This window comes from Escherichia sp. E2562, from assembly GCF_005781075.1.
GTDB lineage: Bacteria > Pseudomonadota > Gammaproteobacteria > Enterobacterales > Enterobacteriaceae > Escherichia.
Genome location: NZ_VATM01000008.1, coordinates 94,109 through 209,451, shown reverse-complemented (window position 1 = coordinate 209,451; position 115,343 = coordinate 94,109). Strand labels below are relative to the sequence as shown.

Below are 115,343 nucleotides of genomic sequence, written 5' to 3'. Positions count from 1 at the left end.
AGGCCAATCGCCCCGCCGGTAACGGCTGAAAGCACCAGAATCATCAACCACTGACCGACGATTAACTTACGCAGTTGCGCTCGCCCTGCCCCCAGCGTTTTGAGGATCGCCACCAGATCGTAGCGACTGCGACAGTAATGATTCATCGCCACCGCCACCGCAGCCACTGCCAGCAGCAAGGTCAGAAGCGCCGAAAGCAGCAGGAACTGTTGCGAGCGTTCCATCGAGCGCCCCAGCGCGCCTTCGTCCTGTTCCAGACCGTACCAGCGTTGTTCGGGTTTAAGCTGGGGTAACAGCCATTTCTCATAGCCGTCGAGCTGATTCTCGCTGCCACCAAATTTATAGCGCCAGGTGACCCGACTCCCCGGCTGCACGGCTCCGGTTTTATCGACATCCGCCAGATTCATCATCAGGCGTGGGGCTATCTGGAAGGGGTTAAAACCGGAATCCGGTTCCTGAATCACTTCTCCGGCGATCCGCAGCGTGGCATCGCCCACGTCGATGGTATCGCCGATTTTCAGGTTAAGCAGTGCCATCAGGCGTGGGGCCAGCAACACGCTGCCCGCCTGCGGTTTCAGGCCAGGGGGATTAGTTTGCAGATCGCCATACATCGGGTAGATATCATCCACCGCTTTGACGTTCGCCAGCTGCGGTGTGTCGCCTGCAAATGTCATCGTGGCGAAAGTCAGCTGCTTGCCGACTTTCAGGCCGCGCTTTTGCGCTTCCTCCAGCCACGCTTGCGGCGCTTCGCGCGAACTGCGCAACGCCCGATCGCCCGCCATAAACTCCCGGCTTTGCTGGCTTAAACCTTTCTCCATGCGATCGCTGATATTGCCCAGCGCCAGCACGCAGGCCACCGCCAGGCTTAGCGCCAGCCAGACAATTAATAGCGACGGCGAGCGCCATTCGCGCCAGAACCAACGTGCAATCATGCTTCCTCCTGCAACTGCCCGTTCACCAGCCGTAAGCAGCGGTCGCAGCGTGCCGCCAGTTGCAGGTCGTGGGTCACCATAATCAACGTGGTGCCATGCTCACGGTTAAGGGAAAACAGCAGGTCGGCAATTTTATCGCCCGTCTGGCGGTCAAGGTTGCCGGTAGGTTCATCAGCAAATAGCACATCTGGCCGACCGTTAAAGGCACGCGCCAGCGCCACACGTTGCTGTTCGCCGCCGGAAAGCTGTGCCGGAAGATGATCAAGACGTTTGCCCAGCCCTAACTGTTCGAGCAATGCTTTCGCCCCGTTACGACTTTCCGCGCTACTCTCACCGCGCAGCAGCGCCGGAAGCTCGACGTTTTCCAGCGCGTTAAGGGTCGGAATTAACATAAATGACTGAAAAACAAAGCCTACATGCTTCGCGCGCAACTTTGCCCGCGCTTCTTCGTCCATATTATGTAGCGGTTGTCCTACCAGATTCACTTCGCCACTGCTGCCGTCATCCAGCCCGGCGAGGATCGCCAGCAAGGTTGACTTACCCGATCCCGACTCGCCCACCAGCGCGATGGTTTCGCCACGTTTGACAACCAGCTCAACTCCGGTGAGGATGGAGAGTTCATGCTCCCCCTGACCGACGGACTTCTTAAGATGATGAACTTCAACAATGTTTTCCGCTGGCATTTGCCCTTCCTGTTCCTGGTCCTGTTAACTTTCCGTGCCGCCGCAGCGGACACGTTATTAATTCTGGGTGATAGCCTGAGCGCCGGGTATCGAATGTCTGCCAGCGCGGCCTGGCCTGCCTTGTTGAATGATAAGTGGCAGAGCAAAACGTCGGTAGTCAATGCCAGCATCAGCGGCGACACCTCGCAACAAGGGCTGGCGCGCCTTCCGGCTCTGCTGAAACAGCATCAGCCGCGCTGGGTGCTGGTTGAACTGGGCGGCAATGACGGTTTGCGTGGTTTTCAGCCACAACAAACCGAGCAAACGCTGCGCCAGATTTTGCAGGATGTCAAAGCCGCCAACGCTGAACCATTGTTAATGCAAATACGTCTGCCTGCAAACTATGGTCGCCGTTATAATGAAGCCTTTAGCGCCATTTACCCCAAACTCGCCAAAGAGTTTGATGTTCCGCTGCTGCCCTTTTTTATGGAAGAGGTCTACCTCAAGCCACAATGGATGCAGGATGACGGTATTCATCCCAACCGCGACGCCCAGCCGTTTATTGCCGACTGGATGGCGAAGCAGTTGCAGCCTTTAGTAAATCATGACTCATAAAGCAACGGAGATCCTGACAGGTAAAGTTATGCAAAAATCGGTCTTAATTACCGGATGTTCCAGTGGAATTGGCCTGGAAAGCGCGCTCGAATTAAAACGCCAGGGTTTTCATGTGCTGGCAGGTTGCCGGAAACCGGATGATGTTGAGCGCATGAACAATATGGGATTCACCGGCGTGTTGATCGATCTGGATTCGCCAGAAAGTGTTGATCGCGCAGCCGACGAAGTGATCGCCCTGACCGATAATTGTCTGTATGGGATCTTTAACAATGCCGGATTCGGCATGTATGGCCCCCTTTCCACCATCAGCCGTGCGCAGATGGAACAGCAGTTTTCCGCCAACTTTTTCGGCGCACACCAGCTCACCATGCGCCTGTTACCGGCTATGTTGCCGCACGGTGAAGGGCGTATTGTGATGACCTCATCGGTGATGGGATTAATCTCCACGCCGGGCCGCGGCGCTTACGCGGCCAGTAAATATGCGCTGGAGGCGTGGTCAGACGCACTGCGCATGGAACTGCGCCACAGCGGAATCAAGGTCAGCCTGGTTGAGCCAGGTCCCATTCGTACTCGTTTCACCGACAACGTCAACCAGACGCAAAGCGATAAACCGGTCGAAAACCCCGGCATCGCCGCCCGCTTTACGTTGGGGCCGGAAGCGGTGGTTGCCAAAGTGCGCCATGCTTTTATCAGCGAGAAGCCGAAGATGCGCTATCCGGTGACGCTGGTGACCTGGGCAGTCATGGTGCTTAAGCGCCTGCTGCCGGGGTGCGCGATGGACAAAATATTGCAGGGGTGAGTTGAAGCGCGCGCTTAAGCCCCCATGTCAAAGAAAATATCGACAACAGAGAGCGACTCCATGTCCGTAGAAAATATTGTCAACATTAACGAATCTAACCTGCAACAGGTTCTTGAACAGTCAATGACCACACCTGTGCTGTTCTATTTTTGGTCTGAACGTAGCCAGCACTGTTTGCAGTTAACCCCAATTCTGGAAAGCCTCGCGGCGCAGTACAACGGGCAATTTATTCTGGCGAAGCTGGACTGCGACGCTGAGCAGATGATTGCCTCCCAGTTTGGTCTGCGCGCGATTCCGACCGTGTATCTGTTCCAGAACGGGCAACCGGTAGACGGCTTCCAGGGGCCGCAACCGGAAGAGGCGATCCGCGCCCTGCTGGATAAAGTGCTGCCGCGTGAAGAAGAGCTGAAAGCGCAGCAGGCGATGCAACTGATGCAAGAAGGCAATTACACCGACGCCCTGCCATTGCTGAAAGACGCCTGGCAGTTGTCGAACCAGAACGGGGAGATCGGCCTGCTGCTGGCAGAAACGCTGATTGCGCTGAACCGTTCTGAAGATGCAGAAGCCGTGCTGAAAACCATTCCGTTGCAGGATCAGGACACCCGCTACCAGGGGCTGGTGGCGCAAATCGAACTGCTGAAGCAGGCGGCAGATACGCCGGAAATTCAACAGCTGCAACAGCAGGTGGCGGAGAACCCAGAAGATGCCGCACTGGCGACGCAACTGGCACTGCAACTGCATCAGGTTGGGCGCAATGAAGAGGCGCTGGAGTTACTGTTTGGGCATCTGCGTAAAGATCTCACCGCCGCAGACGGTCAGACGCGTAAAACGTTCCAGGAGATCCTCGCTGCGCTGGGTACGGGGGATGCACTGGCGTCGAAGTATCGCCGCCAGCTGTATGCGTTGTTGTATTGATTTTCCGTTGATCGGCGCATGAACCACAACGCCGGATGCGATGCTGCGCATCCGGCATCACATTATTTCTTCTTCAATTGCGTCACCACCAACTGGTGGCGCGAATTGTAAAATTTACGATAGGTTAAATAACAGGCAATAATGGTCGACAGGCTGGCGGTTGAGAGCAACATAAAGGTCACCATAATCTGATATTTAATCGCCTTCACCGGATCAATCCCGGCAAATATCAGCCCGGACATCATTCCCGGTAAACTCACTAAGCCAACCGTTTTTGCTGAATCGACCGTCGGAATTAAAGCCGCGCGAATACTGTCGCGAATCAATATCGCTGAAGCCTGTTTCGGCGTCGCGCCAAGACTCAGTTTCTCCTGAATCTGTTGCTGTTCGCTAATGACCCGTTGCCCTAAATTGTTGTAACACAGCCCAACCGCCACCATCGCGTTACCGGCTATCATCCCGGCGATAGGGATCACCTGCATCGGGATAAACTCAATCGATCCCGATAAAATCAGCACCGCCAGGGTAATTCCCGCCCCGACCGTAATGGCAATAAACGATGAGATAAAAGCTTTAGCAATATATTTACTGCGTTTTTGCGCATTCCACGCCGCATTAAAGCAGATAAATAACACCATCAATAATGTCAGGCTGGCATCATCAACGCTGAAAATATATTTCAATACATAGCCGACAATAATCAGCTGAATTATCGCGCGCCCCACACTCCAGAGAATATCTTTCTCCAGCGCCAGTTTTTCTTTATGGCTAATTAAGATTGCGACAACCACCAGCATTAATGCCAGTGCCAGTGACTCGTTGGTAATATTATGCGTGTTCATAGCGTGCTTCCTGCATTTCTCCGGCATGCGGTTGCAGTGTAATCACTTTATCCGCATGATTAATTTCGTCTTTATCGTGCGTCACCCACAACACAGCAATATTTTGCTCACGTACATAGCGGTGGATCATCTCATTGACGTTGCGTTTGTTGCTTTCATCCAGCGCACTGGTGATTTCGTCGAGCAATAAAACCTTCGGCATAAATTGTAGGTTACGAATCAATGAGATGCGTTGTTTTTCACCACCAGATAGCTCGGCGATATTTTTCGTCAAAATGGTGTCCGGCAAGGAAAAACGTTCGAGAAAATCGAGAAAAATGGCCGGATCAGGCTGCTGGTTACGGATCTGCCAGGGAAAGATCAGGTTATCGTAGACCGTGTCGCCAAACAGAGCCGGCGTTTGGGCGCAGTAAGAAACTTGTTGGCGATAGGTTTCTGGCTTTAGTGTGCTGACATCCTCACCTTCAAACAGTAACGTTCCGCAGGTCGGGCTGATTAATGAAGCAACTATTTTTAGTAGCGTACTTTTACCGCAGCCAGAAGGGCCGGTAATTAACTTAAATTCGCCAGCACGCAGCGAAAAATTGATGTTATTGAGAATGTTCGTATCGCCCGCCCGATATCCAACATTTTGCAGTTGGAGCAAAAGACTATTTTCCTGCATTGCCCATCCCTTTTTCTGATTTTTACTAAAAACAGTTTATCCTCCGCAAGAATAAGGGGGAACTCTCTTTCAGTAATCAGGTATAATTTGTTTAATCAAGCAGCAACTTTGCTCTTTATGGACGGTACAACAGGAGGTTTTTCCGATGCTTATTTTTATCCCGATTCTCATTTTTGTCGCGCTGGTGATTGTTGGCGCGGGCGTCAAAATCGTGCCGCAGGGCTATCAGTGGACGGTAGAACGATTTGGTCGTTATACCAAAACGTTACAGCCGGGGCTAAGTCTGGTGGTGCCGTTTATGGACCGCATTGGTCGTAAGATCAATATGATGGAGCAAGTGCTCGACATCCCATCCCAGGAAGTTATCTCGAAAGATAACGCCAACGTCACTATCGACGCCGTTTGCTTTATTCAGGTGATTGATGCCCCGCGCGCGGCTTATGAGGTCAGCAATCTGGAACTGGCAATCATCAACCTGACCATGACCAACATCCGTACCGTTCTGGGTTCGATGGAACTCGATGAAATGCTCTCTCAGCGCGACAGCATTAACTCGCGTCTGCTGCATATTGTCGATGAAGCCACTAATCCGTGGGGGATAAAAGTCACCCGTATTGAAATTCGCGATGTGCGCCCACCGGCTGAACTTATCTCTTCAATGAACGCGCAGATGAAAGCGGAACGTACCAAACGCGCTTACATCCTTGAAGCAGAAGGGATTCGTCAGGCGGAAATTCTCAAAGCCGAAGGTGAAAAACAGTCACAAATCCTGAAAGCGGAAGGTGAACGTCAGTCGGCATTCTTACAGGCCGAAGCGCGTGAACGTTCTGCCGAAGCGGAAGCCCGCGCAACCCAAATGGTGTCTGAAGCCATTGCTTCTGGTGACATTCAGGCGGTGAATTACTTCGTGGCGCAGAAATACACCGAAGCGTTACAGCAGATTGGTTCCTCCAGTAACAGCAAAGTGGTGATGATGCCATTAGACGCCAGCAGCCTGATGGGATCGATTGCCGGGATTGCTGAACTGGTGAAAGACAGCGCGAACGAGCGAAATAAATCATGATCGAGATGATAGCTATCCATCCGCATATTTTTTGGCTGAGTCTCGGCGGTCTGCTGCTGGCAGCCGAGATGTTGGGCGGCAATGGTTATCTGTTGTGGAGCGGTGTCGCGGCGGTGATTACTGGCCTGGTGGTCTGGTTGCTGCCGCTGGGTTGGGAGTGGCAAGGGGTGATGTTTGCCGTCCTGACGCTACTTGCCGCCTGGCTGTGGTGGAAATGGCTGGCACGAGGCGTGCGCGAACAAAAGCACAGTGACAGTCATTTAAACCAGCGCGGACAGCAATTGATCGGCAGACGATTTGTGCTGGAATCACCGTTAGTCAACGGGCGCGGTCATATGCGCGTCGGCGACAGTTCATGGCCCGTCAGCGCCAGCGAGGATCTCGGTGCAGGTACGCATGTTGAGGTGATTGCGATTGAAGGGATAACGCTGATTATCCGTGCGGTCATCGCCTGATGCGACGCTGACGCGTCTTATCATGCCTACAAATCTGTGCCTGAACGTAGGCCGGATAAGGCGTTTACGCCGCATCCGGCAGTCGTGCACCGACGCCTGATGCAACGCGGGCGCGTCGGCCGCCTCCGCCATATTAACTGGCATTGGCAAATTACTCGTCACTACCTTTATTCATGTTTTTTTGGTCTTCATCCGGATAGTGTTTTTTTAGATATTCCAGGACGTTTTTATTGACCTTGTGTTGGGTATACACCCACCCTTTCCAGTAATCAGGCTGGTCCAGGTAAACTTCTGGCGGAATGGTGAAATCAGAAAGCGTTAACCATTCGGCTAACAGATCGGGGTTTCTCTTCTGGATCAACTGCAACAGCATGATCAGCGACATGGCAGAGGCAGGAGCCGTACTATCGCCGCTTAAATACTTCCACACCGTAGAGCGATTCGAACGAAAAAGGATGGGGAGCAGCGCCCTGTCCAGATTCATTTCATTAAAAATCTTCTCAAATTCATTCATTTAATTTTCCTGCCTGGCGTAAACCTCTTAAAAATTGAGATTTATCAAAGAAACGCATTCTAGCACACATCAGGAACAGCTTCACGTTTAGCCAAGAAACAACATTTATTTCGCTTATCAAAACAAGTCTTTACTCTTTTTTACATTGAAAGAGCACAAAATGATTTTCTATTTTATTTATATAAGAAACATTTTTTGTTTCTTATTGGTGGTGTTTACGCTTACACCAACCAAAAATGCGCTTTACATCACACAAATGGCGGCGTAGATTTCGATTAAATTGCAACGTAGTTTATTTCTTAAAATAATATTATTTGTTTCTTATAGAAACACTAATGCGACTTATTTTGCACGAGAGAAAATGAATGAAAACTGTAAACGTAGCTTTACTGGCACTCATAATTTCAGCAACATCCAGCCCTGTTGTTTTAGCTGGTGATACCATTGAAGCGGCGGCAACAGAGCTTTCAGCCATTAACTCTGGCATGTCGCAATCGGAGATTGAGCAGAAGATTACCCGCTTTTTAGAACGCACAGACAACAGCCCCGCTGCGTATACCTATTTGACTGAACATCACTACATCCCTTCTGAAACATCTGATACCACTCAGACTCCCCCTGTCCAGACAGATCCTGACGTAGGACAAAAAACCGTTGCCGCTACAGGTGATGTACAGACAACTGCCCGTTATCAGAGCATGATCAACGCCCGACAGTCTGCGGTAACTGATGCCCAGCAAACGCAAATTACAGAGCAACAGGCGCAGATCGTCGCCACACAAAAAACGCTCGCCGCGACTGGAGATACGCAAAATACCGCGCATTATCAGGAGATGATTAATGCCAGACTGGCGGCTCAAAATGAGGCTAATCAGCGCACTACCACTGAACAAGGGCAGAAAATGAATGCGCTGACAACCGATGTGGCAGCACAACAGCAAAATGAAAGGACTCAATACGATAAACAAATGCAAAGTCTGGCGCAGAAGTCTGCCCAGGCACATGAGCAAATTGAAAGTCTGAGACAAGATTCCGCACAAACGCAGCAACAGTTAACCAACACCCAAAACCGGGTCGCTGATAACAGCCAGCAGATTACAACGCTCAATAACAATTTCAGTTCGCTGAAAAACGAAGTTGAAGATAACCGTAAAGATGCTAATGCGGGGATCGCGTCAGCCATTGCCATTGCCTCACAGCCGCAGGTGAAAACCGGTGATTTAATGATGGTGTCAGCGGGAGCAGGAACGTTCAACGGTGAATCTGCGGTGTCTGTCGGAACATCTTTTAATGCCGGAATTCATACGGTAATTAAAGCGGGAGTCTCAGCGGATACACAATCTGATTTTGGCGCAGGTGTCGGCGTGGGATATTCGTTCTAATTTTAATAGCAATTTCTTATTCGCAATTATCCGCACATTATTTAAGGTTAACAATGATGAATAGCACCATTAAATCGTTTTCCCTGCTGGCGGTTATATTACTGGCTGGCTGTAGCTCCCCCACTTCCCGCATCGCAGATTGCCAGGCGCAGGGCGTCAGTCATGACACCTGTTATCTCGCAGAACAACAGCGTCAGGCGGCTATTTTAAATGCATCCGAGGCGCAGGCATTTAAAAATGCAGAAGCCGCACAACATGCCCAGGCCGCTAAAAAACCCATTTATAAAGGATTTGGCCTTACCTTCAGAATGAGCAGTAAGAACTTCGCTTATCTCAATGATTCATTATGTGCCATAGATGAAGATAATAAAGATGCCACCGTATATCAGTCGGGTCTGTATAACGTCATTGTTTATCATCACACAGGAAAAGTCGCCTTAATGAAAGAAGGCCAGTTTGTGGGCTATTTAAAATGAAGGAGCAAAAGAAAATAGCCATGACGCATATTATGATTATCGGTGCGTTTATTTTTGCCTTCCTGCAAGTGGTGTTATTAGCCTCCCTGGTTCACGCTGTGAATGTTAACAACGAAATCCAGGAAGGCTTATTTCAGTCGGGGCGCATTATGGTAGAAAGTTTGCAGCATATTCTTTCAGTGCAAACGGGGATTAACTGATTTTCACCCCGCCCGATGATGACAGCAGCCGGAGAGATTTTCGATAATCGGGCAGTCGGCGCTGTCATCGCCGGGGCAGGCATTCGCCAATGCCAGTAGCTGGTCGCGCATGGCTTGCAGCTCTTCAATATGTCGCTCGATCTCCGCCACCTTCTCCAGCGTGCGCCGTTTTACGTCGGCACTGTGCCGCTGCGGGTCGTTAAACAGATTCACCAGTTCGCCGCTCTCTTCCAGGTTAAAGCCCACCTGGCGTGCCTGGCGCAGTAAGGTCAGTTCGTTGAGATGCTGCTGCGTGTAGGTGCGATAACCGTTTTCGCTGCGCATCGGCGGTGTCACCAGTCCCTTCTCTTCATAGAAGCGAATGGCTTTGCTGGTCAGGCCGGTAATTTTTGCCACATCGCTAATGTTCATCGTTCGCGCAACGCCTCCTGTGCTTTGTTAAAGGGTTTCAACAGATAATCCAGCACGCTTTTTTTACCCGTGCGGATATCGACCGTCGCCACCATACCGGGGAATATCGGAAACTGCTGTTTATGTTTATTTTCCAGATGGTTGCTGAAGGTGCGAATGTACACTCGATAGTAATAAACATCGCGCCGTACTTCATCCTGAATGGTGTCCGGTGAAATCACCGCAACTTCTCCTGGTAAGCCGCCATAGATGGAGTAATCGTAAGCGGTTATTTTCACCAGTGATTTTTGCCCCGGATGGATAAACGCCACATCGCGCGGGGAGATTTTCGCCTCAATCAGCAGTTGCTCATCCAGCGGCACGATGGTCATGAGTTTACCACCGGGGGCGATGACGCCGCCAACCGTAGTGACGTCAATGTCTTTGACAATGCCACGCACCGGCGCGGTAAAGTCCAGCCTGGTGAGAGAGTCTTCCCGCCCGCGGATCACCGAACGCTGGGTTTCGACCTCTTCGTTGGCTTTTGCTAACTCTTCCCGTGCCTGAACGTAATATTGCGTGCGCACGTCGCTGAGTTTGTTTTCCAGTTCATTGGCCTGGCGTTGCAAACGCAGCACTTCGACGCTGCTCGCCGCCCCCTGTTTCACCAGCGGCTGGGTCATCGCCAGTTCGCGATTGACCAGGCTAATTCCTTGTGTCAGCCCGGTGGTTGCTTTGTTCAGCCCGTCGCGGCGAGTGTTGTACAACGCCGTTTCCGACTCGATAAGTTCGGGGAATTTATTCAGTTCGTCGGGGAACACCAGCGCTTTATTGCTCACTTCTGCCCGCAGCCGCGCCGAGGTCGCCAGTGCCGCGTACAGCCGCGACATTGCTTCCTGCACGTCGGATTCGGTTTTGGTGCGGTTAAGCTGCGCCAGCGGCTGGCCTTGCTCAACAATATCGCCCACCTTCACGTCGAGATGATACAAAATCCCGCCTTCCAGCGACTGCACCACCTGTTCACGCCCGGAAGGTTCTACGGTGCCGCTACCGGTAGTGACTTCATCAAGCTGGAAATACCACGCCCAGCCGAGAAAACAGAGCAGCATGACGACGGTCACACGTACCGCCAGCGCCGAACGCGGCAGACGGGGTTCAGTCAGGCCACGGTTATATTGCAGTTGTCCGTTCATGCGGCAGACCCCTTATTCTTCTCCTGCAACACCACCCGTCGCGCCGTGGGTTCGCCCTGTTCACGCAAAATGGCCTCTTTCGCGCCATCCATCACAATCCGCCCCTGATCCATCACGATTATCCTGTCCACCAGTTGCAGCATCGCCGTGCGGTGAGTGGCGATGACCAGCGTGCGATGACCAATCCACTGTTTCAGTTGTTCGATTAAATGCGCTTCCGCCATTTCATCCAGCGAGGCGCTGGGTTCGTCGAGCAGGACGATATTCGGTTGAGAGATAAGGAGCCGCGCCAGCAGCAGCGTTTGCCGCTGACCGCCAGAGAGGCCAAATCCCCCTTCCTGAATCATGTAGTTGAGGCCGTTTTTCTGCTTCTGCACAAAGGGCAGCGCCCCGCTGAGGGTTAACGCGCGTTCGATATCTTCATCGCTGGCCTCTGGCATCCCCATGGTGAGGTTTTCCCGCAGCGAGCCGAAGAACAGTCGCCCGGTCTGGCTGAGCAGCCCCATGTCGCGGCGCAGATCCGCCGGATCAAGCTGCCCGATGCTGATGTTATCCAGCAGCACCTGCCCCTGCTGGGCGATACGCATTCCGGCGAGCATTTGCAGTAGCGTCGATTTACCCGCGCCGTTGCGGCCAAGAATGGCGATTTTCTCACCAGCCTGAATGTTGAGTTTGCCAATCGCCACATCGGCAATCTTCTCTTCTTCGTCGTAATAAAATACCGCGTTGCTGAACTGATAATTGCCGTGCAGCACCGCTTTATGCACCAGTTTGCCGTGTTCCGGCTGATCCACCGGGCGCTTCATCAGTTCATCAAGGCCATTACGCGCTACTTTCGCCTGCTGCCAGCGCGAGAGCACGCCGGATATCTGCGACAGCGGCGCGATGGTGCGCGAAGCCAGGATCGTCGTCCCGACCAGTGCGCCAGTGGTCATGTCGCCGTTCATCACCATAAAGCAGCCCACCAACAGCACCACCACGTAGACGATGGATTGCACTTCCTGCGTCCAGGTGAGCAGCAGCCCGGTGAGAAAGCGTTGCTTCATGCTGATGGACGAGGCTACGTCGTTGGTGTGATTCCACTGATTCTGAAAACGCTGCTCGGCGCGCAGCAGTTTAATGTCTTCAATCGACTGCACCGCTTCCACCAGCGTAGCGTTGCGTACCGCTGACTCGCGCATTCCTTCGTTCGCCAGCCGCGCCAGCGGGCGTTGAATCAGCAGACCGGGGATCACCAATAACGGTAGAGCCAGCAGAACCACCAACACCAGCCAGCCGCCGATCATCCACAGAATAAAGACAAACAGCAGGAAGAACGGCAGATCCGCCACCGCGCCAATGGTGGTGGAAGTAATAAGCTCCCGTACCGATTCCAGTTCGCGGATTTGTGAGATAAACGATCCGGTGGATTTCGATCGCACGTTGTTTTTCAGCCGTAATGCGTGACCAAAAACGCGATCCGAAATGCGCAGATCCGCCCGCTTGCCAATCATATCCGAGAGGTGCGTGCGCACCATGCGCATACAGAACTCAAACAGAATCGCCATCATCACCCCGGCGAACAGCACCCACAGCGTCGGGTAGGATTGCGCCGGAACGACGCGGTCGTAAACCTGCATCGAGAAAATCATCGCTGCCAGCGCCAGCACGTTTGCCACCAGCGAGGCCAGCATAATGTCACCGTAGCGCCGCCAGTCTTTCAGCGACAGACTCCAGAACCAGTTCGCCTGATACGGGCGAATGTAGTCATCCACCCGCGCATCAGGGATGGCGCTGAGCGGGCGCAGCAGTGCCAGTTCGACGATTTTATCTTCAATATCCGCGACGTTCAGCGTGGTTTCCAGCCCTTCGTCACCGCTGAACTGAATGCTGATATTGTCGTGGTTGTCGCGGCGGGTGATTACGCCAATCTGCTGATTATCAAAAACCGCAATCAGCGGCAGCCGCCACGGGTTAAGCGAATCGGCAGAAAACTCCACCAATCGCAGCCCCATTCCCAGTTGCCGCGCCATGTCGGTAAGTAACTCTTCCCGCTTGCTGTCGCGCTCCCAGTTGACGGTCGCGCGCACGTTCTCCTGTGAAAAATCAAGGCGATAATAGCGCGCCACGGCGATCATCGCCTCCAGCCAGGCTTCCACGGACTGGGCATTTTTTTTCATTATCTACACCACCATCAACTGATGATTCGCCAGCAAAGTGGCGAGGTCGGTATGCACGCCCGTCAGCGTGACCACGTTAGTTGCCGCAAAAGTGCCGCCCGTGCCGTCGCGGTCGATCTGCACGATGGTGTCGCTGCCGCTCTGGGTGACTTTGACAAAATCACCGATGTTTCCGGCCTGCGCATCCAGCGTCGCCACGCCGTTGACGTAGCTGGCTTTGCCATTACCGGTATAGCCGCTGCCCTGTAACAGCTCGCGGATATCAATGCGATCGGTGTCGGCGGTGCCTTCCCATGTCCCTACCGTAAAGCCATTCACCACGTCCGAGCCATTGCCGCCAGTGGCATCGCTGGCGTTGAGCAGTTTATAGAGCAAGGTGTCATGGCCCCCGTTGCCGATGTTGATGGTGTCGTTACCGCCGCGCCCTTCCAGTTGGTTATCGCCGCTGCTGCCCGTCAGGGTGTCGTTAAAGTTGGAGCCGGAAATGCCTTCGATATTGGTAAATGTCGAGGTGTTAAAGCCGGTCGCCTGGGCAGTGGTGGTGCTTAAGTTGGCGGTGATCCCCACTGTGGAGAGGCGGAAATCGACCACGTCCATTCCGCCGTTCGCCAGCCAGGTCCCGGTGCCGGAGCTGTACACCCAGCCGCCGGAACCGTCGTAGGTGTCGGTGCCAGCAGTAGCGAAGAAGGTGTCGTTATAGCCCGTGCCGACGAACTTGCCGTTGTTGCTCGCCGTGCCTGCTTCGGCGCTGAGATCGTAAGCGTGGGTAGCATCTGTGGCATGTAAACCGCCCCAACTGGTATTCACCGTCTGGTCAATATTGCTGGCAGTGGTGCCGGTGGATTTGATCAGCACCGCGTTGTAGGTTTCTCCGGCATTCAGCCCGTAGAAATTGACCAGCGCCGAGGTGTCGTTGACGCCCATCCCCGACTGCGGGTTGATGATTTGCGTAGCGACCAGCACTCCCGCCGAGTTGTAGAGTTTTACGGTATTACCGTAATAGACGTTAATGCCGTTGGGATCGGTGATGCGCAGGTGCAGCGAGGTGCCGTAGCTCACCGTGTTGGTGTTACGGATGAGGAACACGCTGCCCGACTGTTTGGTCACCAGCACATCCACCGCGCCGTCCCAGTCGTAATCCATTGCCGCCACGCCGCTGGTGATGCCGCTCTGGCTGCCGCCGAGGGTAGATTGTGTCCAGTTACTGGCATTACTGACGTTAGTATAGAGGTACGACTGCCCGGTCTGAGCAATACGCGCGATATCCATTAACCCGTCATGATCCCAGTCCACTGCCACGCTGAACTGGCTGGCATAGGTTGTACCCGTTGCCCCCACCGCCACCGGATTCCCCAACACGCCGTTGGTATTGAATAACAGCGAGCCGTAGTTAGCTCTTCCCTGGCTGGCGGGCAGGTAGAGGTCCATATCGCCGTCACCATCGAAATCTGCCCAGGTCATGGAGACAGACGTCGAGTTACCACCGCTGCCTGCAACGCTGAGGAAGGTGTTGATGGTGTTCTGCCCCCAGACAAACGTGCCGTTGCCCTGGCTGATGAGCGATGAAAGGGTGTAGTAGTTATTCAGGTTGAAGGTGTGCTGAACCAGGTCTACCCTGCCGTCATTGTTGAGATCGACGCCGGAACCTTCGTTAAGGGAAAGATAGCCGTTCACCACCCCACCGACCGTGGCGCTCCCTCCGTTGTTGGCGGTGGTGGAGTTGCCTACCAGGGTGCCTGCGTTATTCCACAGGAAGGTGTTGGAGTCCGGCCCGCCTGCGTCGCCAATCCAGAAATCGAGATAGCCGTCGCCCTCTTTATCAAACGCCACAATCGAGCCATACCACGTCAGCGTGCCGACGTTCACCTGAATCGCGCTGGAAAAGGTGCCGTCGCCGTTATTGGTAAAGCCGTTGATATAGCCCGTACCGTAGTCATCACGGGTGATAAACAGATCGCCCGTGCCGTTACGGTCATAATCGGCAATTGAACTGGTGGCGTAGTTGTTGCCGCTTTGCACCAGCGTCAGTGCGGTCTTCGACCAGGTGAGCGGATCGGTTGATTGCATAATTTGCTGGTTAGCCAGCACCGTCCACATCCCGTGGTTGTCGAGGCCGTAGGTCAGCCCCCAAGCGGTCGTTTTATTGGCAGTTGTCCAGGCGGGCGTGTAATCAATCGCCGCGTTGACCGTCACCGTGCCGTTGCTGACGTTGGCGGTGTTGCCGTTGCCCGCCGAGCTTTTTACCTGCGCGGTGACGTTATAGGCGGTCGCGGACGCCGCCAGCACATCGGTATCCGGTAACTGCACATACCAGGTGTTATGCGCCGGATCGACTACCACCGCACCGCCCGGCTGCGAGGTGTAGGTTTTGCCATTGATGACCACTTCGACATACTGCCCGCTGGCGAGCGCGGCAGTGATCACCCCGCTGATAATCGGCGTGGTATCGCGCGTGGTCTGGCTGGTGATTTGCGCCAGCGTGGTCGGAATAGAAGTATCGACCGTCAGGATAAAATCACTGGAGGAGGTGATATTCCCTGCCAGATCCACTACCCGCGCGCTGTAGGTGTACGCGCCGCTGACCAGCCCGCTGTCGCTGTAGGTCCAGTTCAGCGCACCTACCATCGTCACCGCGCCTAACAGCAGACCGTTACGGTAGAGGTAAACCACTTCACCGCTGGCCAGCGGACCGGAGAGCACGCCGTTCAGCAGTGGCGTGGTATCGTCAGTGGCCTGCGAACTGCTTAACGTCCCCTGCCGCTGCCCGACATCATCGGTATACGACACAATAGTTGGCGTGGCGGTGGGGTTAATCGTATCGACCACCACCGTTTTCGACACCACCGGGCCGGTATTTCCCGCCAGATCCAGCACCCGCACCTGATAAACATAGCTGCCATCGGTCAGCGTGCGGCTGTCGGTGTAAGTCCACTGCGTGCCGTTGGTAGTGAGCGTGGTCCAGGTCGCACCGCCATCAAGGCTAATCTGCGCCACTTCGCCGCTGGCAAGCCCCGCCCCCAGCGAACCGGTCAGCGTGAGCGAGGTATCACTGGTGATAAAGTCGGTGGCCGAACTCCCCGTGTCGGTGCTGATGCTGGCTATAGTGAGCACCTGCGCCGGGTTAACGGTGTCAATCTGCGCCGACTGGCTGCCGGTTGCGCCAACGTTGCCCGCCAGATCGACCACTCGTACCTGCCAGGTCGTCGTGCCATTCGTTAGCGTGCGTCCGTCAACGTAACTCCAGTTCAAGCCGTCTGCCGCCAGCGTTACGTTCACCCAGGTTGCACCGTTGTCGGTACTGATTTGCGCGAACTCATTAGCCCCTAGCGCCGCGCCCAGTACGCCGCGCACGGTAAGCGAGGTATCGCTGGTAATAAAATCGCTGCTGCTGGCTCCGGTGTCATCGCTGATGCCGGTAATGGTGATGCTTTTCGCCGCTTCCGGGCTGGTGGTGTCGACCACCACGTTTTGCGTTGCGGTCTGCCCAACATTCCCCGCCAGATCCACCACCCGCACCGTGTAGTTCCAGGTGCCGTCGGTCAGTGTGCGACCATCGGCATAGCTCCAGCTGGTGCCGATAACGGTTAACGTGGTCCAGGTAATCCCGCCGTCGAGGCTGATTTGCGCTCGTTCATCAGCGGCCAGCGCCGCACCGAGCGTACCGCGCACGGTCAGCGTGGTATCGCGGGTAACAAAATCGCTGCTGCTTAACCCGGTGTCATCGCTGATGCCCGCAATGGCGATGGTTTTGCTCGCCAGCGGCGCGGTGGTGTCAACGGTGACAATCTGGCTGGCGGTCGCACCGATATTTCCGGCGGTGTCGATCACCCGCACCTGATAGTTGTAGTTACCGTCAGCCAGCGTGCGTCCATCAAGGTACGTCCAGGTCAAGCCGCTTACGGAAAGATTCTGCCAGGTTGTACCGCCGTCGATGCTGATTTGCGCGAACTCACCGGCAGCCAGCGTCGCCCCCAGCGTGCCGCTTACCGCAAGCGTCGTGTCGCTGGTGATAAAATCGTTAGTGATCAATCCGGTATCGGTGGTGATCGCGCTGATGGCGATGGTTTTTACTGCTGGATCTGGCGCGATGGTGTCGATCACCACGTTCTGGCTGTCGGTCGCGCCGACGTTGCCCGCCGCGTCAATCACCCGCACCTGATAGAGATAATTGCCATCAGTGAGCGTGCGGCTGTCGTTATAGCGCCAGGTCGTGCCAGTGACGGTGAGTGTGCTCCAGGTTGCGCCGCCGTCGATACTGATTTGCGCCGTCTCGTTACTGGCAAGCGCGGCGGTGAGCGAGCCGTTGACCGCCACCGGGCTGACGCTGGTGATAAAGTCGCTGGCACTAAGGCCAGTGTCGGCTTGCAGGGAATCGATATTAATCCCCATCGCCGGGGCGCTGAGATCGACGGTAATAGTGTGATTACTGTTACCGGTGTTGCCAATGGCGTTGCTTACCGAGGCGTTAATCACATAGGCATTGCCGTCCGCCAGCGCGGTGACATCGGCGCTGCCGAGCGTGTAGCTCCAGCTACCGCCCGTCTGCACGGTGGTGGTGTAGGTTTTGCCGTTTAAGGTCAGGGTCAGCGTCTGCCCAACTGGGGCGGTGGTGGTGCCGCTGATCACCAGCGACGAGCCATGTTCCGCCGCGTTCACTACATCGTCGCCCGCAAAAGTGTTGATGGTGACGGTAGGCACATCGCCGTTCAACGTCACGCCACGGCTGGCGCTACCGGGGTTTCCCGCCTGATCGCTGACCGTCGCGCTAATGGTGTAGCTGCCGTCGCTTAATCCGGTAAACTGCTGCGCCGGAATAAAGACCGACCAGCTTCCGCCGCTGCCGACCGTGGCGGTCCAGCTCTGACCGTTAAAGTTGACGGTCACCGTCTGACCCACTTCGGCGGTGGTGGTGCCGCTGATGGTCTGCCCGGCAAGCTGCTCGGCGTTGTTGATAATATCGTCACCCGCCACGGTGGCGATGGTCACCGTTGGCGCAACGGTGTCAACGGTCAGAGCGTGCGTGGCCTGTCCAGGATTGCCCGCGCGATCGTTCACGCTAGCGGTGATAGTCTGCGCGCCCTGCCCGAGCGCGGCCAGATCCGCCGCAGGCACGTTCAGCGCCCAGGTGCCATTGGCGGCAACCGTGGCGGTATAGGTTTTGCCGCCAAACGTCACGGTGACCGTCTGCCCCACTTCCGCGCTGGTCGAGCCGTTAAGGGTTAACGGCTGCTGCTGTTCGGCGGCGTTGAGTCGATCGTCCGTCGAAACGGTGTTAATGCTGATAATCGGTGCGGTGAGATCCACCGCTACGCTGCGCGAGGCCGTGGCGCTGTTTCCGGCGCTGTCCTGAGCGGAGGCGCTAACCGTGTAGCTGGTGCCATCGGCAAGAGCCGCAACGTCTGCCGCAGGCACATTCACGCTCCAGCTCCCGTTGCTCTGAATGGTAGCGCTGTAGCCTTTGCCGTTAAGCAACACGGTCACCACCGTGCCTGTCGCAAAATTAGTGCCAGTGCCGCTAAGGGTCAGCGCATTGCCTGCTTCGGCGGCGTTAATAAGGTTATCGCCGCTGATGGTGCTGACCGAGAGCGACACCACCGCCGTGTTCACCTGCACGTTGTGCGTCTGCGTGCTGCTGTTGCCTGCGCTATCGGTGATGGTGGCGCTGATGGTCACCGTGCCGTCCGCAAGGCCAGAAATCACGCTGGCAGGCACGCCGATGCTCCAGTTGCCGCTGGCATCGGTGCTGGTAACGTACTGCTGCCCGGCGATGGTCACCACCAGGCGGTCGCCCGCTACCGCGCCCGTGGCGGTGCCGCTGATAATCTGCGCCTGAGTATGTTCGACGTTGTTAATCACATCATCGCCCGCCACGGTGTTAAAGCTGATGACGGGCGCGGTGGTATCGACGGTCACGCCTTTGCTGGCGCTGCCGGGGTTACCCGCCAGATCGCTGACCGTGGCGGTCAGGGTGTAGCCGTTATTAGCAAGCGTGGTTAAGGCGCTGGCAGGCAGCGTTAAACTCCAGCTGCCGTCTGCCTGCACCGTGGTCTGGTAGTTAGTGCCGTTAAGCGTGACGGTGAGCGTCTGCCCGGTTTCCGCCGTGCTGGTGCCGGACACCGTTACGCCCGCCGCCGCTTCGCTGGCGTTGATGATGTTATCGCTGGCAATGGTGTTGATGGTGACCGTTGGCGCGGCGCTATCGACGCTGTATTCGTGCGTTGCTGTGGCGCTGTTGCCGTTGACGTTAGTCACCCGCACCTGGGCGCTGGCATCGCCGTCACGCAGCGCCGCCAAATCCGCAGCCGGAACGGTGGTGCTCCAGCTACCGTTTGCCGCCACCGTGGTGGTGTAGGTTTTGCCACCAAAGGTAATGGAAACGGTTTGCCCCGCTTCGACGCCGGACGTGCTGCCGGAGAGCGTTAGCGCCGCGCCTTTTTCGGCAGCGTTAATCACATCATCGCTGGTGATGCTGTTCATGCTGATGGCGACGGCGGTGAGATCAACGGTCAGCGGATGGGTAATGCTGGTTTGCGTTCCGGCACTGTTCGCCCCGCTAACGGTAATATTCAGCGTTCCCGCAGGCCAGTTACTGACATCCGCCGCCGGAACGCCGACGCTCCAGCTGCCGTTTGCCAGCACCGTGGCGGCGTAAGTTTGGTTATTAATCACCACCGTCAACGCCGTACCTGTGGCAAAGCCGGAGCTGCTGCCGGTAATCACCTGCGCCTGAGCGTGTTCGATGATATTGACCACATCATCGCCTGCGACGGTATCCACCCGCAGGCCGGGCAGACTGGCATCGATGGTGATATCGCGCGTGCCGCTGCCGGTGTTGCCAACGGCATTGGTTACCGAGGCGTTAACCGTTAACTCACCGTTACCCAGCGCCTGCCAGTCGGCGGCTGGTACGCTCACACTCCAGCTTAAATCTGGCTGCACGGTGGCGGTGTAAGTTTTACCGCCCAGTTCAACGGTGACGGTGCTGCCCGCCGCCGCGCCGGTTACCTGGCCGCTGATGGTTTGCGCACTGCCTGCTTCAGCGGCGTTGATAATATCGTCCGTCGCCACCGGATTAATGGTGACGCCCGGCAGCGCGGTATTGACCTGCACGTTATGGCTGGCGGTGCTGCTGTTGCCCTGAGCATTGGTGACGCTCGCCGTGACGCTGTAGGTCGCTTCGCCCAGCGCACTGACCGCCGAGGCGGGCACGGTGACGCTCCAGTTGCCGGAGGCGTCGGTAGTGGCGCTGTAGTTTTGTCCGTTCAGCGTGACGGTGACCGCCGTACCCACAGGTTGATCGCTGGTGCCAGTCAGTTGTAGGTTCGATCCTTTTTCCGTCGCGTTGATCACATCATCGCCCGCGATGGTGTTGATGCTAATCACTGGCGCGCTGAGGCTGACGGTAACGGTGCGGCTGGCGTCGTCGCTGTTGCCTGCCCGATCGCTGACGCTGGCGGTGATGGTCTGTGCGCCGCTACCCAGTGCCGTAACATCCGCCGCCGGTACGCCGACGCTCCAGTTACCGGAGGCATCCAGGGTGGTGGTGTAGGTTTTGCCGTTGAGCACAACGCTCACCACATCGCCCGCTTCCCCGCCCGTGCTGCTGCCGGAAATCACCAGCGCCTGCCCGTGTTCGGCGTCGTTGATGATGTCATCGCCCGCCACGGTGTTAATGGTGAGAACTGGCGCGGTGGTGTCTACCGCCAGATTATGGCTGGTGCTGCCGGGGTTGCCCGCTTTGTCGTTGACCGTGGCGCTGACGGTGTAATTGCTTGCGGTCAGCGCGCCTAAGGCTGAAGTGGGAACACTGACGCTCCAGCTACCGTCCGCCTGCACATTGCCGCTGTAAGTTGCGCCATTAAGGGTGACGGTGACCGTCTGCCCGGTTTCGGCGGTGCTGGTGCCGCTGATGGTGAGCGGGCTTCCGGCCTCCGTGGCGTTAAGAATATCGTCGCTGGCGATGGTATTAATGGTGAGCGTCGGCGCACTGGCGTCAACGCTATACGCATGGGTCGCCGAGGCACTGTTGCCGCTCGCGCTGCTGACGCTGGCCTGCACGTTCGCCGCGCCGTCTGGCAGGGTTGCCAGATCTGCCGCCGGAACGTTCACGTTCCAGCTCCCGTTAGCGGCGACGCTTGCGGTGTAGGTTTTGCCGCCAAAGGTGACGGTAACGGTTTGCCCGCTTTCAATCCCGCTGGTGCTACCAGAAAGGGTCAGATTGGTGCCTTTTTCGGCGGCGTTAATCACGTCGTCGCTGGCGACCGTATTGATGCTGATTGCCACCGCCGTTAAATCGACGGTGAACGGATGGCTGTCGCTGACCGGGTTTCCGGCGCTGCTCTGTCCTGCCACGTCAACGGTTAACGGCCCCGCAGGCCAGGCGCTGACGTTTGCCGCCGGAATGCCGACACTCCAGTTCCCATCCGCCTGTACCGTGGCGGCATAGGCCACACCGTTGATGGTGACCGTCAGCGCTGCGCCTGCATTCAGGCCGCTACTGCCGCCAGTGATTATCAGCGCCTGCCCGTGTTCGATACTGTTGACGATATCATCGCCCGCCACCGTATCCACACGCAGCCCTGGCAGGTTGGCGTCAATGGTGATATCTCGCGTGCCGCTACCCGTATTGCCATTCGCGTTGGTCACCGAGGCGTTAATGGTCAAATCGCCATTGCCCAGCGCCTGAAGATCGGCTGCCGGAACGGTGACGCTCCAGCTTAAGTTGCCCTGTACCGTGGTGGTGTAAGTGTTGCCGCCCAGCGTCACGGTGACCGTATCGCCAGCTGCGGCACGAGTGACCACCCCGCTGATGGTTTGATCGGCCCCTGCTTCGGCGGCGTTGATAATATCGTCACCCGCCACAGTATTGATGGTGACGCCCGGTAGGCCGCTGTCGACCAGCAAGTTCGCCTGGCTGCTGGCGGTGTTACCCGCAGCACTGGTGGCGCTGGCGCTGACGGTATAGTTGGCCTGACCTAAGGCCGCCAGATCGCTGACCGGAACGGTTAAGGTCCAGTTGCCCGCCGCGTCGGTGGTGGCGCTGTAGTTATGACCGTTGAGCGTGACGGTAACCTGTGCGCCTGTCGCCAGCCCCGTACTGCTACCGCTGATGGTCAACGGCTGGCCTTTTTCATCGGCGTTCAGGACGTTATCGCCGCTGATGGCGTTAAAGGTAATTGACGGCAGGCCAGTATTGACCGTCACCTGATGCGTGGCGCTGCCGCTGTTTCCGGCGGCATCGGTGACGCTGGCGTTAATGGTCACCGTGCCGTTCGCCAGCGCCGAGACGACGCTTGCCGGAACGCCGACGCTCCAGTTACCGCTGGCATCCAGCACGGTGGTAAAGGTGTTTGTGCCGATAGTCACCGTCACGGTGCTACCGGTTGCCGCGCCAGTAGCGGAGCCGCTGATAATCTGCGCCTGGGCGTGTTCCGTCGCGTTGATCACGTCATCGCCCGCCACCGTGTTGATGGTGACGACCGGAACGGAAGTATTCACCGTCAGGTTGTGATTAACCGAGGCCGGGTTTCCGGCTTTGTCGCTCACCGCCGCGCTAACGGTGTAGTTGCTGGCGGTCAGCGCGCTTAAGTCGGCTGGCGGCACGCTGACGCTCCAGCTGCCGTCCGTCTGTACAGTGCCGGTATAGTTTGCGCCATTGAGCGTGACGGTCACCGTCTGCCCCGCTTCCGCCGAGCTGCTGCCGTTGATGGTCAGCGCCGTACCCGCTTCCGCGGCATTAAGAATATCGTCGCCCGCGATGGTGTTGATGGTCACCGTTGGCGCGCTGGCATCGACGCTGTAAGCGTGGGTTGTGGTGGCGCTGTTGCCATTAACATTGCTGACGCTGGCCTGTGCGCTGGCATCGCCATCACGCAGGGCTGCCATATCCGCCGCCGGAACCGTGGTACTCCAGGAACCATTCGCCGCGACGCTTGCCGTGTAGGTTTTGCCGCCAAAGGTGACGATGACCGCTTGTCCGGCTTCGACACCAGAAGTGCTGCCGGAGAGCGTTAACACCGCGCCTTTTTCAGCGGCGTTAATCACATCATCGGCGGTAATGGCGTTGATGCTGACGGCAATCGCCGAGAGATCGACAGTCACCGGATGCGTAACGCTGACCGGGTTTCCGGCGGTGGTGTTGCCACTTGCCGCAATCGTGACCGTCCCCGCAGGCCAGGCGCTGACATCCACCGCCGGAACGCCGACGCTCCAGGTGCCATCCGCCAGTACCGCCGCAACATAGGTTTGCCCGCTAATGGTCAGCGTGACGTTGCTGCCCGCCGCCAGACCGGAACTGCTGCCGGTAATCACCAGCGCCTGCCCGTGCTCGATAATGTTGACCACATCATCGCCAGCGACAGTATCGACCCGCAGACCGGGAAGATTCGCGTCGATGGTGATTTCACGCGTGCCATTTCCGGTATTGCCTACGCTGTTCGTCACCGAAGCCGAAATGGTCAGTTCGCCGTTGCCCAATGCCTGTAAAGCGGCTGCCGGAACATTAATACTCCAGCTTAAATTCGCCTGCACCGTGGCGGTGTAAGTCGCCCCGCCGAGCGTGACGGTTACCGTGTCGCCCGCCGCCGCGCCTGTGACCTGACCGCTGATGGTCTGGCCCGCGCCCGCTTCGGCAGCGTTAATAATATCGTCGCTCGCCACAACGTTAATGGTGACGCCCGGCAGCGCAGTATTGACCTGCACGTTATGGCTGGCGGAACCGCTGTTGCCATCAACGTCAGTAGCGGAGGCGGTTACCGTGTAAGTAGCTTCACCGAGCGCGCTCACGGCGGATGCCGGAACGGTCACGCTCCAGTTACCTGAGGCATCGGCAGTAGTGGTGTAATTTTGCCCGTTGAGCGTAACGGTTACCTGCGTACCCGCAGGCTGGTTGCTGGTGCCGGAAATCGCCAGATCCGCACCTTTCTCCGTGGCGTTGATAATGTCATCGACGGCAATGGTGTTGATGCCGAGCACGGGTGCGCCGAGCGCCACGCTGACAGTGTGCGAGGCTGTGCCGCTGTTGCCTGCGGAGTCGGTGACCGTGGCGGTAATGGTTACATCACCCTGCGCCAGCGCGGAAATCACGCTGGCAGGCACGCCGACGCTCCAGTTGCCGTTGGCGTCCAGCACGGTGGTGTAGGTGGTCGTGCCAATCGTCACGGAAACCGTGTTACCCGTCGTCGCGCCCGTTGCCGAGCCGCTGATAATCTGCGCCTGAGCATGTTCCGTGGCGTTGATGATGTCATCGCCCGCCACCGTGTTAATGGTGACGACTGGGGCAACGAGATCTACCGTCAGATTATGCGTTGCCGAGGCCGGATTTCCGGCTTTGTCGCTGACCGCCGCGCTCACCGTATAGGGACTTGCGGTGAGGTTGGCTAAATCGCCAGTTGGTACGCTGACGCTCCAGCTACCGTCAGCCTGTACGTTCCCGCTGTAACTGACGCCGTTTAGCGTCACGGTCACCGTCTGCCCGGCTTCTGCCGTACTGGTGCCGCTGATGGTCAGCGCCGATCCCGCTTCAGCGGCATTAAGAATATCGTCTGCGGCGATGGTGTTGATAGTAACGGATGGCGCGGTGGCATCAACGCTGTAAGCATGTGTTGCCTGGGCGATGTTGCCAGCTACGTTGCTGACGCTGGCTTGTACGTTTGCTGCGCCGTCCGGCAAGGTTGCGAGATCGGCTGCTGGGATCGTCAGCCCCCAGGTATTATCCGCGGCAACCGTGGTGGTGTAGCTTTTGCCGCCGAAAATAACGGTGATGGTTTGCCCCGCTTCCACATCGGAGGTGGTGCCGGAGAGCTGCAAATCGCTGCCTTTTTCGGCGGCGTTAATGACATCGTCAGTGGAGAGTGTATTGATGGTAATCGCCACGGCAGCGAGATCGACCGTGACCGGATGAGTAATGCTGGTTGTGGTTCCGGCGGTATTAGTGCCAGAGACGGCAATATTGACCGTCCCCGCAGGCCAGTTACCCACGTCCGCCGCCGAAACGCCGACGCTCCAGCTGCCATCGGCGAGTACCGTTGCGCCGTAGGTGACGTTGTTGATTTCCACTGTCAGTGGCGTTCCCACCGCCAGTCCGGTACTGCTGCCGGTTACCACCAGCGCCTGACCGTGCTCGATAATATTGACCACATCATCGCCTGCTACGGTATCGACGCGCAGACCTGGCAGGTTGGCGTCTATCACGATGTCGTGTGTGGCGGTGCCGGTATTGCCTGTGGTGTTGGTGACCGAGGCGGTGATGGTCAGCTCACCGTTACCTAACGCCTGCAAATCAGCCGTCGGTACGCTGACGCTCCAGCTTAAATCTGGCTGCACGGTGGCTGTGTATTGATTACCACCGAGCGTGATAGTGACCGTGTCCCCTGCTGCTGCCGTCCCCGTAACCTGACCGCTGATGGTCTGGTTAACGGCAATTTCAGCGGCGTTGATAATGTCATCACCAGCTACGGTGTTAATGATTACCCCAGGCAGGAGTGATTCGACATTCACCGTATGGGTGGTACTGCCGCTGTTGCCTGCGCTGTCGGTGGCGCTGGCGCTAATTTGATACACTGCCTCGCCCAAGGCACCGACTGCCGAAGCTGGCACGGTAACGCCCCAGTTGCCGGAACCGTCGGTGGTGGCGCTGTAAGCCAGGCCGTTCAACATCACGGTGACCGTGGAGCCCGTCGCCAGGCCGCTGGAGCCGCCGCTGATGATTAGATCCTGGGTTTTCTCTGCATTATTAATAATGTCATCACCGGAGACAGTGTTGATGGTCAGCGTCGGGCCGCTGAGATCAACGGTCACATCGTGAGTCGTGCTGTCGCTGTTGCCCGCGCGATCGCTCAGGCTGGCGGTAATGGTCTGGCTACCGGTCGCCAGCGCCGTGACATCCGCCGCCGGAATACCGACGCTCCAGTTACCGGAAGCGTCCAGCGTGGTGGTGTAGTTTTTGCCGTTGAGCGTGACGGTGACCACATCGCCGGGTTCCGCGCCCGTGCTAGTGCCGCTCACCAGCAGCGCCTGCCCGTGTTCGATAGCGTTGATAATGTCATCGCCCGAAACGGTGTTAATGGTGAGATCCGGCGCGGTAACGTCCACCGCCAGCGCATGATCGGCGCTTGCCGGGTTACCCGCTTTATCGCTCACCGTCGCAGTCACGGTATAGCTGCTGGCGGTTAATCCGCTTAAATCCGTTGCCGGAACATTCACGCTCCAGGTGCCATCGGCCTGGACGGTGGTCTGGTACGTGTTGTTATTGAGCGTGACGGTCAGCGTCTGCCCGGCCTGCGCCGTGGTGGTGCCGCTGATGGTGATCCCCGCGCCCGCTTCGCTCACATTAAGAATATCGTCGCTGGCGATGGTGTTGATGGTAATGATCGGCGCGGTGCCATCGACGCTGAAAGCATGAGTCGCCTGGGCGCTGTTGCCGTTAATATTGCTGACGTTCGCCTGCACGTTGCCCGCGCCGTCTGGCAACGCAGCGAGATCGGCAGGCGGTACATTCACCGTCCAGCTACCGTTGGCTTCCACGGTGGTGGTGTAATTTTTACCGCCAAAGGTGACGGTCACCGTCTGTCCGGCTTCCACGCCGCTGGTGCTGCCGCTTACGACCAGCGTTTCGCCTTTCTCCACGGCGTTGATCACATCATCGCCGGAGAGAGTGTTAATGGTTATGGCGACTGCCGCCAGATCGACGGTAAGCGGATGGGTAATGGTGGAGGTTGTTCCGGCGCTGTTAGTGCCGCTTACCGTAATATCCACCGTACCCGCAGGCCAGTTGCTGACGTCGGCCGCCGGAACGCCGAGATTCCATGTGCCATCGGCTAAAACCGTGGCAGCGTAAGTGACGTTGTTGATCACAACCGTTAACGCCGTTCCTGCCGTCAGTCCAGTGCTGCTCCCGGTAATCACCAGCGCCTGACTGTGCTCAATGCTGTTAATAACATCATCACCCGCTACGGTATCGACACGCAGGCCAGGCAGATTGGCGTCGATAGTGATGTCTCGCGAGCCGCTGCCCGTGTTACCAACGCCATTGGTGACCGAGGCGTTAACCGTCAGAGAACCGTTACCCAGCGCCTGAATATCCGCCGCCGGAACGCTGACACTCCAGCTTAAATTAGCCTGCACCGTGGCGGTGTAGGTGTTGCCGCCCAGTTCAACGGTGACGGTGCTGCCCGCCGCCGCGCCCGTGACCTGACCACTGATGGTTTGCGCATTGCCCGCTTCGGCAGCGTTGATAATGTCATCGGTCGCCACCGCGTTAATGGTGACGGCAGGCAAGGCGCTGTTGACCAGCACGTTATGGCTGGCGGAATTGCTGTTGCCTGCCGTGTCAGTGACGTTTGCTGTTACCGTGTAGTTGGCCTCACCCAGCGCGCTAACCGCTGAGGCTGGCACCGTGGCGCTCCAGTTACCGGAAGCATCTGTAGTGGCGGTGTAATTTTGCCCGTTCAGCGTCACCGTAATGGTGGTGCCTGCGGGCTGATTACTGGTGCCGGTGATTTGCAGATCCGCGCCTTTTTCCGTGGCGTTAATGACGTCATCGCTGGCGATAGTGTTGATGCCAATGGTTGGCGAGGTGAGATTCACAGTGATCGTGCGGCTGGCATCATCGCTATTACCTGCTACATCGGTAATAGTGGCAGTGATGGTTTGCGGGCCGCTGCCCAGCGCAGTGACATCTGCCAGCGGAGCGCCGACGCTCCAGTTGCCGGAAGCGTCCAGCGTGGTGGTGTAGGTTTTACTGTTTAACGTGACGGTGATGACATCGCCCGCTTCGCCGCCAGTGCTGGAACCGGAGATCACCAGCGCCTGCCCGTGTTCGGCGGCGTTAATAATGTCATCGCCGGAGACGGTGTTGATAGTCAGCACCGGAACGATGAGATCCACCGCCAGACCGTGGGTGGCGGTCGCCGGGTTACCCGCCTTGTCGTCTACCGAGGCGCTGACCGTGTACTGGCTGGCGGTCAGATTGCTGAGATCCGCCGTCGGTACGCTGACGCTCCAGCTGCCGTCCGCCTGGACGGTGCCGCTGTAAGTCACGCCATTAAGCGTGACGGTTACCGTCTGCCCCGCTTCGGCGCTACTGCTGCCGCTGATGGTTAACGGATTGCCCGCCTCGGCGGCGTTAAGAATATCGTCGGTGGCGATGGTGTTAATGGCAAGCGTCGGGGCTGTGGCATCGACGCTGTAAGCGTGGGTTGCCGAAGCCGTGTTGCCGTTAATAGTGCTGACGCTGGCCTGCACGGTGGCGTCACCGTCGCGTAATGCGCTGAGATCGGCGGCAGGCACGGTGGTTGTCCAGCTGCCATCGCCCGCTACGGTGGCGGTGTAGGTTTTGCCGCCAAAGGTGACGGTGACGGTTTGCCCCGCTTCCACGCCGGAAGTGCTGCCGGAAAGGGTTAAATCGGCCCCTTTTTCAGCAGCGTTAATCACATCGTCGCCGGAAACGGTGTGAATGGAAATCGCCACCGCTGCCAGATCGACGGTGACTGGATGGGTGATGGTGACCGGGTTTCCTGCGCTAGTAGCACCTGAAACCGTGATATTCACCGTCCCCGCAGGCCAGTTGCCCACATCTGCCGCCGGAACACCAACGCTCCACGTGCCATCGGCTAATACCGTCGCAGCGTAAGTGACCGTGTTAATCACCACCGTCAGTGCCGCGCCCGCCGCCAGCCCGCTGCTGCTACCAGTAATCACCAGCGCCTGACCATGCTCGATGCTATTGACCACATCATCGCCCGCCACGGTATCAACGCGCAGACCTGGCAGGTTGGCATCGATAGTTATATCGCGCGAACCGCTGCCGGTATTGCCAACGCCGTTGGTCACCGAGGCGTTAACCGTGAGGTCGCCATTACCGATGGCCTGAATATCCGCTGCCGGAACGTCCACGCTCCAGCTTAAATTGCCCTGCACGGTAGCGGTGTAGGTTTTCCCGCCTAGCGTCACGGTAACCGTATCGCCCGCCGCCGCGCCCGTCACCTGACCGCTGATGGTCTGCGCCACGCCCGATTCGGCGGCGTTAATAATATCGTCAGTCGCTACCGGATTAATGGTGACACCCGGCAACGCGGTATTGACCTGCACGTTATGGCTGGCGGAATTGCTGTTGCCTGCGCTGTCGGTGACGTTCGCCGTCACCGTGTAACTGGCTTCGCCCAGCGCACCGACGGCGGAGGCTGGCACCGTGGCGCTCCAGTTGCCTGCGGCGTCCGTCGTGGCGAAGTAATTTTGCCCGTTAAGCGTCAGCGTAATTGTGGTGCCTGCGGGCTGATTGCTGGTGCCGGAAATTTGCAGATCCGCGCCTTTTTCGGTGGCGTTAATCACGTCATCGGTGGCGATGGTGTTGATGTCAATGGTCGGCGCGGTAAGGTTAACGGTAACCGTGTGCGTCTCGCTGTCACTGTTGCCTGCCGCATCGGTAACGGTCGCCGTCACGGTTTGCGGGCCGCTGCCCAGCGCCGTGACGTCCGCTGCCGGAACGCCGACGCTCCAGTTGCCGGAGGCATCCAGGGTAGTGGTGTAGGTTTTATTGTTTAACGTGACGCTGACGACATCTCCCGCTTCCCCGCCTGTGCTGGAACCGGAAATCACCAGCGCCTGCCCGTGCTCGGTGGCGTTAATAATATCGTCGCCCGCAATGGTGTTGATGGTGAGTACCGGAACAGTGAGATCCACCGCCAGATTATGCGTGGTGCTCGCCGGGTTGCCCGCTTTGTCATTGACCGTCGCCGTCAGGGTGTGGCTGCCATCCGTCAATGCCTCAAGATCTGCCGCCGGAATATTAATACTCCAGCTGCCGTCGGCCTGTACCGTTGCCTGATACGTCTGCACGGTCGGGCTATTGAGCGTTATCGTAACGATCTGCCCTGCCTCGGCAGTGGTGGTGCCGCTCACCGTCACGCCCGCGTCAGCTTCGCTGGCGTTAACGATATTGTCGCTGGCAACGGTATTGATAATGATGGTCGGCGCGCTGCTGTCGACGCTGTAGTTATGCACCGCCGAGGCGCTATTGCCATTGATATTGCTGACGCTGGCCTGCGCGGAGGCGCTGCCATCGGTTAATGACGCCAGATCGGCGGCGGGAACGGTGGCGGTCCAGCTACCATCGCTCGCCACGGTAGCGGTGTAGTTTTTACCGCCAAAGGTCACGGTGACCGTTTGCCCGGCTTCTACATTCGTGGTGGTGCCGGAAAGCGTTAAATCAGCGCCTTTTTCTGCGGCGTTAATCACATCGTCCGTGGCGATAGTGTTGATGGTGATCGCCGCCGGAGTGAGATCCACCGTTACCGGATGCGTAATGCTTATCGGATTTCCGGCGCTACTTTCCCCGGAAACGGCAATATTAACCGTCCCCGCAGGCCAGGCGCTAACCTGCGCCGCCGTGACGCCCACGCTCCAGCTACCATCGGCCTGCACCGCAGTGGTGTAGTCCACATTATTAATCGTAACGGTAAGCGGCGTGCCTTCTGCCAGCCCCGAGCTGCTGCCACTAACTACCAGCGCCTGCCCATGTTCGATGATATTGACCACATCATCGCCCGCCACCGTATCGACCCGCAGGCCGGGCAGATTAGCGTCGATGGTGATATCCCGCGTGCCGCTGCCGGTGTTGCCGTTTTGATTGGTGACCGAGGCGCTCACCGTTAAATCGCCATTACCCAGCGCCTGAATATCTGCCGCCGGAACGCTCACGCTCCAGCTTAAATTGGCCTGCACGGTGGTGGTGTAAGTATTACCGCCCAACGTAATCGTTACTGTGTCGCCAACGGCGGCTCCAGTAACCTGCCCGCTGATGGTTTGCGCAACGCCCGCTTCGGCGGCGTTAATAATATCGTCGGTTGCCACCGGGTTAATGGTCACACCGGGCAGCGCGCTGTCGACCAGCACGTTATGGCTGGCGGTGGCGCTGTTGCCGATACCGCTGGTCACCGCCGCCGTTACCGTGTAGTTGGCCTGGCCCAGTGCGGTTACCGCCGATGCCGGAACGGTGACGCTCCAGTTGCCGGAGGCGTCGGTCGTGGTGGTGTAATTTTGCCCGTTCAGCGTCACGGTTATGGCGGTATTGGCTGGCTGATCGCTGGTACCGGTAATCTGGACATCGGCCCCTTTTTCGCTGGCGTTAATCACATCATCGCCAGCAATGGTGTTAATACCAATTACTGGCGCGGCGGTATCGACCGTGACGGTCAGTGACTGGCTACCCGTGTTTCCGGCACGGTCAGTCACTGAAACGTTGACAGGATAACTGCCGTCCACCAGCCCACTGACCACCGAGGCCGGAACGCCCAGACTCCAGTTGCCGGAAGCATCCACCACCGTGGTGTAATTCACATTATTCAGCGTCACAGTGACGATATCGCCCGCCTGTGCGCCAGTGACCGTGCCGCTGATAATTTGCGCCTGAGTGTGTTCCGGCGTGTTGATGACGTTATCGGTCGCCACCGGATTAATGGTCACCACGGGCGGCGTGGCATCGACCAGCGCTACGCGTGAAACGCTGGTCGGATTACCCGCGACATCGTTCACGCTGGCGGTGACCGTGGCGTTGCCGTCAGCCAGTGCGCCAACGTTGGCGGCAGGTACGGTCACACTCCAGGTGCCGTCTGCCTGCACGACGCCCTGATACGTCTGCCCATTCAGCGTGACGGTCACCGTCTGCCCCGGCTGGGCGTCAGTGGTGCCAGTGATTTGCAGATCCTGACCACTTTCGGCGGCGTTGATGACGTTATCGGCGGTCAGCGAATCGATACTTAAGGCTGGCGCCTGACTGTCGACGGTAATGGTGCGGGAGGTGTCGCCAGTGTTACCGCTGATATTAGTGACGGTCGCGGTGATTTCTGCTGCGCCATCGGGCAGGCTGCTTACCGCACTGGCGGGAACGGTCAGGCTCCAGGAACCGTCATTCTGAACCGTGGTCGTCAGGGTTTGCCCGGCAAATTTCACGACTACCGTTTGCCCGGCCTCTACTCCTTGAGTGGTGCCGGTCAGCGTCAGCGGCGCACCTTTTTCTGCGGCATTGATAATGTCATCGCCGGAGACGGTATTGATAACAATCGCCACGCTACCCGCATCAACCAGCACATTATGGTTGATAGAAACCGGGTTACCTGCCGGATCTTCCGCACTGGCGGTAACAATAACCGTGCCCGCAGTGAGCGTCTGCAAGTCCGCAGCTGGAACACCCACCTGCCAGTTGCCGTTGCTGTCGGTCACGCCCTGATAGCTTTCGTTGCCGAGTGTTACCGTCACGGTAGTGCCCGCAGGTAAATGGCTACTGCTGCCAGAAATGACCAAATCCTGCTGCTGTTCGAGAGCGTTAATAACGTCATCACCGGAAACAGTATTGATACGCAGTCCCGGCAGCGTGGCGCTGATGGTGATATCACGCTCACCATTACCAGTGTTGCCATGCCCGTTCGTCACAGAGGCATTTATCGTTAACGCCCCATCGCCCAGCGCCTGTAAATCCGCCGTCGGTACGTTCACGCTCCAGGTAAGGTTGCTGCCCACCGTCGCCGTGTAGGTATGACCGCCCAATTCAATAGTGACGGTATCACCCTGCACCGCACCCACGACGCGCCCACTGAGGGTTTGATCTGCCGCTGCTTCGGCGTTGTTAACAATGTTGTCGCCCGCAAAGGTGTTGATGATCACCTGCGGCAGCACCGTATCGACCAGCAAATTGCTCTGCGCGGTGCCGGTGTTGCCGGTCACATCGGTGGCGCTGGCGGTAACGGTGTAATTGGTGTTTGCCAGATTCAGGACATCGCTCACCGGAACATTCAGCGACCAGACGCCGCCGCTGACCTGAGCGCTATACGTGACATTATTCAGCGTCACGTTAACCGTGCCGCCGTCAGGTAAATTGCTGGTGCCACTTAACGTGAGCGGCTGCTGAGATTCCAGCGCATTCAGTACGTTATCACCGCTGATGGTATCTATTGCCACCTGCGGCGCGACGCCTGCCAGCGTGATGTTATGGGTCGCTGTACCGGTATTTCCAGCGGCATCAGTAACTGTGACGATGATGTCGTTAGGGCCACGCGCCAGAGTACGGGTTACCGCCGGATCAAGCGCTACGTTCCAGCTGCCGTCTGCCTGTACCACGCCTGTCAGAACTGTGGCACCTAACTTCACGGTGACGATATCCCCCGGAGAAGCCCCACTGACCTGACCGGAAATAATCTGCGCCACAATCTGTTCAGCGGTGTTAAGAATATCGTCGCCAGCGATGGTGTTAACGCTGACCACTGGCGCAGTGGTGTCTACCGTGAAATTCGCATTGTTACTGGTGGTATTTCCTGCCCGGTCGCTGACGCTGGCATTTACGGCGTAGTTGCCATCGGCCAGCGCCTGCACTTCTGCGGCAGGCAGCGTCACTTGCCAGGTTCCGTCGCTACCGACGGTTGCTGTGTGGGTGACGCCGTTCAGGTTCAGGGTTACGATTTGCCCCGCTTCCGCATTCGATGTACCGCTTAACACCAGCGCGGCGTTATGTTCCGCGGCACTGACAATGTTGTCCTGGGCGATGGTGTTGATAGCAAGTGTCGGCGGTTGGGTATCGACCGTTAACAGTTGCGCGCCAGTGACCGTATTACCCGTGGCATCTTTCCCACTGACCAGCACCGCCTGATTCCCTTCGCCTAACGCCTGTGCATCGGCGGTCGGTACTTGTACGCTCCAGACACCGTTAGCCCCAACGGTGGTGGTGTAGGTTTTGCCGTTTAGCGTAACGGTGAGTTCTGTTCCCTGTGCCAGATGGCTACTGGTGCCAGAAAGCGTAAATCCAGCGGCCTGTTCGCTGGCGTTAATAATGTTATCGCCTGCGGTGGTGGCGAGCTGTATGGCGGCCTGACCATTGTCGATGGTTAACGTTATCGACCCGGCGTTGGTAATGGTGCTACCGACGATCTGCACCACTGACCAGGTATGTTCGCCCGCGCTTTGCGTGGGCAAATCGACGCTCCAGCGTCCATCGCTACCGACCTGAGTACTGGCGATGGTGTCACCATTGCTGTCTTTAATCTGGATGGTCGCCCCCGCCTGCCCGCTGCCGCTAAAGGTTGGCGTAGTGTCATCGGTGGTATCGTTGGCGGAAAGAATACCGCGTTGATCGCCCTGATTATCGGTTACCAAAAACGATGGCGTGGCGTTGCCGGGTTCGGCTGGCGGTGGGTTGTTAACCACTTCAGTTTTTGAGCCATCATCGCCACCGCTTGCCAGTAAAGCGCCAAGCGCGCCGCCACCTACCGCCGCCCCCGCCAGCCATCCCCACGGGAAAGCCGTCGTCTGACCGACAATATCAAGGTACGGCGCAATGCTTTCAATTGCGGTGGTCTGAGCGGTCAGCTCCACAGGCGCTAATCCACCTGCCGCGGTATCGGCAAAGGTGACATGAGTCAGCTGTTGACCATCGGCAAACACCAGTTCGGATTGTTCGCTGGTATTTGCCGCTTGCAGGAAATAACCGTTGCAGCGGATCACCGTGCCGTCCTGCATATAGATCAACAAGTCATTTCCGTCACGAACATAACGCGCAACGGCAGATGCCTGAGCATGAACCTGCACCACAGAGGGCTCATAAATGACAACCGTAACGTCGCCAGGATTGATCAGCGTTTGTTTGACGGATGTTTTTCGCGAAATAACATCAATAATCAGGCTCATAATGGCATTCCTGATAAATGGCGCACATCCTTAGCGAGTCCATTTATCTAAATAAGACAAAGGTAATCACTCAACAACGATGCATACCTGATATTAATAATGGCAGGATTATTTCAAGTCGGGTAAGTCGTTGTATAAGCCCTGTTTAATTCCCGCTAATGGAATAAGGTTATTAACCGCAGCGGCATAATTCACTGCGGCGACCCAGCCATCATAATTGGCATTTATTTCAGCCGATTGCGCCTGAAAGACATCTTGCTCGACGGTTAATAGATCATTCAGGCTGCGTTTACCCAATTTATATTCATTTTGGTACACATCTCTCGTTTTGTGCGCACTTTCAGATTGCGCTAACCCAGCCTCTTCACGACCCCGTGCGCCAGTCCAGTTGGCATACGCCACCGACGCTCGTTGAAGCACGTCCAGTTTTGCCTGCTCAACCTGCGAAGCAGAGATTTTTTGTTGCCCTTCGGCCTGTTGCACCTGGGCTGAAACCGCGCCGCCCTGATACAGCGGCGCGTTGACGTTCAGTTGTAACTGATCATCCCAATACGAGCGGTCGCTGGTCTGGTAGCGCGTTTTGCCGCCCTGAATACTGAGCGTAGGCCAGTATTGCGATTTGGTTTTCTCCACGCCGTACTGGGCAGACTGGCGTAAGTTTTCTGCCGCCAGTACCAGCGGGATGGACTGATAGTCGATATTTTTTAGCGACACTGGCTGTTCGGCTAATGCGGCTGGCGGCGACGCTATCGCCTCCGGCTGTACGCCTGTGAGCACCGCCAGCTGTGCTTTGGCGCTTGTCATCTGTGCCTGATATTGTTCCAGCGTCGAGCGCATTCCCGCTATACGCGTTTGCGCCTGTAACTCATCGGATGATGAATTAAGCCCGGCGTTGGCGCGTAGTGCGGCCATGTTGTAGACGTTTTCCAGAGAGTGAATGTTACGTTGCGCTGCGTCGCACAAAGCCTGATAACGACTGACTTCCATATAGGTCGTCGCCGTCTTTTCGGCTACGTCGGTTAAGGTTGCCATCAATTTAAAGCGGTAGCTGTCACGAGCGGCAGTTTGCAGTTTGATATCGTTACTGGTTTTACCAAAGTCATACACCAGCTGCGTCAGGGTTATGCCATAAGAAACGTTGTTATCCAGCCTGCCGCTGGAGTCCGTTTGCCGGGAAGGCCCCGCATTACCCGTTAAACCGATGTGCGGATACCAGGCGCTTTTGGCTTCATCGATTTGCGCTTCACCAATACCTATCTGCGCCGCCTGTTGGGTGACGTCGGGGTTTCGCGCAAAGGCACGCAATATGCTTTCCTGTAACGATAAACTGGCAACCGGCGTAACCGCAGGAGCATTGGCCCATTGCGGTAATGGCGCAGCAAGCGCGTCTCCACCCATCACAATAAAACTGATTAAAAATATCAGACCTTTATTTTTACGGTTTTTTAATTGTAATCGCGCCATAGATAAGTCACTTCCTTCCAGGTCATTATTTTAACTGATCTTTATAACCAGCATCATTTTATTTAAGAAGGGTAATAACTTGTGCATCTCTTTTGTTTTTACTTCCCCCATTAAAAGAAATGCAGTGAAAAAGCTTATACGTTATTTATTAAGAATACACTACGACTTTTAGTTTACCATCATCCTCGTTAAGAATAATCCACGATAAGAAGTGATAGAAATCACAGTTTTATCGTCTATATATCTTTTTGGTGTGAATTATTTATTAAAAGCATAAGCAAGGGATTAAATTAAGGATAAAAAATAAAAGCGCAGTGCAGAAAGCACTGCGCACAAGAAGGTTTATACCGTTTTATTCCGTTTCATTACCATTGCCACAATAAGGCTTAGTAATAGTGCGCCTATAATCCACATCAGCGCACTGCTGCCCTGGGACCACAAGCTGTAAATAAAACCGATGATCACCAACAACATAACCAGCGTGCCAACGATGAGGATTGGCAACGAGGCGTGGATATCATGACGCAGGCGGATAGCGACCATAAACACCGCCAGGTAACAGACCAAAAAAGTGGCACTGGCGACGCTGGCGAGCGAGCCTAAATTCAACGCCGCCGTCATCAGCATGATCAACACCACCACGATGATGTTGCCCCATGTGCTCTGCCGCCACAGGGATTTATTCATTAGCTTCGGCAGTTCATGCTCGCTGCCCATGTTGTCCATGATATTAAATACCGCGAACAGGTTAGCGTTAATGGCTGAAGCCGTCGCCAGTAAAGCGCCGATCACCACAATCACATACCCCACATGCCCGAGCAGCGGAGAAGCGGCCTGCGCTACTGCGGTATCGGCATATTTTTCTAACTCTAATGCCGAAACATCGCTAAGCAGTACCAGCGCTAGTGCGATGTAAAGCAGCGTAGTAACGCCAATCGCCACCAGAAACGCCCGTGGCATAATGACCGCCGGATCTTTCACTTTATCCGCTGCGTTCGCCATCATGCCAAAGCCCGCGTAGGCCAGGAAGGTAATCCCGATACAAGAGAAGAACGCGCCGGAAGTGGGGGGCGCGGAGACAGAAATGTGCGCAGGTTGTAGCGACCAGACACCCGCAATGATCAACAACAACAGGATCATCATTTTGATGCCAACGAGGATAACTTCCAGTCGACCTACCGCGTGGTTGCTTAAAGAGTTGAAGAGAGTCATCAGCGCAATGATAGCCAGCGCGTACAGCAAAATAAGATGCTCATCCTGGCTGCCTTCATGCAGAAACTGCACGGCATAAGCACCAAATGCGCGGGCAACCATAGCAATACTCACCGCCAGCGTCATCAGGTAAAGCAAGGATAATGCCAGTGAAAAGACGCCGTTCCCTAATCCCCGGCGAAAGAAGTCAATAATCCCGCCATTACTGGGATAACTCGCCCCAAGTCGCGCATAGGCATAACCGGAAAACATCGCCACTATGCCGCCAAAGGCAAAGGCGACCCAGGTTGAGGCTTCCATTAACAACGCCGCCTGCCCCAGCAGGGCAAAGATCCCTGCCCCCACCATTGCCCCGATGCCAATGGAAACGACGTTCCATAGCCCGAGGGGTTTGTTACCGTTATCACCTTCCGCGTTCATCATGATCAGCCCTTAAACACGTTATAGCCGAGTTGGTTAGCAACAGATGCCACCATTTTCTGACCCCGAACACTATTACCGTCTTCATCCAGCGGCGGGGAGAACGCGGCAATCCCCATCACGCCAGGTACTACCGCCAGAATGCCGCCGCCAACGCCGCTTTTTCCTGGCAAACCAACGCGATACGCCCAGTCACCGGAGCGACCATACAGCCCTTCCATCATCATTTCGGCCAGAATGTATGGCACGTTGTCGGCCTGCAGAATACGTTTTTGACTTAGCGGATTAACCCCGCCCGCCGCCAGCGTCGCGCCAAGCGTCGCCAGTTCCACGGTATTGATGAGCGTGGAACATTGGCGAGTGTAGACATCACAGGCTTCCATCGCATCGCAATAGAGATATCCGGCGGAGTACAGCAGCCAGGCAATAGCGCGGTTATGGAAGTTGGTTGTTTGTTCCGACTGGTTGACTTCGTCAGAGAGCGCGACTTGTTCTCCTGCAAGCTGTTGTTGAATATGTAAAATTCGCTGCCAGCGTTGTTCTGCATTCTCGGCTTTAATCAGACTGACGGCGGCGATAGCCCCCGCATTAACCAGCGGTGATAACGGTTTGCCACCATGAAGCTCTAAGGCAATGACCGAGTTAAAGGGAAGTCCGGTGGGATCTGCGCCAATTTTATCCTGTACAGCCTGCGGGCCGACATCTTCTAACGCGAGGGCTAGCGTACAGACTTTGGAGATGGATTCCAGCGCAAAGCGGTAATCACTGTCACCGGCACTATAGATATTGCCATCGCAGGTTACGATAGCGACGCTCGCCAGTTGACTGGGTACATTCGCCAGAAAGGGGATGTAGTCGGCGTTTTGTCCGCCGCTAAGTGAGTGAAATTGGGTGTACGCCTGATCCACTGCTTGTTGTAGTTTGTTTGCATCTAACATCTTTTGTTAACTCCTTTTTATAGATGCGGGAGGTATTTCCTCACCCCGATGCCAGTTTTCAGGCATCCTGATTTAACTTAGCACCCGTACTTTAGATAAAGGAAAACAAAGAGATAAATGTCTAATTCTGATGCTAATTGCGCCAATTGTTTAATCTCTGCCGACTTTTCATTTCGCTGATAAATAATTTCTTGACCTTCCCCTTGCTGGAAGGTTTACCCTTTATCACAGTCAGTCAACACTGTCTTAAAGGAGTACGTTATGTCACAAACTATCGACCTGATCCTGGACGGCCTGTCCTGCGGTCACTGCGTTAAACGCGTGAAAGAAAGTCTCGAACAGCGCCCGGACGTTGAGCAGGCGGATGTGTCTGTCACTGAAGCACACGTTACCGGCACTGCCAGTGCAGAACAGCTGATCGAAACCATCAAACAAGCGGGTTATGACGCATCTGTAAGCCACCCAAAGGCTAAACCGCTGGCGGAGTCATCAATCCCGTCGGAAGCACTGACAGCGGTTTCTGATGAGCTTCCGGCAGCGACCGCCGATGACGATGACAGCCAGCAGTTGCTGCTGAGCGGCATGAGCTGCGCCAGCTGTGTCACCCGCGTACAAAATGCGCTGCAAAGCGTACCGGGCGTCACCCAGGCACGGGTAAACCTGGCGGAGCGTACTGCGCTGGTGATGGGCAGTGCCTCCCCACAAGATTTAGTCCAGGCGGTGGAGAAAGCAGGTTACGGCGCAGAGGCAATTGAAGATGACGCTAAACGTCGTGAGCGCCAGCAAGAAACCGCCATCGCTACAATGAAGCGCTTCCGCTGGCAGGCGATTGTCGCCCTGGCGGTGGGTATCCCGGTGATGGTCTGGGGGATGATCGGCGATAACATGATGGTTACTGCCGACAACCGCAGCCTGTGGCTGGTTATCGGCCTGATAACCCTGGCGGTGATGGTTTTCGCGGGCGGACATTTTTACCGCAGCGCATGGAAAAGCCTGCGCAACGGTGCGGCGACGATGGATACGCTGGTGGCGCTGGGTACGGGCGTGGCGTGGCTCTATTCGATGAGCGTCAACCTGTGGCCGCAGTGGTTCCCGATGGAAGCACGACATCTTTATTACGAAGCCAGCGCGATGATTATCGGTCTGATCAATCTCGGTCATATGCTGGAAGCGCGCGCACGTCAGCGTTCTTCAAAGGCGCTGGAGAAGTTACTCGATTTAACGCCGCCAACGGCGCGCCTGGTTACTGACGAAGGTGAAAAAAGCGTGCCGCTGGCGGAAGTTCAGCCAGGCATGCTACTGCGCCTGACGACGGGCGACCGCGTGCCGGTAGATGGTGAAATTACCCAGGGCGAAGCGTGGCTGGATGAAGCGATGCTGACGGGCGAACCTATCCCGCAGCAAAAGGGCGAAGGCGATAGCGTCCATGCCGGGACAGTGGTTCAGGACGGTAGCGTGCTGTTTCGCGCCAGTGCGGTTGGCAGCCATACCACGCTGTCACGGATTATTCGTATGGTGCGCCAGGCCCAGAGCAGCAAGCCAGAAATCGGCCAGCTGGCGGATAAAATCTCTGCCGTATTTGTGCCTGTAGTGGTGGTTATTGCGCTGATCAGTGCGGCAATCTGGTATTTCTTTGGTCCGGCACCGCAGATTGTCTATACCCTGGTGATTGCCACCACGGTGCTGATTATCGCCTGTCCGTGTGCGCTGGGGCTGGCGACGCCGATGTCGATTATTTCCGGCGTCGGGCGGGCGGCTGAGTTTGGTGTGCTGGTGCGGGACGCCGACGCACTGCAACGGGCCAGTATGCTTGATACCGTCGTGTTCGATAAAACCGGGACGCTGACCGAAGGGAAGCCGCAGGTTGTCGCAGTAAACACATTTGCTGATGTTGATGAAGCGCAGGCATTGCGTCTGGCGGCGGCGCTGGAGCAAGGTTCCAGCCATCCGCTGGCACGAGCGATCCTCGATAAAGCAGGCGATATGCAGCTACCGCAGGTCAACGGTTTCCGCACATTGCGCGGGCTGGGCGTGAGCGGTGAAGCAGAAGGTCATGCGTTATTGCTGGGTAATCAGGCGTTGCTAAATGACCAGCAAGTCGATACTAAAGCGATTGAAGCAGATATTTCAGCTCAGGCATCGCAAGGCGCAACGCCTGTGCTGCTGGCGGTTGACGGGAAAGCGGTGGCCTTACTGGCAGTACGCGATCCGTTGCGTAATGATAGCGTGGCGGCGCTGCAACGTCTGCATAAAGCGGGATATCGTCTGGTGATGTTGACCGGGGATAACCCAACCACCGCCAAAGCAATCGCCAAAGAAGCTGGAATTGATGAAGTGATTGCCGGGGTGCTGCCGGACGGTAAAGCCGAAGCGATCAAACGTCTGCAAAGTGAAGGACGTCAGGTGGCAATGGTGGGCGACGGCATTAACGACGCGCCAGCGCTGGCCCAGGCGGATGTCGGTATTGCGATGGGGGGCGGCAGTGATGTTGCCATTGAAACCGCGGCGATTACCCTGATGCGCCATAGCCTGATGGGTGTTGCGGATGCGCTCGCGATTTCCCGCGCAACGCTGCGCAACATGAAGCAGAACCTGCTCGGCGCGTTTATCTACAACAGTATCGGTATTCCGGTCGCCGCCGGTATTTTGTGGCCGTTCACTGGAACGTTGCTTAACCCGGTAGTTGCCGGAGCGGCAATGGCGCTCTCGTCGATTACCGTAGTGAGTAACGCCAACCGGTTGCTGCGGTTTAAACCGAAGGAATGATTGGTATTTACTTAATGCGTTTGTGAGATCCAGTTCTTGTTGCGCTCCTTTTATGAGTAATGCCATATAAAGTGACTGGCGCAGGGAGCGCGCAGGGGGCGGCCAATCGCCGCCGCCCCCTGCACCCCCGGGCTCTGGCGAACAAAATCGCCGCTGCGCGGTACCCTCAGCTTATCCCTTGCGGCTACCGGGTCGGGCGCGAGGTAACATCCCTGTAAAACGCGCCCTCAGCCCACATCCATGTGGGCTGCCCCGGCCTTCAGGGAACGCCTCGGCGATTTTGACGCCACCAACACCCGTGCAGTCTTTCGTTTCAAAGCAAAAACAATTTTTCGATCATATTTAAGCTACCACTGAACAAGCCTCATAACTCTATTTGCGCCATCCCTCCCCGCGCGCTAGCATGATATTTCACAAAGGGAGGTCGTATGGATCTGTTGTACCGGGTAAAAACGCTTTGGGCCGCGCTGCGCGGTAATCATTACACCTGGCCTGCCATCGATATAACCCTCCCCGGCAATCGCCATTTTCATCTGATTGGCAGTATTCATATGGGGAGTCACGATATGGCTCCCCTGCCCACCCGTTTGCTCAAAAAGCTCAAAAACGCCGATGCGCTGATCGTCGAGGCGGATGTTTCCACCAGCGATACGCCTTTTGCCAATTTGCCAGCCTGCGAGGCGCTGGAAGAGCGCATTAGCGAAGAACAATTGCAAAATCTGCAGCACATTAGCCAGGAGATGGGCATTTCTCCCTCACTCTTTTCTACCCAACCGTTGTGGCAAATCGCGATGGTTCTTCAGGCGACACAGGCGCAAAAACTGGGGCTGCGGGCAGAATATGGTATCGATTACCAGCTATTGCAGGTGGCGAAGCAACAACATAAACCCGTGATTGAACTGGAAGGGGCAGAAAACCAGATTGCCATGTTGCTCCAGCTTCCCGACAAAGGACAGGCGCTGCTGGACGATACGCTGACCCACTGGCATACCAACGCACGGTTGCTGCAACAAATGATGAGCTGGTGGCTGAATGCACCGCCACAAAATAATGAAATAACGCTGCCCAATACGTTCAGTCAGTCGCTGTATGATGTCCTGATGCACCAGAGAAATCTCGCCTGGCGGGATAAACTGCATGCCATGCCGCCAGGGCGCTATGTGGTCGCGGTCGGTGCTTTACATCTGTATGGAGAAGGAAATTTGCCGCAAATGTTGCGCTAAAAAAATGGCCAATATCGCTATTGGCCCGTCAAAGAGGAATTTCATATTTTTATTATTATGCCGTCGCTTTAAACGACGGTGTAAGTCGATTGTCGCTCAATCTCACCATCCTGCCAATACTCTTAGGCAAGATGGCACTTTTTTTTGGACCACCATCAGGCGTATGCTTGCTTCGTTTTTTTGTTTAAGGCAGGAAAATTACGATGACACCGGCAGTTAAATTACTCGAAAAAAACAAAATTTCTTTTCAGGTTCATACCTACGAACACGATCCGGCAGAAACCAATTTTGGCGATGAAGTCGTCAAAAAATTAGGTTTGAATCCGGATCAGGTCTACAAAACGCTGCTGGTCGCAGTGAATGGCGATATGAAACACCTTGCCGTGGCCGTCACGCCAGTCGCAGGTCAATTAGATCTCAAAAAAGTAGCAAAGGCGCTGGGTGCCAAGAAAGTAGAGATGGCCGATCCGATGGTCGCGCAGCGTTCAACGGGATATCTGGTTGGGGGAATTAGCCCATTAGGGCAGAAAAAACGTCTGCCGACGATTATCGACGCCCCCGCACAAGAATTTGCCACTATTTATGTTTCCGGCGGTAAACGCGGGCTGGATATCGAACTGGCGGCAGGCGACCTGGCGAAGATCCTCGATGCTAAATTTGCTGATATCGCCCGTCGCGATTAAGCATTGTGCCGGATGTGAGCATCCGGCACTTTCAGATTACTGCCAGCTCACCTCACCTTTCGGTTCATAGACACTCACATCCAGCGGCGAGTTTTTCTGGATATACGCTTTCAGCACTTCGGCATCAATAAAGCCGGTATTCACATAGCCCGGTTTGTTATCAAGGTGCGGGTAACCATCACCGCCAGTAGCATTAAAGTTTAATGTTGCCATGCGGTAGGTTTTTGCCGGATCGACCGGTTCGCCTTTGATTTTCAGGTCGTTGAGTTTGCCGTCTTTCGCCACAAAGCTGACGTTGGCAAATTGCGGGTAGGCACCGGAATCCGGCTTCATCTGCGCGACGGCAGTCAGATAATCAATCGCCTCTTTACCGGTCATGTCGGCATACACCACCACATTGCCGAACGGCTGCACTTTCAGCACGTTTTTATAGCTGATATTGCCTGCCTCGATAGAATCACGAATCCCGCCTCCGCTCATCACCGCAAAGTCAGCACCAGTACGATCCATTTGGGCTGCCAGAATCAACCGCCCCATATTGGTCTGTACAAAACGCACTTTGTCACGATCGCCTTCCAGACGACCGTTGGTTTCGCCTATTTTCACTTCCAGCTGCGCTTTGCCTTTGTTCTGGAACGGCGATAACAGTGAGATCATTTGCTGATTCTCGGCGATTTCCGGAGTGTACAGCACACGCTCGCTTTTCCCGTCTTCCCAGGTGACTTTTTTCTTCAGGTTCACCGGAATCAGCTGGTAGTTGACCATTTTCATTTCGCCGTTGCGAAACTCAAAGTCGGCCCGACCAACGTACTTGCCCCACTCATGTGCTTGTACAATCCAGATGCCGTTTTGTTGATCCGGTTTGCATGGCGTACCAGGAACGTAATCTACCTGCTTTTTATTTTCCGCAGCCATACAGACTGGATCTTGCGAATGTCCGCCGACAATCATCGCCAGCGATCCGGCCGGCAAACTGCGCGCCATCTCTACATCACCCGGCGCGTTAGAACCGTGCTCACCGTTGTCGTAATGCCCCATATGGGTCGCCGCGATAATAATGTCCGGCTTTTCTGTCTGTTGCAGCTCCTGGATCACCAGTTTGGCTTCGTCGGCAGGTTTACGGAATTCAATGTCGGTGAAGTTTTCTGGGTTACCTAACTTCGCTGTTTCATCAGTTGTTAAACCGATAACGGCGATTTTCAGATCCTGGCGCTTAAACAGCGCCCATGGTTTAAACAGGCGCTCGCCGGTACTTTTTTGATAGATATTGGCAGAGAGCAACGGGAACTTTGCCCACTTTTCCTGCTGGCGTAATACGGTGAGCGGGTTATCAAATTCATGATTGCCAATCGCCATTGCATCATAGCCCACCAGATTCATGCCGCGAAAATCTGGCTCTGCGTCCTGTAAGTCAGACTCCGGCACACCGGTATTAATGTCGCCACCAGAAAGTAGCAGCACGCTCCCGCCTTCAGCGGCGACCTCTTTACGAATACCGTCCACCAGCGTTTTTTGTGCCGCCAGACCGTATTCGCCATATTCATTGCGCCAGAAATGACCGTGATGGTCGTTGGTATGCAGAACCGTAATTTTATAGGTTTTATCCTGCTCATAGGCCAACGCAGTTTCACTCGCCAGTGACAATGTGGTTAACAGTGCTAATGCCACACCCCGCTGCAATAATTTCATACTTCTCTCCCTGACCAGATAATAACGTGTTGAAAATTAGTATGACGCGACATCATAGACAAGTCTGCGTTCGGTTACGATAAATCTACATCCAGATTGGAAATTCTGTTTTCCACATTGAGACTTCCTTCAATCAGCGCATACAGGTATGTTAGTCGGGTAATAATCACAAATAAGATCATTCTTTACATCGCAACCCTAAAAAAGTGACTTTCCTATGGCAATGAGTGAACAAACCCAGCCTGTGGCGGGCGCGGCTGCATCGACCACTAAGGCTCGCACATCGTTTGGCATTTTAGGCGCTATCAGCCTTTCGCATCTGCTGAACGACATGATCCAATCGCTGATTCTGGCGATTTATCCGCTATTACAGTCAGAGTTTTCCCTGACATTTATGCAGATTGGGCTGATAACCCTCACCTTCCAGCTCGCCTCTTCGCTGCTGCAACCAGTGGTCGGTTACTGGACAGATAAATACCCAATGCCGTGGTCGTTGCCAATTGGCATGTGCTTTACCTTAAGCGGCCTGGTGCTGCTGGCGCTGGCGGGCAGTTTTGGCTCGGTGTTGCTGGCGGCGGCGCTGGTCGGTACCGGTTCGTCGGTCTTTCATCCGGAATCTTCCCGCGTGGCACGTATGGCGTCTGGCGGACGTCATGGTCTGGCGCAATCCATCTTCCAGGTCGGCGGTAACTTTGGCAGTTCGTTGGGACCTTTGCTGGCGGCGGTGCTCATCGCCCCCTATGGCAAAGGCAACGTTGCATGGTTTGTACTGGCGGCACTGCTGGCAATCGTGGTGTTGGCGCAAATCAGCCGCTGGTACTCTGCGCAGCACCGAATGAGTAAAGGCAAGCCGAAAGCGCCAATAATCAATCCGCTGCCACGAAATAAGGTCGTGCTGGCTGTTTGCGTACTGTTAGTGCTGATTTTCTCGAAATATTTCTATATGGCGAGCATCAGCAGCTATTACACCTTTTATCTGATGGAAAAATTCGGATTATCCATCCAGAATGCCCAACTTCATCTGTTTGCCTTCCTGTTTGCCGTTGCGGCGGGGACGGTGATTGGCGGGCCTGTTGGCGATAAGATTGGTCGAAAATATGTAATTTGGGGCTCTATCCTCGGCGTTGCGCCTTTTACGCTTATTTTACCGTACGCAAGCCTGCACTGGACGGGGGTTTTGACGGTGATTATTGGATTTATCCTCGCCTCTGCGTTTTCTGCCATTCTGGTTTATGCGCAAGAGCTGTTGCCGGGGCGTATCGGCATGGTTTCCGGGCTCTTTTTCGGTTTTGCTTTTGGCATGGGTGGCCTTGGAGCCGCAGTTCTGGGGCTTATCGCCGACCATACCAGTATCGAGTTAGTTTATAAAATCTGTGCTTTCCTGCCGCTTCTTGGCATGTTGACCATATTCTTACCTGATAATCGGCATAAATCCTGAATTCCCGGCAGCCAAAGGTAAACTTTGGCTGCTTCATTTTGCAGTAACCATAAGCCTTTCCTCTTCATACACCTCATCACTTTTCCGATCCGTGCCTTTTTTGCGGCTAATTCCATTTTTCTGCAAAATTCAATAATTATTCATAAACATAATCTATGAAATTGTCATAAACTATTACCTGTAATTTTGGTTTTCCCGGCCAAAATATGGACAACCACCACCAGGAAAAGGAGACGGAATGCATCACGCCACCCCGCTTATCACCACAATTGTTGGCGGCCTTGTGCTTGCCTTTATCCTCGGCATGCTGGCCAATAAACTGCGTATTTCTCCTCTGGTGGGATATCTGTTAGCGGGTGTGCTGGCAGGCCCCTTTACCCCAGGTTTTGTTGCCGATACAAAACTTGCGCCTGAACTGGCGGAACTGGGCGTTATTTTGCTGATGTTCGGCGTCGGTTTGCATTTTTCGCTCAAGGATTTGATGGCGGTAAAGTCCATCGCCATTCCCGGCGCGGTCGCCCAGATAGCCGTGGCGACACTGCTGGGTATGGCTCTTTCTGCCGTGATCGGCTGGTCGTTAATGACCGGCATCGTGTTCGGTTTGTGTCTTTCCACCGCCAGTACCGTGGTGCTGCTGCGCGCACTTGAAGAACGGCAGTTGATAGACAGCCAGCGAGGGCAAATCGCCATTGGCTGGCTGATTGTGGAAGACCTGGTGATGGTCCTGACGCTGGTGTTGCTGCCAGCGGTAGCCGGAATGCTGGAACAGGGCGATGTGGGCTTTGCGACGCTGGCGCTGGATATGAGTATCACCATCGGCAAAGTCGTCGCGTTTATTGCCATTATGATGTTGGTAGGTCGCCGTCTGGTGCCGTGGATTATGGCACGTAGCGCGGCAACGGGTTCGCGTGAGCTGTTTACCCTGTCGGTGCTGGCGCTGGCGTTAGGGATTGCTTTTGGCGCGGTGGAGCTGTTTGACGTCTCCTTTGCACTCGGCGCGTTCTTTGCCGGGATGGTGCTGAATGAGTCCGAACTTAGCCACCGTGCCGCCCACGATACACTGCCATTACGTGATGCGTTTGCTGTGTTGTTCTTCGTCTCTGTCGGGATGTTGTTTGATCCGTTAATCCTGATTCAGCAGCCGTTGGCGGTGCTGGCTACGCTGGCGATTATTCTGTTTGGTAAATCGGTTGCGGCGCTTTTCCTCGTCCGGTTGTTTGGTCACTCCCAGCGTACGGCGTTGACCATCGCCGCCAGCCTGGCGCAAATTGGTGAGTTCGCCTTTATTCTGGCGGGTCTGGGGATGGCGCTGAATCTGCTGCCGCAGGCGGGGCAAAACCTGGTGCTGGCGGGGGCGATTTTGTCGATTATGCTCAACCCGGTGCTGTTCGCGCTGCTGGAGAAATACCTGGCGAAAACCGAAACGCTGGAAGAGCAGACGCTGGAGGAAGCTATCGAAGAAGAGAAGCAGATTCCGGTTGATATCTGCAACCATGCGCTGCTGGTAGGTTATGGTCGTGTGGGCAGCCTGCTGGGGGAGAAATTGCTCGCATCTGATATTCCTTTAGTGGTGATTGAGACGTCACGTACTCGCGTCGACGAACTGCGTGAGCGCGGAGTCCGGGCGGTATTAGGCAACGCGGCTAACGAAGAGATCATGCAACTGGCGCATCTGGAATGCGCAAAATGGCTGATCCTGACGATTCCCAACGGTTACGAAGCCGGCGAGATTGTGGCGTCTGCTCGCGCGAAAAACCCGGATATTGAGATTATCGCCCGCGCCCATTATGACGACGAGGTGGCATATATCACCGAACGTGGCGCAAATCAGGTGGTGATGGGCGAGCGTGAAATTGCCCGCACCATGCTGGAACTGCTGGAAACGCCACCGGCAGATGAAGTGGTGACGGGGTAAACGGTAGTTGCCGGATAATAGGCGCGGATATGTAGGCCTGATAAGACGCGGCCAGCGTCGCATCAGGCATCGAGCGCAAAATGCCAGATGCGGCGTGAACGCCTTATCTGGCCTACGAACCGACGATAACTTAACGATCCCAGTAAGATTCTTCCAGGCTGTCTTCACGCTCCGGCAGCCCGCGCGTTAAGCGTGGAGAATGCTGGTTAAGCACCTGATAGCTCACACGGTTGGCGTATTTACACACCTGCGCTAATGACGAATACGTCAGCCAGGTGAATTTATGTTTGCTGGAATTTGGTACGTTGCTACGGTGATAACTGTTAGCGGTAATGTCATGCAACAGCGCCGCCAGCGCCCCATCTCCGGCACCGTTGGTGTTCATGATTTTTTCTGGTCCGCCCATATACGGCGCAATGTGCGAATAGACGCGCAGCGGATTCTGGCAATCCTTGTGGCGCATAGCGCGGCTAAACTCATACTGGTTAAATTCCGCGATAGCGCCCGGCAGCAGCGGATGCTGGGTTTTGCGTTTCGCTTCGTCTTCAGTAAAGCCCGCCATATACAAACCGATTGGCCCGGCGGTACACAGCACCAGATCCACCCAGTCCAGCGCCTTGTCAGACGCCAGCAGCGGATCGCTCTCTCCGGTCAACGCTTCGGCTTCTTCTTCGTTCATCGCAAGGATGGAAACGTGTTCTTTGAGGAATTGCTGCCACCACTGCGGATTCTCGGCGATGACAAATTTAGTCCCCAGCGTCAGCACCACCGGCACGTTATATTTCTTCGCGTACTCAATGGCTTTCATGGTCGCTTCCGGCATCGGTTCGCCCGGCTTGCAGCGCACCAGATATGAGGTGAGTACCAGCGCCGACGCTCCGGCAATCACATCTTCCGGAATGCTTTCTGCCCGTAGCTGGTTCATGTGGCCGGGGCTAATGGCAAAAGTGCGTTCGCCAGACTCGCCAATCAGCGTAAAGCAGCGTCCAATCGGGCCGTCTACGCCTTGCAGATAGTTAAGATCGGTACGGCTGGAGGTATTACACAAATAACGATAGGCGTAGCTGCCAATTTCAATATTGCTGCACATCACGCCCAGTAGTACCGAGCGGTCATCCGCCAGTACCGAGTAGTTATGCATGGTATTACCAATAGTGCCCCCCGCAAACTGATGGGTAATCAGATTTTTCTCTTTAAGTTCCTGATAGAGTGCTTCGGCAACATCATCTTCAATCACCAGTGAATGCCCGGCGCTTAATCCATAACGCTCAATAAATTCATCATCCACTTTTGCTTCAATATCTACCAACGTCTGGTCGATACCCACCACCCAGGCAGCGCTGGTTTCGTTTTCTGGCTGGATTTGCTGCAACAGCGGATCGCGTGCGTTTACAGGGAAGTAATGTTTGGATTTACGTTTACCGGGAAATTTCATGGTTGTTTTTACGGGTGGTTAACTGAGCGGCGAATGTTAACACAATCTCACGGGAACGCGCGAGATGCAGCCAGTTTCAATATCAGCAGACGAGATCGCATTATCATGGCAGAGCTTCCTTACAATGGCGTAATTTGAAAGGAGTTTTTCTATGAAGATGGAAAACAAATTACCCGCACTGGAACTGATTTCTGCCGAAATGAGGGCCGTTGTTAATACGCTTCAGCCTGATTTACCGCCCTGGCCCGCAGAAGGAACACTTGCCGAGCAGCGTCAGCATTACTCGCTCGAGCGGCGATTCTGGAATGCGGGCGCTCCAGAAATGGAAACCAGGGATTACGCAGTTCCGACAAAATATGGACAAGTGGAGGCCCGTTTATTTTGTCCAAATTCAGATAGCCCAGCGACGCTATTTTATCTTCACGGCGGTGGTTTTATTCTCGGCAATCTCGATACTCACGATCGCATCATGCGCCTGCTGGCAATCTACACTCAGTGTACGGTGATTGGCATTGATTACACCCTTTCGCCAGAAGCGCGTTTTCCGCAGGCGATAGAGGAAATCGTGGCCGCCTGTTGTCACTTCCACCAGCAGGCGGGCGATTATCAAATTAATATGTCACATATTGGCTTTGCCGGTGATTCCGCTGGCGCAATGCTGGCGCTCGCCAGCGCCTTGTGGCTGCGGGATAAACAGATCGATTGCGGTAAGGTTGTGGGCGTTTTGCTGTGGTATGGACTTTATGGGTTACGGGATTCCGTGACTCGTCGCCTGCTGGGCGGTACCTGGGATGGCTTAACGCAACAGGATTTACAGATGTATGAAGAGGCATATTTAGGCAGCGAAGCGGATCGCGAGTCGCCGTATTACTGCCTGTTTAATAATGATCTCACTCGAAATGTGCCGCCCTGTTATATCGCCGGAGCGGAGTTCGATCCGCTGCTGGATGACAGTCGCCTGCTTTACCAGACGTTAGCGGCACACCAGCAACCTTGTGAGTTCAAACTCTACTCCGGTACGCTGCACGCCTTTTTGCATTATTCACGGATGATGAAAACCGCCGACGATGCTCTACGCGACGGTGCTCGATTCTTTAGCGATAGGCTGCAACAAGATTAGCCATCATTTCGATATGTTCCGGTGTAGCATTAAGCGCCGGAATATATTCGTATTTTTTCCCGCCAGCGCCGAGGAAGACTTCACGGTTTTGCTCGGCAATCTCTTCCAGCGTCTCCAGACAATCCGCAGCAAAGCCCGGACACACCACCTGAATATGACCGACACCTTTTTCTCCGAGCATTTTCAGCGTTTCGTCGGTATAAGGCATCAGCCAGGGTTCCCGACCAAAGCGCGACTGAAAGGTCATCATCACTTTTTCCGGTGCCATCCCCAGTGCGGAAGCCAGTTCGCGAGTCGTTGTGCGGCAACGCTGCGGGTAATCATCACCTTCATCCGCGTAACGCTGAGGAATGCCATGATAAGAGAGCAGCAGCAGCTCCGGCTCGCCATGTTTTTCGAAAGAGGCCCGCACGCTGTTCGCCAGCGCATTAATGTAATCGTGGTTATCGGCGTAATCACGAATAAACGAAATCCCCGGAATGCTACGCTTGCGCGCGAGAATGCGTGCAAGTTCATCCCACACAGCGCCAACCGTAGAGCAGGAGTATTGCGGATAGAGCGGCAGCACCACAATATGATCAACATGTTCTGCCAGTAGTTCATCGACGGCACTTTCCAGTGATGGCGAGCCGTAGCTCATGCCCAGCGCCACTGGCGTTTCCGGTAAACGTTGTGCCAGCGCCTGCTGTTGCTGGCGGCTGTAAACCATCAGTGGCGAGCCGTCTTCCATCCAGACCGAGGCGTACAGCTTCGCCACGCGCGGTGAGCGCAGCGGCAAAATCACACCACGCAGCAACGGCCACCACAACAGCCGTGAGGTATCAACCACGCGTCTATCGCTTAAAAATTGTTTCAGATAGCGTTTTACCGCTTCAGGAGTGGGGGCATCGGGCGTCCCCAGGTTTGCCAGCAGGATACCGGTTTTAGTCTGACGCATTACCGCCTCTTATCGATTCAACTTGTTGATAATTGTAGCGGAAAAGTGAGGAAGAAGAACTAATTGCTGTGAGAGGCCTGGCCTGAGGAGGATACGCAGACCTGCCCGAGAGCAGATCTGCTGCGGCTTGATTAGCCGAGGATTTTTTCCAGAGCCGCGCGAACTTCAGCAACCGGTTTGGTGCCGTCAACTTTCGCGTATTTGGTGTTACCCGCTTCTGCTTCTTTGGAGTAGTAGCCAATCAGCGGTGCAGTCATCTGATGGTATTCAACCAGACGTTTACGTACGGTTTCTTCCTGATCGTCTTTACGAGTAGTCAGCTCTTCACCGGTCACGTCGTCTTTGCCTTCTACTTTCGGCGGATTGAATTTAACGTGATATACACGACCAGACGGCGCGTGAACGCGGCGGCCCACGATACGATCAACGATCAGTTCGTCCGGCACGTCGAATTCCAGAACGTAATCAACATTGATGCCCGCTTCTTTCATCGCGTCTGCCTGCGGAATGGTACGCGGGAAGCCGTCCAACAGGAAACCATTACGGCAATCTTCCTGAGCAATGCGCTCTTTAACCAGCGCGATCACCAGTTCATCGGTGACCAGTTTGCCAGCGTCCATAATGTCTTTAGCTTGTTTACCCAGCTCGGAGCCAGATTTGACTGCGGCACGCAGCATATCGCCAGTGGAGATTTGCGGAATACCATATTTCTCCATGATGAACTGAGCCTGAGTCCCTTTCCCCGCGCCCGGAGCGCCAAGCAGAATGATACGCATTGCGAAAATCCCCTTAAATTGTGTCGAATTTTTTGAAAAAGCGATAAACGATACCACCAACAGGCGATTGCCTCAAGAAAGGCGCCCGGGGCTGAAACGGTTAATGGTGAGATAATTTGCGGAAAGTGCAGAGGATGAAAAGAAAAATGCCGGATGACACGAAGGTCATCCGGCACCACATTCAGCTGTATGCCGGATAAAATTCATCCGGCATTACATCAGGAAACCAGTAGCTGGTTCATACGACGAATAAACAGGTTCGGATCTTCCAGCGTACCGCGTTCTGCCAGCAGCGCCTGATCCAGCAGCAGTTCTACCCACTCGCTGAACTTGGCTTCATCTTCAGTATCTGCAGCACGTTTCACCAGTACGTGATCCGGATTCAGTTCGAAGATGTATTTCACTTCTGGCACTTTCTGGCCCGCTGCGGCGAACAGTTTAGCCATCTGGGTGCTCATTTCGTCCGCGTCGGTAGAAACAATCGCTGGCGTATCGGTCAGACGGTGAGTCAGACGGACATCTTTCACGCGTTCGCCAAGCAGTGCTTTCACACGGTCGATGAACGGAGTCAGTGCTTTTTCCGCTTCTTTCGCACTTTCATCGACTTCATCAGCCAGTTTTTCCAGCGATTCATCAACTTTAGACACCGACTGGAACGGTTTACCGTCGAACTCAGTCAGATAGTTCATCATCCACTCATCGATGCGGTCGGAAAGCAGCAGAACTTCGATGCCTTTCTTACGCAGCAGTTCCAGGTGCGGGCTGCTCTTCGCTGCCGCATAGCTGTCTGCGGTGATGTAGTAGATTTTCTCCTGCCCTTCTTTCATGCGGGAAACGTAGTCTTCCAGAGACACGGTCTGCGCAGAAGAATCGGTATGGGTAGACGCAAAACGCAGCAGTTTGGCGATCGCTTCCTGGTTAGCGAAATCTTCCGCCGGACCTTCTTTCAGTACCAGGCCAAACTGTTGCCAGAAGGTCTGGTATTTTTCCGCGTCGTCTTTCGCCAGTTTTTCCAGCATTTGCAGCACACGCTTGGTCAGCGCATTGCGCAGATTGCGGGTTACGGTGCTGTCCTGGAGGATTTCACGGGAAACGTTCAGCGGCAGATCGCTGGAGTCAATCAGACCACGCACGAAGCGCAGATAGTTCGGCATGAACTGTTCTGCGTCGTCCATGATGAACACACGCTGGACGTACAGTTTCAGACCGTGTTTATGATCGCGGTTCCACATATCCCACGGTGCCTGAGACGGAATGTACAGCAGGCTGGTGTACTCCTGCTTACCTTCAACGCGGTTGTGGCTCCAGGTCAGCGGATCGTTAAAGTCGTGGGCGATGTGTTTGTAGAACTCTTTGTACTCTTCATCGGTGATTTCCGACTTGTTACGGGTCCACAGCGCCTGCGCTTTGTTGATTTTCTCCCAGGAGATAACGGTTTCGCCGTCTTTCTCTTCGCGTTTTTCGATCTCTACCGGCAGCGCGATATGGTCGGAGTATTTGCTGATGATGGAACGCACGCGCCAGTCATCGAGGAACTCGTCTTCGCCTTCACGCAGATGCAGGGTGATTTCAGTACCACGATCTTCTTTGGTGATGTCGGCAACGGTGTATTCACCTTCACCAGCCGATTCCCAGAACACGCCGTTTTCTGGTTTTTCGCCCGCCGCACGAGTACGCACGGTCACTTTATCGGCCACGATAAACGCAGAGTAGAAACCAACACCGAACTGACCGATCAGCTGGCTGTCTTTTGCCTGGTCAGAGCCCAGGGATTCGAGGAATGATTTGGTGCCGGATTTAGCGATAGTCCCCAGATGGTCAATCACTTCGTCGCGGGTCATCCCCACGCCGTTATCGGAGATGGTCAGCGTGCGCTTGTCTTTATCGAAAGAAACACGAACGCGCAGTTCGCCGTCACCTTCGTACAGATCCGGGTTAGAGAGCGCGCGGAAACGCAGCTTGTCCGCCGCATCGGAGGCGTTAGAGATAAGCTCACGCAGGAAGATTTCTTTATTGGAATACAGAGAATGGATCATCAGGTGCAGAAGCTGTTTCACTTCTGACTGAAAACCACGAGTTTCTTGTCCTTTCATGTAGGTCTACCTCAATAATGCCATTTTAAGGTTATAAACAGGATGAGGGGTAAATGGGGACAAGGAAGGATAATTTCAAGCGAGAGCAGGTGATCCTGCTCTCGTTTGCTTAAAAACGAATCTTATGACGCCCGGCAAGGGAGTGTGACAGCGTGGTGCCATCGACCATTTCCAGCTCGCCGCCAACCGGTACGCCATGAGCGATTCGGCTGGCTTCCACGTCATATTGCGCGCAAAGCTCGGCAATGTAGTTAGCGGTGGCTTCACCTTCGACCGTCGGGTTGGTGGCGAGGATCACTTCGGTGATTTTTTCTGCCGCCAGACGCTGTTCCAGGCGATCAAGTCCGATATCATCCGGGCCAATACCGTCCAGCGGTGACAGATGCCCCATCAACACAAAATAACGACCGGAAAACTGCCCCGTCTGCTCAATGGCGTAGATGTCCGCCGGACTCTCCACCACGCAGATTTGACCGTTTTCCTGACGACGCGGATTTGAACAGATGTTACAGACTTCCTGTTCAGTGAAGGTCCGACAATCGGCGCAGTGGCCGATTTCCGACATCGCCCGGGTGAGCGCCTGCGCCAGACGCATCCCGCCGCTACGATCGCGCTGAAGCAGCGTGAACGCCATACGCTGCGCCGACTTCGGGCCAACGCCCGGCAGACAGCGCAGTGCTTCCATAAGCTGTGTTAACAGCGGGCTGGTTTGCATCAGAACGGCATCTTAAAGCCTGGCGGCAGCTGCATTCCGGAGGAAACAGAGGCCATTTTTTCTTTCTGGGTTTCTTCGATGCGACGCGCTGCGTCGTTGAATGCCGCAGCGACCAAATCTTCCAGCATCTCTTTGTCGTCTTCCAGCAGGCTCGGGTCGATCTCTACGCGACGGCAGTTGTGAGCGCCATTGATGGTCACTTTCACCAGACCTGCGCCGGATTCGCCAGTCACTTCTAGCTTCGCGATTTCTTCCTGCATCTGCTGCATTTTTTCTTGCATCTGCTGGGCTTGCTTCATCAGGTTGCCCAGACCGCCTTTACCAAACATAGGTTTCTCTCTCAATCACGTTAAGGATGACGATCGTAAGCAGTGCTTACGATCAAATGGGGCGGATACTTTCTTCATCCAGCTCTGCATCAAAGAATCGACGCAGGGTCTGAATATTATTATCCGCAATAATGGACTCGCGCGCCTGCGCAAGTTTTTCTTCGTATATCGCCTGACGCCACTCCAGCGGCGTACGCACCGCGGGATTATCATCTTCAACGATAGTCAGTTCAACCGTTGAACCTTTTAACGTGCTCAACGCTTCAGCCAGTTTTTGCTGTGCGCCGCGGTTATTCAAATGCCGCTGAGAGGAGCGCAAATGCAGGCATACAGCGTTGTCGCTCTCCTCTTTCCAGGCATTTAACGCCACCTGCTCGACCAGTTTGGGTAGCGATAGTTGGCTCACCTGTGCCGCCCACGGGTCGCGCTCAATGGCTTCTGCCGCCAGCTTCGCCGCCAGTTCCGGCGTTTTTTCATGTTCCAGCGCTTTTTTTAGCGCCTTCGGCGTGGCGACCACTTCTTTTTGCTGCATCACTGGGGTGGTCGCCTTCCAGCGATACGCTTCTTTTTTGGCTGGCGCTTTTTCCAGCGCCGATGGCACCGGACGCGACTGAACGCGATCGGTGACCGAAGCCAGTCTTTCCAGCGCAGCGTTATTCACCGGCCGCGCGCGGGTAGCGGCTGCCGGTTCACTCTTTTTTGCTTTGGTTGCTCCCTGAGCGCGCTGCAGTTGCTGACGCGCCGCCAGCACCTGGCTGGTGGTTTCTGAGAGCGGTACAGTCGGTGCCTGCTGCGGCGCTGGTTGCGGTTGCGGCGGCACCTGGGTTGGCGTCATTACTGCCGTTGGCGCGACGGGCGCAAAGGACTGGCGTGGCACTTCTGGCTCAGGCAGCGGCATACGCGGATGGAACGCCAGCGCGCGCAGCAGTGTCATCTCAACGCCCATGCGGCGATCCGGCGCATACGGTAATTCTTTGCGACCAATCAACAGCGTCTGATAGTAAAGCTGAATATCCGTCGGCGGTATGGTGCGCGCAAGTTCACGCATCCGCAACTCGATGGCGGCCATGTCGTTGCCAAGTGCTGCAGGCGAAAGTTGTACCATCGCAATGCGGTGCAACAGGCCGAGCATTTCCACCAACAACGCTTCCCACTCGATACCACGGGCAGCGGCTTCATTAATCAGCGCCATTACGCGCTCGCCGTTGGCCTCGACCATCGCTTCAACCAGCGACAGCGCCTGATCGTCGTCAAGCGTACCCAGCATCGCGCTTACTGACTGGGTCGAAACCTGGCCGTCGCCGCTGGCAATCGCCTGGTCGGTCAGACTTAAGGCATCTCGCAAACTGCCTTCGGCGGCGCGCGCCAGCAGTTGCAGTGCGCGTGGCTCGTGAGCGATATGTTCTTCGTTGAGGATGTGCTCAAGCTGGTGGCGAATTTGCTCGACATCCAGCGCCTTAAGATGGAATTGCAGACAGCGTGACAAAATCGTCACTGGCAATTTCTGCGGATCGGTCGTCGCCAGCAGAAACTTGACGTGCTCTGGCGGCTCTTCAAGGGTTTTTAACAGTGCGTTAAAGCTGTGACGCGACAGCATATGCACTTCGTCGATCAGATAGACTTTAAAACGACCACGCGCCGGAGCGTACTGAACGTTATCCAGCAGGTCGCGGGTATCTTCAACTTTAGTGCGCGAGGCGGCGTCGATTTCAATCAAATCGACAAAGCGCCCCTGCTCGATTTCACGGCAGTTATCGCATACGCCGCACGGCGTCGCGGTAATGCCGGTTTCGCAGTTTAGCCCCTTCGCCAGCAGTCGGGCGATAGAGGTTTTTCCGACGCCACGGGTGCCGGAAAAAAGATAAGCATGATGAATACGCCCTAACGACAAGCCGTTCGCCAGTGCGGTCAGCACATGTTCCTGGCCGACGACGTCAGCAAAGGTTTGTGGGCGCCATTTTCGGGCTAAGACCTGATAACTCATTGGCAGGCTCTGAAACGCTGGAAGGTGGATTCACGAAGGGGTAATGCTAACACAGCCCCGTCAGAACGGCGAGGCTGAATGTACAACTTGTGCTGCCCATGACGTGGGCTGGCGAAAATTAATGGCCCGGGAACGGGACAAGGCTATAACAGGTAATGCCCTGCTTTTCGAGGCGCTGTTCGCCGCCAAGATCGAACAGATTAATGATGAACGCAGCGTCAGTAACTTCACCACCTAAACGGCGGATCAGTTTAACCGTCGCTTCAATGGTGCCGCCTGTTGCCAGCAAATCATCAACCACCAGCACTTTGTCGCCAGGTTTAATGGCATCAACGTGGATTTCCAGCTTATCGGTGCCGTATTCCAGTTCATAAGATTCGTTGATAGTTTCGCGCGGCAGTTTGCCTGGTTTACGTACCGGCACAAAACCAACGCCCAGACCCAATGCTACCGGAGCGCCGAACAAGAAGCCACGAGCTTCAGTGCCGACAACTTTGGTAATGCCCGCATTTTTGTAACGCTCAACCAGTAAATCGATGCTGAGAGCGTAAGCTTTCGGGTCTTCCAGTAAGCTGGTGACATCACGGAAAAGAATGCCGGGTTTCGGGTAGTCCTGAATGCTTTTGATGCTATTTTTGAGATACTCAAGCTGCTGTGCAGTCGCGGTCATAAGTGTATGCCTGCTTGTTACGGTGGTACTCACGGCGCGTTTTAAACGAGTCAAAAGTAACAGTTGTTTAACCTTTGACCGCCTGCGCCTGTGCTCGAAAACGCCAGAATGTACTGGCTGTGGGCGATAATTGCAACAGCGATTGTTGTGCTTTGCCGTTTTTATTGCTTTTCATCAATCACCGGGATTCGCCACATAAAAATCAGCAAACAGCCGAGGATCACCAATAACAGAATCCGCACCCACGTCATATGGACGAACCAAAGTGAAATAGCAAAAGTCAGTAAAATAATGCATATCGCCCGAGGCTTTGCGCCGCGTGGCATTGCATGATATTTCTGCCAGAAGCGTAAATAGCTGCCAAACCATGAGCGGTACAGCAACCAGGCGTGGAAGCGCGGCGATGAACGGGCAAAGCACCAGGCGGCCAGTAGGATAAATGGCGTCGTCGGCAATACCGGTAATACCACGCCCAGCGTACCCAACACTACCGCCAGCCAGCCAATGATGATTAAAATGATTCGTTGCATATTATGTGTAGTCAGCATACAGAGTGGCTACTTTAGCATAACAATTATCATTTTCATTGAGGTCTTATCGTGAAAACTGCCCTGCTGCTGGAAAAACTGGAAGGTCAGCTCGCCACGCTGCGCCAGCGTTGTGCCCCGGTGGCGCAGTTCGCCACGTTAAGCGCCCGTTTCGACAGGCACCTTTTTCAGACCCGTGCGACAACGTTACAGGCGTACCTGGAAGAAGCGGGAGATAATTTGTCAGCGCTTCGCCATGCGGTTGAGCAACAGCAACTGCCGCAAGTCGCCTGGCTGGCAGAACATCTGGCGGCACAACTGGAAGCCATCGCGCGTGAAGCCGCAGCCTGGTCGCTACGCGAGTGGGATAGCGCACCACCAAAAATTGCCCGCTGGCAGCGTAAACGTATTCAGCATCAGGAGTTTGAACGACGGCTACGTGAAATGGTTGCCGAACGTAAAGCCCGTCTGGTGCGGGCGACCGATCTCGTGGAACAGCAAACGCTACATCGTGAAGTGGAAGCCTATGAAGCGCGCCTGGCGCGTTGCCGTCATGCGTTGGAAAAAATCGAAAACAGGTTAGCGCGTTTAACCCGCTAACAATGGAGAAAGTATGTCACTGGAAAATGCCCCTGACGATGTCAAACTGGCCGTCGATTTAATTGTGCTACTGGAAGAAAATCAAATCCCTGCCAGCACCGTGCTGCGCGCGCTGGATATTGTAAAGCGTGATTATGAAAAGAAATTAACGCGGGATGATGAGGCGAAAAGTGATAAATAAAAGGGGCCGCTAAATGTCCCCTAAGATTGCGGTCAAACGCAAAACTGCCTGATGCGCTACGCTTATCAGGCCTACACCGCTCCTGCAATATATTGAATTTTCGCGGTTTCGTAGGCCGGATAAGGCGGTCACGCCGCATCCGGCATGAACAACGCGCACTTTGTCAGCAATCTCGGGGGCAACTAAATGCCGCCCCTTTCGTTATTATCCTACCGCAGGCGTCGGATCGTCACCTTTGTAGTCACGTTTCACTTCCGTCACTTCATCGCCCTTCTCGTTATGCAAATGCACTTCAAGCTGGTTAAAGGCAATGTTGATGTCGTTTTCACGGCATAACTGATCGATAGTACGGTTCAGTTCATCGACGGTGCGGCTACGGTCGCGCAGTTCACGAACATACAAGCGCAGTTCGTGATCCAGCGTGCTGGCGCCAAATGCAGTAAAGAAGACTTCTGGCATTGGCTCGTGCATCACCCTTGGATGCTCTGTCGCTGCCTGAAGCAGGACTCTGCGGACTTTTTCCAGATCGGAGCCATAGGCCACGCCCAGACGGATCACCAGACGCGTGGTGGTATCAGTCAACGACCAGTTAATCAGACGCTCGGTAACAAACGCTTTGTTCGGGATGATCACTTCTTTGCGATCGAAATCGGTAATCGTTGTCGCACGAATACGGATCTTACTGACCGTCCCAGAGTAGGTACCAATGGTTACCGTATCGCCAATGCGCACCGGACGTTCGAACAGGATGATCAAGCCGGAGACGAAGTTACCGAAGATCTCCTGTAAGCCAAAACCAAGACCTACGGATAATGCTGCTGCCAGCCACTGGAGTTTATCCCACGAGACGCCCAGCGATCCGAACACCGTCATCGCACCAACGGCAATGATGATGTAGTTAAGGATAGTGGTGATGGCATACGATGCTCCCTGGCGCATGTTCAGGCGCGACAGCACCAGCACTTCCAGCAAACCAGGCAGGTTGCGAATCAACGCCCAGGCCACCATTGAGACGATAATCGCAAACAACAGACTGCCCATGGTGACGTTTTTCACCACCGCAGCGCCAGCTTCAGTGCCGTTGTAATGCCAGAGCGTGATGCTGTCGAGATAGCTGAACACGGTGATCAAATCGGACCAAATTGCCCAGAACATGACACCGAACAGCGCAAACATCAGCAACATGGTAATACGCAGCGTCTGCTGGTTAACCTGCTCCAGCGCGATGGTGGGTTCTTCCGGCGGTTCAGCACCTTCTGCGCCCTCTTTCACCAGATTCTGCCGACGCGCCAGCGCACGACGCCAGGCGATACGTCGCGCCGCTACGCTTAATCCGCGCAACACCGTCTGGTAGAGCAGGTTCCAGATGATCACCAGATAAACGGTTTCAATCCAACGCCCGGAGAGGCGCAGCGTGGTGTAGAAGTAACCTGTAGCGGTCAGCACCATCAGCGCAATCGGGATAATCGACAGCACGGTAATGGTGACCAGTCGCATGGTGTGCGACTCTTTATCACGCCAGCTTTCGCGGCACATCGGCCACACCAGGAAGGCAATCAGCAGCAGGTTGAAGAAAATCATCGCCTGCCCCAGCACATCATCCATCAGATGCAGCGGGGAGAGTTCTGCCACCACAGACCAGAAATGGATCGGCAGCAACGCGAGGCTGATGCGGACAATTTGCCGACGCCAGTGGCTGGTCTGCTGTTCCGGCATACCAAAGTGACGCACGGCAACACCGTTTTTCTCCAGCACTTTCCAGCACAGGCCAAACACCAGCCAGAAAATCGCCAGTTTTTTGCTGAACGACCACAATAATTCACTGATGTTGAGTTGCATCGTCAGTAGAATCAGACCGACAGCGAGAATAATCAGGCACACCGGCAGTGCGCGGATCAGATCAATAAGAATCGCTTTTGGCGTATTGAGCTGGCTATCGTTACGCAGGGAACCTACCGCCGAAGCCAGTTTTTGTTGATATGCTTTCAGCCAGCCTAAACGCCAGTGAATCAGCCCGGCAATCAACAGCAGCGGCAAACCGGCAAGGAAAGCGATAAATACGGCGGGCCAGGCTTTTTCCCAGTTCACCGTAATTTTCATCGATTTAAACTCATCTTTCAGGGTTTGCGGGAACGCTTTGATCCAGTCCCAGTCCATCGGACGGTTACTGTTCACCCAAAAAATTTGCTGAGTCAGGATGGATTTCAGGTTTTTCGATACGCTCATTAACTGCTGCTGGTTGATTTGCAGGTTAATGGCCATCATCAGCTGGTTACCCAACTGTTTGTTAAGCTGATCCAACAGTTCGCGACGCATATCAACCACTTGCAATAACGCATCGTGAACTTCGCTGTTGACTTCGTTGGCGTGACCTTCTTCCAGCTTGCTGACGAACGCATCGCTCTGGAACAGCGCGTCACGTTGCTGGTTGACTTCAAACTGTTCGAGACGCAAGTCCGCGATGCGGTTGGTCATATTTTCCAGTTCATCCGCCGAGGGCAGCGTTTGTTGTTGCTGATAAAGAATGCGTGAAAGCAGCAGACTGCCCTTCAGGACAGAAATCTGCTCTTTGATGTTACGTTCCGATTGCAGCGCCCGCTCCAGCCAGTTTTTGACTTTGATGTTTTGCTGCATCAGGACATTACCGTTTTCGGTAGCGGTAATCAGACGCTGGCTTAATTGCTGGTTTATTTCCAGCTCCTGCTTCACCAGCGGATTAGCCTGAATACGCGCAGCTTCATCCGGGGTAACGGCTTCCTGCGCCGTTTTTTCGGTTAATGTCAGGCGCTTGCTGTTCACCGCCTCCTGCAACAGTTGTAGCTGATGTTCAAGTCGCGTACTGTTCGCCGTCACGTAATCACGCTGCTTTTGCAGGGTGTCCTGTAAGACAGTGTTCCCTTCCAGGCTTTTACGCTGTTGGTCAATCTCGGCATTCAGCAAAGCCTGCTGTGCCTGCATTAACACTTTCTGGCTGGGACGTAAGGCGGCTTCGCCGACCTCGGTTCCATCCAGGCGGCTGCGAATTTGTTGCAATTGCTGCGAGGCGGTATACATCGCATTTTGCACGCGTTCAGGCTGCGTCTGTAACGAAACTAACTGGCTGTTATAAGAAGCCAGATCATTTTGTGCATTCTGCAAATCGTCCAGCGCCTGGGAGACACGTAACTCCAACTGGCGCAACGATAGCGTACTCAGAATTTTGCGGGTTTCTTCGTCGTTATCCACATCGTTGAGCGCAGTTAACGCTGCGGTCGCTTGACGCATTTTCTCTGGCGCTTCGGCAACTTTTTGCCGTAATTGCACCGTTTCGTCTTTTATGCGATCGATTTTCTCGAGGGTGGCTAACGTGTCAGTAATATCTTGCTGCACCAGCTTGTCCTGGGCAGAAAGATCTTTTTGTTTATTCAGTGAGTCAAGTTGTGCCTGCAGGTCTGCTTTCGTCGGTAGATCACCATTCGATGACGCCCGCGCAAACGCCGTGTTCTGGCATAACAAGACAAGAACAAAAGCAATAAATGCTGAAAAAACAAAATGCCGTGATCGTTTGTAATACTGGAACATAGTCATGATGAATGAAGGTTTCTGAACCTGAAGAACGACCTGAACGAGTCGGGTGGCTAGAATATCACGGTGTAGAGAGCCAGAATAGCAACAGCGAAAATGTCCAGGATAAATCCTGGAGTCTGATTCAGGATTTTTCGTTGGCGGCGGGAGTACGAAGAGTCGGGCAAAGAAGATACATTTCCAACAAGATGGCTACGTAATCGCGGGCTTCTTTTTTGAGATCAAAAGATTGCGGTGCAAACAGCCAGTTTTCCATCAGGCCGGAAATATAACCGCGCATAATTATCGCCGCACGGCGCGTCATTAAATTGGTTGGTAATAATTTTTTTTCAATACAATGTCTTAACGTTTGCTCTATACGTTCATAACTTTCCAGACAGAGATTTCGTTGTGCCTGTTGGACAACCGCCATTTCTCCGACAAACTCGCATTTGTGGAAAATAATCTCCATCAATAATCGACGCCGTTCTTCCGTCACCGTCGATTCAAGCACATGAATTAGTATTTCTCTTAAAACTGAGAGTGGATCGTCAGGGAATTTTGCCTGATACTCAAGCTCTAGTTCACCAATATTGGACTCTGACAGCTCCCAGATCTCACTGAACAAATCCGACTTGTCTTTAAAATGCCAGTAGATTGCACCGCGCGTAACGCCTGCCGCTTTTGCAATCTCTCCCAGTGAGGTGGATGATACCCCCTGCTGTGAGAAAAGACGTAGCGCCACATCGAGGATGTGTTGACGCGTTTCTTGCGCTTCTTGTTTGGTTTTTCGTGCCATATGTTAGTGAATTTACAGGCGTTAGATTTACATACATTTATGAATGTATGTACCATAGCACGACGATAATATAAACGCAGCAATGGGTTTATCGACTTTTGACCATTGACCAATTTGAAATCGGACACTCGAGGTTTACATATGAACAAAAACAGAGGGTTTACGCCTCTGGCGATCGTTCTGATGCTCTCAGGCAGCTTAGCGCTTACAGGATGTGACGACAAACAGGCCCAACAAGGTGGCCAGCAGATGCCCGCCGTTGGGGTAGTAACAGTCAAAACTGAACCTCTGCAGATCACAACCGAGCTTCCGGGCCGCACCAGTGCTTTCCGGATCGCAGAAGTTCGTCCTCAAGTTAGCGGGATTATCCTGAAGCGTAATTTCAAAGAGGGTAGCGACATCGAAGCAGGTGTCTCTCTTTATCAGATTGATCCTGCTACCTACCAGGCGGCGTACGACAGTGCAAAAGGCGATCTGGCGAAAGCGCAGGCGGCAGCCAATATCGCGCAACTGACTGTTAATCGTTACCAGAAACTGCTGGGTACTCAGTACATCAGTAAGCAAGAGTACGATCAGGCTCTGGCTGATGCGCAACAGGCAAATGCGGCTGTCACTGCGGCAAAAGCGGCTGTTGAAACCGCGCGGATCAATCTGGCTTACACCAAAGTCACCTCTCCGATTACTGGCCGTATTGGTAAATCAAACGTGACGGAAGGTGCCCTGGTGCAAAACGGTCAGGCGACTGCGCTGGCAACCGTGCAGCAACTTGATCCTATCTATGTGGATGTTACCCAGTCCAGCAACGACTTCCTGCGTCTGAAACAGGAACTGGCAAACGGTACGCTGAAGCAAGAGAACGGCAAGGCCAAAGTCTCGCTGATCACCAGCGACGGCATTAAGTTCCCGCAGGACGGTACGCTGGAGTTCTCTGACGTGACTGTCGATCAGACCACTGGGTCTATCACTTTACGCGCTATCTTCCCGAACCCGGATCACACTCTGCTGCCGGGTATGTTCGTGCGCGCTCGTCTGGAAGAAGGGCTTAATCCTAACGCCATTTTAGTTCCGCAACAGGGTGTAACTCGTACACCACGCGGTGAGGCTACCGTTCTGGTGGTTGGCGCGGATGACAAAGTGGAAACCCGCCCAATCGTCGCAAGCCAGGCTATTGGCGATAAGTGGCTGGTGACAGAAGGTCTGAAAGCAGGCGACCGCGTAGTAATAAGTGGGCTGCAGAAAGTGCGTCCTGGTGTCCAGGTAAAAGCACAAGAAGTTACCGCTGATAATAACCAGCAAGCCGCAAGCGGTGCTCAGCCTGAACAGTCCAAGTCTTAACTTAAACAGGAGCCGTTAAGACATGCCTAATTTCTTTATCGATCGCCCGATTTTTGCGTGGGTGATCGCCATCATTATCATGTTGGCAGGGGGGCTGGCGATCCTCAAACTGCCGGTGGCGCAATATCCTACGATTGCACCACCGGCGGTCACGATCTCCGCTTCCTACCCCGGCGCTGATGCGAAAACAGTGCAGGACACGGTGACACAGGTTATCGAACAGAATATGAACGGTATCGATAACCTGATGTATATGTCCTCTAACAGTGACTCCACGGGTACTGTGCAGATCACCCTGACCTTTGAGTCTGGTACTGATGCGGATATCGCGCAGGTTCAGGTGCAGAACAAACTGCAACTGGCGATGCCGTTGCTGCCGCAAGAAGTACAGCAGCAAGGGGTGAGCGTTGAGAAATCTTCCAGCAGCTTCCTGATGGTTGTCGGTGTTATCAACACTGACGGCACCATGACGCAGGAAGATATCTCCGACTACGTAGCGGCAAATATGAAAGATGCCATTAGCCGTACGTCGGGCGTTGGTGACGTTCAGCTGTTCGGTTCACAGTACGCGATGCGTATCTGGATGAACCCGAATGAGTTGAACAAATACCAGCTAACGCCGGTTGATGTCATTACCGCTATCAAAGCACAGAACGCCCAGGTCGCAGCCGGTCAGCTCGGCGGTACACCGCCGGTGAAAGGCCAGCAGCTTAACGCCTCTATTATTGCTCAGACGCGTCTGACCTCTACTGAAGAGTTCGGCAAAATTCTGCTGAAAGTGAATCAGGATGGTTCCCGCGTGCTGCTACGTGATGTGGCGAAGATTGAGCTGGGTGGTGAGAACTACGACATCATCGCGGAATTTAACGGACAACCGGCTTCTGGTCTGGGTATCAAGCTGGCAACCGGTGCGAACGCGCTGGAAACTGCTGCGGCAATCCGAGCTGAACTGGCGAAGATGGAGCCATTCTTCCCGTCAGGTCTGAAAATCGTTTATCCGTACGACACGACGCCGTTCGTGAAAATCTCTATTCACGAAGTGGTTAAAACCCTGGTCGAAGCGATCATCCTCGTGTTCCTGGTTATGTATCTGTTCCTGCAGAACTTCCGCGCGACGTTGATTCCGACCATTGCCGTACCGGTGGTATTGCTGGGGACCTTTGCTGTCCTTGCCGCCTTTGGCTTCTCGATAAACACGCTAACGATGTTCGGGATGGTGCTCGCCATCGGCCTGTTGGTGGATGACGCCATCGTCGTGGTAGAAAACGTTGAGCGTGTGATGGCGGAAGAAGGTCTGCCGCCGAAAGAAGCCACACGTAAGTCGATGGGGCAGATTCAGGGCGCACTGGTGGGTATCGCGATGGTGCTGTCGGCGGTATTTATCCCGATGGCCTTCTTCGGCGGCTCTACTGGTGCAATCTATCGTCAGTTCTCCATTACCATTGTTTCGGCAATGGCACTGTCAGTGCTGGTGGCGTTGATCCTGACTCCGGCACTTTGTGCCACTATGCTGAAACCTATCGCTAAAGGCGATCACGGCGAAGGCAAAAAAGGCTTCTTCGGCTGGTTTAACCGCATGTTCGAGAAGAGCACGCACCACTACACCGACAGCGTAGGCGGTATTCTGCGCAGCACGGGGCGTTATCTGGTGCTGTATCTGATCATTGTGGTCGGCATGGCTTATCTGTTTGTACGTCTGCCAAGTTCCTTCTTGCCAGATGAAGACCAGGGTGTATTTATGACCATGGTCCAACTGCCAGCGGGTGCGACGCAGGAACGTACGCAGAAAGTGCTCAATGAGGTGACGGATTACTATCTGACCAAAGAGAAGAACAACGTTGAGTCGGTATTCGCCGTTAACGGCTTCGGCTTTGCGGGACGTGGTCAGAACACCGGTATTGCGTTCGTTTCGTTGAAGGACTGGGCTGACCGTCCGGGTGATGAAAACAAAGTTGAAGCGATTACCACGCGTGCAACGCGCGCTTTCTCGCAGATTAAAGATGCGATGGTCTTCGCCTTTAACCTGCCTGCGATTGTGGAACTGGGTACGGCAACGGGCTTCGACTTTGAGCTGATTGACCAGGCGGGCCTCGGTCACGAAAAACTGACTCAAGCGCGTAACCAGCTGCTGGGCGAAGCGGCGAAACATCCTGATCTGTTGACCAGCGTGCGTCCAAACGGTCTGGAAGATACTCCGCAGTTCAAGATTGATATCGACCAGGAGAAAGCTCAGGCACTGGGTGTTTCTATTAACGATATTAACACTACCCTGGGCGCTGCATGGGGCGGCAGCTACGTGAACGACTTTATCGACCGCGGTCGTGTGAAAAAAGTTTACGTCATGTCAGAAGCAAAATACCGCATGCTGCCGGAAGATATCGGTAACTGGTATGTGCGTGCTGCTGATGGCCAGATGGTGCCGTTCTCGGCATTCTCCTCTTCGCGTTGGGAGTACGGTTCGCCGCGTCTGGAACGTTACAACGGCCTGCCATCCATGGAGATCTTAGGCCAGGCGGCACCAGGTAAGAGTACCGGTGAAGCAATGGCGCTGATGGAACAACTGGCGAGCAAACTGCCTACCGGTGTTGGCTACGACTGGACGGGGATGTCCTATCAGGAACGTCTCTCCGGCAACCAGGCGCCGTCGCTGTATGCGATTTCGTTGATTGTCGTGTTCCTGTGTCTGGCGGCATTGTACGAGAGCTGGTCGATTCCGTTCTCCGTTATGCTGGTCGTGCCGCTGGGGGTTATCGGTGCGTTGCTGGCAGCCACCTTCCGCGGCCTGACCAACGACGTCTACTTCCAGGTGGGCCTGCTCACAACCATTGGGTTGTCGGCGAAGAACGCGATACTTATCGTCGAATTCGCCAAAGACTTGATGGATAAAGAAGGTAAAGGTCTGATTGAAGCAACTCTGGATGCGGTGCGGATGCGTTTACGCCCAATCCTGATGACTTCACTGGCATTTATCCTCGGTGTTATGCCGCTGGTTATCAGCACCGGTGCTGGTTCCGGCGCGCAGAACGCAGTAGGTACTGGTGTAATGGGCGGGATGGTGACCGCAACTGTACTGGCTATCTTCTTCGTTCCGGTGTTCTTCGTGGTGGTTCGCCGCCGCTTTAGCCGCAAAAATGAAGATATCGAACATAACCATACAGTCGATCATCATTGATTAATGTCGTAATCACTAAGGCCGCGCAAGCGGCCTTTTTTATACGCGTAATCTTAATGTTGAAATGTTTATAGTTAATGATTTCAAACGTAAGTTAGTTTTAACGCCGCATAAAATTCATAAAAAATACTTATTGTTAGTTAATTTATATTAAGTCGTACCGATGGATTTAATAACCCCCAGGCATCTAGAGGCTATTCTTAATTATTTGCGGCAATTCTTTATTTGTTCATGTCAATTACATCATAATCAGAGTAATCCTGGGTATTAGTGTGACAAATCGTCAGACCATTTTATCACTCTCAAACATCCTGATTACATTATGTTATGAATAGCATCAGACAAAGTGCTTTAGCCATTACGTCGTCAGCGCTGGAATGAGGAAGAGAGTCTTTTCCCTTCCCTCCTCCTAATTGTAATTTTTCGTAATAATACGATGAAAACCGCCAAAGAGTAGCTTATAGTTAATCTAACAAGTGAGAGGGCAGGCCAGGTCTGTAAGTTTTCCATCCCAAAAGGTGTCCGTTAGTTCAACCGCTAAGAAGGGGGACGCGTTATGGATGAATACTCACCAAAAAGACATGATGTCGCGCAGCTTAAATTTCTCTGCGAAACCTTGTATCATGACTGTCTTGCAAACCTTGAAGAAAGTAACCATGGTTGGGTTAACGACCCTACCTCGGCCATCAATCTGCAGCTTAATGAACTCATTGAACATATAGCAACCTTCGCACTTAATTACAAAATTAAGTATAATGAAGACAATAAGCTCATTGAGCAGATAGATGAATATCTGGACGACACCTTTATGTTGTTCAGTAGTTATGGTATTAATATGCAGGATCTCCAGAAATGGCGGAAGTCAGGTAACCGACTGTTCCGTTGTTTTGTGAATGCCACTAAAGAGAATCCTGCGAGTTTATCTTGTTAGAATTATTACAACCATGGGTAGAAGTATGTCCGATAAACCTTTAACGAAAACCGATTATTTGATGCGTCTGCGTCGTTGCCAGACAATTGACACGCTAGAGCGTGTTATCGAGAAAAATAAATACGAATTATCAGATAATGAACTGGCGGTATTTTACTCAGCCGCAGATCACCGCCTCGCAGAATTGACCATGAATAAACTGTACGACAAGATCCCCTCCTCTGTATGGAAATTTATTCGGTAATTAAATAGCAGACATTCGAAAATGTAACCGACTGTTTATTAACATTATTATATTATTCGCAATGAAAGCATACTGCATGTGACCTTCATCACATTCGGAAAACGGGAACGTTCTCTTAACTGACTATTCGCATTACCGTGTTGCCGCATTTTCAGCAACGGGAGGTCAGTAATGAGCACAGAAAAAGAAAAAATGATTGCTGGTGAGTTGTATCGCTCGGCAGATGAGGAGTTATCTCGCGATCGCCTGCGCGCTCGTCAGCTTATTCACCAATACAATCACTCCGCACCGGAAGAACAAACATTACGCCAGAAAATTCTCACCGATTTATTCGGTCAGGTAGCAGATGCTTATATTGAACCCTCTTTTCGCTGCGACTATGGCTATAACATTTTTTTGGGCAAAGGATTTTACGCCAACTTCGATTGCGTGATGCTCGATGTCTGCCCAATTCGTATCGGTGATAATTGCATGTTGGCACCAGGTGTTCACATTTATACCGCTACGCACCCTGTCGACCCAGTAGCCCGTAATAGTGGCGCTGAACTGGGGAAACCTGTGACTATCGGTAATAACGTCTGGATTGGCGGACGTGCTGTCATCAACCCTGGTGTAACCATTGGCGATAACGTCGTGGTGGCCTCTGGCGCCGTCGTCACAAAAGATGTTCCGGCTAACGTTGTCGTGGGCGGTAACCCGGCCACTGTCATTAAAAAACTGTAACCATGGTTGCAACTGTTATGCAAAATTGTGGTTAATCTGTTACTTTCATCATATGATTCCCACGTTAAAATAGGGTGTTCCCTGAAAAGTTGCAGATACCACAAAGGCAAAAGATGACTGAAATACAACGCCTGCTGACCGAAACAATTGATGCACTAAATGCACACGAAAAACGCGATAATAAACCTCGCTTTAGTATCAGTTTTATCCGTAAACATCCGGGGCTGTTTATCGGTATGTATGTCGCTTTTTTTGCCACTCTGGCGGTGATGTTACAGTCTGAAACGCTGGTTGGTTCAGTCTGGCTCCTGGTGGTATTGTTCATCCTGCTTAACGGTTTCTTCTTTTTTGACGTTTATCCGCGTTACCATTACGAAGATATCGACGTTCTTGATTTCCGGGTTTGCTACAACGGCGAATGGTACAATACACGCTTTGTTCCAACTGCATTGGTCGACGCTATTCTGAACTCGCCGCGTGTCGCGAACATCCACAAAGAACAGTTGCAGAAAATGATCGCTCGTAAAGGTGAGTTGTCCTTTTACGATATTTTCACTCTCGCCCGCACCGAAGCGACACCATAAGTTGTATCGCTCTCACCAGGCGTAAACATCCGCGCCTGGTGAATTGACAACAATCGTTGCCACAACTCATTTAACGAAACTCCCCCGCATCACTTATCTTTTGCATGCCCTTATTCGCTATCGGATATACTTTCCCTACACTGCGTAAATAAGGACATGCTGGTGAGAACACGACATCTGGTCAGCCTAATTTCAGGAGTACTGATCCTTTCCGTACTTCTACCAGTGGGCTTAAGCATCTGGCTGGCTCATCAACAGGTAGAAACGTCATTTGTTGAGGAGCTACATACTTACTCATCCCGCGTCGCTATTCGCGCCAACAAAGTGGCGTCGCAAGGGAAAGATGCCCTACAAAAACTGGAAAAATGGCAAGGCGCAGCCTGTAGCAAGGCTCATCTAATGGAAATGCGCCGGGTATCTTATAGTTATCGTTATATTCAGGAAGTGGTCTATGTCGATAACAACGTGCCTCAGTGCTCTTCTCTGGAACATGAAAGTCCGCCAGATACCTTCCCCGAGCCAGGTAAAATATCGAACGATGGTTATCGGGTATGGTTAACCTCGCACAACGATTTAGGTATTACCCGCTACATGGTTGCAATGGGAACTGCACATTACATAGTGATGATTGACCCCGCCTCATTTATAGATGTGATTCCTTATAGCTCGTGGCAAATTGATGCCGCGATTATTGGCAATGTGCATAACATTATCATTACCAGCAGTGACGAATTAGCCCAGGGAATTATTACCCAGCTGCAAAAAACACCGGGTGAACACATCGAAAAGAATGGAATCATTTACGATATCCTGCCTCTCCCCGAGATGAATATTTCCATAATCACCTGGGCTTCGACAAAAACGTTACAAAAAGGTTGGCATCGGCAGGTCTTTATCTGGTTGCCTGTCGGATTGTTAATTGGCCTACTGGCGGCAATGTTCGTCCTGCGGATTTTACGCCGTATCCAGTCACCGCATCATCGCCTGCAGGATGCTATCGAGAACCGCGATATTTGCGTGCACTATCAGCCTATTATCTCCTTATCGAATGGAAAGATTGTCGGAGCCGAAGCGCTGGCGCGCTGGCCGCAGACAGACGGTAGCTGGTTGTCACCGGATAGTTTTATCCCGCTGGCGCAACAAACGGGCCTGTCAGAATCTCTGACTCTGCTTATTATCAAAACGGTCTTTGAAGATATGGGCGACTGGCTGCGTCAGCATCCGCAGCAACATATTTCGATCAATCTTGAATCCACTGTGCTCACCTCGGAAAAAATCCCGCAATTGCTGCGTGAAATGATCAATCACTACCAGGTCAATCCCAAACAGATCGCTCTTGAACTCACTGAACGCGAGTTTGCTGATCCAAAAATCAGCGCCCCGGTAATCTCCCGATATCGACAGGTTGGTCATGAAATTTATCTTGATGATTTTGGTACCGGTTATTCGAGCTTAAGTTATTTGCAGGATCTGGATGTCGATATTCTGAAGATCGATAAATCTTTTGTTGATGCGCTGGAATATAAAAATGTCACACCGCATATCATCGAAATGGCAAAAACACTGAAACTTAAAATGGTGGCGGAAGGGATCGAAACCAGCAAACAGGAAGAGTGGCTACGCCAGCATGGCGTGCATTACGGCCAGGGATGGTTGTACAGCAAAGCATTACCGAAAGAGGAGTTTATACGCTGGGCAGAACGCCATCTGTGAATTTTGGGGCTGGCGGCACGCCGCACAGCCCGTCACGCTACTCGTCAATGATTGACTCGAACCCACCGTAGATCATTCGTTTACCATCAAACGGCATGGACTCGCCGAACTCTTTCATCCGTGGGTCCGACATCATCTTCTGATTGGCAGCGTCGCGGACCTCTTTTGAAGGGTATTCAATCCAGCTAAAAACCACTTCCTCATTCTCTTCCGCTTTGACCGCCATACGAAAATCGGTCACTTTGCCATTCGGTACATCGCTGGCCCAGCATTCAACAATGCGCAGGGCGCCAAACTCTTTAAACAGCGGCGCGGCCTTTGCGGCCATTTCACGATAGGCATCCTTTTTGTCGGCAGGAACAGCAACCACAAAACCATCAACATACTTCATCAGACATACCTCCGAAGCGTACCGTGCAGCCAGAAAATTCTTGCGGCATCAGTCGTGGTTAAAGTTTAGCCACATTGAGATTTTTTGACGAAACGGTGGGAGGCAGAAATGGGTGGGGGCCCTGCCAGCTACATCCCGGCACACGCGTCATCTGCCTTGGCTGCTTCCTTCCGGACCTGACCTGGTAAACAGAGTAGCGTTGCGGGAGAACCAACAGAGCCCCCATTGAGAGCGTTGAGAACCAACGCGCAGGCGCATTATCACTGCTGCCCCTGCTAATTGCAACCCATTGCGTGCCGGATGCTGGTTTCTTGCGCAATGCGACTTCACTCGGACGTTTTTCCAGATTATGCTGAAAAATTACCTCAGGAAGAAAAGATGGAAAAAGAAGATTCATTTCCCCAACGCGTGTGGCAAATCGTAGCCGCTATTCCCGAAGGGTATGTCACTACTTACGGCGATGTCGCGAAACTGGCAGGATCGCCCCGTGCCGCGCGCCAGGTGGGCGGTGTGTTAAAGCGCCTGCCCGAAGGCAGCACTTTGCCCTGGCATCGGGTGGTTAACCGCCACGGCACAATCTCATTAACCGGACCAGATTTACAGCGTCAGCGCCAGGCATTACTGGCAGAAGGCGTGATGGTATCGGGAAACGGACAAATCGACTTACAGCGTTATCGCTGGAACTACTAACCCTCTCCGGGCGGAGAGGGTTAACTTCGCTTAATATTGCGTAGGAGCTGGAACTGCCGAAGACGGATTCACCTGGGTCGGTGAAGTCGATGGTACGGTAGTTGTTGCGCCACCACTGGCCTGGACAGGCACGGCGGTTTGCTGAACCGGCACCAATGTCAGGTCGGCTTTGGTTCCCCCCTGATTGACAACCGGCTGGACGGTATCGGTAATAAACACCAATTTGTCGTTTACGGTAATCGCCGCACTTAACAGAATACGCGCGTTCGGCTGAACGTCTGCCGGGTTAAATGGCAGAACAAAGCTGAATGGCGACTGTTTACCTTCGGTACGCACCGCTTTTTGCGCCAGTACTTTAGACGGCGCATCGGCTAAAGACGCGTCAGAAAGTGTCACGGTCAGCACAGCATCAGGAGGCAGTGCGACTTTCTGACGGATCCAGACCGTACCGGAGACATTAGGTTGCTGTATAGCAGGTTGTTGTGTCGCCGCAATAGAGGTATTTGCAGCAGGTGCTGGCGTCTGGATATCCGCGCTTTTATCAGCGCAAGCCGCCAACGCAATCGCAACCGCTAAACCACTGGCCATGTGCACGAGTTTCATTCACTTCTCCTTATTATCAATGCACCAGCGGGCTAACTTTCCTCGCCGGAATAGTGGTTAACAAAATCGTAACGTCAATAAGTGTGGCACAAATCACGTATTTACGCCTGCATTTAGCCCGTAATTCAGACCATTGCACCCATCGGACCAGTGACAAAATTGCGTTATACTCAACTCACTTTGGCTTGCTGCGGCAGCTTTGTTACTGGAGAGTTAATATGAGTCAGGCCTTAAAAAATTTACTGACATTGTTGAATCTGGAAAAAATTGAGGAAGGACTCTTTCGCGGCCAGAGTGAAGATTTAGGTTTACGCCAGGTGTTTGGCGGCCAGGTCGTGGGTCAGGCCCTGTATGCCGCAAAGGAGACAGTACCCGAAGAGCGTCTGGTGCATTCATTCCACAGCTACTTTCTTCGCCCTGGTGATAGCAAGAAGCCGATTATTTATGATGTCGAAACACTGCGTGACGGCAACAGTTTCAGTGCTCGCCGTGTGGCAGCGATTCAGAACGGCAAACCCATTTTTTATATGACAGCGTCTTTCCAGGCGCCAGAAGTTGGATTCGAACACCAAAAAGAGATGCCTCCGGCCCCAGCGCCCGATGGTTTGCCTTCGGAAACACAGATCGCCCAGTCGCTGGCGCACCTGCTGCCGCCAGTGCTGAAAGATAAATTCATCTGCGATCGTCCGCTGGAAGTGCGTCCGGTGGAATTTCATAACCCACTGAAAGGTCACGTCGCCGCGCCGCATCGTCAGGTGTGGATCCGCGCAAATGGTAGCGTGCCGGATGATCTGCGCGTTCATCAGTATCTGCTGGGGTACGCTTCTGATCTTAACTTCCTGCCGGTAGCTCTACAGCCGCACGGCATCGGTTTTCTCGAACCGGGGATTCAGATAGCCACTATTGACCATTCGATGTGGTTCCATCGACCATTTAATTTAAACGAATGGCTGCTGTATAGCGTGGAGAGCACGTCAGCGTCCAGCGCCCGAGGATTTGTGCGCGGTGAGTTTTATACCCAGGACGGCGTACTGGTTGCCTCGACCGTTCAGGAAGGGGTAATGCGTAATCACAATTAAAAAAACAGCCGGAGGTGAAAACCGTCCGGCTGCCAGATAGTTGGTAACATGCTTTTGTTGATGCCGGATGCGGGGTAAACGCCTTATCCGGCCCACCAATTATTGTAAATTCAACAAATTGTGATTTTTAATGTAGGCCTGATAAGCGCAGCGCATCAGGCTAAATTGCATTTGATTGCTTGTTACGCGTTATAGGCATTTTCGCCGTGGCTGTTGACGTCCAGCCCTTCTCGCTCCTGTTCTTCCGGCACACGCAGGCCAACCGTCAGATCCGCCAGTTTGTAGCCGATAAATGCCACCACACCGGACCAGACGATCGTAATGGCGACGCTTTCCAGCTGTACCAGCAACTGATGCCCCATAGTCACACCTTCAGCGAAGCCCACGCCGCCCAGCGAGCTGGCGGCAAAAATCCCGGTCATGATACAGCCGACAATGCCACAAACGCCGTGCACACCGAAGACATCGCAAGGATCATCGACCCGCAACAGGCGTTTGAGCATGGTAACGCCCCACAAGCCCGCCAGACCAGCTACCACGCCGATAATCAACGCACCGCCAACCCCAATGTAGCCACAGGCTGGCGTCACGCCGACCAGACCGGCAATCGCGCCAGAACACGCCCCCAGCAGTGAAGGCTTACCACGCAGCGCCCATTCACCGAAGATCCAGCCAAGAATTGCCGCCGCCGTTGCCACCACAGTATTCACAAATGCCAGTGCCGCGATTTCGTTCGCCGTACCCGCTGACCCGGCGTTAAAACCAAACCAACCGATATAGAGAATGGCAGTCCCGGTGAAGACCATTGGCAGGTTGTGCGGTTTAAACGCCTCTTTGCCAAAGCCCACGCGTTTACCTATCAGATACGCGCCCACCAGACCGGCGATTGCGGCGTTAATGTGCACCACCGTGCCACCCGCGAAATCCAGCGCACCATGAGAAGCCAGCAAGCCGCCGCCCCACACCATATGTGCAATTGGAATGTAGGAGAGCGTCAGCCACACCACCACGAAAATCAGCACTGCTGAGAAGCGGATCCGTTCCGCCAGCGCCCCGACTATCAAGCCTACGGTAATGCAGGCAAACGATCCCTGAAACGCCACGTGGATGTACTGATAAATGCTGCCCATGACTGCGGTCAGTTCAATATTTTTCAGCATCAACCAGTTAATGTTGCCGAAGAAGTTGTTGCCCTCACCAAACGCCAGCGAGTAACCGTAAACCACCCAGAGAATACAGACCAGTGCAAACGTCACGGTCACCTGCGTTAGCATCGACAGCACGTTTTTGCCGCGAATCAACCCGCCGTAAAACAGGGCAATCCCCGGAACAGTCATAAACAGTACCAGCGCAGTACAAATCATCATAAACGCATTGTCGGCTTTATCGGCTACCGCAGGTGCAGCCATTACCAGTCCCGGCAGCATCGCCAGTGAAGCAAGCCCAGTTTTTATCGTCGCTATCTTCATGTTTCGTTCCTGTTGCTGTGTGCCAGAGATTACAGCGCCGCTTCGTCGGCTTCGCCGGTGCGAATACGAATGACGCGTTGCAATTCAGCGACGAAGATTTTGCCATCGCCAATTTTTCCGGTGTAAGCCGCCTTACTGACGATATCGATCACTTCATCGAGTTGATCATCAGCAATCGCCACATCAATTTTTACTTTTGGCAGGAAGTTGACGCTGTATTCCGCGCCCCTGTACAGCTCAGCATGGCCCTTCTGACGCCCGAAACCTTTCACTTCGGTGACGGTCAGGCCCTGAATACCAATGGAAGATAACGCTTCACGAACGTCTTCCAGCTTGAATGGTTTGATTATCACGGTCACCAGCTTCATAGATCCTCTCCGGTCAGAATTCGGTAATGGTTCTGCTACACGAAGAAGGTATTGCAAGCGGTGTGCCAGAAATGAAAAACGAGAAAGAGAGCAGGAAGTTAAGAAGATTGAAAATAAAAACGCACTATGACAGTGCACAGTGCGTTACATTTTTGCACCACCGATGAAATTTTGCGCTAATCAGGCGCTCAGGGATTCATCTTCACGCACGCTGGCTGCCAGCTCTTCGCCCGCAAGTTGCAGTTGATACATCTGCCAGTAGCGCCCCTGGGCGGCCAGCAGTTGCTGGTGAGTGCCCTGTTCCACAGCCTGACCACGATGAAGCACCAGAATGGTATCAGCATCAACAATGGTCGATAAGCGGTGAGCAATCACCACCAGCGTAGTGTGTTCACGCACCGCCGCCAGAGCGTGCTGAATCGCCTGTTCAGTACCGGAGTCAATGCTGGCGGTTGCCTCATCAAGGATCAGGATTTGCGGCGTCTCCACCAGCACGCGTGCCAGTGCCAGCAGTTGCTTTTGCCCGACCGAGAGATTATTCCCCTGCTCGCCCAGCGGCGTATTAATACCGTCGCTCATGCTACGCGCGAGTTCCGCCAGTTGTACCGTTTCCAGCGCCTGCCAGACGCGCTCTTCGGAGATATCTCGTCCCAGCGTCACGTTGGCGAGGAAGGTATCCGCCAGCACTACCGGATCTTGCTGCACCATCGCCACGCCCTGACGCAGCGCGCTATGACTGAGCGAACTTAACGGACGTCCATCAAGGCGAATCTCACCTTCTGTTAGTGGGTAATAGCCCATCAGCAAACTTGCCAGGGTACTTTTGCCGCTACCGGTATGCCCCACCAACGCCACAAAGCTGCGCGAAGGAACGGCAAGATTAATATTTTTCAGCACCAGATTGTCATCGCGATAAGCAAACGACACGTTATCGACATCAATGGTGCCACTCTGTAACGGGCGATCATCATTGCCATATTGCTGGCGCGGTCCGTCCATCAGTTCAAACACTCGCTCGCCAGCAACAACGGCCTGTTGCAGCATCGCCTGCTGCGTGGTCAGTTCGATTAAGGGTTCGTTAAGTCGCCCCAAATAGCTGATAAACGCATACAGCACACCCACTTCAATAGTGCCGCTGGCGGAGAAGCCAAACAGCATCAACAAGCCACAAAGAATGAGCGATGAAAACAGACTCAGCAAGGGACGCAGTAAAAAGCCGTCCAGCCGTAGCGTTTGCATTCGCGCCATATAGTGTGAACGGCTGGCTTCGCCCATACGTTCGCCAAATCGCGCCTGCTGGCGGAACTGCTGGATGACGCTCATGCCGTTAATCACTTCGTTAAAGCCGTCGTTGATATCAGCCAGATAGGCGCGTACACGGCGGACAATCGGCGTGCTGTAACGCTGGTATATCACCATCACCACCAACACAACCGGGAATATCATTATCGCTACCAGCGCCATTCGCCAGTCGAGACTGAACATCGCTACCAGCATCGCCCCTACCAGGGCGGCACTACGCAAAACGGTCGCGACCACGGTAACGTAGAGATCGCGGATAACTTCAGTATCATTGGTAACGCGGGAAATCACCTGCCCGACCGGCTGAGTATCAAACTCACTCAACGGTTGGCGCAGTGCAGCATCCATCACATCGGTACGTAACTGTTGTACAACGCCTACTGCCGCCCGGTTAAACAACAGCGACTGCGCGTAATGTAGCCCGGCGGCAAACAGTTGCAGTACGACATATGCCGCCGCCAGCCCGACAACCATTTTCAGCGGCAGATTATTTTTCGCCACCATATTGTCGATAAAGTAACTGACGAGCAGCGGGCAGCTCACTTCTGCCGCCGCTGCCACCCACATCATCAACACTGCGATACCCAGCGGTTTACGCCATGGTGAACCGTAAGCTAACAGGCGCTTCAGAGTCGGCCAGAGTTGGCTAAAACTACGCATCAACGGCCTCCTCGTGATTTTCCGGAGCATCGTTGAGCGCCGCTTCCAGTTGTTGATAGCGATACATATCGCGATACCAGCCGCTTTGTTGCGCCAGCACATCATGATCGCCGCGCTGGGCAATATGCCCATGCTGCATCACAATAATTTCACTCGCTTCGGTCAGGGCAGAAAGGCGATGGGCGCTGATAATCACCGTTCTCCCCTGCCCCCACTGGCGCAGGTTATGGAGAATCTGGTATTCCGTGCGACCATCTACCGCCGATAGAGCATCGTCAAGAATGAGGATTTCCGCATTGACCAGCAATGCCCTGGCAATGGAGATTCGCTGTTTTTGCCCACCGGAAAGCATCACGCCGCGTTCGCCCACTTCTGTGTCGTAACCTTGCGGCAGACGCAAAATATCGTCATGCACGCTGGCTAACCGCGCTACGTGTTCAATCTCTTGCTGGGTGGCATTCGGGCAACCCAGCGCGATGTTATTAGCAACCGTGTCAGAAAAAAGGAACGGTGTCTGGCTAACTACCGCCAGGCGGCTACGCCAGCTGTCGAGTTGCAACTGCGTCAAAGGAATATCATGAAAACGGATATCACCCTCGGTGACATCAAAATGACGTTGAATTAATGACAGCACAGTACTTTTTCCGGAGCCGGTCGGCCCGCAAATTCCCAGCATCTGACCCGGTTTCAGCGCAAAACTGACGTTCTCGAGCGCAGGATGATGAGTTTGAGGATAGGTAAACTGGCGAATATTCACATCCAGTTCACCACGACCTTCTGGCACCTTATCTTTACCATCAATAACGACTGGCGCTTCGGCCAGCATGGTACGAATTCGGCTATACGCCGCGCTGCCGCGCTCCACAATGTTAAACATCCACGCCAGCGCCAGCATCGGCCAAATCATCAAACCAAGGTACATCATAAAACTGGTGAGCTGGCCCAACGTTAAGCTGCCCTGCACGACCATCCAACTACCACCGCCAATCGCCAGTAAATTCGCCATGCCAATCGCGATATAAATGGTCGGGTCGAAACGAGCATCAATGCGCGCTACTCGCATGTTTTTCTTACCGGTATCTTCGGCATCTGCGGCGAACAGCGCAGACTGGCGATCCTCCAGACCAAAGGATTTAATCATGCGAATACTGGTCAGACTCTCCTGGGTACGATCGTTAAGGCTGGAAAAGGCGGCTTGTGCCAGCTTAAAGCGTTCATGCAAGGCATCGCCGTTGCGTTTAATCATGATTGCCATCACTGGCATCGGCAACAGCGCTATTAAAGTTAACTGCCAGCTAATCTGCGTTGACATCATTATCAGCACTGCGCAACCCATCACCAGCGAATCTACCAGCGTTAGCACCCCTTCACCGGCGGCAAATACCACACGATCGACGTCATTTGTCGCACGGGCCATAAGGTCGCCCGTACGATGACGCAGATAAAACTCTGGATGCTGGCGGCTTAGCTGGCGGTAATAGTCTTCACGCAGTTCAACAGCCAGTTGATAAGACGCGCCGAACAGCAGTACGCGCCAGACGTAACGCAGGAGATAAACCACGACTGCAATCAACACCATGGTGGCGATCCACATCAGGATCTGCCCGGTAGTAAAGTGTTTTTCTGTCACGCCATCGACAACAATACCTACGACTTTTGGCGGGATCAGTTGCAGAATCGCAATAATGACAAGCAAGGCAACAGCCCCGAGATAGCGGCGCCATTCCCGGCGGAAATACCAGCTTAGTTGAGCAAATAATCGCACGCGTTATGTCCTGACCTGATCCTGGATAATTATTCGATAGGTAACGAGGTAGTGTACTTAATCTGTTCCATCGCGAAGCTGGAAGTGACGTCCGAAAGCCCCGGCACACTGTTAACCAGACGCTTATAAAACTCATCGTAGCGCTTCATATCAGCAACCTGGACCCGCATCAGATAATCGTATTCACCGGCCATGCGCCAGAAACCGAGAACTTCCGGCATTTCCGTGACGACCGTAACAAAGCGACAATACCATTCACTGCTGTGATGTTGCGTTTTAATCAGCACAAAAGCAGTCAGACCCAGGCCAATTTTTTCCGGATCCAGCAACGCGACTTTGCCGATAAGAATACCGTCATCTTCCAACCGTTTCAGACGCTTCCAGCAAGGCGTGGTTGTCAGATTAACGGCTTCTGCCAGTGCCTGCAAAGAAAGGGTGCAATCCTGCTGTAATAAGGCCAGCAGCTTACGGTCAATTTTATCTAACATAGCCAATCCACAGAGAATTATTTTCTCTTTTGATTCTATTTTAAAGGCCAAATAGCGACAATTTATTCCGTGCGATTTCACAGAGAATGCACAAAATGACAAATTCGGGGCAAAAAAAACCGGGCAGTTGCCCGGTGCGGGAAGGGATCTCGTTATTCGGGGGAATAAGGTAGATGTGGATTATCCAGCCAGTGCGTCAAAAAGTGAGAGACAGCCTGATTACGGCAGTGTCCAATCACCGGTAAATGAGGGAGTTCCGCACGCAATTGCGGCATCGCATTACCCATAATGAAGCCCTTACCGACGCTGCCTAACATTTCGCGATCATTCATCGCGTCACCAAAGGCCATACAGTCACGCAGCGAAAAACCTAAATGTTGGGTCAGCACCGTCAACGCAGCGCCTTTATTGCAGCCCACCGGCAGCACTTCCAGGCAATCAGTCGCGGAAAAACACAAATGTGCATGCTCACCTAAAGCTTCGTGTAGTTGGATCTGCAAGCGTGCAAGATCGTCGTGATCGCCACAGAAACAGATCTTGGTGACTCGATCGAGTGGCATTTTTTTGACATCGATTATCTGATAACGAAAACCGCTATAGACAAATGCCTGCAACAGCGCAGGGATCTCTTTCCCGGTAAACCAACCATCGTCATTGAAGATATGCATGCTGGCTCGGGTATCCCATTGCTGATACAACACCAGCTCCGCCACATCCGCAGGTAAATCATCACGATGTAAAAGTTCGCCTTCCAGAGAGTGCACACGCGTGCCGTTGCCGGTAATTAAATACGCATCCAGCGATAGCGCCCCGAGAATATGCTGCATCTCCAACGCATGACGACCCGTAGCAAATGTAAGGGTAATATCGCGTTCACGCAGGCGCGCCAGAGTAGAGAGCGTTTTCTCACCTAAATGATGGTCAGGCATCAATAAAGTGCCGTCCATATCAAATGCTGCCAGACGAGCCATTTCTTTCTCCACTCTGTGATACGGTTAATGGTGATTGAGTATCACTTGATATATACGGAAGTAATAGTGAATAGATAAAAAATATTGTTCCGGGTTTATATGCGACTGCTTAATCGTCTTAACCAGTATCAACGTTTGTGGCAACCTTCCGCCGGAGCACCACAATCCGTTACCGTCAGCGAACTGGCGGAACGTTGCTTTTGCAGCGAACGCCATGTACGCACATTGTTACGTCAGGCGCAGGATGCGGGATGGCTGGAGTGGCAGGCACAATCCGGGCGCGGAAAACGCGGGCAACTGCGCTTTCTGGTGACGCCGGAATCCTTGCGCAATACGATGATGGAACAGGCGCTGGAAAGTGGAAAACAACAGGATGTGCTGGAACTCGCGCAGCTGGCGCCTGGCGAACTGCGTACCATGTTACAACCGTTTATGGGCGGGCAATGGCAAAACGATACCCCGACATTGCGTATTCCTTATTATCGCCCGCTCGAACCACTGCAACCGGGTTTTTTAGCCGGACGTGCCGAACAGCATCTCGCCGGGCAAATTTTTTCCGGCCTGAGCCGTTTCGACAATAACTCCCAACGCCCAATTGGCGATTTAGCGCATCACTGGGAAACGTCTGCTGACGGGTTACGCTGGGATTTTTATCTTCGCTCAACCCTACACTGGCATAACGGTGATGCAGTAAAAGCAACACAGCTACATCAACGCTTGCTGATGCTGCTACAGTTGCCTGCCCTGAGGCAGTTATTTATTAGCGTGCAGCGTATTGAAGTCACCCACCCGCAGTGTCTGACCTTCTTTTTAAATCGCCCCGATTACTGGCTGGCACACCGACTGGCGAGCTATTGCTGCCATCTGGCGCATCCGCAATTACCACTGGTAGGAACCGGACCTTTCCGCTTAACACAATTCACACCGGAACTGGTGCGACTCGAAAGCCATGATTATTACCATTTACGTCATCCGCTACTAAAAGCGGTTGAGTACTGGATAACCCCGCCGCTTTTTGAAAAAGATTTGGGTACGAGTTGTCGGCATCCCGTCCAAATCACCATCGGCAAACCAGAGGAATTGCCACGGGTCAGTCAGGTCAGTAGCGGCATCAGTTTAGGTTTTTGCTATTTAACGTTGCGCAAAAGCCCCCGACTGACTCTCTGGCAGGCACGAAAAGTGATCACCATTATTCATCAATCCGGTTTACTACAAACGTTAGAAGTCGGAGAAAACCTGATCACCGCCAGTCATGCATTGCTGCCAGGCTGGACTATTCCGCAATGGCAAGTACCGGATGAGGTCAAACTACCGGAAACTTTGACGCTGGTTTATCACCTGCCGGTGGAACTTCATGCCATGGCAGAACAGCTACGAACGAAGCTGGCAGCAGAAGGTTGCGAGCTAAAGATTATTTTTCATAACGCGAAAAACTGGGATCGAGCCACGCCACTGGAGCAAGCAGACCTCATGATGGGCGACAGATTAATTGGCGAAGCGCCGGAATATACCCTTGAACAGTGGCTGCGCTGCGATCCGCTGTGGCCACATGTTTTTACTGCCAGTAAATACGCACATCTACAATCGACACTGGATGCCGTGCAAATAATGCCTGATGAAGAAAACCGATTTAATGCCCTGAAAACGGTGTTTAGCCAGTTAATGGCTGACGCAACGCTGACACCACTGTTCAACTATCACTATCGCATTAGTGCACCGCCAGGCGTGAACGGTGTGCGACTGACACCGCGCGGCTGGTTTGAATTTACCGAGGCCTGGCTACCCGCACCGTCGCAATGAAGAGCTGGCCCGGGTTAACCGCAGGCGTTACCATAACGTTTTATCGATTTAGCAGGATGATTTATGAAACGTGCTGTCGTTGTATTCAGTGGGGGCCAGGACTCTACAACCTGTCTGGTGCAGGCATTGCAACAATATGATGAAGTCCATTGCGTGACGTTTGATTACGGTCAGCGCCATCGCGCAGAGATCGACGTCGCGCGCGAGCTGGCGCTGAAACTGGGCGCACGCGCGCATAAGGTGCTGGATGTCACCCTGCTTAACGAGCTGGCAGTCAGCAGTCTGACGCGTGACAGCATTCCAGTGCCAGATTATGAACCTGAAGCCGATGGCATCCCGAATACGTTTGTTCCAGGGCGTAATATTTTGTTCCTGACGCTCGCGGCGATTTACGCATATCAGGTGAAAGCCGAAGCGGTGATCACCGGCGTCTGCGAAACAGATTTCTCCGGCTACCCGGATTGCCGCGATGAGTTTGTGAAAGCACTAAACCATGCCGTCAGTTTGGGCATGGCGAAAGAGATTCGTTTTGAAACGCCGCTGATGTGGATTGATAAAGCAGAAACCTGGGCGCTGGCGGATTATTACGGCAAGCTGGATTTAGTGCGTAACGAAACACTGACCTGCTATAACGGCATTAAAGGCGACGGTTGCGGTCAATGTGCGGCGTGTAATCTGCGCAGTAATGGGTTGAATCATTATCTGTCCGATAAACCAGCGGTGATGGCGGCGATGAAGCAAAAGACCGGGTTGAAGTAATTATTCGGGGTGTTGCCGGATGCGGCATAAGCATCCGGCACAACAAAACGTTTACTTAACCATCTGCTCCAACTTTTCGCGCAGCTCCCCTTCCAGAGCTAAAGCCTTCTGCGTTTTAAGATCAATACAAACAAACGTGATAAGCGCATCCGCCACCACCTGCCCTTCCGGCTCCAGAGTAATAACCTGGCTTAAGATGCCGCTTTTACCGTTTAATTGCTGTAACTGGCTCGTAATGGTTAACAGGTCGCTTAATACCGCCGGGCGGCGATAGTTGATATTGATATTCACCACCACGAAAGCGATGTTATGGGCGGTCATCCATTGAAAACTGTCGCTGTTTTCCAGTCCATCCCAGCGGGCTTCTTCGAGAAACTCAAGGTAGCGGGCGTTGTTTACGTGCAGGTAGACGTCGAGATGATATCCACGAACTTTGATTTGTGTTTGCATAGCGCAATAACCTTACGTTGTTGTTATAAGTACAGAGGCCATAACTGGTATGACCTCTTCAGTCTGGCAAAAAATTGCCACTATGCAAATTAATTACAGGGTTAATACCGCCAGATTACGTTCCACCAGCGAATTGCCCATCCCCGGCACTTGCTTTAGATCCTCCACCGTTTTAAACGGGCCATACTCTTCGCGATAACTGACAATCGCCTGCGCTTTCTTCAGGCCAACGCCATTCATCGCGCGGGCTAGCTCTTCCGCGCTGGCATTATTAATGCTGACTCTGGTGCCTTCTTCATCACTGGCTTTCGCCGGTACTGCCGCTTTGCTTTGTGCTGCAGGTGCTTCCGCTTTGGTTTCGACCGCCGCCGGTTTCGCTGCAGGAGCTGCCGCCAGCGCACAGTGAGACATTCCAGCACAGGCCAGGGACAGGGTAATGAGCAGTGCTTTGATTCCGTGTTTCATACTGTTTTCTCCTTGTTTGTTAACAGTGGAATCACCTTAACGGCAGTGAAAACAGTAAACAAATGGCAATGTTCAGAAATGGAAAAGGCCGCGAAAGCGACCTTTTCTTGTTACAGCTGCAAAGCATTTTTTTGCGAGGCGGCTTCAGGATTATTGCTGTTCCAGCGCATCGCCAATTTTGATTTTCGCCTCTTTGCGCAGGTTACTCATCAGAGCTTCAAAGACGATTTGTGCGTTGTTTTGGGTAATACCCTGCACCATCGCTTTTTTCTGCTCTTCCGGCATTGAACCTTGTTTCACTTCGTCCAGCGCCAGCAGAACGACATTGCCCTGCATATCGGTCGCCATACCGTAGCTCGGTTTGTCTTTCGCTGGCAGAGGCAGAGCAAATGCCGCCTGGCTAATCGGGTCACGGCCAGAACGGCTTAAGGTTTTCGGCTCACCAAATTTCACACCGGCAGCCTGCATAGCTTCCGCACCTTTGCCCGCTTTCAGATCAACCAGCAGTTTTTCAGCATCCACTTTCGCTTGCTGTTCAGCTTTGTTGTGCTGAACCATCGCTTTAACCTGTTCCTGAACATCTGCCAGCGGTTTAACCGCTTCCGGTTTATGCTCACTGATACGCAGAACGAATGCACGATCACCGTCTACGGTGATGATGTCAGAGTTGATGCCCGGTGCGCCATTTTCACCAATCAGACCGCCGTTAAAGATAGCGTCCGCCACCGGTTTGAAGTTTAACTCTTCCGGCAGCTTATCTTTGCTGAACCAGCCAGTCTGAGTAGCTTTAACGCCCGCTGCCTGCTCTGCACCTGCCAGAGATTCAGTGTCGTTGCTTGCTGCATCGCTTATTTTCTGTTGCAAGGCGTAGTATGCATCCAGCGCTTTTTCGTGTTTCACTTTCGCTGCGATTTCGTCACGCACTTCGTCTAACGACTTCACTTTTGCTGGCTGAATGTCATCCAGACGAACGATCAAGAAACCTACCGAGGATTTGATCACACCAGAAAGCTGGCCTTTTTCTTTCAGACCGGCATTTTTCAGTTCGTCTGGGGTGGTGGAGTCTTCTAACCAACCCATATCACCGCCGTTACGGGCAGAGATAATATCAGCAGATTTTTCTTTTGCTAACGCGGCAAAATCACCGCCTTTGTTCAGCGCATCAAGTACAGCTTTCGCTTCATCTTCAGTTTTGGTCTGGATGATGCTGTAGCGCGTGCGCTGCGGCTGGGTGAATTGATCCTGATGCTGATCGTAGTAGCTCTGGATATCCGCATCGCTAACCGGTTGCTGCATTGTAGCGGCATCCAGCTTGATGTAGCTCACGCGGAACTGTTCCGGAGTCATGAAATTGTTTTTGTTTTGCTCGTAGTAGCTGGCGATTTCTGGTTCGGTCACGGCTTGCTTAGCCGCCAGCGCATTAACGTCGATAGTCGCTTCACGCACTACACGTTGTTGAGCGACCAGTGCAGCCAGTTCGTCAGTTTCACCTTTCAGCATAAAATCGGTGCCAGCAACGCCATTAATCAGCTGTTGGGTGGTGAGCTGGTTACGCAGCGCCTGCGCGTACTGATCGGCACTCATTCCCATTCGGTTGAGGATATCGTTGTAGCGGCTGTTATCGAACTTGCCGTCAACCTGGAAAGCCGGGGTCGCGAAAATAGCCTGCTTGACCTGCTCATCGCTGATACCCAGTTTCAGTTCGCGAGCGTACTGATCCAGTAGAGCCTCGTCGATAAGACGATTCAGCACCTGTTGACGCAGGGTTTTCATATAGCCTTCGTTCGCCGCCAGCTCGGAGTATTGATCGCCCAGCTGTTGCTGCATGCGATTACGCTCGCTGTTGAAGGCGTTCTCGAACTGCCCACGGCTGATTTCCTGGTCATTCACTTTTGCGGCGTAGTTATTGCCTCCGCCAATCAGGTAACCACTCACGCCGGTCAATATGAACGACACGATAATGATACCGAAAATAATCTTGAGCACGAGACTGTTTGCAGCCGTGCGTAAGCTGTCCATCATGGTGTAACAACACTCCGCTGTAGATGACTGTATACCTCACGCAACTTATCGCTGCGCGCAAAGGCCTATTGTGACAAGAAACGGGGGCAATTGTCAGCCCACAATGCGCAGAAAGTCACGGAATACAAATAAAAAAGGCACATCAGTAGATGCGCCCTTGAACTTCGTCACATCCCCAATGGGGACAACACTTAGTTTACCGCGTCTTTCAGTGCTTTACCTGCACGGAAGCTCGGTACTTTAGCTGCAGCGATGGTGATCTCTTTACCGGTCTGCGGGTTGCGACCAGTACGGGCAGCACGCTCTTTAACGGCAAAAGTACCAAAACCTACCAGTGCTACATCATCCCCTTCTTTCAGGGATTCAGTTACGGAAGCAATAATAGCATCTAACGCACGGCCAGCCGCAGCTTTAGAGATATCAGCCCCTGCAGCAATCTTGTCAATCAATTGAGATTTATTCACTCTTCTCTTCCTCTTTATAATTTATCTCGCACTTGAATCCTTCAAGGTGCGAACGCGCAGCAGTTATATCAGGCCAGCCATCCCCTTACAACACCCCTTAATAAGGGCAAGCCTAATCCGCCCTCTAACTTAACGAGACAAAAAAAGGCTGGCAAGTCCGAATTTACCTGCCAGCCCTTTTTTTATTAGTGCATTTTGCGCGAGGTCACTATTTTGCGGTTACAACCTGCATGCCAGACGGTTCATTTTGCAACGCGAGAGTCAGAACTTCCTCAATACGTTTCACCGGATGAATGTCCAGATCGGCTATCACGTTGTCTGGAATCTCTTCCAGATCGCGTTTATTTTCGTACGGAATTAACACAGTTTTAATTCCACCACGATGCGCCGCCAGCAGTTTTTCTTTCAAACCGCCGATTGGTAACACTTGGCCACGCAAGGTTATCTCGCCCGTCATCGCCACATCGGCGCGAACCGGGTTACCGGTCAGGCAAGAAACCAGCGCAGTGCACATGGCAATACCAGCGCTCGGACCATCTTTCGGCGTCGCACCTTCCGGTACGTGCACGTGGATGTCGCGTTTTTCGTAAAAATCTGGATTGATCCCCAGTTTTTCCGCACGCGCACGAACCACCGTTAACGCCGCCTGAATGGACTCTTGCATCACTTCGCCCAGCGAACCGGTATAAGTGAGTTTACCTTTGCCTGGTACACACGCAGTTTCGATGGTCAGCAAGTCGCCGCCGACTTCTGTCCACGCCAGACCCGTTACCTGACCGACGCGGTTTTCGTTATCCGCGCGACCATAGTCGAAACGTTGTACGCCGAGGTAGTCATGCAGGTTATCGCCGTTAATTTCGATATGTTTTAATGACTTATCGAGAAGTAACTGCTTAACCGCTTTACGGCACAGTTTAGAGATTTCACGCTCCAGACCACGCACGCCTGCCTCACGGGTGTAGTAACGAATAATGCCGATAATGGCGCTATCGTCGACCGTCAGCTCACCTTTTTTCAGCGCATTACGTTCAATCTGCTTCGGCAGCAGGTGACGTTTGGCGATGTTCAGTTTTTCATCTTCGGTATAACCGGAGAGGCGAATCACTTCCATACGATCCAGCAGCGGTGCCGGAATGTTCATGGAGTTCGACGTCGCGACAAACATCACGTCACTCAGGTCGTAATCCACTTCCAGGTAATGGTCGCTGAACGCCACGTTCTGCTCTGGATCCAACACTTCAAGCAGTGCGGAGGCCGGATCGCCACGCATGTCAGAAGACATTTTGTCGATCTCATCGAGCAGGAACAGCGGGTTTTTCACGCCCACTTTCGCCATTTTCTGGATCAATTTACCCGGCATAGAACCGATGTAAGTACGGCGGTGACCGCGGATTTCCGCTTCATCACGCACGCCGCCCAGTGCCATACGAACATATTTACGTCCTGTGGCTTTGGCGATGGACTGACCCAGGGACGTTTTACCTACCCCCGGCGGCCCTACCAGGCAGAGGATCGGCCCCTTGATTTTGTTTACACGGCTTTGAACCGCGAGGTACTCAAGGATACGATCTTTCACGCGCTCCAGACCATAATGATCGGTATCGAGGATTTCTTGCGCCTGACGCAGGTCTTTTTTGACCTTGCTACGCGCATTCCACGGCACCTGTACCATCCAGTCGATATAACCACGCACCACGGTTGCTTCTGCCGACATCGGAGACATCATTTTCAGCTTCTGCAGTTCTGCTTCCGCTTTTTCTTTTGCCTCTTTCGGCATTTTCGCCGCGTCGATTTTACGCTTCAGGGCTTCGTTTTCGTCCGGCGCGTCGTCCATTTCGCCGAGTTCTTTCTGAATGGCTTTCATCTGCTCGTTCAGATAGTACTCACGCTGGGATTTCTCCATCTGTTTTTTCACGCGGTTACGAATACGTTTCTCAACCTGCAGCAGATCGATTTCCGATTCCATCATCGCCATCAGATATTCCAGACGCTCGTTAACGTCGGACATCTCAAGAACAGACTGTTTGTCAGCCAGTTTCAGCGGCATATGCGCGGCAATGGTATCTGCCAGACGCGCAGGATCGTCGATGCTGTTAAGCGACGTCAGCACTTCTGGTGGGATTTTCTTATTCAGCTTGATGTAGCCTTCGAACTGGCTGATTGCAGTACGCACCAGCACTTCCTGTTCCCGCTCCTCAATGGTCGGCGATTCCAGATACTCCGCCTTCGCAGAAAAGTGTTCGCCATTGTCAGAGAGCGCAGAAATACGCGCGCGCTGTAACCCCTCGACCAGCACTTTGACGGTGCCGTCAGGCAGCTTCAGCATCTGCAATATAGAGGCCACGGTCCCGACGGTGAAAAGATCGTTTACACCCGGCTCATCCGTTGAAGCTTCTTTCTGCGCGACCAGCATAATTTTTTTATCATGGTCCATCGCCGCTTCCAGACAACGGATAGATTTTTCCCGCCCGACAAATAAGGGGATGACCATGTGCGGATAAACCACCACATCGCGCAGCGGCAATACGGGGATTTCAATGCGTTCAGAACGCTCAGGATTCATAGAGCTCTCTCTTAGTTTAATTTCCGCCAGGTAATCAGATGACACGACTGTGCTTCACGCCATCTATTAACATGTACGTCAGTATATGGGGATGTTTCCCCCACATTCAACGTCGAGAATAGAGGAAAAATGAAAGGGGAGATAAAATCCCCCCTTTTTGGTTAACTGACTGTATGCGAATGGTTAATTATTCACCAGATGCCTGTTGCGCTTCCGGCTTACCATAAATCAGCAGCGGTTTGCTCTGGCCATCAATTACCGATTCGTCGATAACCACTTTTTCGACATCTTCCATGGACGGCAGATCGTACATGGTATCGAGCAGTGCGGCTTCTACGATGGAACGCAGGCCACGGGCACCGGTTTTACGCGCCATCGCTTTCTTAGCGATAGCATCCAGCGCCTCGTCACGGAATTCCAGATCCACGCCTTCCAGATTAAACAGCGCCTGATACTGCTTGGTCAGAGCGTTTTTCGGCTCTTTAAGGATCTGAATCAAGGCTTCTTCGCTCAGTTCATTCAGCGTTGCTACAACTGGCAGACGACCTATGAACTCAGGGATCAGACCAAATTTGATCAGATCTTCCGGTTCTACCTGTGCCAGCAGTTCGCCTTCACTTGCTTTGTCGGACTTCGCTTTTACCGTCGCGCCAAAACCAATGCCAGAGCCGGTTTCTACACGATGGGAAATCACTTTATCCAGACCAGCAAACGCACCACCACAGATAAACAGTATCTTAGAGGTATCTACCTGCAAGAACTCCTGCTGCGGATGCTTACGCCCGCCCTGCGGTGGAACGGCAGCAACTGTACCTTCGATCAGTTTCAACAGTGCCTGCTGTACGCCTTCACCGGAAACGTCACGGGTAATAGACGGGTTGTCAGACTTGCGTGAAATCTTGTCAATTTCATCGATGTAGACAATCCCGCGCTGCGCTTTCTGTACGTCGTAGTCGCACTTCTGCAACAGCTTCTGAATGATGTTTTCAACGTCTTCGCCCACATAACCGGCTTCGGTCAGTGTAGTCGCATCGGCCATAGTGAACGGAACATCCAGCAGGCGTGCCAACGTTTCAGCCAGCAGCGTTTTACCGGAACCGGTCGGACCGATCAGCAGAATGTTACTTTTACCCAACTCGACGCCATTGCTGGTATCGCCATTGCGCAGACGTTTGTAGTGGTTGTATACCGCGACCGCCAGCACTTTTTTCGCCTGTTCCTGACCGATTACGTAATCGTCCAGATGGTTGCGAATTTCATGCGGCGTCGGTAGCGCACTGCGTTCACGATGCGGTGCAACTTCTTTAATCTCTTCGCGAATGATGTCGTTACATAAATCAACACATTCGTCGCAGATATACACGGATGGTCCGGCAATCAGCTTGCGCACTTCATGCTGGCTTTTGCCGCAAAAAGAGCAGTACAACAGTTTGCCTGAGCCATCTTTGCGTTTATCTGTCATGGGTCAAAACCTCTTCTTTGTTCTTTGTGCCGCACACGACGACGCAAATGCCATTCTCAAGCGCAAGTCGCTTATAGCGTTGTGCCGCCCTGGATAAGTATAGCGGCACAGTTGCGCCTCTGGCATCAATTACGATGGGTCAGAATCGAATCGACCAGACCGTATTCCACCGCTTCAGGGGCGGAAAGGAAGCGATCGCGCTCGGTATCTCGTTCAATCTGTTCTAATGATTGACCCGTATGGAGCGCCATAAGTTCATTCATGCGCCCTTTAACTTTCAAAATTTCACGGGCATGAATTTCGATATCGGTCGCCTGGCCCTGATAGCCGCCCAGCGGCTGGTGAATCATCACGCGCGAGTTCGGCAGGCAGAAACGTTTACCTTTTGCCCCTGCGGTCAGCAGGAATGCGCCCATCGAGGCCGCCTGGCCCATACAGATGGTGCTGACATCAGGCTTGATAAACTGCATGGTGTCATAGATAGACATCCCGGCAGTGATCACTCCGCCTGGGGAGTTAATGTACAGATAGATATCTTTTTCTGGGTTTTCCGCTTCCAGGAACAGCATCTGCGCCACAATCAGGTTAGCCATGTGGTCTTCAACCTGGCCAGTCAGAAAAATGACGCGTTCCTTAAGTAGACGAGAATAGATATCAAAAGAGCGCTCACCGCGTGAGGTCTGTTCAATGACCATCGGCACCAGCGCCATATGGGGTGCAAAGTTATCTCGTTCGCCGCTGTATGACATTTCCGTCTCCTGGATAAAATTGAAAAAACCTGCTGTACCGATTGTAACCTTATGGACGGATTATCAGCTAGTCCCTGTGTTATGGGTACGGCATCACCATATTTCAAGCATAACAATCTTTTGTTGTTACGCTAACACCGAAAGAGCGTTTTCGCACGGTTCCATGCAAAATTCATGACAAAAAAAAGCCCACCACCTGGCGGTGACGGGCCTTTGTGCGAATTTAGCGCGTTATGCTGCGTAAATTACGCCTGCTGGTTCATCAGCTCATTGAAAGTGGTTTCTTTTTCAGTCACTTTCGCTTTCGCCAGTACAGCTTCTACAGCCTGTTCTTCCAGAGCAACATTGCGCATGTTGTCCATCAGTTCTTTGTTTTTGCTGTAGAACTCGATAACTTCTTTCGGATCTTCGTACGCAGAAGCCATCTCTTCGATCAGACCTTTCACACGCTCTTCGTCAGCTTTCAGCTCGTTGGTGCGGATAACTTCGCCCAGCAGCAGGCCAACAACTACGCGGCGTTTAGCCTGTTCTTCGAACAGTTCACGCGGCAGTTCCAGCGCTTGTTTCTCGTTGCCACCGAAACGCTGTGCAGCCTGACGACGCAGAACGTCGATTTCGCTGTCGATCAGCGCAGCCGGTACGTCGATGTCGTTAGCTTTTACCAGACCTTCGATCGCCTGAGACTTAACGCGGTTACGGATGGCGCTCTTCAGCTCGCGCTCCATGTTTTTACGCACTTCAGCGCGCAGACCTTCTACAGAACCATCTTCAACGCCGAAACGTTTGATGAATTCTGCAGTCAGTTCCGGCAGTTCACGCTCTTCAACTTTCTTCAGGTTGATAGCGAATTTCGCTGCTTTACCCTTCAGGTTTTCTGCGTGGTATTCTTCCGGGAAGGTCACGTCGATGGTGAACTCTTCACCAGCTTTGTGGCCTTTGATACCGTCTTCAAAGCCCGGGATCATGCGACCCTGGCCCATCGCCAGTACGAAATCAGACGCTTTACCGCCTTCGAACTCTTCGCCGTCAACTGAACCGATGAAGTCGATGGTTACGCGGTCTTCTGCTTCAACAGCGCCGTCTTTTTCTTTCCAGGTAGCCTGCTGTTTACGCAGAGTATCCAGCATGCCGTCAACGTCAGCGTCGGTCACTTCCACGATCGGTTTTTCAACTTCGATCGCTTCCAGGCCCTGCAGTTCAACTTCCGGATACACTTCAAACTCTACAGAGTAGGTGAAGTCTTCACCCAGCTTGTATTCGCCCGGAACATAGGTCGGTGCGCCAGCCGGATTGATTTTTTCTTTAATGATGGCGTCAATGAAGTTACGGCTCATCAGGTCGCCCAGAACGTCCTGGCGTACAGACGCGCCATAACGCTGAGCAACGATATTCATTGGCACTTTGCCTTTACGGAAGCCGTCAATACGTACTTTTTTCGCAACGTTGACCAGCTCGCTTTTAACAGCGGTTTCGATGCTGTCAGCAGCGATAGTAATCGTTACACGGCGGCCAAGGCCTTGAGTGGTTTCAACTGAAACTTGCATCTTGTTACCTCAAAAAATCACAGTGCTCGGTCAACTCTTACCCCGCAAGCACAGGTTGTTGGCTTCGCGGTACCGGGATGTTCTTATAATCAATCACATTCCCTGTTACCAGAATCATCCCGAAAGCATTCAAATAGGACGCGGCATTATAGCGGCATCACTTTTATGAGTCGAGAACGGTTATTGCGCGCTACCGCGTATTTTTTCACAATTCCCGGGGAATTTTCGTCTGAATGCTGGGCAAAAAGCACAAAATCCAGACAAAACAAAACGGCCCGCAGGCCGTTTTTCATAAAATCTTTAGCAACATACTGGAAAAGCGCTGACGGTTGCAAATGCGTTTTTACGCGATGCTTCCTGCTCCACGACAGGGAGGAGAGGCAAAAATGGTATCCTGCAACCCTTCCCATTCCTTAATAGTGTAAGTATGCAGAGCCAGCGCATGAACGGTAGTAGAGAGTTCCTCCGCTAAAGTACTGTAAATCATTCGATGACGATTCAGAAAACGTTCACCCGTAAAACGATCGCTGACCAGCACAACTTTAAAATGGCTTTCAGAGCCGGCTGGGACATTGTGACGATAGCTTTCATCCACAACTTCGAGGAATACGGGTTGGAACGCCGTCCTTAATTTTTCTTCTATCCGCTCACGTATCATCATGAAATATCTCCTCCGACAACGCTGAGATGTCACCCATCCCTTTAAATACTAGCCGCTTTTACCGTTACCATTACAGCTTAGCAACAAATATTTAGCTTTCGTCCCAGTTTTTCAGTCAACCGTATGAAGTTTACTGATTTAAAGATTAATTCGCAGGCTGCGCACGAGTGATTCTTTTACTCACGGTGATTATTTCGTCAACACGATGAATTTACATGCCTTACCCACTTCCCCTCGTCGTTGGCAATGTTATGATGGCGAGAATTTTTTACCAAACACGCTTACCAGTCTCTGAGAGCCAGAACATGTTCAAAAAAATCCTCTTCCCATTAGTTGCTCTGTTTATGCTTGCAGGATGCGCAACTCCACCAACGACGATTGACGTTTCCCCAACGATGACGCTGCCGCAGCAGGATCCAAGCCTGATGGGCGTCACCGTTAGCATTAATGGTGCCGATCAACGTACCGATCAGGCGCTGGCGAAAGTGACCCGCGATAATCAGATTGTCACCCTGACCGCCTCTCGCGATTTGCGTTTCCTGCTGCAAGAAGTGCTGGAAAAACAAATGACCGCGCGTGGTTACATGGTCGGCCCAAATGGTCCGGTTAATCTGCAAATCATCGTTAGCCAACTGTATGCTGACGTGTCCCAGGGTAACGTGCGTTACAATATCGCCACTAAAGCAGATATCGCCATCATCGCCACCGCGCAGAATGGCAACAAGATGACCAAAAACTATCGTGCCAGCTACAACGTTGAAGGCGCTTTTCAGGCTTCCAACAAAAATATCGCCGATGCGGTTAACAGTGTGCTGACCGACACCATTGCTGACATGTCTCAGGACACCAGCATTCACGAATTCATCAAGCAGAACGCGCGTTAATTTCTGCCCTCTGGCCCGGTGCAAGCCGGGCCTGTAGACGCCCATGTCCAGTCAATATTTACGTATTTTCCAACAGCCGCGTTCAGCCATTTTGCTGATCCTGGGTTTTGCTTCTGGGCTACCGCTCGCCCTGACATCCGGCACGTTACAGGCGTGGATGACCGTTGAGAATATCGATCTTAAAACCATCGGTTTCTTCTCTCTGGTAGGCCAGGCTTATGTATTTAAATTTCTCTGGTCCCCGCTGATGGACCGCTACACCCCACCGTTCCTCGGACGTCGGCGCGGTTGGCTGCTCGCGACACAAACTCTATTGTTACTGTCCATTGCGGCGATGGGTTTTCTCGAACCTGGCACCCAATTACGCTGGATGGCAGCTCTGGCGGTGGTGATCGCTTTTTGCTCCGCCTCCCAGGATATCGTCTTTGATGCCTGGAAAACGGATGTGCTGCCAGCGGAAGAACGCGGCGCAGGTGCGGCAATCAGCGTGCTGGGGTATCGCCTGGGGATGCTGGTATCCGGCGGCCTGGCTTTATGGCTGGCAGATAAATGGCTGGGCTGGCAAGGCATGTACTGGTTGATGGCAGCGCTGTTGATCCCCTGTATTATCGCGACACTGCTTGCACCAGAACCAACCGACACCATTCCTGTACCCAAAACGCTGGAACGGGCCGTTGTAGCACCATTGCGTGATTTCTTTGGCCGCAATAACGCATGGCTGATTCTGCTTTTAATCGTACTGTACAAACTGGGCGATGCTTTCGCCATGAGCCTGACAACCACGTTTTTGATTCGCGGCGTCGGATTTGATGCCGGCGAAGTGGGTGTAGTTAACAAAACGCTCGGTCTACTGGCGACCATCATCGGCGCATTGTTCGGCGGAATTTTGATGCAGCGCCTGTCATTGTTCCGTGCGCTCATGATTTTCGGCCTTTTACAAGGAGCGTCCAACGCCGGTTACTGGCTACTTTCCGTGACTGATAAGCATCTCTACAGCATGGGCGCGGCTGTCTTTTTCGAAAATCTGTGTGGCGGGATGGGAACATCAGCATTTGTGGCGCTATTAATGACCCTGTGTAATAAGTCATTTTCCGCTACCCAGTTCGCCCTGCTCTCGGCGCTTTCTGCTGTAGGACGGGTTTATGTAGGGCCAGTAGCAGGTTGGTTTGTTGAAGCTCACGGCTGGCCGACGTTCTATCTGTTCTCTGTTGCCGCCGCCGTACCTGGACTTATTTTGCTGCTGGTTTGCCGTCGCACGCTGGAGTACACATGGGTCAATAACGACTTTATCCCTCGTACCGGGTATCCGGCAGGTTATGCCTTTGCCATGTCGACGCTGGCAACGGGCGTCAGTCTGTTAGCCGTATGGTTACTGCTATTGACGATGGACGCGCTGGATTTGACCCACTTCTCTTTCCTGCCTGCTCTGCTGGAAGTCGGCGTTTTAGTCGCCCTGGGCGGAGTCGTGCTTGGTGGTTTGCTGGATTATCTGGCACTACGAAAAACACATCTGACGTAATCTGTGAATATTATTTAGCTGTAGTAATCACCCGGCGTAATTATTACGGCTAAATAAACATCAGCATTGCTTAATAATATTTGTTCTTTTGTGCGGCTTAGATTTCTAAAATTATTGACGGCATTTATAGATTCTATTTTTCTTACACGATTCAGCTAATGACACTTTATTTCCCCTCGCCTGAGTTGTCACCTCAATGATAATTATTTGTTAAATAATTGTTTTATTTTGAGATTGGTTATACCAATTGCCCTGCCACCCCCCTTCCGCGCGCCCCTTTCGTTATAACGCCCTTTTGCAACAGCTTCTTAAAACCAACTTGATATGTTTTGCAACATATGTGACCTGACAGCCAAATCCAAGTAACAGGAATTTAATCATGTTTACAGTAATGTAACCTTCCCGTAAAATGCCCACACACTTTAAACGCCACCAGATCCCGTGGAATTGAGGTCGTTAAATGAGACTCAGGAAATACAATAAAAGTTTGGGATGGTTGTCATTATTTGCAGGCACTGTATTGCTCAGTGGTTGTAATTCTGCGCTGTTAGATCCCAAAGGACAGATTGGTCTGGAGCAACGTTCACTGATACTGACGGCATTTGGCCTGATGTTGATTGTCGTTATTCCCGCAATCTTGATGGCTGTTGGTTTCGCCTGGAAGTACCGTGCGAGCAATAAAGATGCTAAGTACAGCCCGAACTGGTCACACTCCAATAAAGTGGAAGCTGTGGTCTGGACGGTACCTATCTTAATCATCATCTTCCTTGCGGTACTGACCTGGAAAACTACTCACGCTCTTGAGCCTAGCAAGCCGCTGGCACATGACGAGAAGCCCATTACCATCGAAGTGGTTTCCATGGACTGGAAATGGTTCTTCATCTACCCGGAACAGGGAATTGCTACCGTGAATGAAATCGCTTTCCCGGCGAACACTCCGGTGTACTTCAAAGTGACCTCCAACTCCGTGATGAACTCCTTCTTCATTCCGCGTCTGGGTAGCCAGATTTATGCCATGGCCGGTATGCAGACTCGCCTGCATCTGATCGCCAACGAACCCGGTACTTATGACGGTATCTCCGCCAGCTACAGCGGTCCGGGCTTCTCAGGCATGAAGTTCAAAGCTATCGCAACGCCGGATCGCGCCGAATTCGACCAGTGGGTCGCAAAAGCGAAACAGTCGCCGAACAGCATGTCTGACATGGCAGCGTTCGAAAAACTGGCCGCGCCTAGCGAATACAACCAGGTGGAATATTTCTCCAACGTGAAACCAGACTTGTTTGCCGATGTGATTAATAAGTTTATGGCTCACGGTAAGAGCATGGACATGACCCAGCCAGAAGGTGAGCACAGCGCACACGAAGGTATGGAAGGCATGGACATGAGCCACGCGGAATCCGCCCATTAAAGGGGTTGAGGAAGAATAAAGATGTTCGGAAAATTATCACTTGATGCAGTCCCGTACCATGAACCTATCGTCATGGTTACGATCGCTGGCATTATTTTGGGAGGTCTGGCGCTCGTTGGCCTGATCACTTACTTCGGTAAGTGGACCTACCTGTGGAAAGAGTGGCTGACCTCCGTCGACCATAAACGCCTCGGTATCATGTATATCATCGTGGCGATTGTGATGTTGCTGCGTGGTTTTGCTGACGCCATTATGATGCGTAGCCAACAGGCCCTTGCCTCGGCGGGTGAAGCGGGCTTCCTGCCACCTCACCACTACGATCAGATCTTCACCGCGCACGGCGTGATTATGATCTTCTTCGTGGCGATGCCTTTCGTTATCGGTCTGATGAACCTGGTGGTTCCGCTGCAGATCGGCGCGCGTGACGTTGCGTTCCCGTTCCTCAACAACTTAAGCTTCTGGTTTACCGTTGTTGGTGTGATTCTGGTTAACGTTTCTCTCGGCGTGGGCGAATTTGCGCAGACCGGCTGGCTGGCCTATCCACCACTATCGGGAATAGAGTACAGTCCGGGAGTCGGTGTCGATTACTGGATATGGAGTCTCCAGCTATCCGGTATAGGTACGACGCTAACCGGTATCAACTTCTTCGTTACCATTCTGAAGATGCGTGCACCGGGCATGACCATGTTCAAGATGCCGGTATTTACCTGGGCATCACTGTGCGCAAACATTCTGATTATTGCTTCCTTCCCAATTCTGACGGTTACCGTCGCGTTGTTGACCCTGGATCGCTATCTGGGCACCCATTTCTTTACCAACGATATGGGTGGCAACATGATGATGTACATCAACCTGATTTGGGCCTGGGGCCATCCGGAAGTTTACATCCTGATCCTGCCTGTTTTCGGTGTGTTCTCCGAAATTGCGGCAACCTTCTCGCGTAAACGCCTGTTTGGTTATACCTCGCTGGTATGGGCAACCGTCTGTATCACCGTGCTGTCGTTCATCGTCTGGCTGCACCACTTCTTTACGATGGGTGCGGGCGCGAACGTAAACGCCTTCTTTGGTATCACCACCATGATTATCGCCATCCCGACCGGGGTGAAGATCTTCAACTGGCTGTTCACCATGTATCAGGGCCGCATCGTGTTCCATTCTGCGATGCTGTGGACCATCGGCTTTATCGTCACCTTCTCGGTGGGCGGTATGACTGGTGTGCTGCTGGCAGTACCGGGCGCGGACTTCGTTCTGCATAACAGCCTGTTCCTGATTGCGCACTTCCATAACGTGATCATCGGCGGCGTGGTCTTCGGCTGCTTCGCAGGGATGACCTACTGGTGGCCTAAAGCGTTCGGTTTCAAACTGAACGAAACTTGGGGTAAACGCGCGTTCTGGTTCTGGATCATCGGCTTCTTCGTTGCCTTTATGCCGCTGTATGCGCTGGGCTTCATGGGTATGACTCGTCGTTTGAGCCAGCAGATTGACCCGCAGTTCCACACCATGCTGATGATTGCAGCCAGCGGTGCAGTACTGATTGCGCTGGGTATTCTCTGCCTCGTTATTCAGATGTACGTTTCTATTCGTGACCGCGACCAGAACCGTGACCTGACTGGCGACCCGTGGGGTGGCCGTACGCTGGAGTGGGCAACCTCTTCCCCGCCTCCGTTCTATAACTTTGCCATTGTGCCGCACGTTCACGAGCGTGATGCATTCTGGGAAATGAAAGAGAAAGGCGAAGCGTACAAAAAGCCTGACCACTATGAAGAAATTCATATGCCGAAAAACAGCGGCGCCGGTATCGTCATTGCGGCTTTCTCCACCATCTTCGGTTTCGCCATGATCTGGCATATCTGGTGGCTGGCGATTGTTGGCTTCGCAGGCATGATCATCACCTGGATCGTGAAAAGCTTCGACGAGGACGTGGATTACTACGTGCCGGTGGCAGAAATCGAAAAACTGGAAAACCAGCATTTCGATGAGATTACTAAGGCAGGGCTGAAAAATGGCAACTGATACTTTGACGCACGCGACTGCCCACGCGCACGAACACGGGCACCACGATGCAGGCGGAACCAAAATCTTCGGATTTTGGATCTACCTGATGAGCGACTGCATTCTGTTCTCTATTTTGTTTGCTACCTATGCCGTTCTTGTGAACGGCACCGCAGGCGGCCCGACAGGTAAGGACATTTTCGAACTGCCGTTCGTTCTGGTTGAAACTTTCTTGCTGTTGTTCAGCTCCATCACCTACGGCATGGCGGCTATCGCCATGTACAAAAACAACAAAAGCCAGGTTATCTCCTGGCTGGCGTTGACCTGGTTGTTTGGTGCCGGATTTATCGGGATGGAACTCTATGAATTCCATCACCTGATTGTTAACGGCATGGGCCCGGATCGCAGCGGCTTCCTGTCAGCGTTCTTTGCGCTGGTTGGTACCCACGGTCTGCACGTCACTTCCGGTCTTATCTGGATGGCGGTGCTGATGGTGCAAATCGCCCGTCGCGGCCTGACCAGCACTAACCGTACCCGCATCATGTGCCTGAGCTTGTTCTGGCACTTCCTGGATGTGGTTTGGATCTGTGTGTTCACTGTTGTTTATCTGATGGGGGCGATGTAATGAGTCATTCTAACGAACATAGCGGCGCATCCCATGGCAGCGTAAAAACCTACATGACAGGCTTTATCCTGTCGGTAATCCTGACGGTGATTCCGTTCTGGATGGTAATGACAGGGGCTGCCTCTCCGGCCGTAATTCTGGGAACAATCCTGGCAATGGCAGTGGTACAGGTTCTGGTGCATCTGGTGTGCTTCCTGCACATGAATACCAAATCAGATGAAGGCTGGAACATGACGGCGTTTGTCTTCACCGTGCTAATCATCGCTATCCTGGTTGTAGGCTCCATCTGGATTATGTGGAACCTCAACTACAACATGATGATGCACTAAGAGCGGCGGTTATGATGTTTAAGCAATACCTGCAAGTAACGAAACCAGGCATCATCTTTGGCAACCTGATCTCGGTGATTGGGGGATTCCTGTTGGCCTCAAAGGGCAGCATTGATTATCCCCTGTTTATCTACACGCTGGTTGGGGTGTCACTGGTTGTGGCGTCGGGTTGTGTGTTTAACAACTACATCGACAGGGATATCGACAGAAAGATGGAAAGGACGAAGAATCGGGTGCTGGTTAAAGGCCTGATCTCTCCTGCTGTCTCGCTGGTGTACGCCACCTTGCTGGGTATTGCTGGCTTTATGCTGCTGTGGTTTGGCGCGAATCCGCTGGCCTGCTGGCTGGGGGTGATGGGCTTCGTGGTTTATGTCGGCGTTTATAGCCTGTACATGAAACGCCACTCAGTCTACGGCACGTTGATTGGTTCGCTCTCCGGCGCTGCGCCGCCGGTGATTGGCTACTGTGCGGTAACCGGCGAGTTCGATAGCGGCGCAGCGATCCTGCTGGCTATCTTCAGCCTATGGCAGATGCCTCACTCCTATGCCATCGCCATTTTCCGCTTTAAGGATTATCAGGCGGCGAACATTCCGGTACTGCCGGTGGTAAAAGGCATTTCGGTAGCGAAGAATCACATCACGCTGTATATCATCGCCTTTGCCGTTGCCACGCTGATGCTCTCTCTTGGCGGTTACGCTGGGTATAAATATCTGGTGGTCGCCGCAGCGGTTAGCGTCTGGTGGTTAGGCATGGCCCTGCGCGGTTATAAAGTCGCTGATGACAGAATCTGGGCGCGTAAGCTGTTCGGCTTCTCTATCATCGCCATCACAGCCCTCTCGGTGATGATGTCCATTGATTTTATGGTGCCGGACTCGCATACGCTGCTGGCGTCTGTTTGGTAAATCTTATCGTCATCAAAAAACCCGCTTACTCTGGCGGGTTTTTTATTGCCCCCACTTTTAGCAGATCCACTTCTTTACCCTTTATCGTTGCCGTTGCGGCAATAATGCGAGTCTTCACCTGTGAACACATTTTCGACTCAAAATCGGATCTATAAAGAAGGAGCAATGAATTGCTGCTAAACGAACCGATTATGTAATCAGTAAAGTTAATATTCAGCCGGTTTAAGCCGAAAGGCTTGAAACCAACCGTTTGGATAATTTCTTTACCAGACGGACTCTTAATGTTGTACGTAACACGAAGATTGGCCACTTCGCCTAATTTATTGGTTTCGGCAAAGAGGCTGTCCATACAGGAAAAGCTCTCATCTAAAAAATTATCCCGCATTCCAGAATGGGTAATTGTGATGGCTGGCAACATATCATCAACCGTTTTTCTGTCAATCATGTCTTTTCGACAGGCGGCAAGAAAGTTCTGCGGGCCACCATAAATGTGGACACCCTTATCAAGATATTCCTTCGCTTTCTTACAATCTACCTCAACATACTGACCATTGGCGTACATCATGCCCAATCTGGACCATGCTAAATTTATACCGTGTTGCGCGGCCTGATTAAATAACGCATACGCTTTGGCATAATCCACCCGCACCTGCTCACCGTCGTAGTAGATATCCCCCAGCGCTAACGGAGCTTCTCTGTCACCTTGTTTAGCGGCTAACTCGAACCATTTAATGGCTTCCTGAACGTTGGGTTTCGTATCGTAGCGGGGCTGATGATATTCCCAGCCTAACAGGCTTTGCGCGTCGACATCCCCCGACTCAGCCATTTTATGCAGTGTACTTATAACATCGGGGGCTGGCTTTTTACTGTATATGCTGTCATACAATTCATGCGCTTTCTCGCTTGCCACCACGCCTGGTGGAACTATCAGCATTAAAGAAAATAATATTCTTTTAGGCAACATAAAATATCCCTTATTTATCTTGCACCTGAACATGCTCTTCTTTTAACAAGTCGCGTTGTTTCCCATTCAGTATCGTCGTCGCAGATTTAACAGAATAAGTTAAATCATGAAAATCGCATAAATTACGATTATAAACTGGGATATCTATATAGGTCTGTCTTATATGAGTGGAGTTATTATACATATCCACGCCAAGTGTATTTAGACTAAAAGGCGGTACGACAATGGTATATTCTTCACTGATACCTTCACTTCCCTTTAGCTCAAGCGTCAACCGCAAATTAGTTATACCACTGATTTTATCAGCATTAATTTTAATACTGACATCGCATATTTTTGGTTTTTCATTTGCGTTAAAACCATAGGTCCCGTAATGTTTTAACGTGAGATAAGGTAAAATATCACCCTGTGTTTCTCGGATTTTCTGATCTTGATTACAACGGTTTAAATATTCATCCTTACTGAATTTCAATGAATATTTCCCCGCACCTTTTTCGTAATAATCCCAGGCCTTATCACAATCAAGCCTTTCACCTAATCCGTTGTAATACATCCAACTTAACCACAATGCGGCTTTTTTTGCCCCTTGCTGTTCAGCCTTGTTAAAAAGCACGCTCGCTTTAGAATAATCAACTTCGCCGGTCAACCCAGAATAGTATATATTCCCCAGGGCTACTAATGCTTTTTCGTCATTCTTATTTGCAGATAATTCGTACCATTTTTTGGCTTCGACAGCATTAATCTTTAAACCAGCACTGCCATTTTCGTAGGCATCGCCCATGGTATACTGCGCCATCGGATAACCTTTTTCTGCCGCAGTGCGAAACCATTGCAGTGCTTTCTTTTTGGTGTCTAAAGAACGTCTATCATCAGAAGGTGAAAAATCATCGAGATAAAGATTTCCGACAATATAATCCATTTTTGGGTCGTCTTCCTGCGCCCATAGAGTCGCCAGACGCAAAATTTCCGGTTTACTGAAACCAATTCGCCCCCAAAAAAGCAAATCATTCTCGGGTGCCTGACCGACATAACGACTGACAAATTCAATTAAACTCGCCCGTTTCGTTTTGTCTGTCTCGGCCCCGGATTTCAATTCATAGGCCTGATTGATTATTTTATTCATCAAATCAGGAGGAATATTAAGATCGTCAGTTTTCGACTTACTGGCATACATCTGTGCTCGTGTCACGTCCAGGGTTACGCCTTTACCATATTGAAAGAAATAACGTGCATTATAGCAACCGTATTCTCCCCCCTGGTTACAGGCTTTCTCATACCACTGAATCGCCTTTGGGATGTCAACAGATACTGTCACTCCGTGTTCATAAATAAATCCCAGTAGCACTAGCGCCTGCGTGTTATTGGAGTCAGCTAATTTTTGCAGTTCTTTTAACGCCATCCGATCTTTATTGACAATACGTTCATACAGTTGATTAACATCCGTTGAAGCATGACAAAAAGAAGCCAGAGACAAACCAAATGATAATAAAATAACTTTACCAGACCACATATATAACCCCTTATTATACCTAACCACCAAACATCCATTTCATGAATAAATACACTGCCATAACGGCCCAGGTAATAAGCAAGCATTTAAGCTGAAACAGCATAATCAGTGCCTCCTACACCTCTATTTATTGAGTTAAAATAACATCATCCTTTGATAAAAAGTTACATGCCACTCAATAAAGCCAAAAATAATGTCATTGCCTGGAGGATAAAATCATGTGAGCTTTTCATTTGTTATATTTAACGCACAAAGTATTAATGGCAAGAATACGAAAGAAGCTCATACCTGACGTAAAAACCACTCTCTTATGTAATATTTACTGATTAACACTCTGTTTACCCAACATGCGCTCCGCACTACACTATGTGGGCAATTTTTTAAGAGGTGGTAATGAACGATTATAAAATGACGCCAGGTGAGCGGCGCGCGACCTGGGGTTTAGGGACCGTATTTTCATTGCGCATGCTGGGCATGTTTATGGTACTGCCAGTTCTGACTACGTACGGTATGGCACTGCAAGGGGCCAGCGAAGCGTTAATCGGTATTGCCATTGGTATTTATGGTCTGACCCAGGCCGTTTTTCAGATTCCGTTTGGCCTGCTTTCCGACCGCATTGGTCGCAAACCATTAATTGTCGGCGGACTGACAGTGTTTGCTGCCGGTAGCGTTATTGCTGCGCTCTCTGACTCCATCTGGGGAATTATTCTGGGTCGTGCGTTACAAGGCTCCGGCGCCATAGCCGCAGCCGTTATGGCGTTGCTTTCCGATCTCACTCGCGAACAAAACCGCACCAAAGCGATGGCGTTTATTGGCGTGAGCTTCGGCATTACCTTCGCCATTGCGATGGTGCTTGGCCCGATCACTACTCACAAACTTGGGCTGCACGCGCTGTTCTGGATGATCGCTATTCTGGCAACGATCGGCATTGCGTTGACCATTTGGGTTGTACCTAACAGCAGCACGCACATACTCAACCGTGAATCCGGGATGGTGAAAGGCAGTTTCAGCAAAGTGCTGGCAGAACCGCGGCTGCTGAAACTCAACCTTGGCATTATGTGTCTGCACATGCTGCTGATGTCGACGTTTGTTGCCCTGCCAGGGCAACTGGCTGATGCGGGTTTCCCGGCGGCTGAACACTGGAAGGTCTATCTGGCAACGATGTTAATCGCCTTTGGCTCTGTCGTGCCTTTCATTATCTACGCTGAAGTTAAGCGCAAAATGAAGCAAGTCTTTGTCTTTTGCGTCGGGTTGATCGTGGTTGCGGAAATCGTGTTGTGGAACGCACAAACGCAGTTCTGGCAACTGGTGGTCGGCGTGCAGCTTTTCTTTGTGGCGTTTAATTTGATGGAAGCCCTTCTGCCTTCGCTTATCAGTAAAGAGTCGCCAGCTGGTTACAAAGGTACGGCGATGGGTGTTTACTCCACCAGCCAGTTTCTTGGCGTGGCGATTGGCGGTGCGCTGGGCGGCTGGATTGACGGCATGTTTGACGGTCAGGGCGTATTTCTCGCTGGCGCAATGCTGGCAGCAGTGTGGCTGGCAGTCGCCAGTACCATGAAAGAACCGCCGTATGTCAGCAGTTTGCGCATTGAAATCCCGGCGGACATTGCCGCAAACGAGGCGTTAAAAGTGCGTTTACTGGAAACCGCAGGCGTCAAAGAAGTGTTGATTGCAGAAGAAGAACATTCAGCTTATGTGAAAATCGACAGCAAAGTGACGAATCGCTTTGAGGTTGAACAGGCAATTCGTCAGGCATAAAAAACGAGGCGAATTGCCTGCTGCGCTACGCTTATCAGGCCTACAAAGCTTCTGAGTTACAAACCTTTGTAGGCCGAATCAGGCGTTCATGCCGCATCTGACATGAACAAAGCGCATGTTGTCGCGATTAATCGCGGAAGTTTTTGAACTGGAACGGCTGACCGAGATCGCCACCGCGTACCATCGCCATGACAGCCTGCAAATCATCACGAGATTTACCCGTTACGCGGATCTCATCGCCCTGAATTTGCGCCTGCACTTTCAGTTTGCTGTCTTTGATCATCTTGACGATTTTCTTCTGGGTCGCGCTCTCAATACCCTGCTTCAGTTTCGCTTCCACAAACCAGGTTTTACCGCTATGAACGATATTTTCCGGTACATCCAGCGAACTGCCTTCAATGCCGCGCTTCAGCAGCTTGGCACGCAGAATATCCAGCAACTGATTGACCTGGAAATCGGACTCGCTCAACACTTTGATGGTTTTGCTGGCGTCGTTCAGCTCGAATGAGGCTTCAACGTTACGGAAGTCAAAACGGGACTCCACTTCGCGGCTCGCGTTATCGACCGCGTTACGCGCTTCCTGAAGATCGACTTCAGAAACAATATCGAAAGATGGCATCTTTTCCTCTCCCTTCATTTTTGATGCGAAGCATAATACCTGCAAAGTTAAATAACCGACAGTCCTGCACCAGGACGTATCCCTTAATTGTGCATAGTCGCAACAGCATGCACAATTAAGGGATAGCCTTATTGAACACCCGGAGTGGTTGCGGGTGAGGAGGAACAATGAAAATTACCGTATTGGGATGCGGTGCCTTAGGGCAATTATGGCTTACAGCACTTTGCAAACAGGGTCACGAAGTTCAGGGCTGGCTGCGCGTACCGCAACCTTATTGTAGCGTGAATCTGGTTGAGACTGACGGTTCGATATTTAACGAGTCTCTGACCGCTAACGATCCCGATTTTCTGGCCACCAGCGATCTGTTACTGGTGACGCTGAAAGCATGGCAGGTTTCCGATGCCGTCAAAAGCCTCGCGTCCACACTGCCTGTAACCACGCCAATACTGTTAATTCACAACGGCATGGGTACCATCGAAGAGTTGCAAAGCATTGAGCAGCCGTTACTGATGGGCACGACCACCCATGCGGCGCGCCGCGACGGAAATGTCATTATTCATGTGGCAAACGGTATCACGCATATTGGTCCGGCACGGCAACAGGACGGCGATTACAGTTATCTGGCGGATATTTTACAAACCGTATTACCTGACGTTGCCTGGCATAACAATATTCGCGCCGAGCTGTGGCGCAAGCTGGCAGTCAACTGTGTGATTAATCCACTAACCGCCATCTGGAATTGCCCGAACGGTGAATTACGTCATCATCCGCAAGAAATTATGCAGATATGCGAAGAAGTCGCGGCAGTGATTGAACGCGAAGGGCATCATACTTCAGCAGAAGATTTGCGTGATTACGTGATGCAGGTGATTGATGCCACAGCGGAAAATATCTCGTCGATGTTGCAGGATATCCACGCGCTGCGCCACACTGAAATCGACTATATCAATGGTTTTCTCTTACGTCGCGCCCGCGCGCATGGGATTGCCGTACCGGAAAACACCCGCCTGTTTGAAATGGTAAAAAGAAAGGAGAGTGAATATGAGCGCATCGGCACTGGTTTGCCTCGCCCCTGGTAGTGAAGAGACTGAAGCCGTCACCACTATCGATCTACTGGTTCGCGGCGGGATCAAAGTCACCACTGCCAGCGTCGCCAGCGATGGCAACCTGGCGATTACCTGCTCGCGCGGCGTTAAGCTGCTGGCGGATGCGCCGCTGGTCGAAGTTGCCGATGGCGAATATGACGTGATCGTGCTGCCTGGTGGCATTAAAGGCGCGGAATGTTTTCGCGATAGCACTCTGCTGGTTGAAACCGTTAAACAGTTCCACCGTTCCGGGCGTATCGTCGCGGCTATTTGCGCCGCGCCAGCCACCGTGCTGGTGCCGCACGATATCTTCCCGATTGGCAATATGACCGGCTTCCCGACGCTGAAAGATAAAATTCCCGCCGAACAATGGCAGGACAAGCGCGTCGTCTGGGATGCACGGGTAAAATTGCTGACCAGCCAGGGGCCGGGTACAGCTATCGACTTTGGTCTGAAAATTATCGACCTGCTGGTTGGACGTGAAAAAGCCCATGAAGTGGCATCACAACTGGTGATGGCGGCAGGGATTTATAATTATTACGAGTAGTGTCGGATGCGGCAAACGTCGCATCTGACCAGATGCGACGTAAAAACCACAAATTACGGGCGATATACCTTCACATTCTTAAAGCCCTGCTCGCGCAGATAGAGCGCCTGCAAGCGGCTCATTACCCCGCGCTCACACCACAGCAGCCAGGTTTTGTTCTGGTCGAGATCGCCAAATTTGGTGCTCAGTTTATAGAACGGCAGAGAAACCACATCAATCCCTTCAACTTTCAGCGGCTTATCTTCCTGTTCATCGACAGAACGGATATCGAGGATCACGTCGTTCGGACCGAAGCCATTGACGGTTTCCACTTCCACCACTTCCTGCTCGGTCTGCTGGGCGATTTCGCGGATATCGACGTTATTCGCTTCCTCAACCACTTTATCGAGAATGCTGAAGTCGAACTTCTCTTCTTCCGCTTCAATCTTCGATTTAACCGCTTTCACCGTCGGGCTTTTGGAGATCACGCCGCAATATTCCGGCATCGTACGGGCAAAATCTTCGGTGCCAATCTGGTGGGCCAGGTTGATGATGTGCTCTTTGTCGTAAGAGATCAGCGGACGCAGGATCAGCGTATCGGAGACGTTATCAATCAGGCGCAGGTTGGTCAGCGTCTGGCTGGAAACCTGACCCAGTGCTTCGCCGGTGACTAGCGCCTGTACGCCGTAACGTTCAGCCACCTTAGACGCGGCACGCACCATCATACGTTTGAGGATAACGCCCATCTGACCGTCGTCGATTTTCTCGAGAATTTCCCCGACGACCGGTTCGAAATTAATGGCGACAAAACGCACGCGGTGGGAGCTGCCAAAGCGGTTCCACAGATAATGCGCCACCTGGCGAACGCCGATTTCATGCGCCGCGCCGCCGAGGTTAAAGAAGCAGTAATGCACACGGCAGCCGCGACGCATCAACATATAGCTGGATACACCGGAGTCGAAACCGCCGGAAATGAGCGACAGTACATCTTCCTGGGTGCCGATCGGGAAACCACCAATACCTTCGTAGCGACCTTTGATCAGCAGGAGACGATCGTCTTCCACTTCCAGATGGACAGTCACTTCCGGATTGGTCAGCTTCACGCGCGCGGATTCAATATGCTGATTTAAACCGCCGCCGACGTAACGTTCCACATCAATCGAACTAAAATCATGCTTACCGCGGCGCTTCACGCGCACGCAGAAGGTTTTGCCTTCCAACTGATCGCGATACTGAACCAACGCTTTCTCGAAAATATCGTGCATGTCGGTAAACGGCACGTCTTCAACTTCGAGAATATGGTGGATACCCGGAATACGGGTCAGGGCGTCGCGAATAGCCAGACGCTGGTTTTCATCTTTTGCGCGAACTTCGATGTTATCCCAGTGGCGGACGACAGCGAGCGTCTCATCATAGTGCTTTAAAACGTTACGAATGTTCCCGGTAAGGATTTTTATAAAGCGCAAGCGCACAGATTGGCTTTTGATGGTGATTTCCGGGAACAATTTAATGATAAACTTCATGGCGGCAATGGTTCGTTGGCAAGTCTTAAGCGACTTGTATAGGGAAAAATACAGCAGCCCACACCTGCGGCTGCATCCAGGCGCGGAAGTATACCACTAACATCGCTTTGCTGCGCACATCACCTTACCATTGCGCGTTATTTGCTATTTGCCCTGAGTCCGTTACCATGACGGGGCGAAAAATATTGAGAGTCAGACATTCATTATGCCGAAGAAAAATGAGGCGCCCGCCAGCTTTGAAAAGGCGCTGAGCGAGCTGGAACAGATTGTAACCCGCCTGGAAAGTGGCGACCTGCCGCTGGAAGAGGCGCTGAACGAGTTCGAACGCGGCGTGCAGCTGGCACGTCAGGGGCAGGCCAAATTACAACAAGCCGAACAACGCGTACAAATTCTGCTGTCTGACAATGAAGACGCCTCTCTAACCCCTTTTACACCGGACAATGAGTAATGGACTTTCCGCAGCAACTCGAAGCCTGCGTTAAGCAGGCCAACCAGGCGCTGAGCCGTTTTATCGCCCCACTGCCCTTTCAGAACACTCCCGTGGTAGAAACCATGCAGTATGGCGCATTATTAGGTGGTAAGCGCCTGCGACCTTTCCTGGTTTATGCCACCGGTCAAATGCTCGGCGTAAGTCTGAATACTCTGGACGCACCCGCCGCCGCCGTAGAGTGTATCCACGCTTACTCATTAATTCATGATGATTTACCGGCAATGGATGATGACGATCTGCGTCGCGGCTTGCCGACCTGTCATGTGAAGTTTGGCGAAGCGAACGCGATTCTCGCTGGCGACGCTTTACAAACGCTGGCGTTCTCGATTTTAAGCGATGCCGATATGCCGGAAGTGTCGGACCGCGACAGGATTTCGATGATTTCTGAACTGGCGAGCGCCAGCGGTATTGCCGGAATGTGCGGTGGTCAGGCATTAGATTTAGATGCGGAAGGCAAACACGTACCTCTGGATGCACTCGAGCGTATTCATCGTCATAAAACCGGCGCATTGATTCGCGCCGCCGTTCGCCTTGGTGCATTAAGCGCCGGAGATAAAGGACGTCGTGCTCTGCCAGTACTCGACAAGTACGCAGAGAGCATCGGCCTTGCCTTCCAGGTTCAGGATGACATCCTGGATGTGGTGGGAGATACTGCAACGTTGGGAAAACGCCAGGGTGCCGACCAGCAACTTGGTAAAAGTACCTACCCTGCACTTCTGGGTCTTGAGCAAGCCCGGAAGAAAGCCCGGGATCTGATCGACGATGCCCGTCAGTCGCTGAAACAACTGGCTGAACAGTCACTCGATACCTCGGCACTGGAAGCGCTAGCGGACTACATCATCCAGCGTAATAAATAAACAATAAGTATTAATAGGCCCCTGATGAGTTTTGATATTGCCAAATACCCGACCCTGGCACTGGTCGACTCCACCCAGGAGTTACGACTGTTGCCAAAAGAGAGTTTACCGAAACTCTGCGACGAACTGCGCCGCTATTTACTCGACAGCGTGAGCCGTTCCAGCGGGCACTTCGCCTCCGGGCTGGGCACGGTCGAACTGACCGTGGCGCTGCACTATGTCTACAACACCCCGTTTGACCAATTGATTTGGGATGTGGGGCATCAGGCTTATCCGCATAAAATTTTGACCGGACGCCGCGACAAAATCGGCACCATCCGTCAGAAAGGCGGCCTGCACCCGTTCCCGTGGCGCGGCGAAAGCGAATATGACGTTTTAAGCGTCGGGCATTCATCAACCTCCATCAGTGCCGGAATTGGTATTGCGGTTGCTGCCGAGAAAGAAGGCAAAAATCGCCGCACCGTCTGTGTAATTGGCGATGGCGCGATTACCGCTGGCATGGCGTTTGAAGCGATGAATCACGCGGGCGATATCCGTCCTGATATGCTGGTGGTCCTCAACGACAATGAAATGTCGATTTCCGAAAATGTTGGCGCGCTCAACAACCATCTGGCGCAGCTGCTTTCCGGTAAGCTTTACTCTTCGCTGCGCGAAGGCGGGAAAAAAGTTTTCTCTGGCGTGCCGCCAATTAAAGAGCTACTCAAACGTACCGAAGAACATATTAAAGGCATGGTAGTGCCTGGCACATTGTTTGAAGAGCTGGGCTTTAACTACATCGGCCCGGTTGACGGTCACGATGTGCTGGGGCTTATCACCACACTTAAGAACATGCGCGACCTGAAAGGCCCGCAGTTCCTGCATATCATGACCAAAAAAGGTCGTGGTTATGAACCGGCAGAGAAAGACCCAATCACTTTCCACGCCGTGCCTAAATTTGATCCCTCCAGCGGTTGTTTGCCGAAAAGTAGCGGCGGCCTGCCGAGCTATTCAAAAATATTTGGCGACTGGCTGTGCGAAACGGCAGCGAAAGACAACAAGCTGATGGCGATTACTCCGGCGATGCGTGAAGGCTCCGGCATGGTCGAGTTTTCACGTAAATTCCCGGATCGCTACTTCGACGTGGCGATTGCCGAGCAACACGCGGTGACCTTTGCTGCGGGTCTGGCGATTGGTGGATACAAACCCATTGTCGCGATCTACTCCACCTTCCTGCAACGCGCCTATGATCAGGTGCTGCATGACGTGGCAATTCAAAAGCTTCCGGTCCTTTTCGCCATCGACCGTGCGGGCATTGTTGGTGCTGACGGTCAAACCCATCAGGGTGCTTTTGATCTCTCTTACCTGCGCTGCATTCCGGAAATGGTCATTATGACCCCGAGCGATGAAAACGAATGTCGCCAGATGCTCTATACCGGCTATCACTATAACGATGGCCCGTCAGCGGTGCGCTACCCGCGCGGCAACGCGGTCGGCGTGGAGCTGACGCCACTGGAAAAACTGCCAATTGGCAAAGGCATTGTGAAGCGTCGTGGCGAGAAACTGGCGATCCTTAACTTTGGTACGCTGATGCCAGAAGCGGCGAAAGTCGCCGAATCGCTGAACGCTACGCTGGTCGATATGCGTTTTGTGAAGCCGCTTGATGAAGCGTTAATTCTGGAAATGGCCGCCAGCCATGAGGCGCTGGTTACCGTTGAAGAAAACGCCATTATGGGTGGTGCAGGCAGCGGCGTGAACGAAGTGCTAATGGCCCATCGTAAACCAGTACCCGTGCTGAACATTGGCCTGCCGGATTTCTTTATTCCGCAAGGAACTCAGGAAGAAATGCGCGCCGAACTCGGCCTCGATGCCGCCGGTATGGAAGCCAAAATCAAGGTCTGGCTGGCATAATCCCTACTCCACTCCTGCTATGCTTAAGAAATTATTCATAGACTCTAAATAATTCGAGTTGCAGGAAGGCGGCAAACGAGTGAAGCCCCAGGAGCTTACATAAGTAAGTGACTGGGGTGAACGAATGCAGCCGCAGCACATGCAACTTGAAGTATGACGAGTATAGCAGGAGTGGCAGCATGCAATACAACCCCTTAGGAAAAACCGACCTTCGCGTTTCCCGACTTTGCCTCGGCTGTATGACCTTTGGCGAGCCAGATCGCGGTAATCACGCATGGACACTGCCGGAAGAGAGCAGCCGTCCCATCATTAAACGCGCGCTGGAAGGCGGCATAAATTTCTTTGATACCGCCAACAGTTATTCTGACGGCAGCAGCGAAGAGATCGTCGGTCGCGCACTGCGGGATTTCGCCCGTCGTGAAGACGTGGTCGTTGCCACCAAAGTGTTCCATCGCGTTGGTGATTTACCGGAAGGATTATCCCGTGCGCAAATTTTACGCTCTATCGACGACAGCCTGCGCCGTCTCGGCATGGATTATGTCGATATCCTGCAAATTCATCGCTGGGATTACAACACGCCGATCGAAGAGACGCTGGAAGCCCTGAACGACGTGGTAAAAGCCGGGAAAGCACGTTATCTCGGCGCGT

At 53.1% G+C, this 115,343-nt stretch carries 86 protein-coding genes, 1 other RNA gene and 1 other annotated feature (2 of these 88 running past the window's edge); of the genes, 41 read left to right on the top strand and 46 right to left on the bottom strand.

What is annotated here, in order from left to right; all coding sequences use genetic code 11:
* Positions 1-932, bottom strand: the start of a protein-coding gene (gene ybbP, locus FEK43_RS14020; protein WP_135406164.1) for a putative ABC transporter permease subunit YbbP. 1,483 nt of this gene lie to the left of the window's left edge; the window shows 932 of its 2,415 coding nt (coding positions 1-932); its start codon is at positions 930-932; its stop codon lies beyond the left edge, outside the window.
* A complete protein-coding gene (gene ybbA, locus FEK43_RS14015) occupies positions 929-1,615 on the bottom strand; it encodes a putative ABC transporter ATP-binding protein YbbA (protein WP_032237096.1) in 687 nt (228 codons plus the stop codon). The genes ybbP and ybbA overlap by 4 nt, the downstream gene beginning before the upstream one ends.
* On the opposite strand from ybbA, the gene tesA reads away from it, so the two are divergent.
* Genes tesA through cnoX form a run of 3 tightly spaced genes read left to right on the top strand, consistent with a single transcriptional unit; the run spans position 1,586 to position 3,923 of the window.
* Positions 1,586-2,209, top strand: a complete 624-nt coding sequence (gene tesA, locus FEK43_RS14010) for a multifunctional acyl-CoA thioesterase I/protease I/lysophospholipase L1 (protein WP_001295836.1) — start codon at positions 1,586-1,588, stop codon at positions 2,207-2,209. The two genes, ybbA and tesA, sit on opposite strands and share 30 nt — an antisense overlap.
* The gene (ybbO, locus tag FEK43_RS14005; protein WP_130206351.1) at positions 2,199-3,008 is read left to right on the top strand and encodes an NADP(+)-dependent aldehyde reductase; all 810 of its coding nucleotides are present in this window, start codon (positions 2,199-2,201) and stop codon (positions 3,006-3,008) included. Before tesA ends, ybbO begins: the two co-directional genes overlap by 11 nt.
* 60 nt (positions 3,009-3,068) lie before the next feature.
* Positions 3,069-3,923 (top strand): chaperedoxin, encoded by an 855-nt coding sequence (gene cnoX / locus FEK43_RS14000; RefSeq protein ID WP_016159169.1) that lies wholly within the window; start codon positions 3,069-3,071, stop codon positions 3,921-3,923.
* Positions 3,924-3,985: 62 nt separating this feature from the next.
* Here cnoX and fetB read toward each other — a convergent pair whose 3' ends face one another.
* Entirely contained in the window at positions 3,986-4,765 is a 780-nt protein-coding gene (gene fetB, locus FEK43_RS13995; RefSeq protein ID WP_010347707.1) for an iron export ABC transporter permease subunit FetB, read from the bottom strand.
* Positions 4,752-5,429 (bottom strand): iron ABC transporter ATP-binding protein FetA, encoded by a 678-nt coding sequence (gene fetA, locus FEK43_RS13990; RefSeq protein ID WP_135406163.1) that lies wholly within the window; start codon positions 5,427-5,429, stop codon positions 4,752-4,754. Before fetA ends, fetB begins: the two co-directional genes overlap by 14 nt.
* 145 nt (positions 5,430-5,574) lie before the next feature.
* Here fetA and FEK43_RS13985 point away from each other — a divergent pair, with 145 nt between their 5' ends.
* Entirely contained in the window at positions 5,575-6,492 is a 918-nt protein-coding gene (locus tag FEK43_RS13985) for an SPFH domain-containing protein (RefSeq protein ID WP_000904498.1), read from the top strand.
* On the top strand, positions 6,489-6,947 hold the full coding sequence (locus FEK43_RS13980) for an NfeD family protein (protein WP_130206345.1): 459 nt from the start codon (positions 6,489-6,491) through the stop codon (positions 6,945-6,947). Before FEK43_RS13985 ends, FEK43_RS13980 begins: the two co-directional genes overlap by 4 nt.
* 151 nt (positions 6,948-7,098) lie before the next feature.
* Here the strand turns inward: FEK43_RS13980 and FEK43_RS13975 are convergent, their stop codons facing one another.
* Positions 7,099-7,461, bottom strand: coding sequence for a hypothetical protein (locus FEK43_RS13975; RefSeq protein ID WP_001001643.1), 363 nt, complete (start codon positions 7,459-7,461; stop codon positions 7,099-7,101).
* A gap of 365 nt (positions 7,462-7,826) precedes the next feature.
* Between FEK43_RS13975 and FEK43_RS13970 the strand changes: the two genes are divergently transcribed.
* The 3 genes from FEK43_RS13970 to FEK43_RS13960 are packed head-to-tail and all read left to right on the top strand — an operon-like array spanning position 7,827 to position 9,519.
* Positions 7,827-8,843 (top strand): YadA family autotransporter adhesin, encoded by a 1,017-nt coding sequence (locus tag FEK43_RS13970; protein ID WP_138158597.1) that lies wholly within the window; start codon positions 7,827-7,829, stop codon positions 8,841-8,843.
* A gap of 53 nt (positions 8,844-8,896) precedes the next feature.
* On the top strand, positions 8,897-9,319 hold the full coding sequence (locus FEK43_RS13965) for a hypothetical protein (protein ID WP_135406162.1): 423 nt from the start codon (positions 8,897-8,899) through the stop codon (positions 9,317-9,319).
* Positions 9,316-9,519, top strand: coding sequence for a hypothetical protein (locus FEK43_RS13960; RefSeq protein WP_024257417.1), 204 nt, complete (start codon positions 9,316-9,318; stop codon positions 9,517-9,519). Before FEK43_RS13965 ends, FEK43_RS13960 begins: the two co-directional genes overlap by 4 nt.
* A 3-nt stretch (positions 9,520-9,522) precedes the next feature.
* Here FEK43_RS13960 and cueR read toward each other — a convergent pair whose 3' ends face one another.
* From cueR to glsA, 7 genes are all read right to left on the bottom strand, one after another.
* Positions 9,523-9,930: a Cu(I)-responsive transcriptional regulator gene (gene cueR / locus FEK43_RS13955; protein ID WP_001026744.1), complete on the bottom strand. Its 408-nt coding sequence runs from the start codon at positions 9,928-9,930 to the stop codon at positions 9,523-9,525.
* The gene (locus FEK43_RS13950) at positions 9,927-11,102 is read right to left on the bottom strand and encodes an HlyD family type I secretion periplasmic adaptor subunit (protein WP_135406161.1); all 1,176 of its coding nucleotides are present in this window, start codon (positions 11,100-11,102) and stop codon (positions 9,927-9,929) included. Before FEK43_RS13950 ends, cueR begins: the two co-directional genes overlap by 4 nt.
* Positions 11,099-13,261, bottom strand: coding sequence for a type I secretion system permease/ATPase (locus tag FEK43_RS13945; RefSeq protein ID WP_135406160.1), 2,163 nt, complete (start codon positions 13,259-13,261; stop codon positions 11,099-11,101). The genes FEK43_RS13950 and FEK43_RS13945 overlap by 4 nt, the downstream gene beginning before the upstream one ends.
* A 3-nt stretch (positions 13,262-13,264) precedes the next feature.
* The gene (locus tag FEK43_RS13940; RefSeq protein ID WP_138158595.1) at positions 13,265-34,933 is read right to left on the bottom strand and encodes an Ig-like domain-containing protein; all 21,669 of its coding nucleotides are present in this window, start codon (positions 34,931-34,933) and stop codon (positions 13,265-13,267) included.
* 108 nt (positions 34,934-35,041) lie between these two features.
* Positions 35,042-36,397, bottom strand: coding sequence for a TolC family outer membrane protein (locus FEK43_RS13935; protein WP_130215513.1), 1,356 nt, complete (start codon positions 36,395-36,397; stop codon positions 35,042-35,044).
* Between the two features lie 342 nt (positions 36,398-36,739).
* Positions 36,740-38,032, bottom strand: coding sequence for an APC family permease (locus FEK43_RS13930; RefSeq protein ID WP_130206329.1), 1,293 nt, complete (start codon positions 38,030-38,032; stop codon positions 36,740-36,742).
* A 2-nt stretch (positions 38,033-38,034) separates the two neighbouring features.
* Positions 38,035-38,967, bottom strand: coding sequence for a glutaminase A (gene glsA, locus FEK43_RS13925; RefSeq protein ID WP_130215511.1), 933 nt, complete (start codon positions 38,965-38,967; stop codon positions 38,035-38,037).
* Positions 38,968-39,228: 261 nt separating this feature from the next.
* Between glsA and copA the strand changes: the two genes are divergently transcribed.
* From copA to ybaK, 3 genes are all read left to right on the top strand, one after another.
* On the top strand, positions 39,229-41,733 hold the full coding sequence (copA, locus tag FEK43_RS13920) for a copper-exporting P-type ATPase CopA (RefSeq protein WP_135406159.1): 2,505 nt from the start codon (positions 39,229-39,231) through the stop codon (positions 41,731-41,733).
* A 428-nt stretch (positions 41,734-42,161) separates the two neighbouring features.
* Entirely contained in the window at positions 42,162-42,956 is a 795-nt protein-coding gene (locus FEK43_RS13910; RefSeq protein WP_135406158.1) for a TraB/GumN family protein, read from the top strand.
* A 203-nt stretch (positions 42,957-43,159) separates the two neighbouring features.
* Complete coding sequence (gene ybaK, locus FEK43_RS13905) at positions 43,160-43,639, top strand: Cys-tRNA(Pro)/Cys-tRNA(Cys) deacylase YbaK (protein ID WP_130260288.1); 480 nt, start codon at positions 43,160-43,162, stop codon at positions 43,637-43,639.
* A gap of 36 nt (positions 43,640-43,675) precedes the next feature.
* Here the strand turns inward: ybaK and ushA are convergent, their stop codons facing one another.
* Positions 43,676-45,328 carry a bifunctional UDP-sugar hydrolase/5'-nucleotidase gene (gene ushA / locus FEK43_RS13900; RefSeq protein ID WP_130206319.1) on the bottom strand — a complete coding sequence of 551 codons (1,653 nt, stop codon included), beginning with the start codon at positions 45,326-45,328 and terminating at the stop codon, positions 43,676-43,678.
* A 217-nt stretch (positions 45,329-45,545) separates the two neighbouring features.
* On the opposite strand from ushA, the gene fsr reads away from it, so the two are divergent.
* Positions 45,546-46,766, top strand: a complete 1,221-nt coding sequence (gene fsr, locus FEK43_RS13895; RefSeq protein ID WP_130206317.1) for a fosmidomycin MFS transporter — start codon at positions 45,546-45,548, stop codon at positions 46,764-46,766.
* Positions 46,767-47,004: 238 nt separating this feature from the next.
* The gene (gene ybaL / locus FEK43_RS13890; RefSeq protein WP_130206315.1) at positions 47,005-48,681 is read left to right on the top strand and encodes a YbaL family putative K(+) efflux transporter; all 1,677 of its coding nucleotides are present in this window, start codon (positions 47,005-47,007) and stop codon (positions 48,679-48,681) included.
* Between the two features lie 130 nt (positions 48,682-48,811).
* Here the strand turns inward: ybaL and gsk are convergent, their stop codons facing one another.
* A complete protein-coding gene (gene gsk / locus FEK43_RS13885) occupies positions 48,812-50,116 on the bottom strand; it encodes an inosine/guanosine kinase (RefSeq protein WP_130206313.1) in 1,305 nt (434 codons plus the stop codon).
* Positions 50,117-50,267: 151 nt separating this feature from the next.
* Here gsk and aes point away from each other — a divergent pair, with 151 nt between their 5' ends.
* Entirely contained in the window at positions 50,268-51,236 is a 969-nt protein-coding gene (gene aes / locus FEK43_RS13880) for an acetyl esterase (protein ID WP_135406157.1), read from the top strand.
* Here aes and hemH read toward each other — a convergent pair.
* The 8 genes from hemH to FEK43_RS13840 form a co-directional block, all read right to left on the bottom strand.
* Complete coding sequence (gene hemH / locus FEK43_RS13875; protein ID WP_135406156.1) at positions 51,211-52,173, bottom strand: ferrochelatase; 963 nt, start codon at positions 52,171-52,173, stop codon at positions 51,211-51,213. The two genes, aes and hemH, sit on opposite strands and share 26 nt — an antisense overlap.
* A gap of 131 nt (positions 52,174-52,304) precedes the next feature.
* Positions 52,305-52,949 (bottom strand): adenylate kinase, encoded by a 645-nt coding sequence (adk, locus tag FEK43_RS13870; protein ID WP_001313630.1) that lies wholly within the window; start codon positions 52,947-52,949, stop codon positions 52,305-52,307.
* A 218-nt stretch (positions 52,950-53,167) separates the two neighbouring features.
* The gene (gene htpG / locus FEK43_RS13865) at positions 53,168-55,042 is read right to left on the bottom strand and encodes a molecular chaperone HtpG (RefSeq protein WP_000678201.1); all 1,875 of its coding nucleotides are present in this window, start codon (positions 55,040-55,042) and stop codon (positions 53,168-53,170) included.
* A gap of 109 nt (positions 55,043-55,151) precedes the next feature.
* Entirely contained in the window at positions 55,152-55,757 is a 606-nt protein-coding gene (recR, locus tag FEK43_RS13860; protein WP_130206305.1) for a recombination mediator RecR, read from the bottom strand.
* Positions 55,757-56,086, bottom strand: coding sequence for a YbaB/EbfC family nucleoid-associated protein (locus FEK43_RS13855; protein ID WP_001515903.1), 330 nt, complete (start codon positions 56,084-56,086; stop codon positions 55,757-55,759). The genes recR and FEK43_RS13855 overlap by 1 nt, the downstream gene beginning before the upstream one ends.
* A 52-nt stretch (positions 56,087-56,138) precedes the next feature.
* Entirely contained in the window at positions 56,139-58,070 is a 1,932-nt protein-coding gene (dnaX, locus tag FEK43_RS13850) for a DNA polymerase III subunit gamma/tau (protein ID WP_130206303.1), read from the bottom strand.
* Positions 56,742-56,806: a sequence feature (DnaX frameshifting element), on the bottom strand. Its footprint overlaps the gene before it by 65 nt.
* Positions 58,071-58,188: 118 nt before the next feature.
* On the bottom strand, positions 58,189-58,740 hold the full coding sequence (gene apt, locus FEK43_RS13845) for an adenine phosphoribosyltransferase (RefSeq protein WP_064529079.1): 552 nt from the start codon (positions 58,738-58,740) through the stop codon (positions 58,189-58,191).
* Positions 58,741-58,901: 161 nt separating this feature from the next.
* A complete protein-coding gene (locus FEK43_RS13840) occupies positions 58,902-59,270 on the bottom strand; it encodes a DUF454 family protein (protein WP_130215613.1) in 369 nt (122 codons plus the stop codon).
* A 69-nt stretch (positions 59,271-59,339) separates the two neighbouring features.
* Here FEK43_RS13840 and priC point away from each other — a divergent pair, with 69 nt between their 5' ends.
* Together priC and rsmS are read left to right on the top strand one after the other, a co-directional pair.
* On the top strand, positions 59,340-59,867 hold the full coding sequence (gene priC, locus FEK43_RS13835) for a primosomal replication protein N'' (protein WP_130206301.1): 528 nt from the start codon (positions 59,340-59,342) through the stop codon (positions 59,865-59,867).
* A 13-nt stretch (positions 59,868-59,880) separates the two neighbouring features.
* Complete coding sequence (gene rsmS / locus FEK43_RS13830) at positions 59,881-60,048, top strand: pleiotropic regulatory protein RsmS (protein WP_000051154.1); 168 nt, start codon at positions 59,881-59,883, stop codon at positions 60,046-60,048.
* A gap of 204 nt (positions 60,049-60,252) precedes the next feature.
* Here the strand turns inward: rsmS and mscK are convergent, their stop codons facing one another.
* Both mscK and acrR read right to left on the bottom strand, forming a co-directional pair.
* Positions 60,253-63,615: a mechanosensitive channel MscK gene (gene mscK, locus FEK43_RS13825; RefSeq protein ID WP_135406155.1), complete on the bottom strand. Its 3,363-nt coding sequence runs from the start codon at positions 63,613-63,615 to the stop codon at positions 60,253-60,255.
* 121 nt (positions 63,616-63,736) lie between these two features.
* Positions 63,737-64,390 (bottom strand): multidrug efflux transporter transcriptional repressor AcrR, encoded by a 654-nt coding sequence (acrR, locus tag FEK43_RS13820; RefSeq protein WP_130206295.1) that lies wholly within the window; start codon positions 64,388-64,390, stop codon positions 63,737-63,739.
* 141 nt (positions 64,391-64,531) lie between these two features.
* On the opposite strand from acrR, the gene acrA reads away from it, so the two are divergent.
* The 7 genes from acrA to FEK43_RS13785 all read left to right on the top strand — a co-directional run bounded on the left by acrA (position 64,532) and on the right by FEK43_RS13785 (position 73,092).
* Positions 64,532-65,725 (top strand): multidrug efflux RND transporter periplasmic adaptor subunit AcrA, encoded by a 1,194-nt coding sequence (gene acrA / locus FEK43_RS13815; RefSeq protein ID WP_130206293.1) that lies wholly within the window; start codon positions 64,532-64,534, stop codon positions 65,723-65,725.
* 22 nt (positions 65,726-65,747) lie between these two features.
* The gene (gene acrB / locus FEK43_RS13810) at positions 65,748-68,897 is read left to right on the top strand and encodes an efflux RND transporter permease AcrB (protein WP_130206291.1); all 3,150 of its coding nucleotides are present in this window, start codon (positions 65,748-65,750) and stop codon (positions 68,895-68,897) included.
* A gap of 556 nt (positions 68,898-69,453) precedes the next feature.
* Entirely contained in the window at positions 69,454-69,828 is a 375-nt protein-coding gene (gene tomB, locus FEK43_RS13805; protein ID WP_021532618.1) for an Hha toxicity modulator TomB, read from the top strand.
* Positions 69,829-69,853: 25 nt separating this feature from the next.
* The gene (locus tag FEK43_RS13800) at positions 69,854-70,072 is read left to right on the top strand and encodes an HHA domain-containing protein (RefSeq protein WP_001280991.1); all 219 of its coding nucleotides are present in this window, start codon (positions 69,854-69,856) and stop codon (positions 70,070-70,072) included.
* Between the two features lie 171 nt (positions 70,073-70,243).
* Entirely contained in the window at positions 70,244-70,795 is a 552-nt protein-coding gene (gene maa / locus FEK43_RS13795) for a maltose O-acetyltransferase (RefSeq protein WP_130206289.1), read from the top strand.
* Positions 70,796-70,908: 113 nt separating this feature from the next.
* Entirely contained in the window at positions 70,909-71,379 is a 471-nt protein-coding gene (locus FEK43_RS13790; protein WP_130206287.1) for a YlaC family protein, read from the top strand.
* A 162-nt stretch (positions 71,380-71,541) separates the two neighbouring features.
* On the top strand, positions 71,542-73,092 hold the full coding sequence (locus FEK43_RS13785; protein ID WP_135406154.1) for an EAL domain-containing protein: 1,551 nt from the start codon (positions 71,542-71,544) through the stop codon (positions 73,090-73,092).
* A 37-nt stretch (positions 73,093-73,129) separates the two neighbouring features.
* On the opposite strand, the gene FEK43_RS13780 is transcribed toward FEK43_RS13785, so the two are convergent.
* Both FEK43_RS13780 and ffs read right to left on the bottom strand, forming a co-directional pair.
* Positions 73,130-73,483, bottom strand: coding sequence for a DUF1428 domain-containing protein (locus FEK43_RS13780; RefSeq protein WP_064529090.1), 354 nt, complete (start codon positions 73,481-73,483; stop codon positions 73,130-73,132).
* Between the two features lie 119 nt (positions 73,484-73,602).
* An RNA gene (gene ffs / locus FEK43_RS13775) (signal recognition particle sRNA small type) lies at positions 73,603-73,699 on the bottom strand.
* Positions 73,700-73,861: 162 nt separating this feature from the next.
* On the opposite strand from ffs, the gene FEK43_RS13770 reads away from it, so the two are divergent.
* Entirely contained in the window at positions 73,862-74,173 is a 312-nt protein-coding gene (locus tag FEK43_RS13770) for an MGMT family protein (protein WP_130215477.1), read from the top strand.
* A gap of 30 nt (positions 74,174-74,203) precedes the next feature.
* Here FEK43_RS13770 and FEK43_RS13765 read toward each other — a convergent pair whose 3' ends face one another.
* The gene (locus FEK43_RS13765; protein WP_064527169.1) at positions 74,204-74,776 is read right to left on the bottom strand and encodes a YbaY family lipoprotein; all 573 of its coding nucleotides are present in this window, start codon (positions 74,774-74,776) and stop codon (positions 74,204-74,206) included.
* Positions 74,777-74,994: 218 nt separating this feature from the next.
* Between FEK43_RS13765 and tesB the strand changes: the two genes are divergently transcribed.
* Positions 74,995-75,855 (top strand): acyl-CoA thioesterase II, encoded by an 861-nt coding sequence (gene tesB / locus FEK43_RS13760; RefSeq protein ID WP_130223207.1) that lies wholly within the window; start codon positions 74,995-74,997, stop codon positions 75,853-75,855.
* A gap of 182 nt (positions 75,856-76,037) precedes the next feature.
* On the opposite strand, the gene amtB is transcribed toward tesB, so the two are convergent.
* The 6 genes from amtB to cof form a co-directional block, all read right to left on the bottom strand.
* Entirely contained in the window at positions 76,038-77,324 is a 1,287-nt protein-coding gene (amtB, locus tag FEK43_RS13755; protein WP_130206280.1) for an ammonium transporter AmtB, read from the bottom strand.
* 29 nt (positions 77,325-77,353) lie between these two features.
* The gene (gene glnK, locus FEK43_RS13750) at positions 77,354-77,692 is read right to left on the bottom strand and encodes a P-II family nitrogen regulator (protein ID WP_000780338.1); all 339 of its coding nucleotides are present in this window, start codon (positions 77,690-77,692) and stop codon (positions 77,354-77,356) included.
* Positions 77,693-77,872: 180 nt separating this feature from the next.
* Positions 77,873-79,654 carry a SmdB family multidrug efflux ABC transporter permease/ATP-binding protein gene (locus FEK43_RS13745; protein WP_135406153.1) on the bottom strand — a complete coding sequence of 594 codons (1,782 nt, stop codon included), beginning with the start codon at positions 79,652-79,654 and terminating at the stop codon, positions 77,873-77,875.
* Positions 79,647-81,419, bottom strand: coding sequence for a SmdA family multidrug ABC transporter permease/ATP-binding protein (locus FEK43_RS13740; protein ID WP_130260299.1), 1,773 nt, complete (start codon positions 81,417-81,419; stop codon positions 79,647-79,649). Before FEK43_RS13740 ends, FEK43_RS13745 begins: the two co-directional genes overlap by 8 nt.
* A 29-nt stretch (positions 81,420-81,448) precedes the next feature.
* The gene (gene decR, locus FEK43_RS13735) at positions 81,449-81,907 is read right to left on the bottom strand and encodes a DNA-binding transcriptional regulator DecR (protein ID WP_000884589.1); all 459 of its coding nucleotides are present in this window, start codon (positions 81,905-81,907) and stop codon (positions 81,449-81,451) included.
* 152 nt (positions 81,908-82,059) lie between these two features.
* Positions 82,060-82,878 (bottom strand): HMP-PP phosphatase, encoded by an 819-nt coding sequence (gene cof, locus FEK43_RS13730; RefSeq protein WP_135406152.1) that lies wholly within the window; start codon positions 82,876-82,878, stop codon positions 82,060-82,062.
* Between the two features lie 99 nt (positions 82,879-82,977).
* On the opposite strand from cof, the gene FEK43_RS13725 reads away from it, so the two are divergent.
* Complete coding sequence (locus FEK43_RS13725) at positions 82,978-84,678, top strand: SgrR family transcriptional regulator (protein ID WP_130260301.1); 1,701 nt, start codon at positions 82,978-82,980, stop codon at positions 84,676-84,678.
* Positions 84,679-84,741: 63 nt separating this feature from the next.
* Positions 84,742-85,437, top strand: coding sequence for a 7-cyano-7-deazaguanine synthase QueC (gene queC / locus FEK43_RS13720; protein WP_135406151.1), 696 nt, complete (start codon positions 84,742-84,744; stop codon positions 85,435-85,437).
* A gap of 51 nt (positions 85,438-85,488) precedes the next feature.
* Here queC and fadM read toward each other — a convergent pair whose 3' ends face one another.
* From fadM to bolA, 9 genes are all read right to left on the bottom strand, one after another.
* Positions 85,489-85,887 (bottom strand): long-chain acyl-CoA thioesterase FadM, encoded by a 399-nt coding sequence (gene fadM, locus FEK43_RS13715; protein WP_001194521.1) that lies wholly within the window; start codon positions 85,885-85,887, stop codon positions 85,489-85,491.
* 93 nt (positions 85,888-85,980) lie between these two features.
* On the bottom strand, positions 85,981-86,352 hold the full coding sequence (locus FEK43_RS13710) for a helix-hairpin-helix domain-containing protein (RefSeq protein ID WP_130206270.1): 372 nt from the start codon (positions 86,350-86,352) through the stop codon (positions 85,981-85,983).
* Between the two features lie 150 nt (positions 86,353-86,502).
* Complete coding sequence (gene ppiD, locus FEK43_RS13705; protein ID WP_130206268.1) at positions 86,503-88,374, bottom strand: peptidylprolyl isomerase; 1,872 nt, start codon at positions 88,372-88,374, stop codon at positions 86,503-86,505.
* 191 nt (positions 88,375-88,565) lie between these two features.
* Positions 88,566-88,856 (bottom strand): nucleoid-associated protein HU-beta, encoded by a 291-nt coding sequence (hupB, locus tag FEK43_RS13700; RefSeq protein ID WP_254892905.1) that lies wholly within the window; start codon positions 88,854-88,856, stop codon positions 88,566-88,568.
* A gap of 190 nt (positions 88,857-89,046) precedes the next feature.
* Positions 89,047-91,401: an endopeptidase La gene (gene lon / locus FEK43_RS13695; protein ID WP_064527151.1), complete on the bottom strand. Its 2,355-nt coding sequence runs from the start codon at positions 91,399-91,401 to the stop codon at positions 89,047-89,049.
* Positions 91,402-91,588: 187 nt separating this feature from the next.
* The gene (gene clpX / locus FEK43_RS13690) at positions 91,589-92,863 is read right to left on the bottom strand and encodes an ATP-dependent protease ATP-binding subunit ClpX (RefSeq protein WP_000130305.1); all 1,275 of its coding nucleotides are present in this window, start codon (positions 92,861-92,863) and stop codon (positions 91,589-91,591) included.
* Between the two features lie 125 nt (positions 92,864-92,988).
* The gene (clpP, locus tag FEK43_RS13685) at positions 92,989-93,612 is read right to left on the bottom strand and encodes an ATP-dependent Clp endopeptidase proteolytic subunit ClpP (protein WP_000122253.1); all 624 of its coding nucleotides are present in this window, start codon (positions 93,610-93,612) and stop codon (positions 92,989-92,991) included.
* A 245-nt stretch (positions 93,613-93,857) separates the two neighbouring features.
* Complete coding sequence (tig, locus tag FEK43_RS13680) at positions 93,858-95,156, bottom strand: trigger factor (RefSeq protein ID WP_032362268.1); 1,299 nt, start codon at positions 95,154-95,156, stop codon at positions 93,858-93,860.
* A 343-nt stretch (positions 95,157-95,499) separates the two neighbouring features.
* On the bottom strand, positions 95,500-95,817 hold the full coding sequence (gene bolA / locus FEK43_RS13675) for a transcriptional regulator BolA (protein WP_000973459.1): 318 nt from the start codon (positions 95,815-95,817) through the stop codon (positions 95,500-95,502).
* Between the two features lie 305 nt (positions 95,818-96,122).
* On the opposite strand from bolA, the gene FEK43_RS13670 reads away from it, so the two are divergent.
* The 7 genes from FEK43_RS13670 to cyoE all read left to right on the top strand — a co-directional run bounded on the left by FEK43_RS13670 (position 96,123) and on the right by cyoE (position 103,476).
* Complete coding sequence (locus FEK43_RS13670; RefSeq protein ID WP_130206262.1) at positions 96,123-96,701, top strand: lipoprotein; 579 nt, start codon at positions 96,123-96,125, stop codon at positions 96,699-96,701.
* Between the two features lie 43 nt (positions 96,702-96,744).
* Positions 96,745-98,220 carry a muropeptide MFS transporter AmpG gene (gene ampG / locus FEK43_RS13665; RefSeq protein WP_130260304.1) on the top strand — a complete coding sequence of 492 codons (1,476 nt, stop codon included), beginning with the start codon at positions 96,745-96,747 and terminating at the stop codon, positions 98,218-98,220.
* A 460-nt stretch (positions 98,221-98,680) separates the two neighbouring features.
* Entirely contained in the window at positions 98,681-99,628 is a 948-nt protein-coding gene (cyoA, locus tag FEK43_RS13660; RefSeq protein WP_001239440.1) for a cytochrome o ubiquinol oxidase subunit II, read from the top strand.
* A 21-nt stretch (positions 99,629-99,649) separates the two neighbouring features.
* Positions 99,650-101,641 (top strand): cytochrome o ubiquinol oxidase subunit I, encoded by a 1,992-nt coding sequence (gene cyoB, locus FEK43_RS13655; RefSeq protein ID WP_130215449.1) that lies wholly within the window; start codon positions 99,650-99,652, stop codon positions 101,639-101,641.
* Positions 101,631-102,245, top strand: coding sequence for a cytochrome o ubiquinol oxidase subunit III (locus FEK43_RS13650; RefSeq protein WP_032328763.1), 615 nt, complete (start codon positions 101,631-101,633; stop codon positions 102,243-102,245). The genes cyoB and FEK43_RS13650 overlap by 11 nt, the downstream gene beginning before the upstream one ends.
* The gene (locus tag FEK43_RS13645) at positions 102,245-102,574 is read left to right on the top strand and encodes a cytochrome o ubiquinol oxidase subunit IV (RefSeq protein WP_130206254.1); all 330 of its coding nucleotides are present in this window, start codon (positions 102,245-102,247) and stop codon (positions 102,572-102,574) included. The genes FEK43_RS13650 and FEK43_RS13645 overlap by 1 nt, the downstream gene beginning before the upstream one ends.
* Positions 102,575-102,585: 11 nt before the next feature.
* On the top strand, positions 102,586-103,476 hold the full coding sequence (cyoE, locus tag FEK43_RS13640; protein WP_130223227.1) for a heme o synthase: 891 nt from the start codon (positions 102,586-102,588) through the stop codon (positions 103,474-103,476).
* A gap of 25 nt (positions 103,477-103,501) precedes the next feature.
* Here cyoE and FEK43_RS13635 read toward each other — a convergent pair whose 3' ends face one another.
* Positions 103,502-104,440 carry a tetratricopeptide repeat protein gene (locus tag FEK43_RS13635; RefSeq protein WP_135406150.1) on the bottom strand — a complete coding sequence of 313 codons (939 nt, stop codon included), beginning with the start codon at positions 104,438-104,440 and terminating at the stop codon, positions 103,502-103,504.
* Between the two features lie 10 nt (positions 104,441-104,450).
* Entirely contained in the window at positions 104,451-105,950 is a 1,500-nt protein-coding gene (locus FEK43_RS13630; protein ID WP_135406149.1) for an SEL1-like repeat protein, read from the bottom strand.
* Positions 105,951-106,343: 393 nt separating this feature from the next.
* On the opposite strand from FEK43_RS13630, the gene FEK43_RS13625 reads away from it, so the two are divergent.
* Positions 106,344-107,708, top strand: coding sequence for an MFS transporter (locus FEK43_RS13625; RefSeq protein ID WP_135406148.1), 1,365 nt, complete (start codon positions 106,344-106,346; stop codon positions 107,706-107,708).
* Between the two features lie 127 nt (positions 107,709-107,835).
* On the opposite strand, the gene yajQ is transcribed toward FEK43_RS13625, so the two are convergent.
* On the bottom strand, positions 107,836-108,327 hold the full coding sequence (gene yajQ, locus FEK43_RS13620) for a nucleotide binding protein YajQ (RefSeq protein ID WP_001138904.1): 492 nt from the start codon (positions 108,325-108,327) through the stop codon (positions 107,836-107,838).
* A 167-nt stretch (positions 108,328-108,494) separates the two neighbouring features.
* On the opposite strand from yajQ, the gene panE reads away from it, so the two are divergent.
* Complete coding sequence (panE, locus tag FEK43_RS13615; RefSeq protein WP_130206244.1) at positions 108,495-109,406, top strand: 2-dehydropantoate 2-reductase; 912 nt, start codon at positions 108,495-108,497, stop codon at positions 109,404-109,406.
* Entirely contained in the window at positions 109,369-109,959 is a 591-nt protein-coding gene (gene yajL, locus FEK43_RS13610; RefSeq protein WP_001276309.1) for a protein deglycase YajL, read from the top strand. The genes panE and yajL overlap by 38 nt, the downstream gene beginning before the upstream one ends.
* A 53-nt stretch (positions 109,960-110,012) precedes the next feature.
* Here yajL and thiI read toward each other — a convergent pair whose 3' ends face one another.
* Entirely contained in the window at positions 110,013-111,461 is a 1,449-nt protein-coding gene (gene thiI / locus FEK43_RS13605) for a tRNA uracil 4-sulfurtransferase ThiI (protein WP_135406147.1), read from the bottom strand.
* A gap of 205 nt (positions 111,462-111,666) precedes the next feature.
* Here thiI and xseB point away from each other — a divergent pair, with 205 nt between their 5' ends.
* The 4 genes from xseB to yajO form a co-directional block, all read left to right on the top strand.
* Positions 111,667-111,909, top strand: a complete 243-nt coding sequence (gene xseB, locus FEK43_RS13600) for an exodeoxyribonuclease VII small subunit (protein WP_001124935.1) — start codon at positions 111,667-111,669, stop codon at positions 111,907-111,909.
* The gene (gene ispA, locus FEK43_RS13595; RefSeq protein WP_130206240.1) at positions 111,909-112,808 is read left to right on the top strand and encodes a (2E,6E)-farnesyl diphosphate synthase; all 900 of its coding nucleotides are present in this window, start codon (positions 111,909-111,911) and stop codon (positions 112,806-112,808) included. Before xseB ends, ispA begins: the two co-directional genes overlap by 1 nt.
* A 24-nt stretch (positions 112,809-112,832) precedes the next feature.
* Positions 112,833-114,695 carry a 1-deoxy-D-xylulose-5-phosphate synthase gene (gene dxs, locus FEK43_RS13590; RefSeq protein ID WP_123178148.1) on the top strand — a complete coding sequence of 621 codons (1,863 nt, stop codon included), beginning with the start codon at positions 112,833-112,835 and terminating at the stop codon, positions 114,693-114,695.
* Between the two features lie 179 nt (positions 114,696-114,874).
* Positions 114,875-115,343 carry the 5' portion of a 1-deoxyxylulose-5-phosphate synthase YajO gene (gene yajO, locus FEK43_RS13585; RefSeq protein ID WP_135406146.1) on the top strand. Its footprint extends 506 nt past the window's final position, so only the first 469 of its 975 coding nucleotides appear in the window; the start codon lies at positions 114,875-114,877; the stop codon falls past the right edge of the window.

Bases quoted from the DNA above. Each gene is read 5' to 3' on its own strand.
- FEK43_RS13630 (WP_135406149.1), bottom strand. From the start codon at position 105,950: ATGTGGTCTGGTAAAGTTATTTTATTATCATTTGGTTTGTCTCTGGCT.
- clpX (WP_000130305.1), bottom strand. From the start codon at position 92,863: ATGACAGATAAACGCAAAGATGGCTCAGGCAAACTGTTGTACTGCTCT.
- FEK43_RS13840 (WP_130215613.1), bottom strand. From the start codon at position 59,270: ATGCAACGAATCATTTTAATCATCATTGGCTGGCTGGCGGTAGTGTTG.
- cyoA (WP_001239440.1), top strand. From the start codon at position 98,681: ATGAGACTCAGGAAATACAATAAAAGTTTGGGATGGTTGTCATTATTT.
- FEK43_RS13960 (WP_024257417.1), top strand. From the start codon at position 9,316: ATGAAGGAGCAAAAGAAAATAGCCATGACGCATATTATGATTATCGGT.
- panE (WP_130206244.1), top strand. From the start codon at position 108,495: ATGAAAATTACCGTATTGGGATGCGGTGCCTTAGGGCAATTATGGCTT.
- FEK43_RS13980 (WP_130206345.1), top strand. From the start codon at position 6,489: ATGATCGAGATGATAGCTATCCATCCGCATATTTTTTGGCTGAGTCTC.
- FEK43_RS13635 (WP_135406150.1), bottom strand. From the start codon at position 104,440: ATGTTGCCTAAAAGAATATTATTTTCTTTAATGCTGATAGTTCCACCA.
- FEK43_RS13645 (WP_130206254.1), top strand. From the start codon at position 102,245: ATGAGTCATTCTAACGAACATAGCGGCGCATCCCATGGCAGCGTAAAA.
- FEK43_RS13790 (WP_130206287.1), top strand. From the start codon at position 70,909: ATGACTGAAATACAACGCCTGCTGACCGAAACAATTGATGCACTAAAT.
- ampG (WP_130260304.1), top strand. From the start codon at position 96,745: ATGTCCAGTCAATATTTACGTATTTTCCAACAGCCGCGTTCAGCCATT.
- apt (WP_064529079.1), bottom strand. From the start codon at position 58,740: ATGACCGCGACTGCACAGCAGCTTGAGTATCTCAAAAATAGCATCAAA.
- ppiD (WP_130206268.1), bottom strand. From the start codon at position 88,374: ATGATGGACAGCTTACGCACGGCTGCAAACAGTCTCGTGCTCAAGATT.
- FEK43_RS13945 (WP_135406160.1), bottom strand. From the start codon at position 13,261: ATGAAAAAAAATGCCCAGTCCGTGGAAGCCTGGCTGGAGGCGATGATC.
- cyoB (WP_130215449.1), top strand. From the start codon at position 99,650: ATGTTCGGAAAATTATCACTTGATGCAGTCCCGTACCATGAACCTATC.
- glsA (WP_130215511.1), bottom strand. From the start codon at position 38,967: ATGTTAGATGCAAACAAACTACAACAAGCAGTGGATCAGGCGTACACC.
- ispA (WP_130206240.1), top strand. From the start codon at position 111,909: ATGGACTTTCCGCAGCAACTCGAAGCCTGCGTTAAGCAGGCCAACCAG.
- FEK43_RS13940 (WP_138158595.1), bottom strand. From the start codon at position 34,933: ATGAGCCTGATTATTGATGTTATTTCGCGAAAAACATCCGTCAAACAA.
- dxs (WP_123178148.1), top strand. From the start codon at position 112,833: ATGAGTTTTGATATTGCCAAATACCCGACCCTGGCACTGGTCGACTCC.
- fsr (WP_130206317.1), top strand. From the start codon at position 45,546: ATGGCAATGAGTGAACAAACCCAGCCTGTGGCGGGCGCGGCTGCATCG.
- aes (WP_135406157.1), top strand. From the start codon at position 50,268: ATGAAGATGGAAAACAAATTACCCGCACTGGAACTGATTTCTGCCGAA.
- mscK (WP_135406155.1), bottom strand. From the start codon at position 63,615: ATGACTATGTTCCAGTATTACAAACGATCACGGCATTTTGTTTTTTCA.
- gsk (WP_130206313.1), bottom strand. From the start codon at position 50,116: ATGAAATTTCCCGGTAAACGTAAATCCAAACATTACTTCCCTGTAAAC.
- copA (WP_135406159.1), top strand. From the start codon at position 39,229: ATGTCACAAACTATCGACCTGATCCTGGACGGCCTGTCCTGCGGTCAC.
- tig (WP_032362268.1), bottom strand. From the start codon at position 95,156: ATGCAAGTTTCAGTTGAAACCACTCAAGGCCTTGGCCGCCGTGTAACG.
- rsmS (WP_000051154.1), top strand. From the start codon at position 59,881: ATGTCACTGGAAAATGCCCCTGACGATGTCAAACTGGCCGTCGATTTA.
- ybaL (WP_130206315.1), top strand. From the start codon at position 47,005: ATGCATCACGCCACCCCGCTTATCACCACAATTGTTGGCGGCCTTGTG.
- FEK43_RS13800 (WP_001280991.1), top strand. From the start codon at position 69,854: ATGTCCGATAAACCTTTAACGAAAACCGATTATTTGATGCGTCTGCGT.
- htpG (WP_000678201.1), bottom strand. From the start codon at position 55,042: ATGAAAGGACAAGAAACTCGTGGTTTTCAGTCAGAAGTGAAACAGCTT.
- acrB (WP_130206291.1), top strand. From the start codon at position 65,748: ATGCCTAATTTCTTTATCGATCGCCCGATTTTTGCGTGGGTGATCGCC.
- glnK (WP_000780338.1), bottom strand. From the start codon at position 77,692: ATGAAGCTGGTGACCGTGATAATCAAACCATTCAAGCTGGAAGACGTT.
- FEK43_RS13970 (WP_138158597.1), top strand. From the start codon at position 7,827: ATGAAAACTGTAAACGTAGCTTTACTGGCACTCATAATTTCAGCAACA.
- FEK43_RS13855 (WP_001515903.1), bottom strand. From the start codon at position 56,086: ATGTTTGGTAAAGGCGGTCTGGGCAACCTGATGAAGCAAGCCCAGCAG.
- fadM (WP_001194521.1), bottom strand. From the start codon at position 85,887: ATGCAAACACAAATCAAAGTTCGTGGATATCATCTCGACGTCTACCTG.
- amtB (WP_130206280.1), bottom strand. From the start codon at position 77,324: ATGAAGATAGCGACGATAAAAACTGGGCTTGCTTCACTGGCGATGCTG.
- FEK43_RS13725 (WP_130260301.1), top strand. From the start codon at position 82,978: ATGCGACTGCTTAATCGTCTTAACCAGTATCAACGTTTGTGGCAACCT.
- maa (WP_130206289.1), top strand. From the start codon at position 70,244: ATGAGCACAGAAAAAGAAAAAATGATTGCTGGTGAGTTGTATCGCTCG.
- tesB (WP_130223207.1), top strand. From the start codon at position 74,995: ATGAGTCAGGCCTTAAAAAATTTACTGACATTGTTGAATCTGGAAAAA.
- acrA (WP_130206293.1), top strand. From the start codon at position 64,532: ATGAACAAAAACAGAGGGTTTACGCCTCTGGCGATCGTTCTGATGCTC.
- yajQ (WP_001138904.1), bottom strand. From the start codon at position 108,327: ATGCCATCTTTCGATATTGTTTCTGAAGTCGATCTTCAGGAAGCGCGT.
- recR (WP_130206305.1), bottom strand. From the start codon at position 55,757: ATGCAAACCAGCCCGCTGTTAACACAGCTTATGGAAGCACTGCGCTGT.
- xseB (WP_001124935.1), top strand. From the start codon at position 111,667: ATGCCGAAGAAAAATGAGGCGCCCGCCAGCTTTGAAAAGGCGCTGAGC.
- bolA (WP_000973459.1), bottom strand. From the start codon at position 95,817: ATGATGATACGTGAGCGGATAGAAGAAAAATTAAGGACGGCGTTCCAA.
- cueR (WP_001026744.1), bottom strand. From the start codon at position 9,930: ATGAACATTAGCGATGTGGCAAAAATTACCGGCCTGACCAGCAAAGCC.
- decR (WP_000884589.1), bottom strand. From the start codon at position 81,907: ATGTTAGATAAAATTGACCGTAAGCTGCTGGCCTTATTACAGCAGGAT.
- ushA (WP_130206319.1), bottom strand. From the start codon at position 45,328: ATGAAATTATTGCAGCGGGGTGTGGCATTAGCACTGTTAACCACATTG.
- cof (WP_135406152.1), bottom strand. From the start codon at position 82,878: ATGGCTCGTCTGGCAGCATTTGATATGGACGGCACTTTATTGATGCCT.
- FEK43_RS13650 (WP_032328763.1), top strand. From the start codon at position 101,631: ATGGCAACTGATACTTTGACGCACGCGACTGCCCACGCGCACGAACAC.
- FEK43_RS13930 (WP_130206329.1), bottom strand. From the start codon at position 38,032: ATGATGAACGCGGAAGGTGATAACGGTAACAAACCCCTCGGGCTATGG.
- FEK43_RS13950 (WP_135406161.1), bottom strand. From the start codon at position 11,102: ATGAACGGACAACTGCAATATAACCGTGGCCTGACTGAACCCCGTCTG.
- cyoE (WP_130223227.1), top strand. From the start codon at position 102,586: ATGATGTTTAAGCAATACCTGCAAGTAACGAAACCAGGCATCATCTTT.
- ybaK (WP_130260288.1), top strand. From the start codon at position 43,160: ATGACACCGGCAGTTAAATTACTCGAAAAAAACAAAATTTCTTTTCAG.
- thiI (WP_135406147.1), bottom strand. From the start codon at position 111,461: ATGAAGTTTATCATTAAATTGTTCCCGGAAATCACCATCAAAAGCCAA.
- FEK43_RS13710 (WP_130206270.1), bottom strand. From the start codon at position 86,352: ATGAAACACGGAATCAAAGCACTGCTCATTACCCTGTCCCTGGCCTGT.
- tesA (WP_001295836.1), top strand. From the start codon at position 1,586: ATGAACTTCAACAATGTTTTCCGCTGGCATTTGCCCTTCCTGTTCCTG.
- acrR (WP_130206295.1), bottom strand. From the start codon at position 64,390: ATGGCACGAAAAACCAAACAAGAAGCGCAAGAAACGCGTCAACACATC.
- queC (WP_135406151.1), top strand. From the start codon at position 84,742: ATGAAACGTGCTGTCGTTGTATTCAGTGGGGGCCAGGACTCTACAACC.
- cnoX (WP_016159169.1), top strand. From the start codon at position 3,069: ATGTCCGTAGAAAATATTGTCAACATTAACGAATCTAACCTGCAACAG.
- hemH (WP_135406156.1), bottom strand. From the start codon at position 52,173: ATGCGTCAGACTAAAACCGGTATCCTGCTGGCAAACCTGGGGACGCCC.
- ybbO (WP_130206351.1), top strand. From the start codon at position 2,199: ATGACTCATAAAGCAACGGAGATCCTGACAGGTAAAGTTATGCAAAAA.
- fetA (WP_135406163.1), bottom strand. From the start codon at position 5,429: ATGCAGGAAAATAGTCTTTTGCTCCAACTGCAAAATGTTGGATATCGG.
- ybbA (WP_032237096.1), bottom strand. From the start codon at position 1,615: ATGCCAGCGGAAAACATTGTTGAAGTTCATCATCTTAAGAAGTCCGTC.
- FEK43_RS13975 (WP_001001643.1), bottom strand. From the start codon at position 7,461: ATGAATGAATTTGAGAAGATTTTTAATGAAATGAATCTGGACAGGGCG.
- FEK43_RS13985 (WP_000904498.1), top strand. From the start codon at position 5,575: ATGCTTATTTTTATCCCGATTCTCATTTTTGTCGCGCTGGTGATTGTT.
- FEK43_RS13765 (WP_064527169.1), bottom strand. From the start codon at position 74,776: ATGAAACTCGTGCACATGGCCAGTGGTTTAGCGGTTGCGATTGCGTTG.
- FEK43_RS13910 (WP_135406158.1), top strand. From the start codon at position 42,162: ATGGATCTGTTGTACCGGGTAAAAACGCTTTGGGCCGCGCTGCGCGGT.
- fetB (WP_010347707.1), bottom strand. From the start codon at position 4,765: ATGAACACGCATAATATTACCAACGAGTCACTGGCACTGGCATTAATG.
- adk (WP_001313630.1), bottom strand. From the start codon at position 52,949: ATGCGTATCATTCTGCTTGGCGCTCCGGGCGCGGGGAAAGGGACTCAG.
- FEK43_RS13745 (WP_135406153.1), bottom strand. From the start codon at position 79,654: ATGCGTAGTTTTAGCCAACTCTGGCCGACTCTGAAGCGCCTGTTAGCT.
- FEK43_RS13670 (WP_130206262.1), top strand. From the start codon at position 96,123: ATGTTCAAAAAAATCCTCTTCCCATTAGTTGCTCTGTTTATGCTTGCA.
- FEK43_RS13965 (WP_135406162.1), top strand. From the start codon at position 8,897: ATGATGAATAGCACCATTAAATCGTTTTCCCTGCTGGCGGTTATATTA.
- lon (WP_064527151.1), bottom strand. From the start codon at position 91,401: ATGAATCCTGAGCGTTCTGAACGCATTGAAATCCCCGTATTGCCGCTG.
- FEK43_RS13780 (WP_064529090.1), bottom strand. From the start codon at position 73,483: ATGAAGTATGTTGATGGTTTTGTGGTTGCTGTTCCTGCCGACAAAAAG.
- tomB (WP_021532618.1), top strand. From the start codon at position 69,454: ATGGATGAATACTCACCAAAAAGACATGATGTCGCGCAGCTTAAATTT.
- yajL (WP_001276309.1), top strand. From the start codon at position 109,369: ATGAGCGCATCGGCACTGGTTTGCCTCGCCCCTGGTAGTGAAGAGACT.
- FEK43_RS13935 (WP_130215513.1), bottom strand. From the start codon at position 36,397: ATGGCGCGATTACAATTAAAAAACCGTAAAAATAAAGGTCTGATATTT.
- clpP (WP_000122253.1), bottom strand. From the start codon at position 93,612: ATGTCATACAGCGGCGAACGAGATAACTTTGCACCCCATATGGCGCTG.
- FEK43_RS13770 (WP_130215477.1), top strand. From the start codon at position 73,862: ATGGAAAAAGAAGATTCATTTCCCCAACGCGTGTGGCAAATCGTAGCC.
- FEK43_RS13625 (WP_135406148.1), top strand. From the start codon at position 106,344: ATGAACGATTATAAAATGACGCCAGGTGAGCGGCGCGCGACCTGGGGT.
- dnaX (WP_130206303.1), bottom strand. From the start codon at position 58,070: ATGAGTTATCAGGTCTTAGCCCGAAAATGGCGCCCACAAACCTTTGCT.